This window comes from Dyella sp. GSA-30 (assembly GCF_027924605.1).
Classification (GTDB): Bacteria; Pseudomonadota; Gammaproteobacteria; order Xanthomonadales; family Rhodanobacteraceae; genus GSA-30.
On sequence record NZ_AP027042.1, the window covers coordinates 5,381,924 to 5,497,266 of the forward strand.

At 61.3% G+C, this 115,343-nt stretch carries 98 protein-coding genes, 1 other RNA gene and 1 pseudogene (2 of these 100 running past the window's edge); 41 read left to right on the forward strand and 59 right to left on the reverse strand.

What is annotated here, in order from left to right:
- Together imuA and lexA are read right to left on the reverse strand one after the other, a co-directional pair.
- Positions 1-12: the beginning of a translesion DNA synthesis-associated protein ImuA gene (gene imuA / locus QMG46_RS23125; protein ID WP_281850256.1), read on the reverse strand. 606 nt of this gene lie to the left of the window's left edge; the window shows 12 of its 618 coding nt (coding positions 1-12); its start codon is at positions 10-12; its stop codon lies off the left edge, out of view.
- Complete coding sequence (gene lexA / locus QMG46_RS23130) at positions 12-623, reverse strand: transcriptional repressor LexA (RefSeq protein WP_281850257.1); 612 nt, start codon at positions 621-623, stop codon at positions 12-14. Before lexA ends, imuA begins: the two co-directional genes overlap by 1 nt.
- Before the next feature lie 218 nt (positions 624-841).
- Between lexA and QMG46_RS23135 the strand changes: the two genes are divergently transcribed.
- Both QMG46_RS23135 and QMG46_RS23140 read left to right on the forward strand, forming a co-directional pair.
- Positions 842-979 carry a hypothetical protein gene (locus QMG46_RS23135; protein WP_281850258.1) on the forward strand — a complete coding sequence of 46 codons (138 nt, stop codon included), beginning with the start codon at positions 842-844 and terminating at the stop codon, positions 977-979.
- Between the two features lie 25 nt (positions 980-1,004).
- Positions 1,005-1,844, forward strand: coding sequence for a hypothetical protein (locus QMG46_RS23140; protein WP_281850259.1), 840 nt, complete (start codon positions 1,005-1,007; stop codon positions 1,842-1,844).
- A gap of 59 nt (positions 1,845-1,903) precedes the next feature.
- Here QMG46_RS23140 and QMG46_RS23145 read toward each other — a convergent pair whose 3' ends face one another.
- Positions 1,904-3,547 carry a methyl-accepting chemotaxis protein gene (locus QMG46_RS23145; protein ID WP_281850260.1) on the reverse strand — a complete coding sequence of 548 codons (1,644 nt, stop codon included), beginning with the start codon at positions 3,545-3,547 and terminating at the stop codon, positions 1,904-1,906.
- Between the two features lie 279 nt (positions 3,548-3,826).
- On the opposite strand from QMG46_RS23145, the gene QMG46_RS23150 reads away from it, so the two are divergent.
- Positions 3,827-4,717, forward strand: a complete 891-nt coding sequence (locus QMG46_RS23150; protein ID WP_281850261.1) for a LysR substrate-binding domain-containing protein — start codon at positions 3,827-3,829, stop codon at positions 4,715-4,717.
- On the opposite strand, the gene QMG46_RS23155 is transcribed toward QMG46_RS23150, so the two are convergent.
- The 11 genes from QMG46_RS23155 to QMG46_RS23205 form a co-directional block, all read right to left on the reverse strand.
- Complete coding sequence (locus QMG46_RS23155) at positions 4,714-5,553, reverse strand: HpcH/HpaI aldolase/citrate lyase family protein (RefSeq protein ID WP_281850262.1); 840 nt, start codon at positions 5,551-5,553, stop codon at positions 4,714-4,716. The genes QMG46_RS23150 and QMG46_RS23155 overlap by 4 nt on opposite strands.
- Positions 5,550-6,002 (reverse strand): MaoC family dehydratase, encoded by a 453-nt coding sequence (locus tag QMG46_RS23160; RefSeq protein ID WP_281850263.1) that lies wholly within the window; start codon positions 6,000-6,002, stop codon positions 5,550-5,552. The genes QMG46_RS23155 and QMG46_RS23160 overlap by 4 nt, the downstream gene beginning before the upstream one ends.
- A gap of 6 nt (positions 6,003-6,008) precedes the next feature.
- Positions 6,009-6,674, reverse strand: a complete 666-nt coding sequence (locus QMG46_RS23165; RefSeq protein WP_281850264.1) for a dienelactone hydrolase family protein — start codon at positions 6,672-6,674, stop codon at positions 6,009-6,011.
- Positions 6,675-6,749: 75 nt separating this feature from the next.
- Entirely contained in the window at positions 6,750-8,102 is a 1,353-nt protein-coding gene (locus QMG46_RS23170) for a carbohydrate porin (RefSeq protein ID WP_281850265.1), read from the reverse strand.
- A gap of 190 nt (positions 8,103-8,292) precedes the next feature.
- A complete protein-coding gene (locus tag QMG46_RS23175) occupies positions 8,293-9,036 on the reverse strand; it encodes a class II aldolase/adducin family protein (RefSeq protein ID WP_281850266.1) in 744 nt (247 codons plus the stop codon).
- A gap of 38 nt (positions 9,037-9,074) precedes the next feature.
- On the reverse strand, positions 9,075-10,451 hold the full coding sequence (locus tag QMG46_RS23180) for an MFS transporter (RefSeq protein WP_281850267.1): 1,377 nt from the start codon (positions 10,449-10,451) through the stop codon (positions 9,075-9,077).
- 78 nt (positions 10,452-10,529) lie between these two features.
- Complete coding sequence (locus QMG46_RS23185; protein WP_281850268.1) at positions 10,530-11,531, reverse strand: amidohydrolase family protein; 1,002 nt, start codon at positions 11,529-11,531, stop codon at positions 10,530-10,532.
- Positions 11,532-11,554: 23 nt separating this feature from the next.
- On the reverse strand, positions 11,555-12,229 hold the full coding sequence (locus QMG46_RS23190) for a dienelactone hydrolase family protein (RefSeq protein ID WP_281850269.1): 675 nt from the start codon (positions 12,227-12,229) through the stop codon (positions 11,555-11,557).
- Between the two features lie 11 nt (positions 12,230-12,240).
- A complete protein-coding gene (locus QMG46_RS23195; RefSeq protein WP_281850270.1) occupies positions 12,241-13,470 on the reverse strand; it encodes an acyl-CoA dehydrogenase family protein in 1,230 nt (409 codons plus the stop codon).
- The gene (locus tag QMG46_RS23200) at positions 13,463-14,338 is read right to left on the reverse strand and encodes a succinate--CoA ligase subunit alpha (RefSeq protein WP_281850271.1); all 876 of its coding nucleotides are present in this window, start codon (positions 14,336-14,338) and stop codon (positions 13,463-13,465) included. Before QMG46_RS23200 ends, QMG46_RS23195 begins: the two co-directional genes overlap by 8 nt.
- Positions 14,335-15,486 (reverse strand): ATP-grasp domain-containing protein, encoded by a 1,152-nt coding sequence (locus tag QMG46_RS23205; RefSeq protein ID WP_281850272.1) that lies wholly within the window; start codon positions 15,484-15,486, stop codon positions 14,335-14,337. Before QMG46_RS23205 ends, QMG46_RS23200 begins: the two co-directional genes overlap by 4 nt.
- A gap of 403 nt (positions 15,487-15,889) precedes the next feature.
- Between QMG46_RS23205 and QMG46_RS23210 the strand changes: the two genes are divergently transcribed.
- A complete protein-coding gene (locus QMG46_RS23210; protein ID WP_281850273.1) occupies positions 15,890-16,135 on the forward strand; it encodes a DUF2188 domain-containing protein in 246 nt (81 codons plus the stop codon).
- Between the two features lie 66 nt (positions 16,136-16,201).
- Here the strand turns inward: QMG46_RS23210 and QMG46_RS23215 are convergent, their stop codons facing one another.
- Entirely contained in the window at positions 16,202-17,236 is a 1,035-nt protein-coding gene (locus tag QMG46_RS23215; protein ID WP_281850274.1) for a YncE family protein, read from the reverse strand.
- 158 nt (positions 17,237-17,394) lie between these two features.
- Between QMG46_RS23215 and QMG46_RS23220 the strand changes: the two genes are divergently transcribed.
- Together QMG46_RS23220 and QMG46_RS23225 are read left to right on the forward strand one after the other, a co-directional pair.
- The gene (locus tag QMG46_RS23220; protein WP_281850275.1) at positions 17,395-19,512 is read left to right on the forward strand and encodes a TonB-dependent siderophore receptor; all 2,118 of its coding nucleotides are present in this window, start codon (positions 17,395-17,397) and stop codon (positions 19,510-19,512) included.
- 192 nt (positions 19,513-19,704) lie between these two features.
- The gene (locus QMG46_RS23225) at positions 19,705-21,849 is read left to right on the forward strand and encodes an LTA synthase family protein (RefSeq protein WP_281850276.1); all 2,145 of its coding nucleotides are present in this window, start codon (positions 19,705-19,707) and stop codon (positions 21,847-21,849) included.
- A 14-nt stretch (positions 21,850-21,863) separates the two neighbouring features.
- On the opposite strand, the gene QMG46_RS23230 is transcribed toward QMG46_RS23225, so the two are convergent.
- From QMG46_RS23230 to QMG46_RS23245, 4 genes are all read right to left on the reverse strand, one after another.
- The gene (locus tag QMG46_RS23230; protein WP_281850277.1) at positions 21,864-22,487 is read right to left on the reverse strand and encodes a phosphatase PAP2 family protein; all 624 of its coding nucleotides are present in this window, start codon (positions 22,485-22,487) and stop codon (positions 21,864-21,866) included.
- A 222-nt stretch (positions 22,488-22,709) separates the two neighbouring features.
- The gene (locus tag QMG46_RS23235; RefSeq protein WP_281850278.1) at positions 22,710-24,089 is read right to left on the reverse strand and encodes an amino acid permease; all 1,380 of its coding nucleotides are present in this window, start codon (positions 24,087-24,089) and stop codon (positions 22,710-22,712) included.
- 219 nt (positions 24,090-24,308) lie between these two features.
- Positions 24,309-27,302 carry a non-ribosomal peptide synthetase gene (locus QMG46_RS23240; protein ID WP_281850279.1) on the reverse strand — a complete coding sequence of 998 codons (2,994 nt, stop codon included), beginning with the start codon at positions 27,300-27,302 and terminating at the stop codon, positions 24,309-24,311.
- Between the two features lie 287 nt (positions 27,303-27,589).
- Positions 27,590-28,834 (reverse strand): PstS family phosphate ABC transporter substrate-binding protein, encoded by a 1,245-nt coding sequence (locus QMG46_RS23245; RefSeq protein ID WP_281850280.1) that lies wholly within the window; start codon positions 28,832-28,834, stop codon positions 27,590-27,592.
- A 670-nt stretch (positions 28,835-29,504) separates the two neighbouring features.
- On the opposite strand from QMG46_RS23245, the gene QMG46_RS23250 reads away from it, so the two are divergent.
- The 3 genes from QMG46_RS23250 to QMG46_RS23260 all read left to right on the forward strand — a co-directional run bounded on the left by QMG46_RS23250 (position 29,505) and on the right by QMG46_RS23260 (position 35,613).
- Positions 29,505-32,402 carry a TonB-dependent receptor gene (locus QMG46_RS23250; protein ID WP_281850281.1) on the forward strand — a complete coding sequence of 966 codons (2,898 nt, stop codon included), beginning with the start codon at positions 29,505-29,507 and terminating at the stop codon, positions 32,400-32,402.
- Between the two features lie 128 nt (positions 32,403-32,530).
- Positions 32,531-34,369: a glycoside hydrolase family 35 protein gene (locus QMG46_RS23255; protein WP_281850282.1), complete on the forward strand. Its 1,839-nt coding sequence runs from the start codon at positions 32,531-32,533 to the stop codon at positions 34,367-34,369.
- A 41-nt stretch (positions 34,370-34,410) separates the two neighbouring features.
- Positions 34,411-35,613, forward strand: coding sequence for a glycoside hydrolase family 27 protein (locus QMG46_RS23260; protein WP_281850283.1), 1,203 nt, complete (start codon positions 34,411-34,413; stop codon positions 35,611-35,613).
- Between the two features lie 302 nt (positions 35,614-35,915).
- On the opposite strand, the gene QMG46_RS23265 is transcribed toward QMG46_RS23260, so the two are convergent.
- A complete protein-coding gene (locus QMG46_RS23265; RefSeq protein WP_281850284.1) occupies positions 35,916-36,656 on the reverse strand; it encodes a FadR/GntR family transcriptional regulator in 741 nt (246 codons plus the stop codon).
- Positions 36,657-37,569: 913 nt separating this feature from the next.
- Here QMG46_RS23265 and QMG46_RS23270 point away from each other — a divergent pair.
- Complete coding sequence (locus QMG46_RS23270) at positions 37,570-39,822, forward strand: TonB-dependent receptor (RefSeq protein WP_281850285.1); 2,253 nt, start codon at positions 37,570-37,572, stop codon at positions 39,820-39,822.
- Positions 39,823-39,927: 105 nt separating this feature from the next.
- Here the strand turns inward: QMG46_RS23270 and ssb are convergent, their stop codons facing one another.
- From ssb to QMG46_RS23300, 6 genes and pseudogenes are all read right to left on the reverse strand, one after another.
- On the reverse strand, positions 39,928-40,491 hold the full coding sequence (gene ssb, locus QMG46_RS23275) for a single-stranded DNA-binding protein (RefSeq protein ID WP_281850286.1): 564 nt from the start codon (positions 40,489-40,491) through the stop codon (positions 39,928-39,930).
- Between the two features lie 162 nt (positions 40,492-40,653).
- A complete protein-coding gene (traF, locus tag QMG46_RS23280) occupies positions 40,654-41,268 on the reverse strand; it encodes a conjugative transfer signal peptidase TraF (RefSeq protein WP_281850287.1) in 615 nt (204 codons plus the stop codon).
- The gene (locus QMG46_RS23285; protein ID WP_281850288.1) at positions 41,265-42,257 is read right to left on the reverse strand and encodes a fimbrial protein; all 993 of its coding nucleotides are present in this window, start codon (positions 42,255-42,257) and stop codon (positions 41,265-41,267) included. Before QMG46_RS23285 ends, traF begins: the two co-directional genes overlap by 4 nt.
- Positions 42,258-42,344: 87 nt before the next feature.
- Positions 42,345-42,521, reverse strand: a pseudogene (locus QMG46_RS23290) (conjugal transfer protein TrbN); the annotation flags it as partial.
- 207 nt (positions 42,522-42,728) lie between these two features.
- Positions 42,729-43,298 (reverse strand): fimbrial protein, encoded by a 570-nt coding sequence (locus tag QMG46_RS23295; protein ID WP_281850289.1) that lies wholly within the window; start codon positions 43,296-43,298, stop codon positions 42,729-42,731.
- A gap of 229 nt (positions 43,299-43,527) precedes the next feature.
- Positions 43,528-44,529, reverse strand: a complete 1,002-nt coding sequence (locus tag QMG46_RS23300) for an Lnb N-terminal periplasmic domain-containing protein (RefSeq protein ID WP_281850290.1) — start codon at positions 44,527-44,529, stop codon at positions 43,528-43,530.
- A 118-nt stretch (positions 44,530-44,647) separates the two neighbouring features.
- Here QMG46_RS23300 and QMG46_RS23305 point away from each other — a divergent pair, with 118 nt between their 5' ends.
- Complete coding sequence (locus QMG46_RS23305; protein ID WP_281850291.1) at positions 44,648-46,543, forward strand: esterase/lipase family protein; 1,896 nt, start codon at positions 44,648-44,650, stop codon at positions 46,541-46,543.
- 118 nt (positions 46,544-46,661) lie between these two features.
- Here QMG46_RS23305 and QMG46_RS23310 read toward each other — a convergent pair whose 3' ends face one another.
- From QMG46_RS23310 to QMG46_RS23350, 9 genes are all read right to left on the reverse strand, one after another.
- The gene (locus QMG46_RS23310; RefSeq protein ID WP_281850292.1) at positions 46,662-47,351 is read right to left on the reverse strand and encodes a response regulator; all 690 of its coding nucleotides are present in this window, start codon (positions 47,349-47,351) and stop codon (positions 46,662-46,664) included.
- Entirely contained in the window at positions 47,348-50,017 is a 2,670-nt protein-coding gene (locus QMG46_RS23315) for an ATP-binding protein (RefSeq protein WP_281850293.1), read from the reverse strand. The genes QMG46_RS23310 and QMG46_RS23315 overlap by 4 nt, the downstream gene beginning before the upstream one ends.
- 109 nt (positions 50,018-50,126) lie before the next feature.
- A complete protein-coding gene (gene kdpC / locus QMG46_RS23320; protein ID WP_281850294.1) occupies positions 50,127-50,702 on the reverse strand; it encodes a potassium-transporting ATPase subunit KdpC in 576 nt (191 codons plus the stop codon).
- A 10-nt stretch (positions 50,703-50,712) separates the two neighbouring features.
- Complete coding sequence (locus tag QMG46_RS23325; protein WP_281850295.1) at positions 50,713-52,185, reverse strand: outer membrane beta-barrel protein; 1,473 nt, start codon at positions 52,183-52,185, stop codon at positions 50,713-50,715.
- 107 nt (positions 52,186-52,292) lie between these two features.
- Positions 52,293-52,490 (reverse strand): hypothetical protein, encoded by a 198-nt coding sequence (locus tag QMG46_RS23330; protein WP_281850296.1) that lies wholly within the window; start codon positions 52,488-52,490, stop codon positions 52,293-52,295.
- 25 nt (positions 52,491-52,515) lie between these two features.
- Positions 52,516-54,588: a potassium-transporting ATPase subunit KdpB gene (gene kdpB / locus QMG46_RS23335; protein WP_281850297.1), complete on the reverse strand. Its 2,073-nt coding sequence runs from the start codon at positions 54,586-54,588 to the stop codon at positions 52,516-52,518.
- A 4-nt stretch (positions 54,589-54,592) separates the two neighbouring features.
- The gene (kdpA, locus tag QMG46_RS23340) at positions 54,593-56,395 is read right to left on the reverse strand and encodes a potassium-transporting ATPase subunit KdpA (protein ID WP_281850298.1); all 1,803 of its coding nucleotides are present in this window, start codon (positions 56,393-56,395) and stop codon (positions 54,593-54,595) included.
- Positions 56,392-56,484: a K(+)-transporting ATPase subunit F gene (kdpF, locus tag QMG46_RS23345; RefSeq protein WP_281850299.1), complete on the reverse strand. Its 93-nt coding sequence runs from the start codon at positions 56,482-56,484 to the stop codon at positions 56,392-56,394. The genes kdpA and kdpF overlap by 4 nt, the downstream gene beginning before the upstream one ends.
- 326 nt (positions 56,485-56,810) lie before the next feature.
- Positions 56,811-57,797, reverse strand: coding sequence for a DedA family protein/thiosulfate sulfurtransferase GlpE (locus QMG46_RS23350; RefSeq protein ID WP_281850300.1), 987 nt, complete (start codon positions 57,795-57,797; stop codon positions 56,811-56,813).
- Positions 57,798-58,070: 273 nt separating this feature from the next.
- Here QMG46_RS23350 and QMG46_RS23355 point away from each other — a divergent pair, with 273 nt between their 5' ends.
- Positions 58,071-59,072, forward strand: a complete 1,002-nt coding sequence (locus tag QMG46_RS23355) for a polyprenyl synthetase family protein (RefSeq protein ID WP_281850301.1) — start codon at positions 58,071-58,073, stop codon at positions 59,070-59,072.
- A 36-nt stretch (positions 59,073-59,108) separates the two neighbouring features.
- Positions 59,109-59,699: a hypothetical protein gene (locus tag QMG46_RS23360; protein WP_281850302.1), complete on the forward strand. Its 591-nt coding sequence runs from the start codon at positions 59,109-59,111 to the stop codon at positions 59,697-59,699.
- A 213-nt stretch (positions 59,700-59,912) separates the two neighbouring features.
- Here the strand turns inward: QMG46_RS23360 and QMG46_RS23365 are convergent, their stop codons facing one another.
- From QMG46_RS23365 to ubiH, 3 genes are read right to left on the reverse strand one after another with little or no spacing between them, the layout of a single operon-like run.
- Positions 59,913-60,701 carry a dienelactone hydrolase family protein gene (locus tag QMG46_RS23365; RefSeq protein ID WP_281850303.1) on the reverse strand — a complete coding sequence of 263 codons (789 nt, stop codon included), beginning with the start codon at positions 60,699-60,701 and terminating at the stop codon, positions 59,913-59,915.
- Positions 60,702-60,756: 55 nt separating this feature from the next.
- Positions 60,757-61,968, reverse strand: a complete 1,212-nt coding sequence (locus QMG46_RS23370) for a UbiH/UbiF/VisC/COQ6 family ubiquinone biosynthesis hydroxylase (RefSeq protein WP_281850305.1) — start codon at positions 61,966-61,968, stop codon at positions 60,757-60,759.
- The gene (gene ubiH / locus QMG46_RS23375) at positions 61,965-63,191 is read right to left on the reverse strand and encodes a 2-octaprenyl-6-methoxyphenyl hydroxylase (RefSeq protein ID WP_281852963.1); all 1,227 of its coding nucleotides are present in this window, start codon (positions 63,189-63,191) and stop codon (positions 61,965-61,967) included. The genes QMG46_RS23370 and ubiH overlap by 4 nt, the downstream gene beginning before the upstream one ends.
- Positions 63,192-63,303: 112 nt before the next feature.
- Here ubiH and QMG46_RS23380 point away from each other — a divergent pair, with 112 nt between their 5' ends.
- From QMG46_RS23380 to QMG46_RS23390, 3 genes are read left to right on the forward strand one after another with little or no spacing between them, the layout of a single operon-like run.
- Complete coding sequence (locus QMG46_RS23380; RefSeq protein ID WP_281850306.1) at positions 63,304-63,900, forward strand: hypothetical protein; 597 nt, start codon at positions 63,304-63,306, stop codon at positions 63,898-63,900.
- A 5-nt stretch (positions 63,901-63,905) separates the two neighbouring features.
- Positions 63,906-64,475, forward strand: a complete 570-nt coding sequence (locus QMG46_RS23385; RefSeq protein ID WP_281850307.1) for a cob(I)yrinic acid a,c-diamide adenosyltransferase — start codon at positions 63,906-63,908, stop codon at positions 64,473-64,475.
- 2 nt (positions 64,476-64,477) lie between these two features.
- Positions 64,478-65,398, forward strand: a complete 921-nt coding sequence (locus QMG46_RS23390) for a histone deacetylase family protein (protein ID WP_281850308.1) — start codon at positions 64,478-64,480, stop codon at positions 65,396-65,398.
- 13 nt (positions 65,399-65,411) lie between these two features.
- On the opposite strand, the gene QMG46_RS23395 is transcribed toward QMG46_RS23390, so the two are convergent.
- Positions 65,412-65,993, reverse strand: a complete 582-nt coding sequence (locus tag QMG46_RS23395) for an RICIN domain-containing protein (protein ID WP_281850309.1) — start codon at positions 65,991-65,993, stop codon at positions 65,412-65,414.
- 159 nt (positions 65,994-66,152) lie between these two features.
- Complete coding sequence (gene msrB / locus QMG46_RS23400) at positions 66,153-66,554, reverse strand: peptide-methionine (R)-S-oxide reductase MsrB (protein ID WP_281850310.1); 402 nt, start codon at positions 66,552-66,554, stop codon at positions 66,153-66,155.
- 97 nt (positions 66,555-66,651) lie between these two features.
- Here msrB and lptD point away from each other — a divergent pair, with 97 nt between their 5' ends.
- The 6 genes from lptD to QMG46_RS23430 all read left to right on the forward strand — a co-directional run bounded on the left by lptD (position 66,652) and on the right by QMG46_RS23430 (position 73,777).
- A complete protein-coding gene (lptD, locus tag QMG46_RS23405) occupies positions 66,652-69,183 on the forward strand; it encodes an LPS-assembly protein LptD (RefSeq protein ID WP_281850311.1) in 2,532 nt (843 codons plus the stop codon).
- A gap of 55 nt (positions 69,184-69,238) precedes the next feature.
- Entirely contained in the window at positions 69,239-70,603 is a 1,365-nt protein-coding gene (locus QMG46_RS23410; protein ID WP_281850312.1) for a peptidylprolyl isomerase, read from the forward strand.
- Positions 70,604-70,610: 7 nt separating this feature from the next.
- On the forward strand, positions 70,611-71,603 hold the full coding sequence (gene pdxA, locus QMG46_RS23415; RefSeq protein ID WP_281850313.1) for a 4-hydroxythreonine-4-phosphate dehydrogenase PdxA: 993 nt from the start codon (positions 70,611-70,613) through the stop codon (positions 71,601-71,603).
- 58 nt (positions 71,604-71,661) lie between these two features.
- Entirely contained in the window at positions 71,662-72,447 is a 786-nt protein-coding gene (gene rsmA / locus QMG46_RS23420) for a 16S rRNA (adenine(1518)-N(6)/adenine(1519)-N(6))-dimethyltransferase RsmA (RefSeq protein WP_281850314.1), read from the forward strand.
- Between the two features lie 89 nt (positions 72,448-72,536).
- Positions 72,537-72,920, forward strand: a complete 384-nt coding sequence (gene apaG / locus QMG46_RS23425; protein WP_281850315.1) for a Co2+/Mg2+ efflux facilitator ApaG/CorD — start codon at positions 72,537-72,539, stop codon at positions 72,918-72,920.
- Between the two features lie 5 nt (positions 72,921-72,925).
- Positions 72,926-73,777, forward strand: coding sequence for a symmetrical bis(5'-nucleosyl)-tetraphosphatase (locus tag QMG46_RS23430; RefSeq protein ID WP_281850316.1), 852 nt, complete (start codon positions 72,926-72,928; stop codon positions 73,775-73,777).
- Between the two features lie 134 nt (positions 73,778-73,911).
- On the opposite strand, the gene secA is transcribed toward QMG46_RS23430, so the two are convergent.
- Together secA and QMG46_RS23440 are read right to left on the reverse strand one after the other, a co-directional pair.
- Positions 73,912-76,644, reverse strand: coding sequence for a preprotein translocase subunit SecA (gene secA, locus QMG46_RS23435; RefSeq protein ID WP_281850317.1), 2,733 nt, complete (start codon positions 76,642-76,644; stop codon positions 73,912-73,914).
- Between the two features lie 288 nt (positions 76,645-76,932).
- Positions 76,933-77,862 (reverse strand): M23 family metallopeptidase, encoded by a 930-nt coding sequence (locus tag QMG46_RS23440; RefSeq protein ID WP_281850318.1) that lies wholly within the window; start codon positions 77,860-77,862, stop codon positions 76,933-76,935.
- A gap of 31 nt (positions 77,863-77,893) precedes the next feature.
- Here QMG46_RS23440 and QMG46_RS23445 point away from each other — a divergent pair, with 31 nt between their 5' ends.
- Positions 77,894-78,376: a DciA family protein gene (locus QMG46_RS23445; RefSeq protein ID WP_281850319.1), complete on the forward strand. Its 483-nt coding sequence runs from the start codon at positions 77,894-77,896 to the stop codon at positions 78,374-78,376.
- 390 nt (positions 78,377-78,766) lie between these two features.
- Here QMG46_RS23445 and lpxC read toward each other — a convergent pair whose 3' ends face one another.
- From lpxC to rsmI, 17 genes are all read right to left on the reverse strand, one after another.
- On the reverse strand, positions 78,767-79,681 hold the full coding sequence (gene lpxC / locus QMG46_RS23450) for a UDP-3-O-acyl-N-acetylglucosamine deacetylase (RefSeq protein ID WP_281850320.1): 915 nt from the start codon (positions 79,679-79,681) through the stop codon (positions 78,767-78,769).
- A gap of 493 nt (positions 79,682-80,174) precedes the next feature.
- Positions 80,175-81,359, reverse strand: coding sequence for a cell division protein FtsZ (gene ftsZ / locus QMG46_RS23455; RefSeq protein ID WP_281850321.1), 1,185 nt, complete (start codon positions 81,357-81,359; stop codon positions 80,175-80,177).
- A 128-nt stretch (positions 81,360-81,487) separates the two neighbouring features.
- A complete protein-coding gene (gene ftsA, locus QMG46_RS23460) occupies positions 81,488-82,720 on the reverse strand; it encodes a cell division protein FtsA (RefSeq protein WP_281850322.1) in 1,233 nt (410 codons plus the stop codon).
- Positions 82,717-83,454: a cell division protein FtsQ/DivIB gene (locus QMG46_RS23465; protein WP_281850323.1), complete on the reverse strand. Its 738-nt coding sequence runs from the start codon at positions 83,452-83,454 to the stop codon at positions 82,717-82,719. Before QMG46_RS23465 ends, ftsA begins: the two co-directional genes overlap by 4 nt.
- Positions 83,451-84,407, reverse strand: coding sequence for a D-alanine--D-alanine ligase (locus QMG46_RS23470; protein ID WP_281850324.1), 957 nt, complete (start codon positions 84,405-84,407; stop codon positions 83,451-83,453). Before QMG46_RS23470 ends, QMG46_RS23465 begins: the two co-directional genes overlap by 4 nt.
- A complete protein-coding gene (murC, locus tag QMG46_RS23475; protein ID WP_281850325.1) occupies positions 84,404-85,846 on the reverse strand; it encodes a UDP-N-acetylmuramate--L-alanine ligase in 1,443 nt (480 codons plus the stop codon). Before murC ends, QMG46_RS23470 begins: the two co-directional genes overlap by 4 nt.
- On the reverse strand, positions 85,843-86,916 hold the full coding sequence (gene murG / locus QMG46_RS23480; RefSeq protein WP_281850326.1) for an undecaprenyldiphospho-muramoylpentapeptide beta-N-acetylglucosaminyltransferase: 1,074 nt from the start codon (positions 86,914-86,916) through the stop codon (positions 85,843-85,845). Before murG ends, murC begins: the two co-directional genes overlap by 4 nt.
- On the reverse strand, positions 86,913-88,169 hold the full coding sequence (gene ftsW / locus QMG46_RS23485) for a putative lipid II flippase FtsW (RefSeq protein WP_281850327.1): 1,257 nt from the start codon (positions 88,167-88,169) through the stop codon (positions 86,913-86,915). The genes murG and ftsW overlap by 4 nt, the downstream gene beginning before the upstream one ends.
- Before the next feature lie 2 nt (positions 88,170-88,171).
- The gene (gene mraY, locus QMG46_RS23490; RefSeq protein WP_281850328.1) at positions 88,172-89,272 is read right to left on the reverse strand and encodes a phospho-N-acetylmuramoyl-pentapeptide-transferase; all 1,101 of its coding nucleotides are present in this window, start codon (positions 89,270-89,272) and stop codon (positions 88,172-88,174) included.
- A complete protein-coding gene (gene murF, locus QMG46_RS23495) occupies positions 89,262-90,629 on the reverse strand; it encodes a UDP-N-acetylmuramoyl-tripeptide--D-alanyl-D-alanine ligase (protein WP_281850329.1) in 1,368 nt (455 codons plus the stop codon). Before murF ends, mraY begins: the two co-directional genes overlap by 11 nt.
- Positions 90,626-92,101, reverse strand: a complete 1,476-nt coding sequence (locus QMG46_RS23500) for a UDP-N-acetylmuramoyl-L-alanyl-D-glutamate--2,6-diaminopimelate ligase (protein WP_281850330.1) — start codon at positions 92,099-92,101, stop codon at positions 90,626-90,628. The genes murF and QMG46_RS23500 overlap by 4 nt, the downstream gene beginning before the upstream one ends.
- Positions 92,098-93,912 (reverse strand): peptidoglycan D,D-transpeptidase FtsI family protein, encoded by a 1,815-nt coding sequence (locus QMG46_RS23505; RefSeq protein WP_281850331.1) that lies wholly within the window; start codon positions 93,910-93,912, stop codon positions 92,098-92,100. Before QMG46_RS23505 ends, QMG46_RS23500 begins: the two co-directional genes overlap by 4 nt.
- On the reverse strand, positions 93,909-94,172 hold the full coding sequence (gene ftsL / locus QMG46_RS23510) for a cell division protein FtsL (protein ID WP_281852964.1): 264 nt from the start codon (positions 94,170-94,172) through the stop codon (positions 93,909-93,911). Before ftsL ends, QMG46_RS23505 begins: the two co-directional genes overlap by 4 nt.
- Positions 94,173-94,177: 5 nt before the next feature.
- Positions 94,178-95,107 carry a 16S rRNA (cytosine(1402)-N(4))-methyltransferase RsmH gene (rsmH, locus tag QMG46_RS23515; protein ID WP_281850332.1) on the reverse strand — a complete coding sequence of 310 codons (930 nt, stop codon included), beginning with the start codon at positions 95,105-95,107 and terminating at the stop codon, positions 94,178-94,180.
- A gap of 84 nt (positions 95,108-95,191) precedes the next feature.
- Positions 95,192-95,638, reverse strand: a complete 447-nt coding sequence (mraZ, locus tag QMG46_RS23520; protein WP_281850333.1) for a division/cell wall cluster transcriptional repressor MraZ — start codon at positions 95,636-95,638, stop codon at positions 95,192-95,194.
- 293 nt (positions 95,639-95,931) lie between these two features.
- An RNA gene (rnpB, locus tag QMG46_RS23525) (RNase P RNA component class A) lies at positions 95,932-96,298 on the reverse strand.
- A gap of 2 nt (positions 96,299-96,300) precedes the next feature.
- A complete protein-coding gene (gene rsmI / locus QMG46_RS23530; protein WP_281850334.1) occupies positions 96,301-97,125 on the reverse strand; it encodes a 16S rRNA (cytidine(1402)-2'-O)-methyltransferase in 825 nt (274 codons plus the stop codon).
- 215 nt (positions 97,126-97,340) lie between these two features.
- On the opposite strand from rsmI, the gene QMG46_RS23535 reads away from it, so the two are divergent.
- The 18 genes from QMG46_RS23535 to QMG46_RS23620 form a co-directional block, all read left to right on the forward strand.
- Complete coding sequence (locus QMG46_RS23535; protein ID WP_281852965.1) at positions 97,341-99,176, forward strand: penicillin-binding protein activator; 1,836 nt, start codon at positions 97,341-97,343, stop codon at positions 99,174-99,176.
- Between the two features lie 254 nt (positions 99,177-99,430).
- Entirely contained in the window at positions 99,431-99,787 is a 357-nt protein-coding gene (locus QMG46_RS23540) for a YraN family protein (protein WP_281850335.1), read from the forward strand.
- 678 nt (positions 99,788-100,465) lie between these two features.
- Complete coding sequence (locus QMG46_RS23545) at positions 100,466-100,933, forward strand: hypothetical protein (RefSeq protein ID WP_281850336.1); 468 nt, start codon at positions 100,466-100,468, stop codon at positions 100,931-100,933.
- 44 nt (positions 100,934-100,977) lie between these two features.
- The gene (locus QMG46_RS23550; protein WP_281850337.1) at positions 100,978-101,874 is read left to right on the forward strand and encodes a VirB8 family type IV secretion system protein; all 897 of its coding nucleotides are present in this window, start codon (positions 100,978-100,980) and stop codon (positions 101,872-101,874) included.
- Between the two features lie 29 nt (positions 101,875-101,903).
- Positions 101,904-102,641: a TrbG/VirB9 family P-type conjugative transfer protein gene (locus QMG46_RS23555; RefSeq protein WP_281852966.1), complete on the forward strand. Its 738-nt coding sequence runs from the start codon at positions 101,904-101,906 to the stop codon at positions 102,639-102,641.
- Positions 102,638-103,792 carry a TrbI/VirB10 family protein gene (locus QMG46_RS23560; RefSeq protein WP_281850338.1) on the forward strand — a complete coding sequence of 385 codons (1,155 nt, stop codon included), beginning with the start codon at positions 102,638-102,640 and terminating at the stop codon, positions 103,790-103,792. Before QMG46_RS23555 ends, QMG46_RS23560 begins: the two co-directional genes overlap by 4 nt.
- A gap of 6 nt (positions 103,793-103,798) precedes the next feature.
- Complete coding sequence (gene virB11 / locus QMG46_RS23565) at positions 103,799-104,845, forward strand: P-type DNA transfer ATPase VirB11 (protein ID WP_281850339.1); 1,047 nt, start codon at positions 103,799-103,801, stop codon at positions 104,843-104,845.
- Positions 104,846-104,877: 32 nt separating this feature from the next.
- Complete coding sequence (locus tag QMG46_RS23660) at positions 104,878-105,675, forward strand: lytic transglycosylase domain-containing protein (protein WP_345781805.1); 798 nt, start codon at positions 104,878-104,880, stop codon at positions 105,673-105,675.
- A gap of 197 nt (positions 105,676-105,872) precedes the next feature.
- On the forward strand, positions 105,873-106,214 hold the full coding sequence (locus QMG46_RS23575) for a TrbC/VirB2 family protein (protein ID WP_281852967.1): 342 nt from the start codon (positions 105,873-105,875) through the stop codon (positions 106,212-106,214).
- The gene (locus QMG46_RS23580) at positions 106,207-106,512 is read left to right on the forward strand and encodes a VirB3 family type IV secretion system protein (protein WP_281850340.1); all 306 of its coding nucleotides are present in this window, start codon (positions 106,207-106,209) and stop codon (positions 106,510-106,512) included. The genes QMG46_RS23575 and QMG46_RS23580 overlap by 8 nt, the downstream gene beginning before the upstream one ends.
- A gap of 57 nt (positions 106,513-106,569) precedes the next feature.
- A complete protein-coding gene (locus QMG46_RS23585) occupies positions 106,570-109,029 on the forward strand; it encodes a VirB4 family type IV secretion/conjugal transfer ATPase (RefSeq protein WP_281850341.1) in 2,460 nt (819 codons plus the stop codon).
- A 21-nt stretch (positions 109,030-109,050) separates the two neighbouring features.
- On the forward strand, positions 109,051-109,866 hold the full coding sequence (locus QMG46_RS23590; protein WP_281850342.1) for a hypothetical protein: 816 nt from the start codon (positions 109,051-109,053) through the stop codon (positions 109,864-109,866).
- A 29-nt stretch (positions 109,867-109,895) separates the two neighbouring features.
- Positions 109,896-110,999 (forward strand): TrbL/VirB6 family protein, encoded by a 1,104-nt coding sequence (locus QMG46_RS23595; protein ID WP_281850343.1) that lies wholly within the window; start codon positions 109,896-109,898, stop codon positions 110,997-110,999.
- 497 nt (positions 111,000-111,496) lie between these two features.
- On the forward strand, positions 111,497-111,811 hold the full coding sequence (locus tag QMG46_RS23600; protein WP_281850344.1) for a hypothetical protein: 315 nt from the start codon (positions 111,497-111,499) through the stop codon (positions 111,809-111,811).
- Positions 111,812-111,847: 36 nt separating this feature from the next.
- Complete coding sequence (locus QMG46_RS23605) at positions 111,848-112,444, forward strand: hypothetical protein (RefSeq protein WP_281850345.1); 597 nt, start codon at positions 111,848-111,850, stop codon at positions 112,442-112,444.
- 74 nt (positions 112,445-112,518) lie between these two features.
- A complete protein-coding gene (locus QMG46_RS23610) occupies positions 112,519-113,118 on the forward strand; it encodes a DUF6792 domain-containing protein (RefSeq protein WP_281850346.1) in 600 nt (199 codons plus the stop codon).
- Between the two features lie 392 nt (positions 113,119-113,510).
- Complete coding sequence (locus QMG46_RS23615; protein WP_281850347.1) at positions 113,511-114,101, forward strand: hypothetical protein; 591 nt, start codon at positions 113,511-113,513, stop codon at positions 114,099-114,101.
- A gap of 970 nt (positions 114,102-115,071) precedes the next feature.
- On the forward strand, positions 115,072-115,343 hold the 5' portion of the coding sequence (locus tag QMG46_RS23620) for a hypothetical protein (protein ID WP_281850348.1). The gene runs 199 nt beyond the window's last position; 272 of the gene's 471 nt are visible here — the first part of the coding sequence; its start codon is at positions 115,072-115,074; the stop codon falls past the right edge of the window.

Here is a 115,343-nt window from a genome sequence, read left to right on the forward strand (position 1 = left end):
GACCTGGCCCATCACGCCGGCCTGATCAAACCGGCGAACAGGCCTTCCAGGGCAAAATCATTCGTGCGCGGGTCGACCTCGATCGGCGCATAGGACGGATTGCGCGGCAGCAGGCGAATGGCGCCGCCATGGCGCTCCCAACGCTTGACGGTGAATTCGCCATCGATGCGCGCCACCACGATCTGCCCATTGCGCGCCGTGGATGCGCGCTGCACGCCGATCAGATCGTGCGGGAGGATGCCATCGAGCAACATCGAATCGCCGACGACTTCGAGCAGGTAATCGGGCTTCAGGCGAAACAGCCCGGGATCGAGCGTGACATGTCGTTGCACGTCGGTATCCGAACCGATCGGCCGGCCAGCGGCGACACGGCCCAGCAAGGGTACCTGCAAGACGCGCGATGCATCCTGTGTCGGCTCGATCAATCGCACCCCTCGCGCCGTGCCATCGATCAGCTCGATCAAACCCAGGCGCGCCAGCGCTTCCAGATGCAAACGCGCCGAACGGTTCTGCTTGAGGCCGAGGGCAGCGGCCATCTCCATCTGCGAAGGCGGATAGCCATGGTCGGCGATATGCCGGCGCAGATACTGCAGGAGGCGTTGCTGGATGGGTGTCGGGCTCATGTTACTAATTTTAGTAAATTCCGAGCGCGCCATATAACCCGTTGATTTAGCTTGCATCGTCTTCGCCCTGCAGGCTCGGGAGTGCCCTGGGCACCCCTGCCAGGCAATTGAACTACCCCGTTATGTCATCGCCTGCGACGCATGAATTGCACAGCTCGGTCACCGTGCGGAGCGTACTTAACAAGCCACGACGCTTTTCACGCATAGAGAGAGGGGCCATGAATACGACACAGAAACCTACCGATTCGATCGGACCGGCGAAAAGCAAGGGCGGGATCGGTTACGTCCTGCTCTGGCTGTTGGGCGTACCGCTACCGGTGCTCATCCTGATCGGCCTGTTACGCGGTTGTGCCTGATCGCCACCGCCAAGGAGAACTCACGATGACCGACGTTGCCATTGCATCGCTCAATGACGATCCCGCCACCTGGCGGGCCATGAACTTTCGCGCTGTCTTTGCCGGCTGGCTGGTGGCCACCGGCGTAGCAGCCCTGCTCTATCTCGCCGGCTTGGCGATGGGATTTTCCTCATTCGACGCCGACCACATGGGCGGCGCAGCCAAGGCCGTGGGTATCGGCAGCGGCATCTGGATCGTGCTGGTATGGGCCGCCTCGCTGTTTGTCGGCGGCTTGTTTACCAGTTGGTTCGACGCCCATGACGACCAGACCATCGGCAGCCTGCACGGCGTCGCCGTATGGGGGCTGTCGGTCACCGCATCCATGCTGTGGCTTGCCCTGGGACTGGCCGGTGCCATGCATGCGCATAACGGCATGTCGATGGGGCACGATGAGCACGGTCCCATGCAAGGCGGTACCGATACCCATGCAGCCTTGATGGGAGACGGCTCGGTAGCCGTACTCGACGCCAATATCGCATCGCGACTGCCCGCGTCACGCGATCACGGTGCGACGATGCCTATCGTCGCGGCGCTGCTCGCAGGCAAGGATGAAACAGCAGCGAGCCTGTTCTCGGCCAATGCGGGCGTAACGCATGCCGCCGCCGCGCAGACGCTGGCCGGGCTATCGGCTGAAACGAACGCGGCCCGCGCGGATGCGAAAAGTACCGCCGACCGCACCGCGCACAATCTCGCCGCCGGCTTATGGGCCTTGGTGTGCGGCCTGCTGATCGGCCTGGTAACAGCGGCCGTGGGTGGCTGGCTGGGCGCCGGACATGTGCACCGTGTCTATCATCTGCGGGCGTATCCGCGCGCATTGCGGCGCTGATCTGCAGCATGTAAAAAGCCAGGAGCCGGGTTATATGCCCGGCTCTTTTTTGCCCGGCGTTACGCCGAGGCAAAACCGCCGCGCATGTCCATGGCGCCGGCATCGCGCCAACGCTCTTCGCGTTGTCGGGCCATGTCAGATACTGATACTGGCGAGGATGATTCGGCCAGCTGAAAGAACGCCACCCGGCTGGCCAGATGGTCGGCCTGCTCGCGCATCGCGCGGCTGGCCGCGGCGGCCTCTTCCACCAACGCAGCATTCTGCTGCGTGGTTTCGTCCATCTGCAGCACGGCGCGATTGACCTGCTCGATGCCGGCCGATTGTTCCTGGCTTGCCGCCGCGATCTCCGCAACGATGTCCGACACCTTGCTGACGCTGGCAAGAATGTCCTGCAACGCCCTGCCTGAGTGACTGACCAGTCGGCTGCCGCTTTCGACCTTCTCGGCACTGTCGTGAATCAACACCTTGATCTCGCGCGCCGCCGATGCACTGCGCTGGGCCAGGTTACGTACCTCGGTGGCTACGACTGCAAAACCTCGCCCTTGCTCGCCGGCACGCGCCGCTTCCACCGCTGCGTTGAGCGCGAGCAGGTTGGTCTGGAAAGCGATCTCGTCGATAAGGCCGACGATATCGCCGATGCGCCGGCTCGAGTCGCCGATCTCGTCCATCGCGTGCACGGCCTTGGCCACGACGTCGCCGCCCTGGCGCGCTTCGTCGCGAGCATCGCGCGCCAGCTGATTGGCGGCGCTGGCGTTATCGGCATTCTGGCGCACCGTCGCGGTCAGCTCTTCCATCGACGATGCGGTTTCTTCCAGCCCCGCGGCCTGCTCCTGCGTGCGTTGCGAAAGATCGTCGTTGCCCTGGGAGATCTGCTCGGCGCCGCTACGCACGATGTCGGCACCCTGGCGCACGTCGCTGACGATATCGGCCAGGCGCTGCCGCATCCCGGCGAGCGTATGCAGCACGCTGCCTTCATGGAACGACTCATCGCCATGCGCACGCACATCGCCGTCGGCAATGCGCTGCGCCATCGCCATGGCCATGTGCGGCTCGCCGCCGATGCTGCGGCCCACGCCACGCACCGCGATCAGCACCACACCGAAAACCAGCAAGGCCACCAGCGCGGCGAACGCGCCGAACTCCAGCAGCACACGGTAGAAGGCCTGTTGCACATCTTCGATGTACACACCCGTGCCCAGATGCCAGTCCCAGGCCGGCGTCATGCTGACGTAGCTGATCTTCGGCAGCGCGCCCTTGCCGTCGGGCTTGGGCCAGGTGTAGTCGATAAAACCATGGCCCTCGCGCTTGTCGAGCGCCACCATGGCGCGAAACAGTTCCTTGCCGTTGGTGTCTTTCTTATCGCCCACATTACTGCCGACCATCTTGGGCGATACCGGATGCATCAGCATCACCGGCCCGGAATCGATCAGGAAGAAGTACCCGGTGCCGTTGTCCCAACGCATCGCGCGCAGTTCGTCCATCGCCTGGCGCTGTGCATCGGCGCGACTGAGCTTGCCGGACGATTCCAGCGCCACATAGCGATCGATAATGGCCTGCCCGGCGTCGATATAGCCGCGCAGGTTTTGCTTACGCTCGGCCAATAATGTCGACCGGCTTTGCAAAGAGGCAAAGACCGTGAGTGCCACCAGCCCGATAGCAACCACGCCCAGGATCGCGGCAAAGCGCGATTTCATGGTCTTCATAGATTTTGCCCCTGTCATGCCTACTGCCTACTACCCGTACTTAGACCGGTTATCGTCCGGCCATGGGGGGGCTATCGGCGGGGGATCGAAAAATCTTGATAGGCCAAATGGCCAGTGGCGAGACCGGCTCATCCGAATAACCCCGGTTCCCCCTATTCGTCATCCCGGCGCAGGCCGGGATGACGAATAGGGGGGATTTCGCTATGCGGCGTAGCAAGATTTCAAGGATTTCGTGCACGCCTATACTCATCACACGATTCACGTCCACCGAGATGACCGATGCGTTCGCTGCCCCCGCTCAACCCCCTGCTGGCATTCGAGGCCGCATCGCGCCATCTGAATTTCACCAAGGCCGCGCGTGAGCTCAACGTTACCCAGGGGGCGATCAGCCACCAGATTGCGGTCCTCGAGGAGTACTTCGGCGCGAAGCTTTTCGAACGCAAAAGCAACCAGTTGGAGCTGACGCCCAACGCCGCGGCCTATGCGGAAACGCTGCATGCCGCGTTCGATGATGTGCGCAGGGCAACCGCCAGCTTCAGCGCTGCTGTGTCGCCGCGCACGACGCTTACGATCAAAGGCTATCCGCTGCTGCTCAGCCGCTGGCTGACACCACGCCTGCCCGCTTTCAGCCGACAGTTTCCACATATCGATCTGCGGCTGGTCTCGGTATCCGGCGCGAGCCTGGTCGATTTCGAAAATCAGGATATCGACATAGGCATCCGTTACGGTCGCGGCCGCTGGAAAGGGCTGACCAGCCACCTGCTGTTCGCCGACGAGCTCATCCCGGTCTGCACCAAGGCCTTGGCAAAAGCGCTGCATCTGAAGACAGCGCGGGACCTGGTCGGCAAGCCCTTATTGCAGACCCACGCACGCGTCAACGACTGGCCCGACTGGTTCAGCTGCGCCGGCGTGGACGACGAAAACGCGCTCAAGCAACTGACTTCGTTCGAGGACCTGGGCATCGTGCATCGCTTCGCCATCGAAGGCAGTGGTATCGCCATCCTGCAGAAGAACTACGTGGAAGACGATCTGCGCGAAGGCCGCCTGATCATCCCGTGCGCTCCGGTGCTGAGACGCGACCTGGGTTATCACCTGGTCACGCCCACCAACAGTGCGAAAGACAGCAAGGTGAGGGAGTTTTCCAACTGGCTGCTGGCCAACCTGGGCTAGCGCTGATCCAGCATCCGTTGTGCAAGCTTCAGATGCGGTGCATCGACCATCTCGCCCCGTAACGACACCGCGCCAGCCTGCGGGTTTTCTGCAAAGGCGGCCACGATAGCGCGAGCACGCGCCAGCGCCTGCTCGGAAGGCTCGAACGCGCGATGGATGGTATCGAGCTGCGCGGGGTGAATGGCCATCATGCCGGTAAAACCATCCTGTGCGGCGCGCGTCGCCACCGCTGAAAGACGTTCGAGATCCGTAAAATCGGGATGCACCGTTTCAATCGCCGGCACGCCTGCTGCATGCGCGGCAAACAGCGACAGCGATCGCACCAGCTCATAAGGTGAAGTAAATCGCCCTGCCTCGCGCACTGCGACGGCACCGATCGCCGAAGACAGATCTTCCGCACCCCAGGTCAAACCGAACAGACGATGCGAGACATCGCGATAGGTTCCCAGTTCGAAGATCGCCGCGGGCGTCTCGGTCGCAATGGGAAGGATCGGCAAATGCGCCAGTCCGACGCGGCCCAATAGCGCATCGAGTTGAGCGATCGATTCGCGCCCCGCTGCCTTGGGCAATACGATGCCGTCGGGTGGATGATCGGCCAGACATTCGACATCCGCGCGCGCCAGACCGCCTTGCAAGGGATTGATGCGTACGAACAACAAGGTGTGGCGCGTCTGGGTCGCCAGAAACCTGGCGAGCATGATGCGAGCATCGGCCTTTCGGTCCGGCGCCACCGAGTCTTCGAGATCGAGCACCACGCTATCGGCCACCGACTGTGCGGCCTTGACCATGCGTTCGGCGCGATCGCAGGGTACGAACAACAATGAGCGCAATCTCATGTCGGGCTCCTGTGCATCAATGCCGTGCGCTGACATTCGCAGACCAGTTCGTCGCGCTGATTGATCAGGCGATGCAGAAACACCACGATGCCCGCCTCTGGCCGTGAACGACTGTCGCGCAGATCGACAACCTCGGTCTCCGCGTGCAGGGTATCGCCGATAAAGACCGGCTGCGGCGTCTTCACGCGGTCGTAGCCCAGGTTCGCCAGCATGGTGCGCAAGGTAGTGTCACCTACGCTCAAGCCGATCATCAGGCTGAAGCTGAAGGTGCTGTTGACCACGATGCGGCCGAACTCGCTCTGCCGCGCGTATTCGGCATCCAGGTGCAGCGGCTGCGGATTGTGCGTCAACGTGGAAAACAGCAGATTGTCCGTTTCTGTCACGGTGCGGTGGATGTCGTGCACAAAGCGGTCGCCGACCTGGAATTGTTCGAAGAAGCGTCCGGCCATGGCGGGTCAGGCCAGATGCTTGTGGAAGAAATCCAGCGTGCGCGACTGCGCCAGGTCATACGAAGCCTGGTCGAACGTCGGCCGCTCCTCGCAACCGAAGCCATGCGATGCGCCGTCATACACGAAAATGTCGATACCCGGCTGCGCCGCCCGGATCGCCTCGACGTCGGCCATCGAAATGGAATGATCCACTTCGCCGAAATGCATCTGCACCGGGCAGCGTGGCACCTCGTCCTTGTGATTGACGATGCCGCCGCCATACCAGGCAACCGATGCGGCAAAGGCATCGCTGCGAGTAGCACCCAACCAGGCAACCCGGCCGCCCCAGCAGTATCCGAGCACGCCGACCTTGCGTGCACCAAACGCTGCCCGTGCGGCCTCGATATCCATCATCGAGGCCGACTCCGGTACCTGCGCGCGCAGGGCAAAACCGTATTGCAGGTCTTCCGGGCTGTAACCGAGCTCGACCTTGCGCTCGGCGCGATCGAGCAGAGCCGGCGCGATCACCGAGAAACCCGCCTTGGCCAGCTGCGCACAGGCATAGCGCATATGGCTGTTCACGCCGAACACCTCCTGCAAGACCACCAGGCAATAGGGCGAATCGTCTGGGCCATCCCGATAGGCATCCATGTCATGCCCGTCGGCAGCGGTGAGCGTGATCCAATCAGCCATTGCTTTCGTCTCCTGTTTGCATGCACCCGCTTTCCGGTGCGCGAATAGACGCGGTGCGCCGGACGCGCGCCACGCTCAGAACTTGAACGAGATCTCGCCGCCGAGCACGGTGGCGTTGGGATAACGCTTGGCGCTGAACACGCCAGGGTGAATCAGGTACTGCACGTCGGGCGTCAGGAACATCCAGGGCGTGAGCTGGATCTTGTAGGACACGTCGACGTACTGCTCCGCGCCCAGGTAGCCGAAGTTCGGCTTAGCCGCGACCTGCGCGTTGAACTTGCGCGTATTGAGATACGACTTGGCCCAGCCCACGCTCAGTACATCGTCAGCGCGATTGGCAAACGGACCGAGCAACAGGAAGCCCAGCGAATCGTAACTGGCGATCTGCGACGTACTATGGTTGCTCTCGGTCCAGTTGCCGAACAGCACCATGCCTCGCTTGTTGTCGCCGCCGAAGTTGAAGATCATCTGATCGAGCGATAGCCAGCCGCTGTAGCGACCTTCGTGCTGGATTTTCGCGTTGACCACATCAGGCGCACGGCTGGTGTCGTAGTACGCACCGATCTTGTAATGGCCGGGCAGCTTGTCCTCGCCCAGGCCAGGGCTCCAGCCCAGTTCGGAGAGATAGATCACACCGGTCGAACCGCGGGCGTCGAGCCGGAAGCCCTGGTCGGGGTCGGTGAAACGCGTCGGATTGACGTCGAACACCGCTACTTTGAGGTACCAGTCCGGACGGAAAAAGCTCGTGACGCGCGCACCCATCTGCGCACCGGGCGGATTCTGGAAACCGCTGGAGTCGGCGGCGAGCGAGTTGGGATGACCGCAGAAACCCTGGTTCAGAAAACTGCAAAGCAGCGGGTTGTAATCGAACTCCGCCGCGGCCGGAAAATAACCGATCTGATAGGCCAGCTTTCCGTTGAACACGGTCTGCTTGAAGCTCAGGTTCGCCAGACGGAAGTTTTCGCCTTCACCGTAGTTGCTCTCGATGGTGACGCGGGTACCGGCCAGCAAGGATGCATTGGAGCCGTAGCGATCGGACACGGCGAACGTCAGGATGCCGTTGTCGATACCCGCCAGTTTCTGCATGTCGAAATTGGCGCCCAGGATCACCTGGTTGTTCGTCGAGGTCCCTTGCTTGGCCCCGCCCTTGGTGACATCGGCCGACTGCACCTGATAACCGGAGAAGATGTCGACACCGGCATCGCGCCACTTCGAACGCACGCCGCCCCAATCGCCGGTCATGCCCTGTTGATGCCACCAGTCCTGCATATTGGTGTTCGGCGGCGGCGAATCGATGCGCTGTTGCGGCGGATCGTTCTGCAGCGCGTCCGCCGCATGAACAGGCGCACACAGCGCCCCCGTCAGAAAAACGAACGCGGCCGCACTCGTGGCACGGATCCGCGTTCGCGATGGATGATGCTTGGACATAGTTACCCTCCCCTTGGTGACGTGATTACTGGCTTCCTCCCTCCGTCCTTGATCCCTATGCATCCTTGTCGCCCCGGGAGGTGGCCAATTTTTTTTGCGCACTTACCCCGACAGGCTTGTCGCCCGCCTGAAAACAAACGCTTTGTTTGCGACCGGCTGGCCGGCACGCTGGCCGGTGCGGCCGTCGTGTTTAGGTTCTGCTCATGGCGATCAATGCCTGTTCGGACTGACGTTCGTAGTACGACCACAACAAGCGCAGCAAGCGTGGATTGAACGTGCCGCGCGCGCAGTCCGCGGCCTCTTCCTGGCTAAGCGGCAAGGCGCCACCGAGAATCTCCGCCTCCACCTGCTTGCGTGCGTTCTCTTCAAAAAACGTGCTGCGGAAAAAGGCGATCTCCGCCGTCTCGCCGACCACTACGCTGCCATGACCGCGCATCTGCACCGCAACGTTCTTGCCCAGCGCCGCCGACAGCGATGCCGCTTGCGAATCGGAAACCACCAGGCGCGGATCGTTCCAGGTCGGCACGCCCGTATAGAGGAAGGCACCATGCAGAAACACAGGAACGACATCACGACCGGCAATGCCCAGCAGCGTCGAGTGCTGCGCATGCAGATGCGTGACACTCATGATTTCCGGGCGATCGCGGTGAATCTGCGTATGGATGCGCCACTCCAATGGAATCTCGCCACCAGGGTGTTCGAGGATCTCGCCGTTGATATCGAACACGAATACCTGCTCGGGCTGCACCAGCCCTTTCTCCGAACCCGCACCAGGGCTGAGCAGGATGCGATCGGTGCCAGGCACGCGAATCGACACATGACCGAACATGCCGATCGAACCCTGCAGGTTCAACATCCGGCACATGACCGCGGTTTTCTTGCGCAACTCCGCTTCGGTCTCGACCGGTGCTACGTCGGCATGCATATCTGTCATGGGAGAAGTCCTCGACAACTATCTGGTTTGAACAAATCTTAGGAACGCGCGTCCGTGCCGGCTGCCGTCTCATCGAGACGCAAGCCGCGAAAACGGCGATAGCAAAGGTAGATCAGCAACAAGGCACCCATGCCGCCAGCCAGCAGCGGGATGAGCGGCACCAGGAACAATTGCGGCAGCGGCGTGTGACGCGCGATCAGCCAGCCCCCGACCACCGGGCCTGCGGTGGAGACAATACGGCCGATGGCGCTCGCCCAACCCGCTCCCTTGGAGCGAATGCTGGTCGGATAAATCATGCCGGTCACCGCATTCATGCCCAACTGGCTGCCGAGCACACAAGCGCCGGTAAGAAACACCACGCCGGTCAATGCGGCATGCGACAAGCCGGTCGTACCGATCGCCGCCACCACCGGACCGCCGATAAGAAAATAGGCGGCAATGGCGACGATACCCCAGCGATCGATCAGCCGGCTGATCACCAGGCCGCCGACGATGGCGCCGACGTAATAGGCCGCCTGGGTAACCGCGGTCTCATCGCTGGTCAGGCCCGCCGCGCGAAACAGGGTCGGCATCCAGCTGTTGACGAAGAAATTCACCACCAGGGCTGCGGAAAACAACAGCCACACCAGCAGCGTGATCCAGCCCAGCCCATCCGTGAAAAGCAGCTTCGGAGAAAAGGTATGGGCGCCCTGGCTCGGCGTTGACACCAGCAGTTGGGTACGCGGCGTAATTGCCAGATCCGGGCGCAACTGGGCGGCCAATGCGGTGGCCTGCTTGCTCGCGCCCTTCTTGGCGACCAGGAACTTGATCGACTCGGGCAGCATGAAATACAGCATGACAGCGAGCAGCAGTGGCGCAATGCCACCCACAAAGAAGAACGCACGCCAACCGAATGCATGTTGCAAGGTCGTAGCGACCACCGAAGGCAGGATGCCACCGACCGCCAGCCCCATGAACATGATGATGATCAGCGTGGCGCGTAGTCGCTTGGGCGCGAACTCGGCGTTCAATGCGACGGTGTTGGGCAGCAGGCCGCCCAGGCCCACGCCGGAGACGAAACGCAGCACCAGCATGATGTGCAGATCGGGCGACGCCACGATCAGCAGACTGAACAGGCCATACACCAGGGTCGAAAGCAGGATGGCGATGCGACGGCCATAGTGGTCGCCGATGTAGCCGAACAAAGGGCCGCCCGCGGCCATGCCGACCAGGCCCGCGCTGAACACCGGCCCCAGCTCCGACGCCGGAAAGTGCCAGGAGCGGATCAACTCGGGCGCGGCATAGGACATGGCCGCCAGATCGAAACCATCGGCGCATTGCACCAACAGCGAAAGAACGACGATACGAATAACCAGCGCGCCGATTTTCTGACCGTCGACCAGCGTGTCGATTTCGATGGATTCGACTGGCTTCATCACTCTCTCGTGTTCGCCGGCCGCCGACGCGCGGGGCACCGTTCCGACCTGATTGGCATGGAAGATATTCATCGGGACCTAGCGATGCTCGCCCAGGAACGCCCAGACGTTGCCCTCGATGATCGCGCGCGTGACCTCCTCGGAAAGCTCGGCATCCTTGATCGCGCCGATCGGATCGATTTCACCCAGGCCGAACGGATAATCGGTACCCATCAGCACGCGGTCGCTGCCGTGCTTGTCCACCACCAGGCGCAGGCTGGCCGGGTCGAAGGTCAATGCGTCGACATAGATCATCCGTGCATATTCGCTGGGCTTGCGCTGGATGTTCTCGCGCATTTCCGCGCGTACGGCAAAACCCTTGTCGACACGACCGAGCACCAGCGGGAAAGCACCGCCCGCATGCGCGAAGCAGATGTGCAGGTCCGGCAATTTCTCCAACACGCCGCCAACGATAAGTCGCGTCATGGCCAGAGCGGTTTCGAGCGGATTGCCGACAATGTTCGGCAGGTAATAACGCGCCAGGCGCTCGCCGCCGATCAACGGTTGCATCGGGTGCACGAAGACCGCCACACCCAGATCGCGACACGCCTCGAAGAAGGGGAACAGCAGCGGATCGTCCAGGTCGCGACCGGCCGGGCAGCTACCGATCTGCACCGCGCGCATGTTCAGCTGCTCGCGCAGAAAACGCAGCTCTTCGATCGCGCGATCGACATCCTGCAGGGGTACCGTGCCCATGCCGGCGAACTTGTCCGGCTTGGTGGCCACCAGCTCGGCAATATGCTGATTGAGGAAACGCGCCACCGCCTGCCCCGCTTCAGGAGCAGCCCAATAACAACTCAGCATCGGAATGGGCGAGATCACCTGCAGATCAACGCCCTGGCGTTCCATGTCGATCAGGCGGCGGTCCAGCGACCAGAACCGATCGTCCAGCTTCATGATGGTGGATTCCCCCATCATCAGCACGGCCGAATCTTCCGTCTGCGGCACCAGACTGGGCCAGCGCCCCGGACCGAACTGCGCCTTCCAATCAGGCAGCTTGTCCGGCGGCGGGATGATGTGGGTATGGAAATCGACGCGCATGATCGGGTTACTCGTACGTTGTTTCAGCGCAGCCGATGGCGCGCAAGGAAAGCCAGCGAACGCTCGCGCGCCAGCGCAGCGGATTTGGGCTCGTAGAAACGGCGGTCGTTGCAGCTGAAGCCGTGCTCGGTGTCCGGGTAGAGATGCATCTCGATCTCCGGATGCGCCTGGCGGATCTTCTCCACGTCGGCGAGCGGAATGTATTCATCGTGCTCGGCGAAATGCAGCAGCACCGGCGCGTGCAACGTCTCGTTGGCGTGGCCTGCGATCTGCGCACCGTAATAACCAACGGCGCAGACCACGCCGTCCAGGCGGGCAGCCGCCAGATAGGCCAGCGAACCGCCCCAGCAGTAACCCAACGCCGCTACCGGCCCGAAAGGCTTGACTGCATCGATCGCCGCCTGGATATCCAGCATGGTCTGGTCGAGATTGAGCTTAGCGCGCAGTTCGCGCCCTTTCTGCATGCCTGCCGGGTCGTAACCCAGTTCCACGTCGCGCTCGACGCGGTCGAAAATGGCCGGTGCGATCGTGTGATAGCCGTCGCGCGCATACTGTTCGGCCATCTCGCGAATATGCGCGTTGACGCCGAAGAACTCCTGCAGCATCACCAGCGAGCCGACAGTCGCTCCGGTCGGTTCGGCCACATAGGCCGACAGGCGATGCCCGTCGCTTGCAGTGATGTCGATGCTGTTGCCCATGCTTCTGACTCCTAAACAAAACCGTTTTCGAGAGGCTGCGCGAAGGACAGACCGGAAATGCCCTCCTTCGCGTCGAAACTGCTGGTAACCCGTTTGCCGATCAGGTCGCGCAGGGTCTCGGAGGTACCGCCACCCAGGGTTCCGTAGCGCGCGCCACGATACAGGCGCGATACGACGCTGTCGTCGGTGAAACCGAAGCCGCCGTGTATCTGTAGCGCCTCGCTGGTCACTTCAAGCGACATCTCGTTGCAGCGGATCTTGGCCGTCGCCGCAAGCAAGGCATCGGGAAAGGGATCGGCCGAGAGGCATGCGCGGTAAAGCAGACCGCGCGCGGCTTCGATCGCAATGAACATGTCAGCCAGCTTCCAGCGCATACCCTGGAAATCGCCGATCGATCGACCAAAGGCCCTGCGTGCGGCGGCATAGGACACCGCCTCGTCGAACGCGCCCTCGGCCAGGCCGAGCGAGATACTGGGATTGAGGCAGCGCTGTGTATTGAATGCCGACAGTAGCGACTTCAAGCCTGACTGGCGCACGACGAGCTGATCGAGCGGAATTTCGCAATCCGTGAACGTCACCTCGTGCAGGTTCTCGCCGCCGAGCGTATGAACCTTCGACGTGAGCATCAGACCGGGCGTCCCCTGCTCCACCAGAACACAACCGATACCTTCGAGCCCTGGCTGATCATCGACGCGTGTAAACACCACAAACAGCCCTGCCTCTTCGGCGCGGCTGATCAACGACTTGGTTCCGTTCAAGATGACCTTGTCGCCGCGAATCTGCGCGTTGGTGGTATAGCTCGCGACATCGGTGCCGGCGTGCGGTTCGGTCAGGCAGATCGACAGCACGCAATCGCCGGTACATACCGCCGGCAGATATGCCTGCTTGATGCGCTCGGGAGCGAACGCGGAAATCACGCGGGTCTGCGTACCCACCTCGCCTAGCACCGCCATGGCGGTGATGTAACAGCCCTTGGCGATTTCCTCCAGCACCAGTGCGGTGTCGAACACGCCCAGTTCGGAACCGCCGTACTGCTTGGCCACGGCCATGCCGAGCACGCCGATATCGGCCAGCTTGCGCATGTTCTCCCAGGGGAAGGAGCCATCGAGCAGTTCTTTTCCGCGCCCCTTGAACTCGCCCTGCACGAGCTCGCGCACCTGCGCAATGCGGTGGCGCTGCTCCTTGCTGAGCGATATGCCGAGCGGCGTGGCGGTGTGATGACGGGTGATGACGTTAGACATCGGAGCGAGTCACTCCCTCGACGAGGCTTTCGATACTGGTAAAGACGTGCGCACCGACACCGCGCAGCGCTGACGTCTTCGATTGAATGGTTCCGCGTCCGCCCTGAATCAGCGCACCGGCATGGCCCATCGTCACGCCCTCGGGCGCGGACGAACCAGCCAACAGGACAAACACGGGTTTGTTGAATGCCAGCCGCTCGATTTCCGCGGCCAGCTCTTCTTCTTCGGTGCCGCCGATTTCGCCCAGGACCAGCACGGCGCGCGTCTGCTCGTCCTGCTGAAAGAACGGCAGCAACTCGGCGAAGCGCATGCCCTTGACCGGATCGCCGCCGACGCCGACCCACGCCGACTGGCCGATGCCACTGCTAGCCAGGCGGAAGCAGGTTTCATAAGACAGCGTGCCGCTCTTGGACATCACGCCCAACGGTCCGGGCTTGAGCGATACATCGGGGATAAACCCCAGCTTCAACCGGTTCGGAATCGCCAGACCTGGCGTAGAAGGCCCGATCCAGAATGCGCCATGTTCCTTGACCATCGCGTAGGCGGCCATGGCATCGCGAACCGGCACACCTTCGGACGGCGACACGATCAACTTGATGCCCGCATTGAGCGCCTCGCTCACCGCACCGAGCACATCCATCGGTGGTACCAGGGTGACGCTTGCCGTGGCGCCGGTGGCAGCCACCGCTTCGCCGCAGCTACCGAACAGCGGCGTATCGGATACGTCGCGCCGGGCACTGGCGCCGGCGATGCCGCCGACGATATTCGTGCCATAGCGTTTCATCAGCTCGGTATGGCGGCTGCCCATGCGGCCGGTGGCGCCCTGCACCAGCACCTTGGCGCGAGGGTCGAGATGAAAACCGCTCATACCGCCCCTCCCGCCAGTTCGACGGCTTTCTGCAAGGCCTTGTCGAGATCGAACTCCACCGTGATCCGGCGCCCCGATTGCTCGATCAACTGCTTGGCCACCGGAAAGTTGTTGCCGATCAGCCGCGCGACCACAGGCACCTTGATCTCCGGCACGGCATCGAGCGCAGCAAGCAACAGCTGTGCGAATTCGCCGAGGTCGGTGATGCCCGCGAAGACATTGACCAGCACCACAGCGATGTCCGGGCCGCGCGTGAACTGCTGCAGCACCTCGATCAGTCGCGCCGGACTGCCACGCAACTGGCCGGTACGCACATCGCAGAAATTGAAAGGACGACGCCCTGCCTGCAGCATCTCATCGATCAACATCATGCTGAGCCCGGCGCCGGTGGTCAGCAGACCGACCTGGCCATGCGCATCGATACCGACATAGTCGAAATCGTGCTCGAGCTTGAAATTCGATTCGCGGTACGCGTCCGGGCGTGCACGGATCGCCTGTTCCAGTTCTGGCTGGCGCGGTAACGCACTCTCGTCGACACCGAGCTTCATATCGCCGGCCATCCAGCTGCCGTCGGCCAGGACGAATAACGGATTGACTTCGAGCAAGGTCGCATCGAGGCGCAGAAATGCGCGTGCGAGCTTTTCGACGGCATCGCCCAGCGGCTTGTGCAGATCGTTCGGCAGATCGCGCAGCAAGGTATGTGCAGCCGCTACGAGCGAAGCCTGATCCGGTGCCGCCACCGCGCTCAACATCGCATCGGCATGCTGCGCATGCGCCTCGACGTCCACACCACCCTGCGCCGAAAGCATCACGCGAATGCCGCGCTCGGCCGCGTCCACCATGAAACTCAGGTACACCTCGCGTACGAAGTCCACCTTTCGCTCGATGCGAAAACCGGCGACGCGGTGCCCCTTGATCGTTGCGTCGGCATGTTTGCGGATGAAGTCGGCAGCTTCGACCTTCGATGCGGCAAAGCCGATGCCCCCAGCCTTCCCACGCCCACCAACGCCTACCTGCGCCTTGACTACCCATGCCCCGTCGTCGAGCGCCAGGCTGTCGAGCGCCCCGCTATCGACAAATACACCTGGCGGAATCGGAATACCCAGGGGGTGCACCAGTTCTTTCGCGTCGTGCTCAAGTAAAAGCAAGTTCGGACCTATGCGTTCAGTACGTTGAACGGGAGGCAGTAACTACGGCGCTCCCATCGATGGCGATGGAAGGTAGTCAAAGTGCCGGCCATTGCACACGGACGATTTGACATCAGCACATGAGAAAAACTAATCGAAAGACCCTATGAGCACAGGTGCACGCATTGAAGCAAGAGTGAGTGCAACAGGGCCCTCTTGCGGCGCTATTAAGCGGTTTCTTGGAGTAAGTAGCGCAGGCCATGGTGCGCAGCGTCATGCGGGCCTTGCATAAGAACGCCGGCCGCCGCTGAAAAAAAATAGTTGATTGCAGCGCGATGCCGCTGGAGCGGCCTCAACGATGGGGCATCACTCGCATGTGCGGACATTGAGGTATTCGTCACGGCCAAACAGTTCAACTCAACCTATGACCGCACATATGCCAGACCGCCAGACCACTATCTATGTGAGACACCCGCCGGCGCGAGGCCGCGACTGGATCGTCTCGATAGCCTCGACGCCGGATCAACGCTTTTCCAACGACAAGGAAGCATTGCGCTATGCCGTGGAACGGGCACGGACGGATGCGATCAAGGGTTTTGCTACCGAGATACGTATCGAGAATGAGGATGGGAGCTGGCAGACTTTGACGCCGGATTCTTTTGGCGGGTAATCGCCTCAGTTTCTATTGTCATCCCGGCGCAGGCCGGGATGACAAATAGGTGGAGCTTTTTCAGCCTCAGTGCCGCCCCACCACCAACACAGTAAAGCTCCCCGGCACCATCGTAGGACGCTGTCCCGCCGGCTGATCCTTGCTCAACGTCGCGGCCGACAAATACAGCCGATGCTGCTGCGAATCCAATGCAAGTGTGCGCGCGCTCGGCTGCGTGGGCACGGTCGCCTTGACGCTGAAATGATCGCTGTCGTCTTCATGCACGGCGGTAATCGTGCCGCTTTCGCCATTGGAGCTGTAGACCGTCGCATCGCCGGCATCGAAGACCACGGCATCCGGCCCGGAGCCGATCGGCACGGTGGTGACCAGATGCCCGGTGACGCTATCGGTCACAGCCATCTTCTCGTTATCGCAGACCGAGAACAGGCGATGATGCGCGACATCGATCGCCAAACCACTCGGCGATTCGCAGGGTGCCAGCGACCAGGTCTGCAGCACTTTGTGGCTGCCAGCATCGATCTGCACGAGTTCGGACTTGTCTTCGATGTTGACGAAGATATGGCCGTCCGCATCGGTGACCGCGAACTCCGGCTTGCCGGGCAAGGCCACGGTATCGATCACACGTTTGCTCGCCGGATCGATCACGCTCGCGTTATGGCTTTTGCCGTTGAATGTCCAGACGCGATGCGAGCCGGGCTCGTAAATGATCGCATCGGGCTTTTCGCCCGTGCCGTCGATCGTCGCGACGGTCTTGAGGGAGTCCAGGTCGAACACGGTTACCGATGCGGTAAGACCGTCGCTGACAAAGCCCTGCTTCAGATCTTGCGCGATGGCGATGCCATGTACGCCGGAGGTGTTGTCGATGCTGCCGACCTGGCGCATCTGTTTGGTATCGATCACCAGCACGCGATCACCGCGGCTGACAAACAAATGCTGCCGCTGGGCATCGAAGCTCAGGTAATCCCAGCCACCCGTACCACCCAAGGGCAAACGCTGAATCACACCCAATGCATTCGCTGGCGTTGCAGCGTCCGCCGCGCAAGGCAGCAAGCCTGCGCCAAGCATCCCAACCAGGAGAGCAACGCGATTCAAAGGAGACATGGGGCACCGTAAAAAGGAAGGTCCGCTCAGCATGAGGGTATGGACTTAGGGGCGGCTTAGCCCATCGCGATTGACTATGTAATAAGAATCACTATCATTTAGACCTAGTCTGTCCGTCAGCCGGTCCGGGCTGCGGTTTCTCGTACAAGGTCATCGTCATGCGTCAAACACTTTCCAGAAGCGCGCTTCTGGTCGCCATCTTGTTCGCGCTCGCCCACCCGGCGCACGCCGCCGAAGGTATGGCCGCCGATACGACACAGACCAAAGCCGCGCAAAAAACGGGCACGCAAGCCAAGGACAGCGTGGCCCTGGACGCGATCAATGTGGTCTATTCGACGACCAAGACCGTCACACCGACGGTGGAGATACCCCAATCGGTCAGCACGGTTACGCCCGATCGCATGCACACCTACGGCATACAGGGCCTGGATGAAGCGGTGCGCTACATGGCCGGCGCCGTGGGCGGCAGCTACGGCGCGGATCCGCGCAGCGACTGGATCCTGATTCGTGGCTATGACCCTGCCCGCTTTCTCGATGGTCTCGCCCTGGCCAATGGCGACTGGACCGGCGATTCGCGCATCGAGCCTTACGGCCTGGAACGTGTCGAGGTCAACAAGGGCCCGTCGTCAGCCATGTATGGGCAGCTGCCGCCCGGCGGCATGATCGACATGACCAGCAAGCGTCCGAGCCTGGAGGCACCGCACGAAATCGAAGCCACCCTGGGCAGCTTCGGTCAGAAGCAGCTCGCCGGCGATACCGGCGGCCAGCTCGACAGCGATGGTCATTGGCTTTACCGCGTGGTCGGCCTGGCGCGCAAAGGCGATTCGAATCTCAATCACTCGCAGGACGATCGCTATTACTTTGCGCCCAGTCTCACCTGGAAGCCTGACGACGACACGTCGCTGACGATCCTCGCGCGCTACCAGCGCAGCCTTTCCAATGGCGTGGGCGGCTTCTTGCCGTCGCAGGGTACGCTCTATCCCAATCCGAACGGCCGCATTCCGCGCGACGTGAATCCGGGCGAGCCAGGTTACGACCACTACCACAAGACCGATATGTCGATCGGTTACGAATTCACTCATCGCTTCGACGATGTCTGGTCGGTACGTCAGGACCTGCGCATACAGAACGCCAAGGTCGATCATCGCTCGATCGGCGCCCTTGGCCTGGAAGCCGACCTGCGTACGCTCGACCGCTACAACTTTCCGCTGATCGACCAGGCACATGTGTTCGCCGTCGACAACCAGGCCGAAGCACGCTTCAACACCGGCGACGTGCAGCACACCGTGCTGATGGGCGTGGATTATCTGCACAGCCGCAACGACTACCGTTCGGGCTTTGGCAGCGCGCCTTCGATCGACATTTTCGATCCGGTCTACGGCGCACCGTTGCCGGCCACGCCCTTTACCACGCACACGGATAACCTCCTCAAGCAACTGGGTGCGTACGTGCAGGACCAGATCACCCTGGGCAAGTGGGGCATCGTCGCCAGCGGCCGGCACGACTGGGTCACCAACGACGTCAAGGACGATATCGCCGGTAGCGCGCGCACGCAGAAAGACAACGCCTTCTCCGGCCGCCTGGGACTCAACTACACCACCGACATCGGCCTGGTGCCGTATCTGGCGTATTCGCATTCCTTCAAGACGACGGTAGGCACCACCTTCGCCGGCGAAGCATTCAAGCCGACCACCGGCGATCAGTACGAAGGTGGCGTGAAATACCAGACACCCGACGGCCGCTCGCTGATCACCGCGGCGGTCTACCAATTGACGCAGAAGAACGCGTTGACGGTCGACCCGAATCATCTGTTCTTCTCGCTGCAGCAAGGTCAGACGCGTACGCGCGGGGCGGAGCTGGAAGCGAATGTCGCCGTCACCGACAACTTCGCCATGACCGCCGCCTACGCGTACACCGACGCCAAGGTCACGCGGGCCAACGATGCCACCTTGGACAAGCAGGTCGCACTCGTACCCAAGCGACAGGCATCGATCTCGGCGGACTACTCGCTGCATGAAGGCGCACTCGCCGGTCTGGGCTTCGGCGGCGGCGTGCGATACATCGGCGAACACTATGGCGATGCGAACAACCTGTTCCGTACCGGCGGCTATGTGCTGTACGACGCCAACGCCCACTACGACGTTGAAAACTGGCGCTTCCAGGTAACGGCTGCCAATCTCTTCGACCGCACCTACATCACAGCTTGCAACAGTGCAGCATGGTGCTACTACGGCTATCCCCGCGAAGTCACCGTGTCAGCGCGTTATCGCTGGTAAGCCGTCACACCCGCCTCGCAAGGCTGGCGAAGGATTCGCCAGCCTTGAATGGAAATTTGAGGCCAACGACAGCTAATCGGCCTCCATCAACGCTCTCGTTCACAAAACACTTGCCGCCGATCTCCGTGCTCTAAGTCTTCTCTAAGCTGCGCTTCCTAGATTGGAAGCGGAGCAAAAGAGTGAACCGAAGGCATGAAGTTTCAACCCATCGACGGCAACGCGCTGGCGACACGATTCCGGCCACTCGCATGGTTTGCCGCGGCATTTCTCATCATCGAATCCGTTGTCCGGCTCGCCCTGGCCGTCAAAGCCGGAGCTAATGTCTCCAGCCTTGGAGTTTCGCTGGTCTACATCTTTGCCACCGGGTTCTTGTACGACATAGTGACGTTCGTTTATTTCGCGTGGCCCTTGTTGATCTACCTGTGGGTCGTGCCAACCCGCACAGGTCGCCATAAGGGATGGCATCGGTGGTTGCTCTATGTCGCGTCACTCCTCGTCTGCCTGCTATTGATAGCCGCAGGGCTGCATTTCATCTACGGCATACCGCACCGGTCGCTATGGCCTTTAACGGTATTGTTTTTCTATTTTCTACCACTGTGTGCTTTCAACTACGCATCAAAGACCGGACAACGACTGCTTTACATGCTTGCCGCACTGTTGCTTTTCACCATGTTGCTGATCGGCACGGCGGAATGGCTTTTTTGGGACGAGTTCGGCACCCGCTTCAACTTCATCGCCGTCGACTATCTTGTCTACACACACGCAGTGCTTGAAAACATTCGCGAGTCCTACCCGCTGGGTCGTTGGATGTCGCTGATACTCCTGGTCACCCTTACGGTAGTAGCACTCACCCGTCGCGGTCTTTACACGCTTGACGATCGCTCACATTTCGCCGGTCGCTCGCTTGTGGCCGCAGCCTGGTTAGTGCTTACCGTGCTGGGCACAGGCCTGGTCAACGCGCAAATGAAAGACCGCCATACCAATCCCTATGTCAACGCATTGGCAGGCAACGGCATCTATCAATTTTTCGCCGCGCTTCGAGCCAATCGACTCGACTATCCGGGCTTCTATGCCACGCTTCCCGATGACAAGGCATTTGCGATTGTCCACGACATGCTGCAAACACCGGACGCCACCTATTTGAGCGCCGACCCGAGCGATATCACCCGGGCCATTCGTGCTGACGGAGCGGAGCGGCATCTCAACGTCGTGCTGATCAGCGTCGAAAGCCTGTCCGGCGAGTACCTCGCACATTTTGGCAACAGAGACGGGCTTACGCCCCATATCGACGCGTTGGCTGACCAAGGTCTGTTCTTCACGCAGCTCTATGCCAACGGCACGCGCACAGTGCGAGGGCTTGAAGCCTTGTCGTTATCCGTCCCGCCCACGCCAGGCGATTCGCTGCTTCGCCAGCAGAACAATCGGGGCTTGTTTTCGCTCGCCAACATATTCAATGCACGCGGTTATCAATCGGACTTCGTCTATGGCGGCTACGGCTATTTCGACAACATGAACGATTTTTTCTCGCATAACGGCTACAACGCCATCGACCGCGACGCGGTACCCAAGGGCATGCCTATCCATAGCGAGAACGTCTGGGGTATCGCTGACGAGGACCTCTACACGCTTGCCATGGCGCGGATGGATGCCTCTAAGGCGCAGGGCAAGCCATTTTTTCTGCATATCATGACTACATCCAACCATCGCCCCTATACCTTTCCCGAGGGGAGGATCGATGGTGCACAAGGTGATCGACCCAGCGCCGTCAAGTACACCGACTGGGCGATCGGCGACTTTATTCGACGTATGCGCAAGAAGCCTTATTTTGATGACACGGTATTTGTCATCAGTGCCGATCACTGCGCCAATAGTGCCGGCAAGAGCGCGATACCCGTCAACATGTATCACATCCCACTGATCATCTACGCACCAAAGTATCTGCCACCCCAGCACATCGACCGCATGATGGCGCAGATCGACATCCCTCCCACGATCCTGGGACTGCTGCATTTCAGCTACCGCAGCCGCTTCTTTGGCTACGACATCATGAGGCTCGCGCCCGGCAAGGAGCGCGCCTTCCCCGCCACCTATCAAAAGCTAGGCTTTCTGCAAAGCAATAGCCTGACTATCCTGTCGCCGAAGCAGCGCATCGAGCAGGTATCGCCCAACTTTCAGACCGGAGACACCACGCCGCTGCCAAACGCAGATGCACTGGCCATCGACCAGGCGATTGCGTCCTATCAGGTAGCAGCGGAACTGTTTAAGAAAGGCCGAATGAAATGGCGGCGCGAAGATGACACGCCGGTCCAGCCGGAAGGGTCATTGGCCAGGCCTTAGCCCGGAATCGTCATTCAATCGAAATGGTGCACAAAACCTACCTGAAACCCACCAGGCAACATGCTGATGATCCAGGGCGACTGACGCTTGCTGGCCCAGATACCGATGCCCGCACCGATGGCGGCACCCACCAATACATCGCTCTGCCAGTGGCCGCGGGTCTTGACGCGTGCTACCGCATCGTAAGCAGGCAGCAACGCCAGTAAATACACTGCAGGATGGTCATGCCCGTACGTGACCATAAATGGCGTCACGGCAGCGGATATCGCCGCAACCTCTCCACTTGGGAAACTTTGTGCGCCAAGGCCTTTGAAAAAGCGATTTGGGTCGTTGGTCTGCGACGGTCGCTCCCGCTGGAACGTCCACTTGAGCACCTGGGTGCTGGCGGCGGTAAGTGCCATTGAATCAACCGAGCGCCAGAACGTGTCGCCGAGTTGATCGTTATCGCCCAACCAGATGGCACCTGCGCCGACAGTCAAAATCGAGCCGTACATCAAGACTTGCTGGTTGCTGCGCTTCCAGATGCCGCTGTTGTCGTAATGAACGGTGTGGTCAATACCAAAAGGCCCGCCACCCGCCAGCACCTGTGCAGGGAAAGCCATGGCAACAGCGAACGCAACAACGAGCAGGACGCGCATATCTGCACCCCGGCGAGAAACCCGACTGACCACTCATGGCAAGCTACGCCGAATAGCTGACAAACAACTTATAAACCCCTTAGCACGAGCTTAGTAATGATAGAGGCCAAGTACGCAGCAAGCGCTCGAACGACGATTGCTCCGCTGTCCGGCAGGCAGCCGCGTCAACCGATCTGGCAACCTTGCTCAACATGGTAGAGATCGGTTCTGCACCGTCGTGCGCTAAGGAAGACCTTCCACCAGCGCCTTCTTTCCCAGACCGAATGCGTAATACAGCACGGCCAGCACAACAAGCCACAATGGCCCAACGATCAACGCGACGCGCGTATCCGGAAAATAAGCCATTAACCCGGTAACCAGCACAAGAAATGCCAGTGCGAACCAGGATGCATAAGGGTAGAACGGCATGCGGAACTTCAGGCGATCGCGTTCGGCGTCACTCAGACGACGCCGAAATGTCATCTGCGTGATCAGCACGACGACCCAGGTCCAGATGGCGCTGAAGGTCGCGATCGAGGTGACCCAGACGAAAACCTTCGCCGGCACCAGGTAGTTCAACAGCACACCAAGCAACAGCGCCACGATGGACACCTGCACCGCCCTGTGTGGAATGCCTTCGCGTGATGTCACCGCAAACGCCCGCGGTGCCTGCCCTTGCTGGGCCAGGTTGTAGAGCATGCGGCCCGTGCTGTAGATACCGCCATTACAGGACGAAAGTGCTGCGGTGAGTACCACGAAGTTGATGATGCCTGCGGCGGATTTGATGCCCAGCCGCTCGAAGGTCATGACGAAGGGGCTGCCTTGTGTGCCCAGTTCGTTCCAGGGATAAAGCGACAGGATCACGAACAGCGCGCCAACGTAGAAGATCACGATGCGCCAGAACACGGAGTTGATCGCATCAGGAATCGATTTGTCGGGGTTATCCGCTTCGCCGGCCGTGAGGCCGATCATCTCCACGCCGAGATAGGCAAACATCACCATCTGCAGCGCCATCAGCACGCCTTGAGCACCGTTAGGCATGAAGCCGCCATGTGTCCACAGGTTGCTTATGCCGGTCGCAACGCCGTGATTGCCGAAGCCGAACACGATCATCGCGCCTCCGCCCACGATCATCAGCACGATCGTTACCACCTTGATCATGGCGAACCAGAATTCGAACTCGCCATACGCCTTGACCGCGGCCAGATTCACGGCGCCCATCGCCGCCAGTGCGGCCAGCGCCCAGATCCATTGAGGCACATCGGGAAACCAGACCCCCATGTAGACGCCGACGGCAGTGATTTCCGCCACGCAGGTCACCAGCCACATGAACCAGTAGTTCCAGCCAGTCAAATAGCCCGGCAAGGGGCCGAGGTAATCCTGGGCATAGCGACTGAAGGAGCCGGCTACCGGGTGGTGCACGGCCATCTCACCCAACGCGCGCATGATGAAAAAGATCGCCAGGCCGCCCAGCACATAAGAAACGAGGATCGCCGGTCCGGCCAGCTTGATGGCATTGGCCGAACCCAGGAACAGCCCCACGCCGATGGTGGATCCCAAGGCCATCAGGCGAATGTGGCGCTCTTTCAGGCCACGCTTCAACGCTTGTTCGTTCGTGTGCATACAGATCCCGGTACCCATGGCGTGAGGCGTCTGGCGATGAATGTCGAAGTGTGATCGACCCGCCGACCAGCAAGCATAGCGCTTGCCGTGGCGATGTTTGAACCATACCGGGGGGACGGCTTCAGGCCATGGGGCGGTTGGCTACCGAAAGGCGCCGTATGCGAGCTACCTTCGCCGCAGCGAAGAGAGTGTTCGAGGCGATCTCTTCGCTGTGGAGTTTCAGGCGATAGCCAATCCTATCGAACGATTCAGATATCGCCGCAATTCGCCTTTCTCGAACGCCGGCTCCGTGATGCCGCTACCGCGCAGGAATTCGTGGACATTGCTGCAATCCCACTCATACGTATTCTGGTAGAGCTCCACGGTGGACTGCCCGTCATACATGACATCCTTGAACAGACTCAGCAACGGATATAAAGGGGCCTGATAGTCCGGTTCCCACTGTGCCCGCCACTGCGCATAAGGAATTCGCCGGAAAGGAAAACCGAAATCGGTTTCTAGCTTGTCGAAGAAATCCTGCAGCGTAAGATTGTTCTCCCGCGAGTGAATCAGATTGAATTTCTTTCCGAGCGCGGCGGGATTGCGCGAAATATGCGCAATCGCGCGCACCATGTAATCCACGGTGGTCAGGCCTTCGCGCAGGTCACGCAACGCCGGCACGGTACCTTGCGTAAGGCAGGTCTTGACCAGCCGCGACCACCACTGGTACTCGGCGCAAACGCCCGTCTTGCTGTGGAATGTGGCATAGCCAAGCCGGAAGGTCATAAGCGGCAACCCCTTCTTTGCGGCCAGATCGGCAACCTTTTCCATCACCCACTTGCTGCGCACATAACCGATGTCGGTGATGACGGCCGGCAGGTTCTGGTCGATATCGTCGCTCTCCAGCATCACGCGCTTACCCGTGTGCAAGTGGCCCCAGCTATAGACGGAGATCGTCGACAGCAATGCCAGCGGTTTGAGTTTCCCCGCGGCCGCGAATTGAATGATCTCCCTAAGCCCCTGCACGTTGTCCCTCCTCATGTAGGAATAAGGCTGGATGAAATTCACGGCACTGGCCGAGTGATAGACCATGTCGACCGTGCTGCACAGGTACCGATAGTCCGATGAGGCGAGGCCGAATTCCGGCTGGGCCAGATCGGCGGCATAGACTCGAATGCGAAGCAGCTCCGCCGGCCTTAGCTGAATATCGTTCTTGCTCAACACCTCTTCCAGGCGCAATTGCGCATGCTCTTCGCTCTGCGCTCGAATGGGACAATGGATCGCCGCACGAGTGGTAGCGAGCAACTCCTGCAGAAGATGGATGCCGACAAATCCGGTAACGCCGGTGAGAAAGACGTGCTTGGGCGCGGCGATCTGGCCTGGTTGACTGGGCTGATCGAACACCACGCCCTCTGGCAGATAGACATCATCCTGCAAGGCACGAATCGGCTCCGCATCGACAGCAGGGGCCGAAGTTCCCGTTCTGCGTTGCAGCTCGGCGTGCAGCGCGCTGACACTGGGGTGTTCGTAGATGTCGCGTATATAAGCCTTGATGCCTAGCTTGTCCGAGATGTCCTTGATCAAGTGAGCCGCAAGCAGCGAATGACCGCCAATCTCGAAGAAACTGTCGTTTGGACCAAAATCGTCATGCCCGAGCAATTCGCTGAAGATGTCGGCGATGACCGCCTGCCCTCCTTCATAAGCCGCCTTCCTGGCACCCGATACGGGAGCAAGCTTCATCGCATGGCGTTGCAGCAAGGCCTGCTTGTCGGTTTTTCCGTTCGAGGTGAGAGGAAACTCATCGACCAGGAGGTAACTGGCGGGAAGCATGTAGTCGGGAAGGACGACCTTTACCCCTTCCTTGATGGCGGCAATCAATGCGTTGTCGTTGTCACCCGTGGATCTATCGACGATCAGGAACGCAACGATCTCTTTCCTGGAAGGATCACGTGGCGAGGTCGCTCCGACGGCGGCCTTCCTGACTTGCGGCAATAACGAAAGCTGAGCTTCGATCTCGCCAAGTTCGACACGGTTGCCGCGGATCTTTATCTGTTCGTCGCGCCGACCGAGGAACTGAATGCTGCCGTCGGGCAGGAAACGGGCAAGATCACCGCTGCGATAGAGACGCTTCCCATCGCGGACGATGAACTTGTCGTCCGTCAATGCGCTGTTGTTCAAATAGCCCCTGGCCAACCCCGGGCCTGCAATGAAGAGCTCGCCAGGATCGCCAGCCGGGACGTCGGACAGAACGTCATCGAGAATCAGGACCTCCGCGCCGGCAATCGGCAGGCCAATGGAGGACGGCATGCCCCGGCTGGAGCTGACCACGCGGTTGGCGGTGGCAAAGATGGTGGCCTCGGTGGGACCATAGTAGTCGACAAGCTGATAATCCACGCGATCGGTATCGATGGGATTGAGCTTCTCGCCACCGGTGAACAAGTAGCTCAGGGTCGTCTGTACCACGGAGGTAGCATTGACGACATCGCGCACCATCACCGTCGGTACGAATGCATGGGTAATGGCATGGCGCGCATAGAAATCCGCCAACAATTCGGCATCGATGCGCAAGGCGTCGTCCAGCAGATAGAGCGGCGCACCCGCGCACAAGGCTGACCATATCTCCCACTGAGATATGTCGAAGCCGATTTTCGCCATCAACGTGAGCCGGCTTTGCGACGAGACCGAAAACTCCCGGTTATGCCACGTAACCAGATTGACTAATGAGTGGTGTTCGATAACCACGCCTTTCGGCATTCCGGTGGTGCCCGACGTGAAAATCACGTAGGCCGCTTGTTCTGGCGCAAGCGCCTCGCGCAGGCGCTCGACCGGTTTGCCACTCGGCTCGCTGATGGCGCTGCACGCTTCGATGGCAACGCATTCGCACTGCCCTATCGCAGATGACCCCGCAGTAGATAACGCCAGGGAAGCACCCGTCTGTTCAACGATATAGTGCTGTCTTAGCGCAGGGTAGGTTTCGTCGATCGGCACGTAGGCGGCACCGGTCTTGACGATCCCGAGCAATCCAATGATGACCTCCGACGAGCGGCCGGCCAATAGCGGCACAAGATCGCCGGGCTTTACGCCTCTTTGGATCAGGAAATCTGCAACAGCATCGCTGCGCTTGTCGAGTTCTGCATAGGTCAATATGCGATGGCGATCGATAAGGGCGGGGGCATCAGGGTGCAGGTCGACTTGATGCCGAAAGTGATCGAGCACGGTATTTATCGAGGACATGACTGGCCCTCCGTGGGCACACGGATTCCGCGTTGATGGTTAATGAGAAGTTGCTTTTTAAAGCCTATTAAGGCTCTCGTATTACAACCAGGCGTGTTGTGAGCGACACATCAAAAATAAAGTCGGTCATTATTTCTATTGTGACTTGCACCACGATTGTCAGGCATTAATGTGAGAGCAACTCTCATCGCCGCCCATCATTACGCGCCCCTCTTTAGGCACGTCGCAAAAGCGAAAAGGGGGAAGGGATAATCCCTTCCCCCGAGGGCATGACTCGTGTATCTGAATTACGCCGCCAGGCAGCTGAGCGCTTTGGGCGTACTGATGCCAGTACCTGTAAGTTGGGCAAAACCCGGTTCGACGATCGCATGGTTTTGAGCATAGATCATGAAGCTGCGCAGTGCCGTCAGATCCGTCGAGTTGCCCTTCTGGTTAGCGATCAGGTAGGTCACCGCGACGATCGGGTAGCGGGTCGACGGCTGTATCGCATAGGTATTCGGATCGACGATACCCAGGCAGTTCGCCGTCGAGTTCGGCGTCTGCGTGCCCAGCATGACAGTGGGGCTCGCACTAACGATGACTCGGTCATATAGGACCGTGACCGGGAATGTGGCTGGAAAATCAGTCACCGGATCCTTGCCATCGATAGTCGCGTGACCCACCGGGTTGATGCCAATACCGGAATGATCGAGCGCGTCGCCGGTACCGGCGTAACCGATCGTACCGTCGGTTGCATTGACGGCGACGATGACGTTGGCATCGCCGTTGGCGCCTATCTTGGACGTAGCGGTATTCAGGGGAACCAGAGCGATCACCGAACCGGATGCGGGCGAAAAGAAATTCTGACTGGTCTGAAAGTGGCCGCCACCGATAATGCCGCAAACGGCAGTCAGGTAATTGGAGAAGTTGAACGTGCTGCCGCTATCGTCCGCACGATAGACAACCTTGATGGCCTTGGACATAAAGGCCGAGTTCAAGTCGTGCCAGTTGGTAATGGTGCCAGCAAAGATGCCGCAGACCTGTGCTTGAGTCAGGTTCAGCTGACTGGACAGGCTGGAGTTGTTATAGACGATGGCGATGGAGGCCGCGATCGCCGGGAACTGGACGGGCTCGCCGCGCGCCGTCCCCTTGTTGGCTATGAATGTCGCGTACTCCGCTGACCAGTACGGCACGCCCGAATCGATGAAATCCGGCTGCACCACGGCGGTCGTCGGGACACTGAACCCGGTGAGCAGCAACAAATTGTTATCGCAGATGCCGGTGGCGGTCAGAGACGGCGATCCGCTGGTGTCGCCGTTGATCACGCGCTTGCCATTGCCGCTGCCGGTTTGACAGTACTGCACATGATTGGACGCACCAGCCCACGCGCCGAATATTGAGCTGGCATCCACATCGGCCGGCAAGATCAGACGATTGGGGGCATTCCATCCAAAGTAGGCGCCGACAGGCAGCGTGGATCCGCCGCCATAGAGCGTGGTGCCCATGGCACTGGACATCATCGCGGCGCCGGCGAAGAACAGGGCTGCTCTCACCAACATCTTCGTGCGGGCATGGGACCTATTAATTCCGTAACTCATCGCGTATCCCCTTTTGAGAAATGCCCCCGGGATTAGGGGCTTGTTATTTGTGCAATCAATCAATGACGTTGTAGTTAAGTAAAAAAGGCGGCATATATTCCCCGCTCATTACAACGCAAGCCAAATATGAAAAGTGGCCAATCTTTCGAGTGCATGATCCTGGCTGGCCTCATGGCTCCTGCACATTCGGTGCCATTTGAAACTGGACTCAGCCAAAACCCATGGGCTGCTGCTCAAAGAACGCAGCAGAGACCGGAAGGCGACTTCTCGTGTCGTGCTCCAGACGCAGACCCATCCACCCCGGCAAGAGCGAGCGCCGACCTTCGCGGCACCCCACGCGCCGGGCACCTTGCCGGAGTCTTGGCCCCATAAGTTAAGGAGGCCCGGACGGCGCCAGGCCATGCTGCGGCGCAGCTTGTTGAGCCACCCCTCTTTAGTATTATCTTAAAATAAGACAATTGGCCGCGGGCAGCCGCAGCCGGTCTTACAGGATAGATGGACGGCTAGGTGCGCAGGGGGCGCCGACAGCCTGGATTGCGCATAGCCTCGGCCCGGCAGAAAAGGGACAACGAAGCATTGCGTGCATGTCTGACGGGTATTCCACATAGATTGGGGAGGGGTTGTCATGCAACATACGAAGTTGGCGATCGTTATTCGCCGAGCGCTGATGGTGACGGGAGTCGCCTGCTTGACCGGTTACAGCATGCAGGGACACGCGCAAACGAGTCCGACACCGCCGCCAGCCGGCACGCCATCTTCCTCCTCGCCCGATCAGGCCAGCACGGACGCGTCAGGCAAGACGAACGATAAGGACAAGAAGGTTACCGAGCTGAACGCGGTTTCCGTCACGGGTCAGCTGGCCGCGATCCGCAAAGCACAGGCGATCAAGCAGGACGCCGTCAACGTCGTCGACTCGATTTCGGCCGAAGAGACGGGCAAGTTCCCCGACCCCAACGTGGCTGACGCTTTGCAGCGCGTGCCCGGCGTGTCGGTCAATCGCAGTGGCGGCGAATCGAGCCAGATTGCGATCCGCGGCTTTGGTCCCGAATTTGTCGCCGTCACGGTCAACGATCGCCAGATGGCCACGGCATCCGGCTCGCGCGCCTTCAACTTCGATGTACTGCCTTCTGAAATCATCAGTGTCGCCCAGGTCAACAAGACCTCGTCGGCGGACATTCCCGAAGTCGACATCGGTGGCGTGGTCAATATTCAGACCGCGCGACCATTGGATTTCACCGGCATCCATGGCGCGTGGAGCGCGGCGGGCGTCAACAGCAACCTGACCGGCGACTGGCAGGGCAAGACCACGCCCAAGGCCTCGGGTGTCTTCGGCTGGACGAACTCGGACCACACCTTCGGCTGGATTGCCTCGGCGACGTATTACAAGCGCAAGGACACGCAGCTCAATACGCAGGCCAATTCCTGGTACACCAACCAGAACATTTCCCAGCTGTCGCCCGGCCCCGGCACTGCCGGCTACACCAACGTCGCAGTGCCCGAGACCCTGGCCAGCAACGTCGTCGACGAGACACGTACACGCAAGGGCTTCAGCGGCGCCATCGATTGGAAGCCGTTCGACCGATTGACCGTTCAATTCGATACCTTGTATTCGAGCTATAAGGTCGACCCGCTCGAGCACGAGTTCGGCGAGTACGGCAACACCGGCGATATCCAGTCGATCACGACCGATGCGAACAACACGGCGCTGAGCTGGGTGCGCAAGGGTTCGGGCCCTAACGTCATGGCGAACGACTATGTCATGTCGTACAACCCGAGCTACGAAAAGAGCACGCAAAATGGCTTGAACCTGGGCTTCGATATCGATGAATCGACCAAGCTCAGCCTCGATATCTCCAACTCCAAGGCATGGAACAAGCAAAGCCCCAACGGTTACTTTCTTGTCATCGGCGCGAAGAACTTCGGCACCAATCCGACCTGGACCAATGGCGGCAGCAATGAACCGCCAAGTTATTCCAACATCCTGTCGACGACGGATTTTGGCGACTTGAATGCGCACTGCTGCAATGCCGGCTCCGGTAGCAACGTCACCAATACAGTCAACCAGTACCAGCTCAAGCTGACCAAGAACTTCAAGGATGGCGTGCTTTCCGAGTTGGCATTCGGCGCGGGCGTCACCGACGATTCGGTCAAGTCGATCAACTGGAGCACGCCCAACAGCATCCTGTGTAACGCTTACTGCGGTTACAGCATCTCAGTCCCGCCCGATGCCGTGGGTGCCTATATCTACACGGCGCCCGACAAGGTCCATGGCGTTTCCTCGCCGGGCTTGCCGGCGCAGTGGATCCAGTACGATCCACGTGCCTATCTCAACTGGCTGACCACGCCTGCGGCGTACAACCAGTTGACCCCCGATAAGCGTGCGGCCCTGCTTGCCGGCCTGGCCTCCAACGGGGGCACCTTGAACGCGGCGCCCAACCCGGGCAGCTACAACAAGGTGTCGGAGAACGAGAAGACGTTCTTCGGCAAGGCGCTCTTCGAAGGCACGATGTGGGAAAAGCCCTGGGCCTTGGATGTGGGCGTGCGTTACCTCGACATCAACTCCACGTCCACGGCGATTGGCCAGCCGCCGATCAGCTACTACATCGATCCGAACGACACCAGCGATGGCCAGGTCGCCTATGGCCCGCTGGCGCCGCAGTCCGCCGATGGCGGCTATCACAAGTGGCTGCCGTCGCTGAACTTCAAGCTGAGCCTGCTTGATAACCTGATCTATCGTTTCTCGGCATCCAAGACACTGACCCCGCCGGAACTGAGCAACCTGTACTACAACCGCAGCTTCGGCACCCGCCCGAACTCGCTGACCATCTCGCAAGGCAATCCGCAGCTGCAGCCGTATACCTCGCGGAACTTCGATATGGGTCTGGAGTGGTACATCGACGACGCGAGCTATATCGCGCTGGAGGGCTTCTACAAGAAGGTCAGCAACTTCAGCACGCTGGTCAGCACGCCGGTGGAATTCCTGACCAACCAAGCCAACGGACAGCCGCTGATCTGGACGCTGACTCAGCCGATCAACCTGAACTCGTCGAAGATCTATGGCGAAGAGTTCACCTTCAACTACCAGTTCACGCACATCCTGCCCGATCCGTTCGATGGCTTGGGCTTCCTGGCCAACTACACGCACGTGTCCAGCAGCACCAACCTGAATCCGGGCACGATCGCGGCGTCAGGCAAGTTCGCAGTGCCCGGCATCGGTAACTCGGCCAACGCGAGCCTGTACTACGAGAAGGGCCCGGTGCAGGTGCGTCTTGCATACAACTGGCGCGGCGCGTATCTGAACAGCATTTCGTACGGTGCCGGTGCACAGCCGGACACACGAAAGGCCTATGGCCAGCTTGACCTGAGCGCGAGCTACGACATCAACAAGCACGTGACAGTGTTCATGTCCGGCACCAACCTGACCCATCAGCACCTGTACGACTACTCCGTCTATCCGAACCGGTTCCTCTATGCCGAAGCGGACGGCACGGTGTACACGGTCGGTGTTCGCGGCACCTTCTAATTTGCTCGACGGAACGAGCGCTGCTTGACTGACTTCGGCCCCGCGGATGATCCCGGGGCCGAAGTCAGTACCGCCCCTGGCGGATATCAAGCTTTCTCCTGGGTCAACGAGGTATGCCAGTGAGTTCATTGAGGAACGTCTTAACCGGTGCGCTGCTCGGCGCGTTGTTCTCCGGCAGCCTGTGTGCGGCACCAACGCCTTCCAATCATGGCCTTGCCATCGAGCAGGGCCAGTTCATGCTCGACGGCAAGCCGTTCCGGATCATCTCCGGCGAAATGCATTACGCACGCGTACCACGTGAGTATTGGCGCGCGCGTCTGAAGATGGCCAAGGCGATGGGGCTCAATACCATCACGACCTATGTGTTCTGGAACGCGCACGAAGCGACACCGGGCCACTACGATTTCAGCGGGCAAAACGATGTAGCCGAATTCATTCGCGAGGCGCAGCAGGAAGGCCTGTATGTGATTCTTCGCCCGGGTCCCTACGTGTGTTCCGAATGGGAGTTCGGCGGGTTTCCTGCCTGGCTCCTGAAGGATCCGGGTACCCAGGTGCGCAGCACCGATCCGAAATTCATGGAGCCTGCACAGCGCTGGCTGCACCGGCTGGGCCAGGAACTGGCGCCACTGCAACTGACGCATGGCGGCAACATCATCGCCGTGCAGGTAGAGAACGAGTACGGCAGCTTCGGTAAGGACAATAGCCCTTACCTGCAGCAGATTCGTCGCGATATTGTCGACAGCGGCTTCGACAAGTCACTGCTGTTTACCTCCGATAGCGCCGAGCAGCCGGGCTCGCTGCCGGGCTTGCTCGAGGTGATCAACTTCGGCGTCGGTCATGCGCAAGAAAAGTTCGCCAAGCTGCATACGTGGCAGTCCACCGGGCCCTATATGGCTGGTGAGTACTGGGTCGGCTGGTTCGATCATTGGGGCGCGCCGCATCACGTCGCCGATGCCAAGAAAGTCGCCGGCGAGCTGACCTGGATATTGCAGCAAGGATATTCGGTCAATTTCTACATGTTCCATGGTGGCACCTCGTTCGGCTGGATGAACGGTGCCAACTGGGACGACGATAGCTACCAGCCTGACGTTACGAGTTACGACTACGACAGCCCGCTGGATGAAAGCGGACGGCCCACGCCGAAGTACGATGCCGCGCGCCAGGTGATCGCCGAGGAAACCGGCGCCACCCTGCCCCCGGTACCGGCCACACCGCCCACCCAGGCGATCGATGGCATCAAACTGGATGAGGCCGTGTCACTGTGGGATGTCTTGCCGACACCCACCGCATCGCACGAACTCAAGACCATGGAAGCCCTGGACCAGGCGTACGGCGATATTCTCTATCGCAAGCGCATGGCCACCGATGCCTCAGGCGAACTGCGAGTCGATGGTCTGCACGACTATGCCCAGGTCTACGTCAACGGCAAACGCGCCGGCACGCTCGACCGCCGGCTTAAGCAGGATCGCCTGACACTCAAGCTCGCCAAGGGCGACATGCTCGATCTGCTGGTGCAGAACGATGGGCGCATCAACTTCGGCGAGAAGCTGCTCGCCGAGCGCAAGGGCATCCTTGGGTCCGTGACTCTGCAAGGAAAGGCATTGCAGGACTGGCAGATCTATTCATTGCCATTCAAAGACAGTAGCGCGTTGCACTACACCCGCGGCCCCTGCCGGCATGCGCCGTGTTTCTATCGCGGCACATTCAACGCCCCGGTTTCCGGAAGCGCTGCCGCAGATACCTTCCTGGACACCGCCGGCCTAGGCAAGGGCTTTGTCTGGCTCAACGGGCACCCGCTAGGCCGCACCTGGAGCATTGGTCCGCAACGCACCTTGTACGTGCCCGGTGTCTGGCTGAAGCCCAGCGGGAATCAGCTGGTGGTGCTGGATCTGCTGGTGGAAGGCCAGCCGACGCTCACCACGCTCAAGCAACCCATGCTCGGCACGCCTACCGTGCCGATGCCATGACGCATGATCCGATTTCGTTCAAACAGTCACGGGGAACATCGATGAAAGATTCCATTCCGAGCTTGTTGCGTGCGGCAGTTTCATTCGCATTCGTTGCTGCCACTGCGGTGACTGCCATGCCAGCACACGCGGACGCGGGCACGCCTGCATTGCCTCAGATGGGTTTCAACAACTGGAATTCCACCCACTGTCGCGACGAGTTCGACGAGGCGATGATTCGCGGCGTCGCTGATAAGTTCATCAGCCTCGGTTTGCGCGATGCGGGCTATCAGTACGTCAATATCGACGACTGTTGGGCGAACTGGCAGCGCGACAAGGACGGGCACCTGCAGCCCAATCCCAAGCGTTTCCCCAGCGGCATCAAGGCGCTTGCCGCCTATATCCATCAGCACGGACTGAAGTTCGGCCTGTATTCCAGTGCCGGCGTTTCCACGTGCGAGCCGTTGAAGGAAAACCGCGGCTTTCCCGGCGGCCTTGACCACGAGAAGGACGACGCGGCGACCTTCGCCTCCTGGGACGTGGACTACCTCAAGTACGACAACTGCAACAACCAGAAAGTCGATGCCCATAAACGCTATACCGCCATGGCGGAGGCGCTGCGCGGAAGCGGCCGGCAGATTTTCTTCAGCATGTGCGAATGGGGTGAGAACAAGCCCTGGCTGTGGGCCGGCAAGCCGCCGGTCGATGCCGGCTCGTGGCGTACCACCGGAGATATCAGCGACAGCTACGCCTCGATGTTGAAAAACTTCAAGGAAAACGTGGTGCTGGACCGCTACGCAAGCCTTGGCCATTGGAACGACCCGGACATGCTCGAAGTGGGCAATGGCGGCATGACTGACGTCGAGTATCGTAGTCATTTCAGCCTGTGGTCGATCATGGCGGCACCGCTGCTGATCGGTACGGATTTGCGCACGATCAAGCCCGATGCGTTGCAGATCCTGCTCAACAAGGATGTCATTGCAGTAGACCAGGATCCTCTCGGCATCCAGGGTCATCAAGTGCGCGATACCGGCGGCATCCATGTCATCGTCAAGCCGCTCAAGGATGGCAGCCGTGCTGTCGTCGTGTTCAATGAAACCGATACGGCACATGGCGTCACCGTTGCAGCCAGCGAGCTGGGCCTGAAAGCCGGCCAGAGCTACAACGTACGGGATCTGTGGGCACACACCCAGACAAAGGGTGATGGCTCGATCAAGACGGATCTGGCGCCGCATGCGACCGTGATGTATCGCATCGGGCAATAAAGACGTCGAGGGATCTTATAGCCGCGGCTCGGTAAAGTCGCGGCTTTCCACGATTGAAGGGAACCTCGAAAAACTCCCTCCTACTCGTCATTCCGGCGCAGGCCGGAACCCAGTGGCTTTGCGATCGGTTGTCGCGAGAGCCTGCAAGAGGCAGCTCCATCGCGAAAACTAAAAACCGATACCACTGGGTTCCGGCCTACGCCGGAATGACGATAGGAAAAACTGAGGTTTGTTGAAGTTTCCGAGGTTCTGCGAAGTCGCTCCTACAAACTAGCCGAGCATTGCTGGTTTGCGGGAGCGACTTACGTTGCACCTGCCGCGGAAGCGGCCTTGGCTGCGCGTTCCGTCTGCTGCTTCTTGATATTGCTGCGCGAGTCGGAAACCATCTTGATCATCGCCTGACGAGCCACTTCCGGTTGGCGGCGGCGGATCGCCTCATACACCTTGAAATGCTGTGGCAACGCGTTCTTGAAATTGGCCGAGTTACGCGCCGACAGCACAAAATAGGTACCCAGTGCCGTCTCGATCACCGAGAACAGCGACGTAAGCAACTCGTTATTCGTCGCGTGCAACACCGCTTCATGAAAGGCCAGATCGGCGGTGGTCCAGGCATCGAGATCCTCGGCGGCGGCCATGGCCTGGTAAGCGTTTGCGATGGCCTCCAATTGTTCGTCGCTGCGTCGCCGCGCGGCATTGACCGCGGCAGCCGGCTCGATGATCTCGCGCATCTCCACCAGTTTGTCGACGAAGCTTTCGGTAGGCATCGAGGCACAACGCCAGGCCAGCACATCCGAGTCGAGCTGGTTCCAGTACGTCTCTTCGCGTACACGCGTGCCCGTCTTCTGGCGCGATTCGATCAGTCCTTTCGCTGAAAGCACCTTCATCGCCTCACGTAACGCGGTGCGGCTGACACTCATGCGTTCGGCCAGGATTTCCTCACGAGGCAGGCTTTTACCCGGCTCCAGTTCACCGCTGACGATTAACCGCCCCAGCTCCTGGATCACCTGATGATGCAAACTGCGTACAGTTCCGAGTTTCACCATTCGCTGTGTTTCCTTTCGGGTGCGTTCCCCATGGCGGGATAGCCTCGAGGCGAGGTACGTGGCGGAATCAAGTCAGCTGGCTCTGTTCCAAAATAAGAACCGTTATCAATGACATTGCGCTGCCCTTCGACTCACCGGGCGCCGCGTGTGCCGTTTCACCAGCGGCCATGCAGCTATTTGTCATACAAATATTCGTATGTAGCTTTATAGCAGGTTGAATACGAGGCGTCATCTATTCTGAGGGGCAAAATATCGAGCTACGCGACGTGGCGTGGCCAACTCGATTTCCCGTTCATCGCGTCTAAAAAGGGCATGACGGGAAGCCGAACGAACGGTCGCTCGGAGGCGTCGTTCTTCCTGGAAGATCGACACGCCACCCGAAGCACTCATCGCCGCGCCGATGAGTCGAACCGGCGATGACGCCCCGGCGGCAGGCTTCAGGACAATGTGCGCCGCGCGTCAAAAATTTCTAAAGCGCGCCAGCCATGTCGATGGGCCCATCGTCCGGGATGCGCGCGAGGAACACCAAGAGTCGCCGGGCGTTGTATGCGTCACAAGGGGTGTTCCGGCATGCCTATCTGGATATCTGGACCGTGCACCCGCGCGCAAGGGCCCATCCGCGCCGCGCAATCGCACCAAAAAATTGCGGATCAATTAATTTTCATCTGCACGATGAAAAAACTCCATTATTTATCATGATTGGCTTGCTCGCCACTTAGCATCTCCTTACATTAATATTAATATTATTAAACAATCGAGTTTTTCATGGCATAAATAAGGCAAGACTTAGTTTAAACTTAGCGCATTATCTTTCGCACTTTAAAAGCGGCCAATTAATATTTTTGTTATCCAAACGTCATATAGCATCCCTACGGTGTCGGCCCTTCCACACCCCGCCAACACCGGAAAAACAATGACACGATCGAATCACGCGTTGCGCCGCTGTGCGCCGGCTTATCTCGCTTTGTGCGTTGCCATGGCCATGGCTGACCCGACTTCGGCACAGGATGTGATCAACAACGGCAGCGCTACGGCGAGCAGCTCAAATCCTTCGCACAATTCACGCGACAACAACTCATCAACCAACGCCAAAACACTGGCCGGCATGCAAGTGACGGCAAATTCGGCGGTCACCGATATTGCACCGACCCAGGGTTCCACGATCGCCACACAGCCGCAGTCGATTATCGGCAGCACGTATATTCAGGAGAATATTGCGCCAACCGGCGACTACGCGGACGTTGCCTCTATCGCACCGAGCGTATATGCCGTAACGCCCAATGGCTCCGGCTTGATGGAAGCACCCGTGGTGTCCATCCGCGGCTTCCAGGATGGTCAATACAACGTGACATTCGATGGCATCCCGTGGATGGATTCCAACGACTTCACGCATCACTCCACGTCCTATTTCACCAGTCAGGAGACCAGCAGCGTGCTGGTCGATCGTGGCCCTGGTACGGCCGGCACGCTTGGCAATGCCACGTTCGGCGGCACGATTGCGGTCGATACGCTCGATCCGCGCAACGAGTTCGGTATCAGCCCATACTTCAGCCTCGGTAGCTGGGAAACTGCCGTGGAGGGCGCTCGCATCAATACCGGCCGCTTCACCAACAGCGGCACCAGCGCCGTTATCAACGTGCAGAACAGCGACTCGGACGGCTACCTGACCAATGCCGGCCAGCGCCGCCAAAGCGTGTTTGCGAAGATCGTGCAGCCGTTGGGCGACAACACCACGCTGACCTTCGCCGCCCTGTGGAACAAACTCAACCAGTATGTTCCGTTCGGCGCCACCAAGGCGCAAATAGCGCAGTTCGGCTCGAACTATGCGCTGAATAACGACCCGACCAGCCAGGCCTACTACCGGTATAACCAGGACAAGATCAACACCAATCTGGGTTACATCGGCCTGCACTCGGAGTTTGCCGGCTGGACGATCGACAACAAGGCCTATACCTATGGCTACAACCATTTCGGCTTCAATGGCGAAGATCCCAATGGCGAAACACCCAACGGAACCGCCTATGCGCCGGACAACGTCCCCGGCCAGCACATGCGCAACACCAACCGTTCGTGGGGCGACATCTTCCGCCTGAGCAAAGACCTCGGACCGGGCGAAGTGCGCACCGGCGTGTGGTACGACCATCAGGCCGATCTGCGCTGGCTTTATGAGTTCGACGACACACTCGATGCACTGAACCCCGTGATTGCACCGGGCGCGCCTTCGCTGGCATTGGCCTCGGCCGATCGCATCATGAATAACACGCTGGTCACCATCCAGCCGTTTGTCGAATACCAATGGAACATTACCGACAACGCCTACTTTGTCGGCGGCGTGAAGTACAACTACTTCAAGCGCACCATCGACGCACCGGTCAACCAGAAGACGGAGACCCCGCTGAACTACTCCAAGGACTGGAACGCCACCCTGCCCTCGGCCGCATTCCACTACGCGTTCAACTCAAACTGGACGGCCTATGTGCAATGGGCCAAGGGTTTCCTGGCGCCGAATCTCAATCTGTTCTATGTCCCCAATCCGGCAGCTTCCGACAGCATCGTGCAACCGGAAAAGACCACCAATATCCAGCTTGGCACCACCTGGAGCAGCGACCGCCTGACGCTGTCCGGCGACGTCTACAAGATCAACTTCAACAACTTCGTGCAGAGCCAACATGTTGGCGGCATCACGGAGTACTACAACGGCGGTGGCGTGCATTACAAAGGCCTGGAGCTCGAAGGCACCTACATGCTGGGTGGCGGTTTCAGCGTCTACGCCAACGGTTCGCTCAACCGCGCCATCCAGACCACCGACAATCTGTGGAACGCGAATACTCCGCACAAGACCGCCGCGCTGGGCGTCATCTATAGCAATGGGTCGGTGTATGCGTCGCTGATCGATAAATTTGTCGGTAAGACCTATTACACGGCCAACAGTACCGACGACACACCGATCGGCGGCTATGCGATCACCAACTTGGCAGCCAGCTATCGGTTCGATCCCCACATCAGTGATGTCAGGGATATCAAGATCGGCGTGCAGCTCAACAACCTGTTCAACAACACGTCCATCAATGCGCTTGCCGGCACCACGGCCGCGGATAGTACGCCGCTGTACTGGACTATTCCGGCGCGCAACTTCAACTTCACTATTACGGCCGACTTGTTCTGACCAACGCCCGGCCGAGAAGACGAACAAGCAGGTTTTGCAAATACAAAGCCCCTGAAGGATCAGGGGCTTTGTTTAAGAATCTACCTTGTGTGTCTCAGGTATGCGTCAAAACGGAATATCGTCGTCATCGAAGCTATTGTCAGCCGGTGCCGGCGCGCTACGCGGTGCATCGTTGCCGCCGCGCTGATTGCCGTAGTCGCCGCCACTGCCGCCGCCACGCTGATTGCCACCGTAGTTGCCGCCACCCTGGCGCTGACCGCCGCCACCGCCGCCCTGCGAGCGCTGATAGTTTCCACCACCGCCACCACCACCCGTGCCACCGCCTTCGCCGGCGTTACCGCCAAGCATCTGCATTTCGGCGGCAATGATGTCGGTGCTGAAACGCTCGACGCCGTCCTTGTCGGTGTACTTGTCGGTACGCAGCGAGCCTTCGATGTAGACCTGGCGGCCTTTCTTCAGGTATTCGCCGGCAATCTCGGCCAGACGGCCGAACAGCTTGACGCGGTGCCACTCGGTGCGTTCCTGCTTTTCGCCGCTCTGCTTGTCGGTCCACGACTCGGACGTGGCGATGCGGATGCTGGTGATCGCAGTGCCGTTGCCGGTGTAGCGGGTTTCCGGATCGGCGCCCAAGTTGCCGACGATAATGACCTTGTTGATGCCACGTGCCATGGATGGATGTCCTCTGTGAGCCGGCCGCAGCTTGAGGGGCTTTTGCGGCCGGGATGATTTGGCCTGTCATGATACGGGCAGGCCGTCTCACGAATATAGACTGGACGGCAGACAGGCTTTGTGGGTGAGCACCCGGGGATCCGCACGGGTATCCCAAGCTGTTCATCGGATTGAAAAAATCCTCAACGGGGCAACGGCAGGGTCGATCGCGGGCGGGCCGAACATGCCACCCGGGCCCCAGGTCAACACCGGACGCACGATCGCTCGAATCCAACCGCGCTCGATCGGCCCGAAATAACGGCTATCGAAAGAATAAGGCTGCGTATCGGACATCACCCAAAGTTGGTCCGGACCAAGCAGAAAATCCTTGCCGGCAAGGTGCGGCAGCGGCCGTTGGCCCAGGTCAGCATCCAGCGGCCTACTCCAGGGCAGGAGCCGTCGATTGACGCGTACTCCGTCTTGGGCCACTGCCACCCTATCTCCGGAAACTCCGGCCACGCGCTTGAGCAGTGGGCGATACCCGCCAGGACAATGGCCCGGCGAGAAATAACGACGGGCGGCAGCCTCCGCGAACGCGTTCTCCGGCGGAGAGCAGAACATGACGTAGCTGCCTCGGCCCACCGGCGCATCCGTCGTCCAGTACAGGCCCTTGGGCAAGCTACCGGTGAAGTTCAGGCGCATGCCGGTCAGATAGCCCACGCCGAGCACCGACCAGGTCAGCACCAGGGCGAATATGGCGCAGCCGCCGCTTACCCTCAAACCGCGGCGAAGATTCAACGGAACTCTACCGTGACCGTCAGCGCCTTGTTCGCCGTACCCGCCCTGGCTGCTGCTGTCGTACGTTGATAGCGCGCACGGAAACCAAAGTCCTGCCCAGTACCGACCGCGGGCAACGATGTCATCCTCCCGGGTACAACGGCGACATTTGCGGGACCTTCTATTTCGATGCCCACGCCCTGCGCGCTATTGGCGTCGAGCGAGAACAAAGAGCCATTGGTTCGATCGGCGTCAGAGCTCTTGCCGAAAGTGATATCTGCAATGACATGTTGCGGATCGTCGCACTCCTTCATGACCAGCCGGAAAGGACGCCAGGGAGACCCGTCGCCGACTCGTGGCATGCTGCCGATGGCATGCGTGCCCAGCGATACCGACTGAGTCAGCGAGTCGTTGGTGATCGAACAGCTTGGCCGCGCGATGGTCAGGTTATCCATACTTATGGTGCGGTACGCGCCACGCCTGACGTTGTCCGCCAGCGTGACGACGGATTGCGCCAGCACTCCCCGCTCAAATTGGCCGTACTGGATAGGTCCAGGCAGTCGTACAAGCTGGTAGCGTAGCTGGGCGTTGCCATTGATCGTGGTTTGAACCGTGAATGTCTGGCGCCGGTCGATGGGCAAGACCTGAAAATCAGGATCGCCCGTTTCCTTGATGGCAAAGCGTGCGCCAAACCCGGAATCCCGCCCATTCACTTTCAACGGGATCACGGATGGATCGCTTGGCGCGGACGCCATCAATCCGCTGTAGAAGCGCGCATCCCCCGGAAAACAGATCAGCTGCGTTAGATTGGGCCCGCTGACCACGCTCTCCGAAACAACCTCCCCCACCTGAACTCCGCTTCCCACAATCAGAGCGCTGCTTCGCTGAATCGGAAATTGTTGCGTCCTGGCGATCGAACAGCCTGCCCAGGCGGGGGCGATCTGGAACGCAGTGGATGCCAGCAACACGAGCGCCATGCGATGACGCCTGAAGAAAAAGGGATGACTCATGCTTGTTTTCTCAAATGATTGAACGATTAGCTGGCTTGGCCGTTGCCGCTACTCGGCAGCCTTGGCAATCTCGTTGACGATGCGAACGGGAAATTGCGCACTCAGCCACTGTTCCCAGTCATATGCCCTGCGCATTAACTGTGCGCGATACCGCTCGTTGAAACGAGGCGTCCGCGAGTGGTAGTTGGCGACACGGGTCCAGATGTCTCCCCTGTCCTCGTGCAGGTGCCCGCGCAGTCGCCAAGCCGCGAGTTGATAGGCATAGATGAATCGCGTACCATTAAGCACCACGCCCGCGTTCGCCGGCTGATTGGCAATGAAAAACCCCGAGATCAATGCCATCACACACTTAAGTGCGATCTTCCTTTTTTTCACGACACAATATCCAACATCAGGAAGATGATCGATGCTTTGCAAAAGGGAGGCCGCCGAATGGGCCGGCCACCCGAGCAAAGACGCTTGGCGGCGCGTTTACGGCGACGGCGCAGCTTCGTAGCTGACCGTGTACATCACAGAGCTGTTCGCCGGACCGGCCGTAACGGCGCCGGTGCGCACGTAGCGCGAGATGTACGCAAGCGTCGCCTCATTGTTTGCGACAACTTCCTTGATCTGCGAGCTGTCCTGATCATTGAAGATGTCGATCTTGCTGCCGAGCTTATTGGCCAACTCGATTTGCACGCCGGCCGCAGCGCCTGTGCCCTGCAGAATCAGCGATCCCGTCGTGGGATCCACGGTCGGACCAGGCTCGAAGTGAGCGTACACCCTCGTACCGTTGGTGCAATTGGTGTCACCAGCACCGCCGATCCGAATGCGAAAGCCCGTCGCGCCGGCGGTATCGCTGATGTTCGGCATCGAAGACGTGTTCACGGTCGGCATGGTAACGGTGAAGCTCGATGCCGGCGCGCCGGGCGCAGCGCCATTGATGAGGCACGATGTCGTAGTAATCGCGCCATTGAAGGTAATGATGCCATCGGCGGCAAACGCGGACGGCGCAGCCAGCGCCGCAGCCAGCAGTGCGGAAGAGAGAAGCTTCAGATTCATCCAATCAATCCTGTGGGAATGAAAGTCGGTAGCTACCGACCTACGGACGCGGGTCTTTCGAGTGAAGGAGAATAACCCCGCGTTCCGTAGGCGAATTCTCCTCGCACACCGCAAACAGTTCTTTAGAATTTATTTTAAATATTTGATTTTAATCACGAAATTATTCGATGACAAATATTCAAAAAAAGCAGAACTACACCTGACACCGCCGTAGATGCATCGGTACGGATCACTCTGCGCGCGCGCGAATCGCTTTTGAAAAATCATCCGCCCGACCGCTGCGCCTGGCCAGATCGGTGATCCGGCTGCGCTGACGGAGCTGATCGACCGAGATGCTCCGATCCACGACACCCACGTCATGGAAATACTCGGGAAGATAGCCGGTCAACAGCAGACGATAGTCTCGCGGCAGATCCGTGCTGATCTGTCTGGCCATGCGGTAGACGATCGTGGTGCAGTTGGACGTCAAGGTGTTGTAGAACGTCGGTGTGCCGACCAGTTCGTTGGCCGCCTGCACATACGATAGAAAAAGCGCACGCATCGCTTGCTTGTCCATCTGCAATGGATACAGGTAATCGTCTTCGCCGCGCACATTGGTTCGCACGCGGATAATGTCGCGCTCGTCGGCTGCGACAAGAATCGTCTCGAACTGACGGAAGAAGCCGCCGATCGGCGAATAGCTCTCCCCGCGCTCCTTGCGGATCTCGACGGAAAAAACCACATGCCGTCCGTCGTCGAAGCCGAAGGAGATCATCGCGTGCGCGATCGCCGGGCTTCCCCAGTACGACAGCACCGCATCGGCCGACACCAGATGTTCGAGGTCGTATTGGCGCGTTTCCCAATGAACGTCATAGTCGTCGTCCGTACGCCAGGTAAAGTTGCGCACATGCTGCAGCGTGACCTGGCTGCCCTGCACCGTGCCGCTGAGCAATTGCGCCACGTCGTCGGACCAGATCCGGTCGTTGGACGGCTTGATCGTCGCCCACCATCCCAGCAGAACAAGATAGGCCAGACCATAGGCCGCCAGCGGCAGCCAGCTGCGCTGGACAGCGGCGAACACCAGCAGCGCAATCGCGCCAATCAGCCAGACGGCGGCCGCCACGGTTCGCATGACCGAACCCAGGGGCAGTTGATACCAGAGCGCCAGGGCGCCCCATAGCCCGGACAGTACCGTGACAAGCACTACCAGGCCCGCCAGCGCCGCCCTGCCCATCCTCCGCCCTATGCTCATCGTCTCTTTCCCGCGGTGTGTGGATGCCCTTGGCAAGGGTGCAATGTTGAAGACATCAAGGCAATGCATGATTGGCTTAGAATCCGCCGACTCCCCGAATACATCGGCATAGGGCTCCATGACACCTGGATCGAGGACCTGGATCGCACGATACGCTGTACTCGCGATGTCGCTATGCCTGAGCGCATGCGCGATGGTCGGGGTGAGTCGCGTCAAGTCGCACGAATACATCAGCGGCCAACGCAACGACGTTATCGCTACCGGTCGGGTCAGCGACCAGACCCTGCAGTCGCTCAATGTGGTCGCGCTCAACCCGGATGCCTGCACCAAGGCTTTCGACGCCTGCGTGGATACGGTAAAGGCGTCGGCGGGGCTCAATGACGAGCAACGGCTTTCCGCGCTTTCCGAACTCTGGTTGGGCAAGGCGATCCGTAACGATCGCGCGGACAAAGACGCCGAGATGGACGACTCGACCCTGGATGCGTTCCTGCAGGCGTCGCGTTATGCCTATGCGTATCTTTTTTACACGCAGCGCCGCCCTGAAGACCGCGTATTCGAGTTGCGCCAGGTGCAGGTCATCGGCTTCTACAATTTTTCCGCCCAGCGCGCCATTGCACGACTGTTCCAGGAATTGCCGCACCTCACACCGGAGTGGACGCAGGCTTCCCTGGCCAACTGGACCTTTCTGCCGCCTCAGGCCGACCTGCGGCTGGCTGGCGGTGTTAACGCGCCATCGGAATTGATCCCCGCCTCGACATTACGGTTCAACGGCGTGCGCAACGTCTATCGACGCGATGGGTTTGGCACCGAGTTCGTGGCCGTCGCGCCGCCCGTCACCGGCGATAACGAGATCCCGTGGCGGGAACCGGAGTATGTACCGGCCACCGGCGCCCTGGTATTCGATGGCACGACGCTGGATGCGGTATTGGCGACCCGGCGCATCCAGCTCATGGCCAGGAACCCCTATAGCGACGACACGATCGCCGTCGGCGGCCGCTCGGTCCCGCTCGCTGCGGATTTCACGGCCCCGTATGGCATCTGGCTGGCCCGGTCCGGCTTCGCCAGCCAATCGATCCGCTCCCTGCTTGGCAGGGAAGGCGGCATTACGACACCGCGCGTGCTGTTGATGCAGCCCTATGACCCGAACCGGCTTACTGTCGTCATGCTGCACGGCCTGGCGAGCAGCCCCGAGGCCTGGATCAACGTGGCCAACGAGGTCATGGGTGATGAGGCGTTGCGTAAGAACTACCAGGTGTGGGAGGTCTACTACCCCACCAATGCGCCGATCGCGGTCAACCTTGCCGGCATTCGCAAGGCGCTCGACGCCACGTTCCGGCATTTCGACCCGGGCGGCAAGGCGCGCGCATCGAACAATGTCGTGCTCGTGGGACACAGCATGGGCGGCGTGATCGCGCGACTGCTGGTGTCGTCCAGCGGCGATCGATTGTGGAACGTCATCCCGACCCGTTCCGATCTGTCTCCAGCCAAGCAGGCGCGGCTGCGTCAGCGTCTTGCACCCTATTTGCAATTTACGCCGATGCCGCAGGTCACACGCGCGGTATTCATGGCCTCCCCGCATCGAGGCACGCCACTGGCGAAATATCGCCTTGCGCGCCTGATCGTCAACCTGATCCGGCTGCCCGTGAATGTGATCAAGGAAGTCGCCAGTTTCTCCGACTTGCTCAAGAACGATACGCCCGACGGTACGCCGGCACGCATTCCCACCAGCATCGACAACCTCAGTGACAGCGATCCCTTCGTCAAGGCGGCCGCGGATCTGCCCATCTCGCCAGCGGTGCATTACCACACGATCGTCGGCGTGTATAAGCCCAACGGCCCACTGATCGACTCCAGCGACGGTGTAGTGCCGTATCGAAGCGCGCACCTGGACGGCGCCGACTCCGAATTGGCGATACCGGCATGGCATAGCGTGCAGGAGACGTCGGCCGCCATTCTCGAACTGCGGCGGATACTCAAGTTGCATGCGGAAACGGCGGCGGCGAGCAGGCCTTAGCGACGGATGGAACTTGCGGTTGCGTCACGGTGGGTCGCGACTGAAGTCGCTCCTACAAGCTAGCTGGGCCTCTCCTAACTTGTAGGAGCGACTTCAGTCGCGACCGTCCCGCCGAGGCTCACGCCAGGAACCGGTATCCCACCCCAGGCTCGGTTTTCAGCCAGCGCGGCGTCGTCGGGTCGTCTCCCAGCTTCTGGCGAAGCTTGCCGATCACAATACGCAGGTAGTGGGTGTCCTCGACATGTGTCGGCCCCCATAGTTCACGCAATAACTGCTGCTGCGTCACCACGCGACCGCTGTGGCGCAGCAACATCGCCAGCACGGCGTATTCCTTGCGCGTCAACGACAATACCTGACCATCGAGGGTCACCTCACGCTGGGCCAGGTCGACATGCAGGCGGTCATCGTCGTAGCGCGGCAGCGCCTCAACCTCACCGGGCCGATTGCGTAGCAATGCGCGCAGGCGCGCCATCAACTCCTGGATACCGAAGGGCTTGGTGACGTAGTCGTTGGCGCCCGCATCCAGTGCGCGCACCTTTTCTTTCTCGGTGTCGCGCACGGAAAGCACCAACACCGGCAGCTGACTCCATTGGCGCAGGTCGGCCAGCACCTCGTGGCCCTCACGGTCAGGCAGGCCCAGGTCCAGGATGACCAGATCGGGGCTGCGCGTGGCCGCCAGCGCTAATCCCTCTTCGCCGTTGGCCGCCAGCAATACCTCGTAGCCTTCGGCGCGCAGGCCGATATCGAGGAACTTTCGGATCTGCGCCTCGTCGTCGATCACGAGCACGCAGGGAATGGCAGAGGTCATGGCGGTGTGGGTAGCGGCAACGTAATGCGGATAGTCGTGCCGATGCCGTCGCCAGGCAAGGCCTCGACGCTGCCGCCATGGGCGCCGATCATGCCCCGGCAGATCGCCAGCCCCAGGCCGGTGCCTTGCGGCGCGCGGTCCCCACGCGAGACGGAATAGAACATGTCGAAGATGAGCGCGCGTTCGTCTTCGGGAATGCCCGGACCACGATCGATCACGTCGATGGTGATCTGCTGCTTGTCCGTATGAGCACGCACCAGTACGCGTACCGGCTGATCGGGCGGCGAGAAGCGCGCTGCATTTTCCAGGATATTGAACAGCGCCTGCTCGATCAGTGCCGGGTGCACAAACAGCAGCACGGTATCCGGTGGCAGGGCTGTTTCCACGCGCAGATCCGGAAACAACTTGCGCAGGCGAGTCACCGCAGCGGCGACGATTTCGGCTGCATCGGTCCAATCACGGTTGAGCTTGAGCGTGCCGTGACCCAGGCGCGTCATGTCGAGCAGGTTCTGGATATAGCGATCCAGCCGCTGGCCCTCGCCAAGGATGGCGTCCAGCAGTTCCTGGCGCTCCTGTTTCGGCAATTGGTCACCATAGCTGGAAAGAGTACCGGCCGAACCGATCATCGAGGCAAGCGGCGAGCGCAAGTCATGCGACACCGACGAAAGCAGCGCATTACGCAGGCGCTCGGTTTCGCCCTGCACTCGCGCACCTTCCAGCTCGTCGGTCAAGCGCGCACGCTCCAGCGCCTGGCCGATGTCCTGCGCCATCGCCAGGGCAAGGCTGCGCTTGTCCGGGTCTGGCTCGCCCGCCTCGGCATCGAAGCGCAATGCCGCCACGCCCAGATGCGTGCCTTCGCCGCCGAGGGGAAGCACCCAACAGGGTGCGGCGTTCAAGGTATCGGTATAACGACCGGCTTGCTCGGCATGCTGCTCGCTCCACTCGGCGGCGGCGAGATCCTGTGCAATGAGATGAAAATCGCGCGGTGCGGTAGCGATCACGTGCAGTATCTGGGACGCGTCTCGCGCGAGTATGGCCACGTCGCAACGCAGGGCATGCGCCAATGCCGCGGCGCCCACTTCACGAATGCCGGACGCATCGGTGCTGGTCGACAAGCGCTGTCCGAGCGCCAGCAACGCACGCGCATGGGCATGCGCCGCACGCATCGACTCGACCTGGCTGGCCAAACGGGTAGCGAGCCGGCTGCACACCAGCGCAGCGACCAGAAACAGGGTTACCGCCAGCAGATCGTCCACATTGGAGATCGCCAGCGTGTAACGCGGCGGCGCGAAGAAGAAGTTGTAGCCAAGAAAACACAGTACGGCGGTGTAGACCGCCACAGCCATGCGCGTACGTACCGCCACCACCAGTACGGCGGTAAGAAAGATCAATGCCAGATTCGCTACGGACAGATAACGATCAGCGATAAACGACAGGCCGAATGCGACCAGCGTGGCGAGCGTGGCGTAGACGTACTCGTCGCGCCGCCCTCGCCCACCCGGCATGCGCAGGCGTCGGCGCGATTGCGCGCGCTCGGCCGGCGTGGCAATGATGGTCAATTCCAGGTGTGCGCCGTAGCGCAGCAACTGCTGCGTCAACGAGCGACCCAGCATGCGCGCCAACGGCCGTTCGCGCGTGCGGCCCAGGATGATCTGGCCAATGCCTTCGCGATCGGCATGCGAGATCAGCTCATCGGCAATGGCATGTCCGCGCAACACCACGGCGTCGCCCCCAAGGCGACGTGCCAGCCGCATCGCACTGTCGAGGCGCTCACGCCGCGCCTTGTCCAGCGTGCTACCGGTATCGACGAAGGCAACGCTCCACGGCGCGCCGCGACGTTCGGCGATACGTCGGGCGATGCGTACGAGATACTCGCTTTGCGTATGCCCGTCGATCGCCGCGAGAACACGCCGGCGGACCGGCATGACGCCACCGCGCGCCAGCATGTGTTCGCGCAGGTCACTGTCGACATGCCCGGCAACGGTGTCCACCGCCAGTTCGCGCAGGGCGACGAGATTCGTGGGTGAGAAGAACGCATCCAGCGCGGCAGCGGCCGTTTCCGGCACATAGACCTTGCCCTGCTTCAGGCGCTGGATCAATTCACGTGGCGGAAGGTCGACCAGCACGATGTCGCGTGCGCGATCGAGAAACGCATCGGGTACCGTTTCACGCACCGTGACGCCGGTAATGCGCCGCACCTGGTCATTGAGGCTTTCCAGGTGCTGCACGTTCAGCGCGGTATAGACCTCGATGCCCGCTTCGAGCAGCTCGGCAATGTCCTGCCAGCGCCGCTCATGCCTGCTGCCAGGCAGGTTGCGGTGCGCGAGTTCGTCGACCAGCACCACCGCCGGTCGCCGTGCGAGTGCCGCATCGAGATCGAACTCGGTAAATGACTTGCCGCGATATTCGACGGGACGGCGCGGCAGTTCCTCCAGCCCTTCCAGCAAGGCCTGGGTTTCCGCGCGGCCATGGGTTTCGACCAGGCCGACGACGACGTCGATGCCCTGACGCTTGAGCTCTCTTGCGGCCGAGAGCATCGCAAAGGTCTTGCCGACACCCGGAGCCGCGCCCAGAAAGACTTTCAGGCGACGCTCGCGATCTTCGCTGGCGGCATCGAGCAAAGCGTCGGCTCGCGCTTCGCGGGAAGGCCCGGACGTACCCATCATGCCCCCGCAATCCGGGAAACGACCATGCAGGATGAATCTCTGTTTTTTGGCTGCATGGCCTTGTCCGTAGGGTTAAGCTTTTCCCGCAAAGCGCGAGTTTCCAAAAAGTCTAACGCTTTTGCAGGTCGTCAAGTGCAAGGTTGAGCTGCAGCACATTCACCCGAGCCTCGCCGAGCACGCCCAACTGACGACCCGAACTGGCCGCTGCCACCAGGCCACGCACCTGATCCTCGCTCAAACCACGCAACCGGGCCACACGCGCCAGCTGATACTGCGCCGCAGCGGGTGTGATCTCCGGATCGAGTCCACTGCCCGATGCGGTCACCAGGTCCGAAGGGATGATTGCGCTATTGCCTGGATCGGCTGCATGCAACGCATCGATGCGCTGCTTGACGGCATCGGTCAACGCCGAATTGGTAGGCCCAAGGTTGGAACCGGTCGATGCATTGCCGTTATTGGCCATCGGCGCGGTCGCCGATGGCCTGCCCCAGAAATACTTCGGGTCGGTAAAGGACTGACCGATCAGGCTCGAACCGACGGCATGGCCGTCATGCTCGATCAGACTGCCGTTGGCTTTGGCCGGAAACAGCAGCTGCGCCGCACCGGTGACGACCAGGGGATAGATGACGCCGGTGATCAGCGTCATCAACAAAAGCATCGTAACGATGAGGCGTAGCTGCTTCACGGTGTTTACCTCAGTAGTGCAGGATGGCGTCGACGATGGCGACTGCCTGATAGTTCTTCTTGCCGGCGTTGTATGCGTTTACGTCGTAGGAGTGCTCGTAGCGGAGCTCCGGGCGAATCTCCAGATCCGACGATACCCAGTGCGTCAGGCCCAGGGTGTGGCTGCTGTACTTCGTGGCATAGCCGGTGCGCTGACCCTTCTGGTCGTTGTAGAACTCGTTGCGGAACGTCAGCATGTTGCTGGAGTTCAATTCGAAGTTCAGGTAGTTCACCGCACCGTATTCACCAGCCTTGCCTGGGTATGGCGACGAGGCCACGACACCCGGCTCACCGTCCGGCCCGAAGCCCGGAATATTGCGGCCGTACATGTAGTAGGCCTCGGTCTGCATGTGCACCTTGGAGCTGAAGCGGTGACCCCAGGTCATCACGTACATCTGCACGTTGTTGTAGTTGTAGTCAGATGTATTCCAGTTGTTGACGCAGGGATACAGCATGTCGTTGTTGTCTTTGGACACCCAACGCACGCAGGCCTGCAGCGAGGGTCGTGCCGAACGATTCCACGGGGCCGTGTCATTGCTGGCGTTGACGCCGAGCTGCAACGTCCACTGCTGGCTGAGCCGCGTCGTGGTCATGATGCCGGTCTGGGTATACGGGTCGACCGTGTACAGGATCGAATGAGTCACCAGGTAGTTCTGCGGCGAGAACTGCGCCTCGATATCGGGTAGCGACAAGTAACGGCCGAAACGAATCACCATGCCCTCGGCGACGGAGGGGATGTAAAGGTCGTAATAGAACAGCATCGGATCGATGCCGTAGACCTTGCCAGGCAGCGGGCCATTCGAATTGGGATGGTTGAGCAGCTGGTTGCTGAACACGCCCTTGGTCACGGTGTAGTGATAGTCGTAACCATACAAGGTGGAGATGTTGAAGCCCCAATCCACATGATCGGTCTGGACCGTGTCTTCCACGCGGGTAAGGTTGATGACGAGCTGATCGAACTCTACGCGGTTGGGCCGCGTCGCATACGACAACGGATAGTTCGTAAAGCTGGACGAACTCACGTTGGCCGACGGATTGATCCAACCGTTGATCTCGACACGGTTGCGCTTCATCCAGTTGCCGAGGCTGGTGCAGGCGAGCGCTTTTTGCAGCGGATACTGGCCGTAGGCCACCGGCACGCCGATGGGCGCCGCGACACCGCCGAGCTGCCATTCGCCATTGGGAAAGGGCGGTGAGTCGAGCGGCGCATCCATCGCGCGGCGCTGTGGAGCGGGAGCGTTCGGATCCGACGGCTGTGCATCTTCACGGTAGGCCGCAGCAAGGCGCGAGCCAAACCCCTGTGAGCAGTCGTCGCTCGCGGGGCGACTCGCGGCAGGCGGCCCCAAGGCCTGGCTCGCCGCTTGCGGCGCGTCATCGGCCAGCGCCTTGCCAACGGGGATCAGCGCCATCATCACGGCAACAGCTAGAACTTTCTTTACAGACATAGTAATTCGAATCCGGTCCCGCAACGGACCGCCTCTGGTGGTTGAAACAACAATCCGAAGCTTTTAGTGAGCGCGGTTTCAGACGCGCCCACTATCGAGCCTTCGCGTTAGATCCCGGCGTACCCGCCCCGTACATACTCATCGTCCTGCTGCGTCGCCTCACTATCGTGTGGCGCGACGCGCACCTTGGCGTGCATGGGTAGTGCAATCACCACATCGCAGGGCGAGTCGTTGGCCGACAGACGCAACTCCATATCGGGGTGTGTTTCGTCGGGGAGGGAAACCGAGAGCTTCAGGGTATTCATCGCTTGCTTTGATCCTTGTCGGGAATTAGGCGAGACCGCACAGCACCAGCAACAGGTCGATCAATTTGATGCCGACGAACGGCACGGCGATGCCGCCGAGGCCATAGACCAGCAGATTGCGACGCAGCAGCGCACCCGCGCCCAGCGCGCGGTACTTGACGCCTTTGAGTGCCAGCGGAATCAGAAAGATGATGATCAACGCGTTGAAAATGACCGCTGACAGGATCGCGCTCTGCGGCGTAGCCAGATGCATCACGTTGAGCGCATTGAGCGCCGGATAGGTGGTGGCGAACGCCGCCGGAATGATCGCGAAATACTTGGCGATATCGTTGGCGATCGAAAAGGTCGTCAACGCGCCGCGCGTGATCAGCATCTGCTTGCCGATCTCCACCACCTCGATCAACTTGGTCGGGTTGGAGTCCAGGTCGACCATGTTGCCGGCTTCCTTGGCCGCCTGTGTGCCGGTATTCATCGCTACCGCGACATCGGCCTGAGCCAGTGCCGGAGCATCGTTGGTACCGTCGCCGCACATGGCAACCAGACGGTTCTCGGCCTGGATGCTGCGAATCAATTTCAGCTTGGCTTCCGGGGTCGCCTCGGCGAGGAAATCGTCCACCCCGGCTTCAGCGGCGATCGCCGCGGCGGTGAGCGGGTTGTCGCCGGTAATCATCACCGTCTTGATGCCCATGCGGCGCATCTCGGCGAAGCGTTCGCGGATACCGCCCTTGACGATGTCCTTCAGCTCGATCACGCCCAGCGCGGTCGAACCCTCGGTAACGATCAGCGGCGTGGCGCCACGACGTGCGATGTCTTCGGCCATGCGCTTGACCAGCGGCGGCAAATGGCTGCCCAGCGAATCCAGATAGCGTTCGACTGCATCGAGCGCGCCCTTGCGGATATGACGCTCGCCGATGTCGACACCGCTCATGCGGGTTTGCGCAGTGAACGGGACAAACTGTGCGTGACCGGCTTCGAGCTGGCGCTCGCGCAGACCAAAGCGTTCTTTTGCCAGCACGACCACGCTGCGGCCTTCGGGCGTTTCATCGGCCAGCGAAGCCAGCTGAGCCGCGTCGGCAAGGATGCTCTCTTCAATGCCCGGTGCCGGCATGAAGGCGACCGCCTGGCGGTTGCCCAGGGTGATGGTGCCGGTCTTGTCCAGCAACAGCACGTCAACGTCGCCAGCCGCTTCCACCGCACGACCCGAGGTGGCGATGACATTGGCGCGGATCATGCGGTCCATGCCCGCAATACCGATGGCCGACAGCAAGGCACCGATGGTGGTGGGAATCAGACAAACCAGCAGCGCAACCAGCACGGTCAGCGTGATCGGGTTGCCCTTCCCGGCGACCTGCACGCTATAGATCGAATACGGCAGCAAGGTGGAACACGCCAGCAGGAAGATCAGCGTGAACTTGGCCAGCAGGATTGTCAGCGCAATCTCGTTCGGCGTCTTGCGGCGCGCCGCACCTTCGACCATCGCGATCATGCGATCGAGAAAGCTCTCGCCCGGATTGCTGGTGATACGCACCACCAACCAGTCGGAAAGCACACGCGTACCGCCGGTGACCGCACTGCGGTCGCCGCCCGATTCGCGGATCACCGGCGCGGATTCGCCGGTAATAGCGCTTTCGTCGACACTGGCCGCACCGACCACGACTTCACCGTCGCCGGGCAAAAGTTCGGTAGCCTCGACCAGTACATGGTCGCCGCTGCGCAACTCGCTCGACTCGACAAAGGTGATCGCCGCATCGCGCTGCGGACCGGCCAGTTTCTTGGCCATGACGTTCTTGCGCGAACTGCGCAACGCAGCCGCCTGAGCCTTGCCGCGACCTTCGGCCAGCGCTTCGGCAAAGTTGGCAAACAGCAGCGTGAACCACAGCCAGACGCTGACCCAGAAAATGAACGCGGTCGGCGCCTCGCCATGGCCGGCCAGAGCCTGGACCCACAACAGCGTGGTCAACACGCTGCATACGAACACCACGAACATCACCGGGTTGCGGAACTGCAGCCGCGGCGATAGCTTGCGGAACGAATCGGCCACGGCCTTGAGAATCAAGTCGCGGTCGAAGCCGCGCACGGCATGGGTTTGAGTAGTCATCGAATCAATGCCCTGACATCAGGTATTCGGCGATCGGGCCAAGTGCCAGAGCCGGAAGGAAAGTAAGCGCGCCGACCACGATCACCACGCAGGCAAGCAAGGTGACAAACAGCGGCGTATGCGTGGGCAAGGTGCCAGCCGACGGCGGTACGTGGCGCTTGGCGGCCAGCGAGCCGGCCATGGCCAACATCGCGATGGCCAGCGGAAAGCGTGCGAAGAACATGCACACACCCAGCAAGACGTTCCAGAACGGGGTGTTGGTCGACAGACCACCGAATGCGCTGCCGTTGTTGTTCGAGGCCGAGCTGACCGCATAGAGCACTTCGCTGAAGCCATGCGCACCGGGGTTGCTGACACCGGCGACACCCGCTGGCGCCATCACCGCAATCGCGGTACAGATCACGACCAGGGCACACGGCAGCAGCACGGCCAGGCTGGCCATCTTCATCTCGTACGCTTCGATCTTCTTACCGAGGTATTCGGGCGTACGGCCCACCATCAGGCCAGCAATGAACACCGCGACGACCGCGAATGCGAGCATGCCGTAAAGACCCGAACCGACGCCGCCGAAGATCACCTCGCCCAGCTGCATCAGCCACATCGGTACCAGGCCACCCAGTGGAGTGAGCGAATCGTGCGCATTGTTGACCGCGCCACAGGAAGCGGCCGTGGTGATCGCGGTGAACAGGCCACTGGCGGCGATACCGAAGCGCGTTTCCTTGCCTTCCATGTTGCCACCCGGCTGCAACGCGGTGGCTTGCTGATCGACAGCCAGACCATGCAGCGCCGGGTTACCAGCCTGCTCGGCGGCTACCACACCGATGGCCAGCGGCACAAAAATCAGCAGCATGGTGGCGAGAATTGCCCAGCCTTGTCGCCGGTCGCCGACCATGCTGCCAAAGGTGATGCAAAGACCGCCCGGAATCAGGAAGATCGCCAGCATCTCGATAAAGTTGGCAAGCGGCGTCGGGTTCTCGTAAGGGTGCGCGGAGTTGGCGCCGAAGAAGCCGCCGCCGTTGGTGCCCAGCTGCTTGATTGCAATCTGCGATGCGGCCGGCCCCATCGGCAAGCTCTGCGTATCGACCGGCGACTCTTTCGTCACGTCATGACCGGCCGCATCCTTGAGCACATTGCCCTGGGCATCCTTGACCTGCTCCACCTGCACGATGTGCTGGGTCAACGGCACGTCGACGTAGGCCTTGAAGTTCTGCACCACGCCCTGCGAAACCAGCAGCAATGCCATGACCAGCGAGAACGGCAGCAGGATGTACAAGACGCTGCGCGTCATGTCGACCCAGAAATTGCCGATGCTCAACGAGCTCTTGCGCGTGAAGCCGCGAATGACCGCGATCAGCACAGCGATACCGGTCGCGGCAGAGAGGAAGTTCTGCACCGCCAGGCCGAGCATCTGCGTGAGATAGCTCATCGCGTTCTCGCCGGAATACGCTTGCCAGTTGGTGTTGCTGGCGAAGCTGATGGCCGTATTCATGGCCGAATCCGGCGTGATCGCCGTGAAATGCTGTGGGTTGAGCGGCAACCACTGCTGCACGCGCTGCAACAGGTACACCACCAGCAGGCCGGCGATATTGAACAGCAGCATGGTCATCGCATAGCGACGCCAACCCATGTCGTCCTCGGCACGGATACCGGAGGCGCGATACATCAGGCGCTCCACACCCGCACCCAGTCGATTGACGCGATTGGGCGTATCGGCAAATACCAAGGCCATGTACTGCCCCACTGGCTTGACCAGCAGCAACAGCACGACTAGATAGATGGCTACCTGAAGAATATCGTTCGTGGTCATTCGAACCACTCCGGTTTGAGCAGGGCCACGCACAGGTAGCCCGTCAGCGCCACCGCAATAACGGTGGCCACGACATAAACAAAGGTCATGGGAATTCCTGGTGGCTTACGCGAGGATTCGCGTCAGGGACGTTTGCCGAGGCGGTCGCAGATCAGCAGAAAGCCGATGCTGGCTGCACTGAGCACTAAACAAAACAGCAGATAGACGATATCCATGGGATGCCGATCGAAGGAGGTAGTGCAACGACGCGCACTATAGGAATCGGCACATAAGAAAGGGGTAGCGGTTTGGGCGGGTCGCGTATAGAACGCGTAAATTTTTACATCGAGGATGTAAACGCCCCCCTCACCCCAGCCCTCTCCCCCGGCTCAGCCGGGGGAGAGGGCTGGGGTGAGGGGGAGGCTCTTGCCAGGGATCAAGCCGCCGTATGCGTCGGCACGATCATCACACCCTCATCTTTCTCAGGCGCCAGATGCTCGATCGCGTAACCGGCGGCATCCCACGCATCCAGGCCGCCAAGCAGCGGCCTCACATGACGATACCCCCGATCGATCAGCGCCTTGGCCGCGATCGCGGCGGAGGTCTCGTTCGGGCAGTTGCAGTAGATGATCAGCTCGCGGTCGGTCGGAATATCGTGCAGCGCCTGCTCCATGCTTTTCAGATCCGCCAGGACGGCTCCTGGGATGATCCGCGTGTCGACCACCCGCGCCGCCGAGGAACGCACGTCCACCACGATCGGCGACGCCCCAGAGGCAATCGCACCGGACAGCTCGTCGACCGTAATGCGCGCCATCCGCAACGAATGCAGCAGGCGCCGGCGCTGCCACCATTTGGCGGCGATATAAAGGGCGAGCAGTACGGCGATGATTTCCAGCGCGACCGTGCCGGCGCTGGCCAGCAGGTTCAGTACATGATCGATCTGCGCCGAGAAGACGTAGCCAAGGCCGATAGCGACACCCGCCCAGATCAGCGAACCGGCCACATCCAGCGCTATGAACGCCCAAGGCCGCAACCCCATGGCACCCACCAGGGGCGGCGCCACCGTCGACAGGCCCGGCACGAACTTGGCGATCAGCAACACGCGCCCGCGCCAGCGCTGAAAGCGCAGCTCGGATTGTTTTACGCAGGAATCGGGGGAGAGCGAGATGCGGCAGATAGTGCGCATGACGCCGGACCCATAACGACGCCCGGCCCAGTACCAGACCAGATCGCTAAGCAGGCAGCCGAGCACCGCAGCCGCCACGACCGTGGCCAAGGGCAGCTGGCCATTGGCGGCCAGGGCACCGGCGACCACCATGGTCGGCACGGCGGGCACGGGCAGGCCGGCCTGTTCGACCAGGACATTGAAAAACACCAGAAGGGCGCCGTACTCCGCAATCAGAGCGATAATTTGGCTGGCCATCGGCAGACGCCTCGATCGGTTTATTCCCCCCGCTTCGCCCCATCTGGGGGCGCGGCGGCCGAATTGCAAACACTGGATCAGCGCCGGTAACGGACCCTACCGGGTCGCTTTCCCGCGTACCGGCCCCAGCCCTCCGATGGCGCAAGTTTAAGCTATTGCAACGCCCACGCGCCGCAACAGCACCTACCCGATAGCCCCGGACAGAAAGTCTCAGTCGCGGACTGGCCTTGCTCTACGTCTATAATCCGGCTCATTCGTAACTGCGACTCCCACATGACCACGATACCTGCCGACGCCATCCGTACCGCCGACTTCGCCGCCGTGCGCGCGCTCGCCGCCGCCGACATGCAGCGCGTCGATACGCTGATCCGTCACCGCCTCTCGTCGGACGTGGTCCTGATCAACCAGATTGCCGACCACATCATCGCCAGCGGCGGCAAGCGCCTGCGCCCGATGTTGCACGTACTTTCCGCGGCGGCGGCAGGTTATCGCGGCGAACAGCACATCAAGCTGGCCGCTGTTATCGAATTCATCCATACCTCGACGCTGCTGCACGACGACGTGGTCGACGAGTCGGACCTGCGCCGCGGCCGCAAGACCGCCAATGCGCTCTGGGGCAACGCAGCCAGCGTACTGGTCGGCGATTTTCTCTATTCGCGCTCGTTCCAGCTGATGGTCGAGTTGGACGATATGCGCATCATGCGCATCCTCGCCGACACCACCAACACGATCGCCGAAGGCGAAGTGCTGCAGTTGCTCAACATCGGCAATGCCGACGTCGACGAGGCAGCCTACCTCGCCGTGATCGAACGCAAGACGGCCGTGCTGTTCGCGGCCGCAACGGAGCTGGGTGGCATCCTCGGCGGCCTGCCGGACCATCAGGTCACCGCGCTGCGCCGTTACGGCATGGAACTGGGCTACGCCTTCCAGATCGCCGACGATCTGCTCGACTACGTATCCGACGCCGATACCCTGGGCAAGAACATCGGTGACGATCTGGCCGAAGGCAAACCCACGCTGCCGCTGATCTATGCGCTGAAGAACGCCAGCCCGGAACAGGCGCAATCGCTGCGACATGCGATCGAACATGGTGGCCTGGATTCGCTCGATCGCATCATCGCCGCCATCCGCGACTCAGGTGCACTGGAACGCACGCACGAGCGTGCCGTCATGCATGCCGATGCCGCACGTAGCGCACTCGATCACCTGCCGCCATCGACTTACCGTGACGCACTCAGCGCCCTGGCCGACTATTCGGTGGAACGCAAATTCTGATCGGCGCCGATCGGCGCTTTTGACAGGGGAAGTCCAGTGCTAGGCAAGCTCTTCAAATCCAGGCCCGGCAAGCAGCCCGGACATGTCACCGTCAATCTCAACGACCGCGTGCAGCCGATACATCGCGGAGAGATCTACGAAGATCCGCTCGATGCGTTCTTGCGTGCAAAGAAGCTGGGTGCCGTCGATGGCGGCGGCAGCCTGCTCAGCGAGGTTGGCGAAATCCAGTATTGCGATGTCGAGGTCGAGCTGACTGATACCAACGAGGATGTGCTTGCCCTACTTGTACGGCAAGTGGAGGCACTGGGCGCACCGAAAGGCTCCAAGCTCATCCTCGGTGCGGGCAAAGAGGATATTCCGATCGGCCGGAACGAAGGCCTCGCGGTCTACCTCAACGGTACGGAATTACCCGATTCGGTTTACGCCGAGTGCGATTCCAATGTGGTCTACCGTACCTTTGCCGAGCTGCTGGGCAAAGAAGGCAGCATCCACAGCTACTGGCAGGGGCCGACCGAAACGGCGCTTTACATGTATGGCCCATCGTTCGAGCGAATGCATGCGTTGCTGAGTAATTTCATGGCGAGCTATCCGCTTTGCGACAAGGCGCGGGTTGTGCAGATCGCCTGAAACGACCGTTCGATAGCGACTTTGTTATGAGCAGGACCGAAAGCTCCCCCTCACCCCAACCCTCTCCCCCGGCAAAGCTCAGGGGAGAGGGAGCCGAATGAGGACGCCTCATTGTTTCGCACTTGCGCAATCTGACCCCCTCTCCCCTGGCTTTGCCGGGGAAGAGGGTTGGGGTGAGGGGGCACAGGAGGCGACGTGAAGCGAGCCTACCTCTCAAGGCGTACCAGCAAACGCCCCATGCAGCCAATCGCGCATCAGCCGATAGCTGCGCTGCGCCGCACGCTCGTCATATTTGCAACCCGGCGAGTTCTGACCTTTCTCGGTAAAGCAATGCACCGCATTGCCGAGCACGACGAACTGCCAATCGGCCGGGCTTGAACGCATCTCGTCCATGAACTTGTCCGCGTCGGGCATGGTGCCCTTGTCGTCGGCGCCGTTCATGACCAGCACGCGTGCCTTGATGTTCTTGGCCAGCGACGGATCGTCGGTCTGCAAGGCACCATGGAAGGACACGATGGCCGCTACATCGGCACCGCTGCGCGCGAGATCGAGCACGGTCGAGCCACCGAAGCAGAAACCGATCGCCGCCAGATGCGCCAGATCGATCGGCGCGCTCTTGGCCTGCGCCTTGAGCTGACTGAGTGCCTCATTCACACGCTTACGCATCTCGGCGCGATTGCCATAAAGTGGCTTCACCGCCGCCATCGCCTCGTTGTCGTTGGTCGGGCGAATCTTCTCGCCATACATGTCGGTAACGAGAATCACGTAGTCCTTGCCAGCGATGCCATCGGCCTTTTCCAGGGCCTGATCGTTCACGCCATACCAGTTCGGCACCATCACCAGGCCAGGGCGTTTGGCACTGACCGCATCGTCATACACCAGCACGCTGTGGAAACGCGTACCGTCCTGTGTCCATTCGACCGGCTTGTGCACCATCTTCGCCTGCGCGGCGAAGGAACAACCGGCCAGCAACAACAGACAAGCTAAACGAGCCATACGCATGGTTCTGTCCTCGGGTGGCGAAAGTTCAGTCAATAGCGAAACAGCGACAAATGGTTCAACGCCCTGCGGCGTGTGCCGCAATACGCCGCTTCAGCGGCCCCAGGCGATCGAGCAACCGTACGCCCAGACCACGCGCTGCCACGCTTGGCGGTGCCTGCCATGCGTAGACGCGAGCGAGCGCGTCGAAACCGAGCGCATCGAGCGTGTCGGCACTGCGACGGCGGCGCGCATAGCGGCGCAATACGTGTTCGGCGGCGATATCCCGGCCGGCATCGCGCGCGACGCGCAAGGTGTCGCGCAATTCGGTGACGTCGCGCAGCCCCAGGTTCACGCCCTGTCCGGCCAATGGATGCACTGCATGGGCAGCGTCGCCGAGCAGCACGAAGCGTTCGGACTGATAGCGTTCGGCGAGCTGCAATTTCAAAGGAAATGCCGCGCGCGGCGTCGTCGCCAGGATCGGCCCAAGGCGAAAATCGCTAGCCATGCCAAGCTCGTTCAAAAATGCCGCGTCATCCAGGGCCAGCACGCGCTGCGCTTCGGCTTCGGGCAGGGACCAGACGATCGAGCTGCGACCATCGGCCAGCGGCAACAGCGCCAGCGGACCGGTCGGAAGAAAACGCTGCCATGCGGTGTTCTGGTGCGCCCGTTCGGTATGCACATGGGCAACGATGGCGCGCTGGCCGTAGTCGCGGCCTCGCGTGGTGATGCCGGCCATGTCGCGCAGCGGCGAACCGGCGCCATCGGCGGCAACCAGCAAGCGTGCAGCGACCGGCTCGGCATCGACCAGTTCCAGTTGCACGCGATCCTCGCGTACCTCGAAGCCGTGCACCTTGGCCGGACACAGGCGGCGTACGCCGGCCGGCTCCAATGCCTGCCAGAGCATCCACTGCACAAGATTGTTCTCGACGATATAGCCGAGCAGTTGGCGATCTTCGTCGGCTGCGTCGAAATCGATCGCCGCGCCGTTTTCGGCATCCCATACATGCATGTGCGAGTAAGGGCCGCTGCGTGAATCGCGAATGGATGGCCATACGCCCAGTTCGTCGAGCAAGACGATGGACGAAGGGGCCAGACCGACGACACGCAGATCGACTTCGTCGCTTATTTTCCACGCTGCCGGCTCACGCGCTTCCAGCAAGGCGGTGGCAAAACCGGCACGGGCCAGACTCAAGGCCGCAGCCGCACCCACCATACCGCCGCCGACAATGGCGACATCCAGTGCCGGACCACGGCGTCGCGCGGCATCACTGCGGAAACTGCTGTTCATGGCAGACGTTCCAATACAGCGCGAGGCGGTTGACCACGAAAACCCATGCCCCGACGCGCCAGCAGATCCTGCAGTGGCGGCAGACGATCGCATGCCAGCATCGCCAGCGAGCGCAACGGACCAAGCAACGGCTGCTGCAGGCAGGCCAGACGCACCAAGCCATGACTCATGGCCATGGTGCCCTCGCGATCTTCCGCACGGCGTTCGGCGTAACGACGCAGCAAAGCGGCATCGCCCGGGTCGCCCGCTTCGGCAATCAGTTCCGAAAGCGTGAGCGCATCGCGCAAACCCAGGTTGAAGCCTTGTGCGCCGATCGGATGCACCGTCTGCGCTGCATTGCCGACCAATACGGCGCGGGCGCCGACCAGACGTTCGGCCGCAACGCGATGGATCGCGTACGGGTATCGTTTGCCCGGACGACTCAGGCGGCCCAGACGCCAGCCAAAGCGCTCTTGGGCGAGTGCGATAAAACGCTCGTCGTCCATCGACGCCACTTCATCGGCCTCCTCGGCCGGCACCGTCAACACCAGTCCGCAGCGACGTTCGGCCAACGGCAACAACGCAATCGGCCCGTTGTCGGCAAAGCGTTCGAAGGCCCGGTTTCCATGTTCGCGCTCAGGCGTGACGGTGCAAACGAACAAGGTCTGTTCGTAATCGAGCGATTCGGCGGGAATGTCCAATTGCTCGCGCACGAACGACTGTGTGCCGTCGGCACCCACCACCAGCTTCGCATGCAACTGGCGCGGACCTTCCGGCGTATCGATATGTGCCAGCCAGCCATCGGCCTGCGACTGGAGCGAACGCAACGTGGCCGGTGCCAGGCGGGTCAGGTGGCGGCATTCGTCCAGCCGCCGCAATAACGCCTGGCCGAGCTCGCGTGCCGGCAGGGTCCAGCCCAGCGCATCGACGCCCTGGCGCTCGGCGTCCATCCGCACACTGCCGAATTCACCGCTGCGGCTGACATGGATATGACGGATCGGCGTGGCGCGATCGGCCGCGTGGCGCCAGACGCCGATCGACGTCAGCCCGTTGACCGTAGCCCGGGCCAAGGCGAGGTTGCGCTCGTCATAGCTGGGCTGGGTATCGACACGCGGCGCGGCCGCTTCGACCAGGGTGACCGCACAACCGGCCGTGTCCAGGGCGATGGCGAGGCTGGCGCCGACCAGGCCGCCGCCGACAATCAGGACCGGGGCTGCAAAGGGGGGAGAGTCCGAGGCATGCATGGCGGCGATGATACGCGTTACGCACGTCACTGGGCTCCATCGCCGAGCACACGCCCGATGTGAGCTAAACTAGCCGCCTTTACGTATGACCGAAAAACCACCCGGAGCGCTCATGGCACCCAAGCAAACGCAACGCATCGGCATTTTCCTGGCGCTCGCGCTGGTCATGTCGGCCACCCGCCTGCACCATTTCGATGCCTTGCCGGACGCGTCCTGGGCCGTGTTCTTCCTGGGCGGCTACTGGCTGCGCGGCTCGACCCGCTGGGCCTTCCCGATCCTGATGGCACTGGCCGTTCTGGTCGATTTCTTCGTGATCACCCATGCCGGGATCAGCTTCTTCGACCACTACTGCGTGTCGGCCGCCTATTGGATGCTGGCGCCGGCGTATCTCAGCCTGTGGATCGGCGGCAGCTGGCTCGCCAAGCATCAGCGCGGCCTCGGCGTGCGCACCCTGGGCCTGGCCATCGCTGCCCTACTGGTCAGCGAGTTCGTCTGCTATCTGCTGACCAACGGCAGCTACTACTGGATGAGCGCCACCGTGCCGCAGCCGCGCAGCATGGCCAACTGGTTCGCCAACTTCGGCGACTGGTACCTGCTGTTCCTCAAGACGACGGCAATCTATGTGGCCGTCGGCGCCGTGCTGCACGTGGTGGTGTCCCAGCTCGCCGGCACCCTCAAGGCCGGACAGCAGCACGACGCGAAGCAGTAATCGCCGTGGGCAATCGACTTTCCAAGATCTATACGCGCACCGGCGATGACGGCAGCACCGGCCTGGGCGACGGCTCCCGCGTCGGCAAGGACTCGCTGCGCGTTGCCGCCTACGGCACCGTGGACGAGCTCAACAGCACGATCGGCATGGTGCTGGCCAGCGATGGCGTCGACGACGAGGTGCGCGAGGTACTCACCCAGGTGCAGCACGACCTGTTCGACCTCGGCGGCGAGCTGTGCATTCCCGGCATGGCGATGATCGAAGACGCCGATATCGATCGCCTGGAACAGGTGCTCGACCGCTTCAACGACCCGTTGCCCCCGCTGAAAGACTTCATCCTGCCCGGCGGCGGGATGGCGGCCTCGTGCTGCCATCTGGCTCGCACGGTGTGCCGTCGTGCCGAGCGCGAGGTGATTGCGCTGGGCCGCGAAGAAGACATCCGTCCGCAGGCGCAGCGTTATCTCAATCGCCTTTCCGACCTGCTGTTTGTGTTGTGCCGGGTGCTGGCGCGCGCCAGCGGCCATGGCGAAGTGCTGTGGCAGCACGAACGCCGTCGCAAACCCAAAGCCGGGTAATCGTGTTGCGCCTTTACACGCACCCGATCTGTTTGCAGCACGATCCGGGGCTTGGCCACGCTGAATCGCCGGCGCGGCTGCGCGCCGTACTCGATGCGCTCGACCATGATCGCTTCGCCGCACTGGATCGTATCGAGGCGCCACGCGCCACGCGTGAACAACTCGCTCGCGTACATGACGCCGGCCATATCGATCGCATTCTTGGCAGCGCGCCTGCCGAAGGCACGCTGCGGCTGGACGAAGACACCCTGATGTCGCCCGCGTCCGCCGAAGCCGCCCTGCACGCTGCCGGCGCTGCGGTGGCTGCCGTCGACGCGGTCATGAATGGCGAGGGCGAGCACGCCTTCTGTGCCGTGCGCCCACCGGGCCACCACGCCACCCGCGATCAGGCGATGGGTTTTTGCCTGTTCAACAATATTGCGGTGGCAGCCGCCCACGCTATTCACGCATACGGTCTGAAACGGGTCGCCATCGCCGACTTCGACGTTCACCATGGCAACGGCACGCAGGCCATCTTCGAGCAGGACCCCCGGGTGTTGTTCGTATCCAGCCACCAGTCTCCGCTGTACCCCGACTCCGGACGGGAAGACGAACGCGGCGTCGGCAACATCGTCAATGGACTGCTGTCGCCAGGCGATGGCTCATACGCCTTCCGCGAATTGTGGGGGAACGTGCTGCTGCCGCGCATAACAGGGTTCAAGCCGCAATTGCTGCTGATTTCGGCAGGCTTCGATGCCCATCGCGACGACCCTCTTGCCGACCTGCACCTCGGGAGCGAGGACTACGCATGGATCACCGAGCGCCTGGTCGATCTGGCTCGCCTGCATGCCAAGGGGCGCATCGTGTCGTGTCTCGAGGGCGGCTATAACCTTAGAGCACTGGCGGCAAGCGCCAGCGCTCATATTCAAAGCCTGCAGACCTGACGGCAGCGTGCTGTCAGAACCAGCTATCTGCCGACCAGACCTGAAACGCACCCCGAATGGTCACCGGAGAAGCACAGGTGCGCTGGACAAGGGACACTTCCTGACCTGGCCGCGGAGTGAGCGACGAGAGCTCCAGGCATTTTCCGGTGGCGGCGTTGACGATCGTCATCGGGCCCGGGAAGCGCGGCGTACCTGTTTGAGCCCAGGGCTTGAGGATCCAGCGTTGTGACCAGTCGCCGTTGCACTCCTCCTGGCTGATGCCTGCGCCGTTCTCGGGCGAACCATCCTGAACCTGCATGCACGCGCCGGACGCCATCGACCAAAGATGATATTGCTCACCGGTATCGAGCGGGTCGTAAGCCATCCATTGCTGACCCGCGCTTGACGCATCGCATGGCGCGACTTGTATGGTCGCGCCATTTTCCGCGCTGCCATCCTTTACCTCGATGCAAAGGCGACCGCGACTCATGGTGGCGCTGATCGCGCCCGACCGGGTGAGCCCCGGTGTTCCCGACCAGGCAAAAGAGGACGCTTGTGCAAGCGCCCCCGTCAAGCTTGAACCAAGAAGCACAGCAAAAACTAAGCGTTTGTCCATAGGTAAAACTCCTTGTTGTAACAGCCCCAAAAGGCTTGACAAGTGTAAGCGCCAGGGCCTTGGAGTTTCCCTAAAACCTATTGATTTTTAGGACGATTTTTTCTATAGCAAATCAATACAAAAGTGAAAGTGATGGGCGTCGCCCGATCTCTGGCGTTCTCAGCTTTCGGGCGTGAAATCCAACGCCACCGAATTGATGCAATACCGCATACCCGTCGGCTTCGGACCATCGGGAAATACATGCCCCAGGTGCGAATCGCACTGGGCGCAGCGGACCTCGACCCGGCGCATGCCGTGGCTTTCGTCCTGATGGAGGGTGACGGCGGCTTTGTCCATCGCCTGGTAGAAGCTCGGCCAGCCAGAGCCGGAATCGTACTTGGTATCGGACTCGAATAACTTGGCCCCGCAGGCCGCACAAACATACGTTCCTGAGGCCTTGTGCTCATACCATTTGCCGCTGAAAGGCGGCTCGGTGGCCGAGCAACGGCAGACGGCGTATTGCTCGGGGCTCAGTTCCTCACGCCACTGGGCATCGGTCTTGTTCAGTTTTGAATCGCTCATGGCTGAATCTCCCGCTAGTTGGTTCAAAGCTTCTCTGCCTTAAATGGGGGCTTTCTGCTAGCTTTACGACCCTTCACAAGCCGACAGACTGCCCATCGTGACACGACGCCCTCTGCCCCCGCGCCGCCTCCTGGCAGTAGCCGCTGCCCTCGCCTTGATCGGCGCCCCCGGTGCTGAGGCAAAGAACAGCCAGGGACAGCATCGCAAGGCGTCGATGGACGGTACCGTACCGGTCTGCCCGCTCGGGACCTTCCTGTGCCCGCCGCGCCCGGACAACTACGCGATCTGCCGGCCCAACGCGATGTTGGAGTTCTACGACCCCACGCTGACCAAGGACTCCACGCTACGCAACACGTCCAATACGCATGCGTGGGCCGAGCAGGTCGACAGTTCCGACCAGACCGTCTACCACCTGGAAGGCCGGGTCAAGATGGAGCGCGCCGACCAGCGTATGGAGTCGGATACCGCCGACTACAACGACGATACGACCGACTACGACGCCAAAGGCAATGTCCGTTACCAGGAAGCGGGCGAGCTGATCAAAGCCGACCACATGCGCGGCAACAACGATGCCAGCACCGGCACCGCGGACAACGTTACTTACCAGCTGCTGCAGTCGCGGGGTAACGGTACGGCCACGCAGGGGCATATGCTCGACGCGCAGCACAGCCACTACACCAACGCGATTTACACCACTTGCGACGTGGGTCATCACTTGTGGGAGTTCAAGGCCAAGGACATGACCTTGAACAAGGACACCGGCGTGGGCGTGGCGCGCAAGGCCACCATGCGCGTGGGCAATGTGCCGTTCCTGTACCTGCCGTATTTCACCTTCCCGATCGACAACCGGCGCAAGAGCGGCTTTCTGTATCCGACGCTCGGCAACTCCAGCCGCTCGGGTTTCATGGTCAGTACGCCGTACTACCTGAATCTGGCACCGAACTACGACGCGACGCTGGATCCGCGCATCTATAGCGACCGTGGCTTCCTGCTGGCGACCGAGTTCCGCTACCTCAATATTTTCCCGGGCACCACGGGTGTCTTGAACCTGGAATACATGCCCAATGACACGGGCAAGAACGACCTGGGCGTGGTCGATCAGACCAAGGGTGACGACCGTTATTTGATCAAGTGGATCAACAGTTCGCACATCTGGGGTCCCGTATCTCTCGGTTTGAACATCAACCGGACATCCGACCGTAACTACCTGCGTGATTTCGGCAACGACATCTACCAGGCGTCCACGGAGATCCTGACCTCGAGTGCCTACTTGAGCGCAGGCGGTTCGTGGTGGAATGCCTCGTTTGGCGGCGACATCTACCAGAACGTCGACCCGACGCTGCCCGATTCCATCGAACCTTATAAGCGCCTGCCTCGGGCGACATTGAACCTGGATATTCCGCTCAATCGCTGGTTCGATGTCGGTGCGCAAACTGAGGCGGTGGCTTTCAGCAAGAGTTCGTGGTCCAACTTCAGCGTGAATCCGGTCGATCAAAGCGTTTTGGTCGGCCCGGGAAACAATGCGCTGGATGGCAAGCGCTTCGACATCTATCCGTATATCTCGGCGGACTTCCAGGGGTCGTATTGGTTTGTACGTCCGAAAGTAGCGTATCGCTATACGACCTATCAGCTCGATGGTGATTACCGACAGTTTGGTTACACGCAACAGCTGGCCGCAGGTTACCAGTCACCATTTACCAGCCGCACGCCCAGCCGCTCGCTACCGGTCGTGAGCCTCGACAGCGGATTGATCTTCGACCGCAACACCAGCCTGTTCGGCAGCAATTACACGCAAACGCTCGAGCCGCGCCTGTATTACCTGTACGTGCCGTACCGAAATCAGAACAACCTGCCGCTGTTCGATACCTCGTTGATGTCGTTCGACTACTGGCAGTTGTTCTCACCCAATCAGTACTCCGGCGCGGATCGGCAGATGAACGCCAATAACCTGACGGCGGCACTGACCTCACGCCTGCTCGATGAAAATGGCGTAGAACGACTGTCGGTGAGCTTCGGCCAGATTCGTTACTTTACCCAGCAGCAGGTCCAGCTACCGATAGACAATGCCTGCACCAAGGCGCAGCTCGCCATAAATGGGAAATGTTCTGCGATTCCGGTCCCAACCAACTTCAACGGCTCAGACTACGTCGCACAGATCACCTCGCAATTGAGCGACGACTGGCGCGCGAACGTCTCGTACCAGTGGAATCCCAACACCCACCAGACCGATGTGGGTGCGTTCGAGCTGCAACGCCGCATCAAGACCGATGGCGTCCTCAACTTCTCGTACCGTTTCCGACGCACCCCGGGAACGACGGATGTCCTGCTGGAACAATACGACGCCTCGATTGTCTATCCCATTTCCGACCGTTGGCGCCTGGTGGGCGACTGGACGTACTCGGTACTGGACAAGAAAACCGTGCAGGCACTGGCAGGTGTGGAATACGACAGCTGCTGCGTGGCTGTTCGCCTGGTTGGGCGCCACTACGTCAACAACGTGAACATCTATAACCCCACGACCGCGAGCGCCAACACGGCCATCATGGTCGAGCTCGAATTCAAGGGCCTGGGCGCGTTCAACGGTCAGACGGAAGGCATCCTCCGCCGTGGTATCCTTGGTTATCAATAACTTCCCTTTTTGCCACCCGCATCGCCCACAGGGGCGATTTGAAGGCCCCCGACTGATGAAGCAGCCCCTCGCGTTGTTCCTGTTCGCGATTGCCACCGCGACCGTCCTGCCCGCCCACGCCCAGCTACTGCCGCAGTCGCAGGCGCCGCAGGGCAATCAGCCGCTCGACCGCATCGTGGCGGTGGTGGACGATGGCATCATCTTGCAGAGCGAGCTGAACGAAGCAATGCGCTCGGTCCAGCAGCAGTACGCCAGCGACCCCAGCCAGCTGCCGCCGCAGGACGTGCTGGCCCGCCAGGTGCTCGACCGCCTGATCCTGATGAAGCTGCAGGTGCAGCGTGCCGACGACCAGGGCATCCATGTGTCCGACGCCGATATCGACCAGGCCGTGGCCGCCGTCGCACAGCAGAACAAGATGTCACCGGAGCAGTTGCGCGCCGCCGTCGAACAGGACGGTTCGAGCTTCGTGGCGTTCCGCAAGCAGCTCGCCGACCAGTTGGTCGCCCAGCGCCTGCATGAAAGCGTGGTGCGCGACCAGGTCAGTATCAGCGACAGCGAGATCAACAACCTGCTCGCCAGCCCCACCTACAAGGCCGGCGAAGTCCACCTGTCGCACATCCAGATCAGCGTGCCCTCGGGCGGCAATGCCGCCGATATCGAAGCGGCGCAAAAGAAGGCCCAGCAGGCCGTCGATGCGATCAAGGGCGGGATGGATTTCAAGGCGGCGGCGATCCGCTTCTCCGACGCTCAGGACGCGCTGGACGGCGGCGATCTCGGCTGGCGCCGTATGGACGAAGTGCCGCCGGCTTTCGTCGATTCGATCAGCACGCTCAAGCCCGGCGACGTGACCGCAGCCCTGCGCGGCCCGACCGGCTTTCACATCCTCAAGCTGATCGACCAGCGTGCACCGAGCCGCCAGGTCATCACCGAGTATCACGCCCGCCAGATCCTGATCAAACCCAGCGAACTGATGACCCCGGAGCAGGCCCGCCAGAAGGCCGAGGATCTGTACAACCAGATCACGACCAAGAAGGGCGACTTCACCAAGCTGGCCAAGGACAACTCCAAGGACGACACCACCGCCAATGCCGGCGGCGACATGGGCTGGTTCCCGCAGCAGGCATGGGGCGGCGCAATCGCACAGCAGCTGACCACGCTGAAGGACAACCAGGTCTCGCAGCCGTTCCAGACGGAAGCGGGCTGGCACATCATTCAGCTGCTGGGAACGCGCCAGAGCGACCGTACCAACGACATCGAGCGCGATCAGGCTCGTCAGGCCATCGGCAACCGCAAGGCCGAGCAGGCCTACGACGACTACCTGCGCGAAATGCGCTCGAGCGCCTACATCAACGTGCTGGTGCCCGAACTGCGCGATCCGAACCTGCCCAATGGCGGCCAGAGCGGCACGGGCAAGTCCTGATGTTCGCATGAGCAACCGTCCGCCCCTGCCCCGGCTCGCGGTCACTGCCGGCGAACCAGCGGGGATCGGACCGGAACTGCTGATCCGGTTGGCCGCCAGTTCGCTGGCGGCCAATTTCGTTGCAGTCACCGATCGCGACCTGCTGCGACGAGCCGCGGCGCGCTGTGGCACAACGATTGAACTGATCGACGACGATGGCGCGCCAGTGGTCGAGCGGCAGCCAGGCAGCCTGCGCATCCGCCACGTGCCGCTGGGCATCGAGGAGATCCCAGGCAAGCCCGACCCGCGCAACGCCCGGCATGTCCTGGCCACCCTGGCCGAAGCCGCCGATGGCTGCATGGCCGATCGCTACGACGCCATCGTCACCGCGCCGCTGCAGAAAGCATCGATCAACGATGCCGGCATCCCCTTCAGCGGGCACACCGAATTCTTTGCCGAGCGCGCCAGCGCCGACGTGGTGATGATGCTGGCCAGTCCCGAGCTGCGCGTCGCGCTGGCGACTACCCACCTGCCGCTCGCGCGGGTTCCGGCGGCGATCACCACTGACCTGCTGCATCAAACCTTGCGCATCGTGCATCGCGAACTGCGCACCAAATTCGGTATCGCATCGCCGCGTATCGCGGTATTGGGCCTCAATCCTCACGCCGGCGAAGGCGGCCACCTCGGCCACGAGGAAATCGATACCATCATTCCCGCTCTGGATGCCTTGCGCGGCGAAGGCATGGACCTGCTTGGCCCCCTGCCTGCCGATACCGCCTTCGTCCCCGCCCAGCGCGAGCGCTACGATGCGGTGCTGGCGATGTATCACGATCAAGCCCTGCCGGTACTCAAGAGCGAAGCGTTCGACCGCACTGTGAACCTGACCCTGGGGCTGCCGTTTATCCGCACCTCGGTCGACCACGGCACCGCACTCGACCTGGCCGGCACCGGCCGCGGCGACCCGGCCAGTCTCATTGCGGCGGCCAAGATGGCGCTTAGCTTGATCAAGTCCGCGCGATAAAGCCTGCCGATATGCCGGCTTTAGCTCCTCACTCCTGACACCTGACTCCTGACGCCCCATGACTGCTCGCCCCAAGAAAAGCTTCGGCCAACACTTCCTGCACGAGAAGCGCTACATCGAGAGCATCGTCAGCGCGATATCGCCCAAGCCGGCTGATGTGGTGGTCGAGATCGGGCCAGGCGAAGGCGCCTTGACGCTGCCCTTGCTCGCCGCGGCCGGCAAGCTGACGGCGATCGAGCTCGATACCGACCTGATCCCCGACCTCAAGGTTCGTGCGGCGGCGGTGGGCCAGCTCGAAGTGATTCACGCTGACGTGCTCAAGGTCGACTTCACCTCGCTCGCGCGCGAACGGGGTGTCGACAAGCTCCGTGTGGCGGGTAATCTGCCGTATTACATCTCCAGCCCGATCCTGTTCCATTGCGTCGAGCATGCGGGCGCCATCGAAGACATGCATTTCATGCTGCAGAAAGAGGTCGTCGACCGCATGGCCGCCGAACCGGGCAGCAAAGTGTATGGACGTCTATCCGTGATGCTGCAGCTGGTCTGTCGGATCGAGCCGCTGTTCGAAGTTCCGCCCGGCGCGTTCCGGCCGCCGCCGAAGGTGGATTCGGCTGTCGTCCGCATGGTCCCCTTGCCGCCCGAGCGCCTACCTCAGGCCGATCCGGCCCGACTCTACGCGGTGGTCAAGGCCGCCTTCGCTCAACGTCGCAAGACCTTGAGCAATGCCCTCAAGCAGGTCATGGACGCCGAGGCGATCAAATCGGCCGATGTCGACCCCAAGGCGCGTGCCGAGGCGCTCTCGCCAGCGGACTTCGTACGGCTGGCCCAGGTCCCGGTTCAGTAATCCCGCCGCCTGGCGTCGATCTGCACGGAATTTCCCCGTGCATGAGGCATGCTTGCACCATGCATGGCAGCAACGCTTACAATCGCCTCATGAATGACAAATCCCCCTACACGATCGACGTGCAGGTCGCTTCCCGCTTCGTCCCCGATCAATCGAAGCCCGCTGACAATCGCTACGTGTTCGCTTACACCATCACCCTGCGCAATAACGGCGAGGTACCCGCGCGCCTCCTGACACGCCATTGGCTGATTACCGATGCCAACGGCAAGATCGAAGAAGTGCGTGGCGATGGCGTCGTCGGCGAACAGCCGTGGATGCGGCCGGGCGACGATTACGAGTACACCTCGGGCGCGGTGCTGGAGACGGCTGTGGGCACGATGCAGGGCAGCTACCAGATGCTCGCCGACGACGGCACGCATTTCGAAGCGCCGATCCCTGCCTTCACGCTATCCATTCCGCGCACGCTGCACTAGCGCCGATGGCTACCTATGCGATCGGCGACGTACAAGGCTGTTATCCCGAGCTGCAACGTCTGCTGGAAAAACTGCGTTTCGACCCGGCTTCCGACCGACTGTGGTTCTGCGGCGACCTGGTCAACCGCGGCGGGCAGTCGCTCGACACCCTGCGCCTGATTCACAGCCTGCGCGACAATGTCATTGTCACCCTGGGCAACCACGATCTCAGCCTGCTGGCGATCGGACAACGACGACCGGACGCGCAGTCCAAGGTGAACCCGGAGCTGCGCGAAGTCTTGTTTGCCGAAGATGCGCCGGTGCTGTTCGAGTGGATGCGCGGCCAGAAGCTCATGCATCACGACGAGCAGTTGGGCTGGACCATGGTGCATGCCGGCCTGGCGCCGATCTGGACGCTGCGCCAGGCATTGCGCCAGGCGCAAGACGTCGAACGCGAGCTGTCGAGCCCACGCCATCCACGTATCCTGAAAAATCTGTTCGGTAACCGTCCGGCCGCCTGGTCCAGCCGCCTGCAAGGGATCGAGCGCATGCGCGCATCGATCAATACCTTTACGCGCATGCGCTATTGCGACGTGCATGGTCGGATCGACTTCGAAAGCAAGGGCATACCCGGCACACAAAAGCCCGGCATGTACCCGTGGTTCGAAGTGCCCGGCATGCGTCGTCGTGAAACGCGCATCGTCTGCGGCCACTGGTCGACGCTCGGCCGTTTTTCCGGCCTGGGTATCTACGCCATCGATACCGGCTGCGTCTGGGGCGGCAAGCTCACCGCCATTCGCCTGGAGGCGAACGACGAGCCGGCGTATATCACGGTGGATGCGGAGCCGCATCGGAAGAAGATGCCTGGCGGGGACTGACTAGACGTGAGTATTTTAGGAGTGAGTGAAGAGGAGTGAGGAGTAAGAGAGAGCGAGAGCCTGCTTTTCTCTCACTCCTCACTCCTCTTCACTCACTCCTAAAAAAGCCGGCTTGCGCCGGCTTTTTCGTGGACTCAGCTCAGCTGCCCATGGCAGTGCTTGTACTTCTTGCCCGAACCGCAGGGGCAAGGATCGTTGCGGCCAACCTTGGGGCCGTCACGCTGCACCACTTCGTTCTCGATCGACGGCATCGGAATCTCGCCCAGCTCCGGTGCGCTCAGCGCGCCCAGCGGAGCGCCGCCACCGGTCGCCTGCATCTGCTGCTGCAAGCGCTCGGCCAGACGCTGCTGCTCGGCTTCCATCGCGGCGACCTCTTCTTCGCTACGAATGCGGATGCGCGCCAGCATCTGCACCACTTCGGCCTTGATGCGATCAAGCATGCTGGAGAACAGCTCGTACGACTCGCGCTTGAACTCCTGCTTGGGCTGCTTCTGCGCGTAACCACGCAGATAGATGCCCTGACGCAGGTAATCCATGCTTGCCAGGTGTTCCTTCCACGCGTTGTCCACCACGCTCAGCATGATGTGCTTTTCCAGCTGGCGCATGGGCTCGGAACCGATCTGCTGTTCCTTGTCCTTGAACAGCTTGTCGACGCTCTGGCGCACATGCTCAAGCAGCGTGTTGTCGTCGGCTTCCGTTTGCTGTTCGAGCCAATGACGCAAGTCGGCATGAACGCCGAATTCGCTTTCCAGCTCACGATCGAGGCCCTGGACATCCCATTGCTCGTCGATGCTGTGCAGCGGCACATAACGACGGACCAGGTTGTCGACCACGTCTTCGCGGATGTCGTTGATGGTTGCCGAGACGTCGTCGGTCTCGAGCAACTCGTCGCGCTGCGCATAGATCACCTTGCGCTGATCGTTGGCGACGTCGTCGAACTCCAGCAGGTGTTTGCGGATATCGAAGTTGTGCTGCTCGACCTTGCGCTGCGCCTTCTCGATCTGCCGGCTGATCATGCGATCTTCCAGCGCATCGTCTTCCTTCATGCCGAACATGCGCATCCAGCGGCCGACCCAATCGCCGGCAAAGATGCGCAGCAGGTTGTCCTGCAGCGACAGGTAGAAGCGCGACGAACCCGGGTCGCCCTGACGGCCGGAACGACCGCGCAGCTGGTTGTCGATACGGCGCGACTCGTGGCGCTCGGTACCGATGATGTGCAGGCCGCCCGCTTCGAGTACCTGATCGTGACGCTTCTGCCACTCGGCCTTGGCGCGCTTGCGATCGATGTCGTTAGCGTCTTCGGGCAACGCGGCCAGCGCCGCTTCAAGGCTGCCGCCGAGCACGATATCGGTACCGCGACCGGCCATGTTCGTGGCGATGGTGACCGAACCGGGCGCACCGGCCTGGGCCACGATATGCGCTTCGCGCTCGTGCTGCTTGGCATTGAGCACTTCGTGCGGAATGCCTTCCTTGCGCAGCAGGTTCGACAGCAGCTCGGACACTTCGATCGAGGTGGTACCGACCAGCACCGGCTGACCGCGCTTGTGGCAATCCCTGATGTCTTCGATCACGGCACGGTACTTGACCTCCTGGCCAAGGAAGACCATGTCCGAATTATCCTTGCGGATCATCGCCTTGTGGGTGGGAATCACCACCACTTCCAGGCCGTAGATCTGCTGGAACTCGTAGGCTTCGGTATCGGCCGTACCGGTCATGCCGGCCAGCTTCTTGTACATGCGGAACAGATTCTGGAACGTCACCGTGGCCAGGGTCTGGTTCTCGCGCTGGATCGGCACACCTTCCTTCGCCTCGACCGCCTGATGCAAACCGTCGGACCAGCGACGGCCCGGCAGCGTACGGCCGGTGAATTCGTCGACGATGATCACTTCGCCATCGCGCACGATGTAGTCGACGTCGCGCTGATAGATCGCGTTGGCGCGCAGCGCAGCGTTCAAGTGATGAACGACAGCGAGATTCTTCGAGTCGTACAAGCCGCTGTCGGCATCGATCACGCCGGTCTGACGCAACAACTCATCGGCGTGCGACATGCCCTCTTCGGACAGATGCACCTGCTTCTGTTTTTCGTCGACCCAGTAATCGCCGGCACCGTCTTCTTTTTCCTGACGGATCATCTTCGGCACGATCTTGTTCACCGACAGATACAGCTGCGGCGAATCTTCGGCCGGGCCGGAAATGATCAGCGGCGTGCGCGCCTCGTCGATCAGGATCGAGTCGACTTCGTCGACGATGGCGTAGTTGAGGCCGCGCTGATAACGCTGGTCCTTGGACAGAGCCATGTTGTCGCGCAGATAGTCGAAACCGAATTCATTGTTGGTGCCGTAGGTGATGTCGGCAGCATAGGCCTGGTGCTTGTCGCTGTGATCCATGCCCGGCCACACCACGCCCACGGACAGGCCCAGGAAGTTGTACAGCTTGCCCATCTGTGCGGAGTCGCGACGTGCGAGGTAATCGTTCACGGTAACCACGTGAACACCCTTGCTCTCCAGCGCGTTCAGATACACCGGCAGCGTACCCACCAGGGTCTTGCCCTCACCCGTACGCATTTCGGCAATGCGGCCCGAATGCAGCACCATGCCGCCGATCAGCTGCACGTCGTAGGGGCGCATGCCGAGCACGCGCTTGGCGCCCTCGCGTACCGTGGCAAACGCCTCAGGCAGGATCTTGTCCAGCGACTCGCCCGCGGCGACACGCTGCTTGAATTCATCGGTCTTGCCGCGCAGCGCTTCGTCGCTGAGCTTTTCGAACTCCGACTCAAGCGCATTGATACGCGCTACGGTCTTGGACAGCTGGCGCAGCACACGTTCGTTGCGGCTACCGAAAAGGCTCGTCAAGGCACGATTAAACATCGATCTTCCGGATCTGGAGACAGGAACGCCCGGCAGCTATGAAAGCGGCCGGGACGAAAGGATTGATGATACTAGGGTCAGGCGACGATCCCAACTTGCCGCTTTTTCCTGGAGATGGGGTGGCGGCAAAGTCGAGGGTTTTCAAGGGTTGCGGGGGTATGACGGCTCGCTTCACGCCGCTGCAAAGCCGATTGCCGTGCAACCTGGAAAAAATAAGGGGAAGAGCAAAGTACCTGATGCAGGCCTTCCGCTCCTCCCCTTTCAGGCCGCGCAGTGGCCTGTCACTACTTATCGGTGACTTTTTACGTACGCCAGCGGATTGACTACCCGCCCGTCGTACCAGACCTCGAAATGCAGGTGCGAGCCAGTGGAACGCCCGGTCGAGCCGGCCTTCGCGATGACATCACCGATATGCACGCGCTGACCCGGATGAACTTCAAGCTGGCTATTGTGCGCATAGCGGGTCATATAGCCGTTGCCATGGTCGATCTCCACCACGTTGCCATAGCCATTGCGAATACCGGCGTAGGTGACCATGCCCTCGGCCACGGCCTGCACCGGCGTGCCGGTGGGGGCTGCGATGTCGATGCCGGTGTGATGAGCGGCATGCCCGCTGAACGGATCGGGGCGGCCACCGAAATAGGAGGAGATATAGCCGTCGAGCGGCATGCCAGTCGGCTTGAGATTGGATTCGATCTTGGCGTCGAGCAGGAAGCTCTGCAGCGCCGAAAGCTGGGCTTGCTGGCGATCGAACTGTTTGGCCAATACGTCGATGCTCTTGTCCAGCGTCTGCGGCAACGCATAGGGACTGTCGGAAGTATCTTCGACGCCACCGACCGGCGGTTGTTCATCGAAATTGAATTCGCCGTCGTCCAGCTTGCCCACCTGGGTAAGGCGCTCGCCCAGGGCATTGAGCCGAGTGGACTGAGCTTGCAGCTGACCAAGCTTGATGGCCAGGGCGTCGACTTCACGCTGCGCGTCTTTGCGTACGTCGGCCAGCTGAGCATTCTGCTGGGCAACCTGCTTGTGCAGCTGACCGATTTCGGCAATCGCTCCATCACGGGGACTTGCCAGCGCCAAGGCCACCAGCGCACCGAAACCCGCACAACCCACGACGGCCCCGACTGCTACACCCAATAGCCGATAGCGCAGGCGCCGATCAGCCAGATCCAAAGTTTTCGGCACCTTCTTGGTGCGTGATACAAGTATGATTTGCATTGAATTTCCACATCCGAGATGTCGGCATCACATGCAGCGCAACGACCCACCTTCCTCCGGCCCTGTCAGCCGCGGACCCAAGTCCGTGACCGAATTTGGCCCTGTCGCGGCTCTCGCAAAGAGAGCCGGCGAGCTGGAGGCGCTGGATCGTGCACTGCGCCAGACGTTGCCGTCACCGCTCCGCGAGCAGGTTCGTTTCGCCAACCTGCGCGACGGCCGCCTTGTTTTTTTGGCCCCCTCGCCGGCCTGGGCGTCGAGACTGCGTCTTTCTCAGGCGCAGATACTCTCAGCCGCACACGCCCTAGGCGTGCACGCCAACTTGGTTACCGTGAAAGTGGCCCCCCTTCCGCCAACTCAAACCGAGCCGGACCGGACAAAACCGCTTTCCGCTGCCGCCGCCAATCACCTGAAGGCTGCCGCAGCATCAACTTCTGACCCCGAATTACGGGAACTGTTCCTGGAACTGGCGTCCGTCGCCGATATTTCTGCTTCCCGGACCGGCGGAACCCCCTAGCCGACATCCCGGCTCGTTCCGACACGCGGCGCTCCCGCGCCGATTCGACCAGCCACCCCCGGTGGCGAGGGAGGTTTATACCACGCGAACCCCGTTGACCAAGTGGCGATGTCATCGGTACGTGAACCGCGGCCGTGCGAAAGGGCGAGGTATATCACAAAAGGAAAAAGTCGCGCCAATGCGGAACGCTTTCCAGACGGCTCAACCCACCTTGAGACAAACGGATTTTCGGAGGGAGACTTCAATCGCTCCGCACACGCAAAACCATACGTCCGTTTGTTATTTTTTGTAGCATCAGACAGTTAGCGCTCCCCAAATAGAAAAGGCCGCGCTCAGAGGCGCGGCCTTTCTTGTTGTAGCCGGAGCCGCTGTGTCAGATGCCAGGGCGAATCAGATCGCCTGAGCCGGATGCGCGTAGGAGATCGGCGACGTCGCCGGATCGTCCTGATAGCTGACTTCTTCCCAGGCGGAAGCGTCGGCCATCAATGTGCGCAGCAGCTTGTTGTTGAGTTCATGACCGGATTTGTGTGCGTAGTACGCACCGATCAGACTGTGACCCAACAGATACAGATCGCCGATCGCGTCGAGGATCTTGTGCTTGACGAATTCGTCTTCGTAGCGAAGACCGTCTTCGTTGAGCACGCGATAGTCGTCCAGCACCACGGCGTTATCCATCGAACCGCCGAGTGCGAGATTGTGTTCGCGCAGCATTTCGATGTCGCGCATGAAACCGAACGTACGTGCGCGGCTGACTTCCTTCACGAAGGACGTCGTCGAGAAGTCGATCTCGGCGCGCGAGGTGCGCTTGCTGATGATCGGGTGATTGAACTCGATCGAGAAGCCGACCTTGAAGCCCTCAAACGGCTCAAAACTGGCCCATTTGTCGCCTTCCTGCACCTTGATCGGCTTCTTGATGCGGATAAAGCGCTTGGCAACAGGCTGCTCTTCGATGCCAGCCGATTGCAGCAGGAAAACGAACGGACCGGCACTGCCGTCCATGATCGGCACTTCAGGTGCCGACAGATCGACGTAGGCATTGTCGATGCCCAGACCCGCCATCGCCGAGAGCAGATGCTCCACGGTGGACACGCGGACGTCGCCATTGACCAACGTGGTCGACAGACGCGTATCACCGACTTTGTCGGGACGCGCGGCGATATCAACAGGCGGCGAAAGATCCGTGCGACGGAAAACAATGCCAGTGTTCGGTGCGGCGGGGCGGAGCGTCATGTACACCTTGTCGCCGGTATGCAGACCGACGCCAGTGGCGCGAATGATGTTCTTGAGCGTACGCTGCTTGATCATTTTTTAAGTACCTAGCTATAGGGGCAGCAGCCAACAGGGTACGGATGCTAACACAGTCTTAACCTATAAAATAGCAAACCGTACCGTACAGTCTGTTCGCGCTTTCATACTCCTTTCATCTGTGAATGAAAGTCATTCAGCGCCAAACAGACAAAAACCTCAATTCCATCAATGGATTAAAAATCGACTCGACCCCTGTGCCGGGACGGGAAAGTCCAGCAAAGGGGTCGGATTCAGCGGTCGTAATCCGTACGCCGCTCATCATGCGTCATCCGAAAACGCACAGTCTGGGAAAGCGTTCACCTAACAACTGGATGAAATCGCTTCTTTCAAAGCTGCGTCAGCGGACCCTGACCAACCCTCACAAGGAGAGTCGGCGCGGGCGCGGGGAAAGCCCCGACACCCGTCACGACAGGTTACTGACAGTCAGTTCGAGCTTTTGTTCACTTTTTTCTAAGATTTTTTTACCTCAGTATTTCTCGGTGCCCAGACTTCAATCGGCCTGACGACGCAGGAAGGCCGGGATGTCCAGGTAGTCGAAGCTCGGATCGGCACTCTTGGCCGGCGCCGACTCGGTGCGGACATTGTTGGCCACCGTTTCCGGTTGAGCGTAGTCGACCACTTCGTTGCCGGTACCGGTACGCAGCACGACCGGGCGCGGACGCTGGCGCATTTCCACCTGCTGAGGCGCCTGATGGCGACCCGGCTGGCGGGCGGCGGCAGCACGGTTCAGGCCGGTGGCCACCACGGTGACGCGGACGTCGTCCTGCATTTCCGGATCGAGCGAGGTACCGATCACGACGGTGGCGTCTTCGCTGGCGAAGTCGTGGATCACGCGGCCGATCTCGTCGAACTCACGCATCGTCAGGTTCGGACCGGCGGTGACGTTCACCAGGATGCCGCAGGCACCGTTGAGGTTCACGTCTTCCAGCAGCGGGTTGTTGATCGCCGCTTCGGCGGCCGCCTGGGCGCGATCGTCACCACGAGCGGTGCCCGAGCCCATCATCGCCATGCCCATTTCGGACATCACGGTACGCACGTCGGCAAAGTCGACGTTGATCAGGCCCGGGGCCGTGATCAGGTCGGCGATACCCTGCACCGCACCCTGCAGTACGTCATTGGCTGCCTTGAAGGCATTGAGCAGGGTCACTTCGCGACCCAGCACCGAGAGCAGCTTTTCGTTCGGCACGGTGATCAACGAATCGACGTGCTGCGACAGGTCTTCAATACCCTTCAGGGCGACCTGCATGCGGCGACGGCCTTCGAACGGGAACGGCTTGGTCACCACCGCGACGGTGAGGATGCCCTTCTCTTTCGCCAGCTGTGCGACAACCGGCGCCGCACCGGTGCCGGTACCGCCACCCATGCCGGCGGTGATGAAGACCATGTCCGCGCCTTCGAGCATTTCCTCGATGCGCTCGCGATCTTCCAGTGCGGCCTGACGACCCACTTCCGGGTTGGCGCCGGCACCAAGACCCTTGGTGACGTTGCCGCCCAGCTGCAGGTGCGTGCGCGAGCCGCAGCTCTTCATCGCCTGCGCATCAGTGTTGGCGACGACGAATTCGACGCCTTCGATATTGGCATTGAGCATGTGTGCCACGGCATTGCCGCCGCCACCGCCCACGCCGATGACCTTGATAACTGCGTTAGGTGCGAGTTTTTCGATCAGTTCAAACATTTCCCGTCCTCCGTAGAGACGCATCATTGTCGTTGTAACCACGGCTACGACACCTCCTGCCGGTCCGTGGTGTCGGGCTTTTTCCCTGTGCCCAGGACAGCGCATCCCGCGCCGTCGGATTTCCAAAACTAGAAATTCTTTGCCAGCCAACCGCGCAGGCGTTCGACCAGACCGCCCATGCTGCCGCCTACCGGTCCGCCCGAGCGCATGCCGCCTGCGCGCGCGCCATGCAACAGCAGGCCCACGCCGGTGGAATGCAACGGATTGGCGACGACTTCACCGAGGCCGCTGACATGCTGCGGCACACCGATGCGAACCATCTTGTGGAAGATCTCTTCGGCCAGCTCCAGCGCACCTTCCATGCGCGAAGCGCCACCGGTGAGCACCACGCCCGCGGCAACCAGGCTTTCGTAGCCCGAGCGACGCAGCTCGTCCTGCACCATTTCGAAGATTTCTTCGTAACGCGCCTGCACGCTTTGCGCGAGCGACTGGCGAGCCAGGCGACGCGGCGGACGATCGCCTACGCTGGGGACCTGGATGGTCTCTTCAGCATGGGCAAGCTGCGCCAGAGCGCAGGCGTATTTGATTTTGATTTCTTCGGCGTGTGCAGTCGGTGTATGCACGCCATAAGCAATATCGTTGGTGACCTGATCGCCGCCGACCGGCAACGACTTGGTGTAGCGGATCGAACCTTGCGTATAGATCGCAATGTCCGTGGTGCCCGCACCGATATCCACCAGGCACACGCCCAGCTCGCGTTCGTCGTCGGTCAACACCGACTTCGCACTGGCCACCGACGACGGCACCAGTTCGTCGACCGACAAACCGCAACGCTGGATGCACTTGCTGATGTTCTGCACGGCCGCCGCGGCACCGGTGACCAGATGCACACTGGCTTCCAGACGCACGCCGCTCATGCCGACCGGCGAGCGAATGCCGTCCTGGCCGTCGATGCGATATTCCTGCGACTCCTTATAGAGGACCTTGCGATCGGCCGGGATCGCCACAGCGCTGGCCGCTTCGAGTACCTGATCCAGATCGCTGGGAGTCACTTCGCGGTCGCGGATCGGTGCGGTGCCGTGCGAGTTCCTGGTTTCCAGATGGCTGCCGGAAATCGATGCGTAGACCGAGCGGATATCGCAGCCGGCCATCAGCTCGGCCTCTTCGACCGCCCGCTGGATCGAATGCACGGTCGATTCGATATCGACCACCGAGCCGCGCTTCAAGCCGCGCGACACGTGCGTGCCGATACCGATCACCTCGATCGGTTCACCCGGTTCGTACTCGCCGACGATCGCCACCACTTTCGAGGTGCCGATATCGAGGCCGACGACGAGTTGCTTATCGTTCCTGGGTTTCATGTGCGGGGCGTGCCTCCAGCATTGACGGCAGGCGCCTGCGAAGGCCATCGCACGGCGAATCCGTTGGTATAGCGAAGATCGGCGTAGGCAAAGCCATCGGTGTGGCCTGCCATCAGCTGTGGGTAGACGTCGAGAAAGCGGCGCAAGCGCCGGCCCGCCTGATCCCGATCGCCGACGACGATCTGTGCGCCGGTCGATGTGGTCAGGCTCCAGCTGCCGCGCTCGGTAAGCGCGACGCCGGTGATTTTCAATTTGGTGTTGGTGAAGGCTTTTTGCGTTTCCGCGTAGAAGCTCACCACCTCGGCCAAGCGTGCGTCGGGGCCGTGCAGATCCGGCAGGTTTGCGCTGGCGGCGGCATCGGGTGCGTCGAACACCATGCCCTGGCGACTGATCAGCTTGCCCTCGTTCCACTTGGCGAAGGGCTGGCGCTCATAGATGCGCAGCAGCAGCGTATCGGGCCAGTGCTTGCGCACTTCCACCGACTCGACCCAGGGCATCGCCTCGATCGAGCGCTGCACGGCATCCAGGTCCAGCGCAAAGAAGCCCTTGCCGAGACTCGGCAATACGGCAGTGCGAATCTGCTCGGGCGTCAGGTGCTTGAACTCGGCCTGCACGGTCAACTCCGTCACCGGCCAACGATTCACTGCAAACCAGCCGCGCAGGACGCCGACGATCGGCAGCGCGACCAGCGCAAGCGCAAGGCACCAGGCAACGAGGCGGACTGCTCCCCTCACGCGTTACCTCCGTCGCGATCGAAACTGGTTTCCAACACGCGCCAGCACAGCGTCTCGTAGTCGATACCGACGACCTTGGCGGCCTTGGGTACCAGCGAATGCGAGGTCATGCCGGGCGCGGTGTTCACTTCCAGCAACCAGTTCTTGCCATGCTTGTCGCGCATCACGTCTACGCGTCCCCAGCCGGAGCAGGCCAGCGCATCGAACGCGGTCAGCGCGAGCTCGCGCATTTCCTGCTCCGCCGAACCGTCGAGACCCGGGCAGATGTACTGCGTGTCTTCGGCGATGTATTTGGCGTTGTAGTCGTAGTACTCGCCCTTGGGCACGATCTTGATCGTTGGCAGGACATCGCGACCGAGCACACCGACGGTGAACTCACCGCCTTCGCGTGCGTCGCCCTCGATCAGGGTCTCCATCAGCATGTCGCCGGGATAACGTTGCGCCAGCTCGACGGCCGCATCGAGGTCTTCCGCTTTGAAAACGCGCGTGACACCGACGCTGGAACCTTCCCAGGCGGGTTTGACGATCAACGGAAAGCCCACTTCGCGCGCCGCAGCATGCACATCGGCACCGCGCGGCAACGCCTTGTAGCGCGGCGTCGGCAAACCCATCGACAGCCACACCTGCTTGGCGCGGATCTTGTCCAGCGACAGCGCCGAGCCGAGCACGCCCGAACCGGTGAACGGTACGCGCAGCGACTGCAAGGCGCCTTGCAACTCGCCGTTCTCGCCGCCGCCGCCGTGCAGGATATTGAACACGCGCGCGAAATGACCGGCACGCACGGCATCCAGCAGGGCCGGAATACCGTCGATCGCGTGCGCGTCGACGCCGCGTGCCTTGAGCGCGGTCAGCACGCCGCGACCCGAATCCAGCGATACCTCGCGCTCGGCCGAGCTGCCGCCCATCACTACGGCGACGCGACCGAACTGGGCGGGATCGTTGATCGTCTTCATGACTTCTTGGTCCTCAAATGCCCGGCATTGGCCAGCTCCACTGCGGCCGAACCGATATCGCCCGCGCCAAGCAGCAACAGCAGATCGCCGTCGCGCAACAGCGTGGGCAGGGTTTCGGAAAATTCGCGCGGATGTTCGATCAGCACCGGATCGACCTTGCCACGCGCGCGCACCGCACGAGCAAGTGCGCGACCGTCGGCACCGGCAATCGGCGCTTCGCCGGCCGGATAGACATCGGTCAACACCAGCACGTCGGCATCGGCCAGCACGTTGGCAAAATCATCGAGCAGATCGCGGGTACGGCTATAGCGATGCGGCTGGAATGCCACCACCAGGCGACGATCCGGCCAGCCACCGCGCGCAGCGGAAAATACCGCCGCAAGTTCGCGCGGATGGTGACCGTAGTCGTCGACCAGCAGAGCGCTGCCCTTGTCCAGCGCGATCTCGCCGCGTCGATGGAAACGACGGCCCACGCCCTGGAAACCGGCGAGTGCGTGCGCAATCGCTTCGGCTTCCACGCCGAGCTGCCAGCCGATGCTTGCCGCGGCCAACGCGTTGAGCACGTTGTGACGGCCCGGCAGATTGAGCGTCACCGGCAGGCTGCCCTCGCGACCCGGCAGGTGCAGGTCAAAATGCATCTCGAAGCCGCTCTGCGACAGGTTCGACGCGCGCACATCCGCATCGGGCGTGTCGATGCCGTAGGTCATGACGCGACGTGTGGTGTGCTTGGCCAGCTCGGCCACTTCCGGGTCGTCGACGCAGAGCACGGCCAGGCCATAGAACGGCAGGCGATGCAGAAAATCGCCGAAGGCTTTCTTCACCTGGGCGAAATCGCCGCCGTAGTTCTCCAGATGGTCGGCGTCGATGTTCGTGACCACCGCGATCACCGGCGATAGCAGCAGGAACGAGCCATCGGACTCGTCCGCCTCGGCCACGATGTACTGGCCCGTGCCCAGGCGCGCATTCGCGCCGGCGGCATTCAACTGGCCGCCGATCACGAAGGTCGGATCGTAGTCGGCCTCGGCCAGCACGCTGGCGGCCAGGCTGGTCGTGGTGGTCTTGCCGTGCGTTCCGGCGATGGCGATGCCGCGACGGAAACGCATCAGCTCGCCGAGCATCTCCGCACGCGGCACCACTGGAATGCGCCCGGCGCGTGCGGCGACCAACTCGGGGTTGTCCTGGCGAATGGCGCTGGACGTCACGACAACGTCGGCATCGCCGATATGTTCCGCGGCGTGACCGACATGAACGGTGATGCCGAGGTTCTGCAGACGCTGCGCGGTCGGCGAATTGGAACGATCCGAACCGGATACGGCATAACCGAGGTTATGCAGCACTTCGGCAATGCCGCTCATGCCCACGCCGCCGATGCCGATGAAGTGTACCCGCTGGAACGTGGACATCAGTTCTTCGTGAGCATGCAGGCGACGCGGCGTCATGCGGCCACCTCCATGCAGGCGCGCGCGATCACCTGCGCGGCATCGGGCTTGGCCAGCGTACGCGCGGCTTGCGCCATCGCGATCAACTTGCCGCGGTTGTCCAGCAGCGCTTCAATGCGCTGCGCCAAAGCCTGTACGTCCAGATCGCGCTCCTGAATCAATTCGGCCGCACCCGCGGCGACCAGCGCCTCAGCGTTGCGGGTCTGGTGGTCGTCCACCGCGTGCGGAAACGGCACGAGCACCGCGCCGAGTCCGGCGGCGGTCAGTTCGGCCAGGGTCAAGGCGCCGGCGCGGCATACGGCCAGATCCGCCCATGCATACGTGCCGGCCATGTCTTCGATAAACGGCACGATCTGCGCGTCCACCCCGGCCTTGGCATAGGCTTCGCGCGCTTCGTCGATACCGCGATTGCCGCACTGATGCAGCACTTCGGGGCGCTGCGCCGGCGCCAGTTGTGCGAGCGCTTGCGGCAACACCGTGTTCAAGGCGCGTGCCCCAAGGCTGCCGCCCAACACCAGCAAACGCGGGCGACCGCTGCGGCCGGCCATACGTTCGGCAGGCGCCGGCAACGCGCCGATCGCCGCACGCACCGGGTTGCCCACCCATTCGGCGTTCGGCAAGGCATCGGCGAAACCGGCCAGTACGCGACGCGCATAGCCGGCCAGCTTGCGATTGGTATAACCGGCAACGCGGTTCTGTTCGTGCACCAGCAACGGACGGCCGCTCAGGCGTGCGGCGACGCCGCCGGGACCTGCCACGTAACCACCCATCGACAGCACGCTGCGCGGCTTTACCCGTCGCAGCACGGACAACGATGCGAGCAAGGCACGCGCCAGCATCAACGGCGCCAGCACGCGCGTCTTCAGGCCTTTGCCGCGCAAGCCGCCTACCGGCACGGTATAGAGCGTGATGCCATGCGTCGGCACTACGCGTGTTTCCATGCCGCCATCGGCGCCCAGCCACACGACGGGCACGCCCTGCACGCGCAGCGCTTCGGCCACCGCAAGGCCGGGGAAAATGTGGCCGCCGGTACCGCCGGCCATGATCAGTACGGGTGCGTTGGCCGTCATGCGCCCACCGCCTCGCGTACGGGTGTCGCCACTGCCGCGTCTGCCGCTGCCGCCTTCGCATCGGGCACGGCTGTCGCCGGCATGCGTGTAGCCATCTGACGCGCATCGAGTGCGCGGTTGATTTCATACGTCGCACGCAACAACACACCGGCCATCGCGCAGGTCAGCACGATCGACGAGCCACCGTAGCTGATCAACGGCAGCGTCAGGCCCTTGGTCGGCAGCGCGCCCAGGTTGACGCCGATCGACACCATCGTCTGCAAGCCGATCATCAACGAAATGCCAAAGGCGACATAGCCGGCGAAACGCTGGCCCAGCTCGACACCCTTGATGCCCATCGACAGGCCGCGCCACACGACCATTGAGAACAGGCCCATGACGCAGAGAATGCCGGCCAGACCCAGTTCTTCGGAGATCACCGCAAAGATAAAGTCGGTATGCGCTTCGGGCAGATAGGACAGCTTCAACACGCTTTGCCCCAAGCCCACGCCGGTCCACTCGCCGCGGCCGATCGCCATCAGCGACTGGGTCAGCTGGAATCCGTCGTTGAACGGATCCTTCCACGGATCCATGAACGAAGTGAGGCGCTTCATGCGATACGCCTCGCTGGTTGCCGCGATCGCCAGCAACGGCATCAGCGGCAGACCCATGCCGAACAGGAAGATCGGCCGCGCGCCGCCCAGCCATACCATCGCGATCGCCACGCCGATCATCAGCGTGGCCGAACCGAAGTCCGGCTGCGCCAGCAGCAGCAAGACGAACAGGCCCGCGACCAGCAACGGCTTGAACAAGCCCATGAAGCGCGTCTCGACGCTTTCACGGTGACGCACCAGGTAGCTGGAGATATAGATCACCAGAATCAGCTTGACCGCTTCCACCGGCTGAAAACTGGTCACCACCAGGTTCAACCAGCGATGCGCGCCATTGAGCTTCATCCCGAGGAACGGGAGAAACACCGCAAGCAGCAGGCTGAAGGCAAGCAGCATCAGCAGGAACGCGTTCTTCTCCAGGAACTTCAGTTCCGTGCGCATGGCCACGCCTGCCACCACGAAACCCAGCGCAAGAAACAGCAGGTGCTTCTTGAGGAAGTAGAACTCGCCCAGGTTCGAGTTCGCGGCGGCGACCGCGATCGAGCTGGAGGTGACCATGACCAGCCCGAGGCTCGCCAGACCGACGAGCGCGACCAGCAGCGGCATGTCGAACTTGCCGCGCGGTCCTTGCCGCCGTTTTGCCTGGGTTGCGTCGAAGATCATCGTCAGCGCACCTTCAAGGTTGCCAAGCCGATCAACACCAGCACCACGCTGATGATCCAGAAACGCACGATCACCCGCGGCTCGGGCCAGCCCTTGAGCTCGAAGTGGTGATGGATCGGCGCCATGCGGAAAATACGTTTGCCGGTGAGCTTGAAGCTCGCCACCTGCATCATCACCGACAGCGTTTCCATCACGAACACGCCGCCCATCACGATCAGCACGATCTCCTGGCGCACGATCACCGCAACGCAACCAAGCGCAGCACCGATCGCCAGCGCACCGACGTCGCCCATGAACACTTGCGCCGGATACGTGTTGAACCAGAGGAAGCCCAATCCGGCACCTGCCAGTGCGGCGCAGAAAATCGCCAGCTCGCCCGCACCCGGAATGACCGGAATCAGCAAGTGACGCGAAAACTCAGCGTTGCCCGAAAGATAGGCGAACGCACCCAGCGCGCCGGCCACCAGCACCGACGGCATGATCGCAAGGCCGTCCAGACCGTCGGTAAGATTCACCGCGTTGGAAAAGCCGACGATCATGAAATAGGCGATCACCACGAAGAACAAGCCAAGCGGCAAGGCCACCTGCTTGAACAAGGGCAGAAACAGCGCCGTCTCGGCTGCCGGCTGCGCGCCGATCGCATGCGGGGCGGTGTAGTAAAGAACCAGCGCGGCGCCCAGGCCGAACACCGACTGCCAGAAATACTTCCAGCGACTGGCCAGACCACGGCTGTCCTTGAGTACCAGCTTCTTGTAATCGTCGTAGAAACCGATCGCACCGAAGCACAGCAGCACCGCCAGCACCACCCACACATAGCGATTGTGCAGATCGGTCCACAGCAAGGTGGCCACAGCAACCGACAGCAGGATCATCACGCCGCCCATGGTCGGCGTACCGGCCTTGGACAGATGCGTCTGCGGACCGTCCTTGCGCACGACCTGTCCCGCCTTCAAGGCGGCCAGCTTGCGGATCAACCACGGGCCCATCAACAACGACATCGACAACGACGTCAGCGCCGCGGCGATGGTGCGGAAGGTGATGTACTGGAACAGATGCAGCGCAGTGAAGTACTTCGCCATCCATTCGGCCAGTTCAGGCAGCATCGGAGGCTCCTCCCGTGTGCTTGTCGTTGCGCAAGGCGGCAACGACCTGTTCCATGCCGGCCGAGCGCGACCCCTTGATCAGCAGCGTGACGCCACCGTGCAACTGTTCGTTCAATGCCTTTGCCAATGCCTGCTTATCCGTGTAGTGCGCGCCGCGTTCGCCAAAGGCTTCTACTGCCGCCGCGCTGAGTGGCCCGACCGCAAACAGGCGGTCGATACCCTGCTTCTTTGCCCGCTCGCCGATGCCTGCATGCATGGCGCGCGCGTTGGGGCCGAGCTCCGCCATGTCACCAAGTACCAGCCAGCGTTCGCCCTGTGCCAGCGCCAATGTGTCGATGGCGGCACCGACCGAACCGGGGTTCGCGTTATAGCTGTCGTCGATCAGCACCCAGCCGGCCGCCATCGTCTCGGCGCGCAAGCGACCGGCGATCGCCGGCACCTGTTCCAGCCCGGTGACGATCGTGTCGAGCGGAACGTTGAGCGCCAGCGCGATCGCCGCGGCGGCCATCGCGTTGCCGACGTTGTGGCGTCCGGGCAACGGCAAATCCACTTCGGCATCGCCGACCGGGGTACTCAAGACGAAGCGCGAGCCGTCGACGCCGAGCTCGACGATGTCGGCGCCGATATCGGCCTTGTGATCCAGCGCAAAGCGCAACTGGCGGCGCGAGCCGGCCAGGCCGCCGAAGAAGCTGGCGAACGCGTCATCCGCATTGATTACCGCCACGCCGTCGACCGGCAACGCCTGATACAGCGCGCCCTTGGTTTCGGCGACGCCTTCCACGCTACCCATGCGCTCAAGATGCGCGGGCGCGATGGTATTGACGAGGCCGATATCGGGCCGTGCGATGGCAGCAAGATAGGCGATGTCACCCGGCTTGCCCGCGCCCATTTCCAGCACGGCGTACTGCGTATCGGCCGGCATCGCCAGCAGGGTCAGCGGCAGGCCGAGCTCGTTGTTGTAGTTACCCGCGTTGACATGCGTGCGGCCATGGCGCGACAGGATCGAGGCCACCAGGGTCTTCACCGTGGTCTTGCCGTTCGAGCCGGTGATACCGACCACCTGCACATTACTTTGCGCCCGCACCGCGCTGGCCAGGTCACCCAGCGCCAACTCGGTATCGTCGACGACGATCTGCGCGATCGGCGCGTCGACCTTGCGCGTTACCAGCGCCGCGGCCGCACCACTCGCTGCCGCCTGGGCAACAAAGTCGTGGCCGTCCACGCGCTCGCCCTTGATCGCAACGAACAAGTCGCCCGGTTTGATCTTGCGCGTATCGATGCTGACATCACCGACATCGATGTCGGCACCCATCAGCTGGCCGTGTGTCCACAAAGCAATCATCGTCGCCCGCATCATGCGCGTACCTCCAGCGCCGCACGTGCGACCGCAAAATCGTCGAAAGGCCGCTTGCCCGCAGCGCTCTCCTGATAGGCTTCATGGCCCTTGCCGGCGACCAGCACGACATCGCCCGGCTTGGCCCGGGTTACCGCCCAGCGAATCGCAGCCGCGCGGTCGCGCTCGACTTTCGCCAGCCCAGGCCGGCTGAGGCCGGCGACGATCTGCGCGACGATGACGTCGCCGTCTTCGCTACGCGGGTTATCGTCGGTCACGACGATGCTGTCGGCCAGACGCTCGGCAATTTCACCCATGACCGGACGCTTGCCGGCGTCGCGATCGCCGCCGCAGCCGAACACGCAGATCAACTGGCCGGCGCAATGCGCACGCAACGCCGTCAACGCCTGCTCCAGCGCATCGGGGGTGTGCGCGTAGTCGACCACCACCAGCGGTTCGTTGCCGAAACCGCCGAGGCGGTTCATGCGGCCGTTGACCGGCTCCATTGCCTCGACCGCCTCGACGATGCTTTCAAAAGGCTCGCCAAGCGCGCCCAGGCAACCGACCACGGTCAATAGATTGGCGACGTTGAAGCGACCCAGCAGGCGGCTGCTTACCGGTCGTTCGCCCCATGGCGTGCGCAATACGAAGTTCAAGCCTTCGGACGAGGTCGTTATCGCCGTCGCGGCGATGTCCGCCTGCTCGTCACCGGCTGCGCTGTAGCGCAATGCACGTGCGCTTGCAGGCAGCCGCGCGGCGAGCTCGCGGCCAAAAGCGTCGTCGATGTTGATTACCGCGGCATGCAGGCTCGGCCACGCGAACAGCTTGGCCTTGGCCGCACCGTAGGCTTCCATGCTGCCGTGATAGTCGAGGTGATCGCGCGTGAGATTGGTGAACGCGGCGATATCGAACTTCACCGCACCCACGCGACCCTGCTCCAGTGCGTGCGACGACACTTCCATCGCCACATGCGTCGCACCTTCGGCGCGGAACTCGGCCAGCAGACCCTGCACCTCGATCGCGTCGGGCGTGGTGCGTTCGCCGGCCTGCAAGTTACCGTGCAAGCCGGCACCCAATGTTCCGATGGTGGCTGCGCGATGCCCCAGGTGCTCCAGCGCATGCGCCAGGAGTTGCACGGTGGAGGTCTTGCCATTGGTGCCGGTCACGCCGATGACGTTCAATGCAGCCGACGGCTCGCCGAAGAAGCGCGCTGCGATGTCGCCGACGCGACCGTGCAGGTTGTCGATCCACAGCACCGGCACGTCCAGCGCGGTCTCGTTCGGAGCCGGGGCTTCGGCCAGCACCACGCGCGCACCACGCTGCACCGCGATGGCCGCGAATTTGATGCCGTGTTCGCGTGTGCCACGCAGCGCGAAGAAGGCATCGCCCGGGCGCACGCGGCGCGAGTCGAGATTGAGGCCCGAAACGACGATATCGCCGGCACTGGCAGTGTCGGCGATGCCGCGGAGCAGTTGGTCGAGGCGGCGTGTCGTCATGGCGTCGCGTCCTCGACCGGCGCTTCCTCGATATTGGGCGCATCCGGTGGCTTGTTGCCAACCAAGCCGTTGTTGCCCTGCAAAGGTCCGCCGGCATACCAGCGACCGATGTTGTCGGGTGGGATATTGAGCAGGCGCAACGCGCCATCCATCACCTTGGCAAACACCGGACCGGATACCAGGCCGCCGTAATAGCTGCCCTTCTTCGGGTTGTCGATCACCACGATGCCGACCAGCTGCGGATTCGATGCCGGCACCAGACCGGCGAAGGCGGCGCTGTAACTGTTCTTCGAGTAACCGCCAGCAGACGCCTTGTGCGCCGTACCGGTCTTGGCCGCGACGGTGTAGTTGGCGATCCAGGCATAAGGCGCCGCCGTGCCGCCCGGCTGCGTCACGGTGATCATCATCTTGACGACCTGTTGCGCGATCTCCGGCGCCACGATCTGGCGCGCTTCGCCATCGACGCCCTTGACGAAGGTCGGCGAGTGCATGATGCCGTTGTCGCCGATGGTGGCGTACGCGTTGGCCAACTGCAGCGGCGTGACGTTCAAGCCATAGCCATAGCCAAGAATCGCCTTTTCGAGCGGACGCCAATCGCGTCCGATCTTCATGTGGCCGGCCGCTTCGCCCGGGAAGCCGCTATTGGTGCTGTTGCCGAAACCGAATGCGCGATAGGTGTCGTACATCAGGTTGGTATCGAGCTGCGTCGCGATATGCGCGGCGCCGACGTTGCTTGACTTGGTGAGCACGCCGGTCGGCGTCAGCACGCCCCAGTTGTGGGTGTCGTGGATATCGTGGCCGTAATAGAACCAGTGGCCGCCATTGGTATCGATCAGCGGGCTGTTCGGCGTGTACTTGCCGCTGGAAAGCGCCGCCGTCATCAGGATCGGCTTGACCGTCGAGCCGGGCTCGAACAAGTCGGTCATCGAGCGATTGCGGCGATCGCCCGGCTGGCTGTTGTGCAAGGCATTCGGGTTGTAGGTCGGCCAGTTCGCCATCGCCAGCACTTCGCCAGTCTTGACGTCGAGAATCACGACCGAGCCGGAGTCCGACTGCGACTTGTCGATCATGTTCTTCAGTTCGTTATAGGCCAGGAACTGAATGCGCCGGTCGATGCTCAGGGTCAGGTTGCGGCCCGGCTGCGGCGCACGGACCTGTTCGACGTCCTCGACGATATGGCCCTGACGATCCTTGATGACCCGCTTGGCGCCCGGCTTGCCGGCCAACCAGTCGTCGAAAGCCAGCTCCAGGCCTTCCTGGCCGTGGTCTTCGATATTGGTGAAGCCCAGCACATGCGAGGTGACTTCGCCGGACGGATAGAAACGGCGGTACTCGCGCTGCCCCGCCACGCCCGGCACGTTCAAGTCGAGCACGACTTGTGCCGCGTCGGGGCTGAGCTGACGGCGCAGATAGACGAACTCGCGTTCCGCGCGTTGCAGCAGATACTGCTTGAGCTCGCCCGCATTGATGCCCAGCGCCGTGGCCAGCGCGGGAATGCGATCTTCGTTCTCCAGCACTTCGGACGGATTGGCCCAGATCGACACCACTGGCGTCGACACCGCCAACGGCTCGCCGTTGCGGTCGAAGATCGTGCCACGCGACACCGCGATCGGCACCTCGCGCAGAAAACGCGCGTCGCCCTGGTTCTGATAGAACTGCTTGCGCACGACCTGCAGGTCGAAGGCGCGGGCGACCAGCCCCATCGAGGCCAGCCCCAGCACCACGACCACCGCGGTCATGCGCCGGCGGACTTTGGGCCCGCTCTTCTGTTGGCGGCGCGCGGTCGGCGCGGAGTGATCGCGCCGGCTCATTGCGTCACCAACTGAATGTCCTGCGGCCGCGGCGTGAGCATGCCCAGTTTCTGCCGCGCCTCGTTATCGACGCGGCGGGGCTCGGCCCAGGTCGCCTGCTCCAGCTCCAGCTTGCCGTACTCGATATTCAGTTCGTCGCGCTCGTTCTGCAGGCGTGACAACTCGATGAACTGCACGCGGCTCTCGTGCTGCGTCCACACCACGGTGATCGCGCTCGCAAGCACGGCCACCAGGAGGATCAGCAGGAGGGCTGCGCCGATCACCTTCATGCGAGCTTCTCCGCCACGCGCAGCACGGCGGAGCGTGAACGCGGATTGACGGACAGCTCGTGATCAGAGGGAAACTGCGCCTTGCCCACGGCAGCCAGGCGCGCCAGCTTGGCCGCCTGCGGCGGACCACGGCGACTGCCTTGCACCTTGCCGGAATGGTCGCGGATAAACAGCTTGACCACGCGATCTTCCAGCGAGTGGAAACTGATGATCGACAGCCGACCGCCGACGTTCAGCCGCTCCAGCGCGGCGTCGAGCCCCTGTTTCAGGGATTCCAGCTCGCCGTTGACGCGGATACGCAACGCCTGAAAGCTGCGCGTGGCCGGATGCTTGCCCGGCTCGCGGCGGCCGACGACGCGCTCGATCAATGCAGCCAGCTCGCCAGTGCGCAGGATCGGCTTTTCGGCGCGCTGTTCGACGATGGCACGGGCGATCTTGCGGCTGAAACGCTCCTCGCCATAGGTCCACAGCACATCGGCGATCTCGCGCTCATCGGCCTGCGCAATGAAATCCGCCGCGCTTTCGCCCTGCGTGGTGTCCATGCGCATATCGAGCGGCGCATCGGCCATGAAGCTGAAGCCGCGAGCGGCTTCGTCCAGCTGCGGCGAGGAGACGCCCAGGTCGAGCAGGATGCCGTCGAGGCCGGTGGCAGTTTCGTCCCACTCGGCCATGGAAGAGAAATTGGCGTGGCGGATCGACACACGCGCATCACTGGCAAACTCCGCCTGCGCCGTGGCAATGGCCTGCGGATCGCGATCCATCAACAGGAGGCGACCGTCGGGGCCCAGGCGTGACAGCACCGCGCGAGCGTGACCGCCGCGTCCGAACGTGCCATCCAGATAACGCCCGCCAGCCTGCACGGCGAGTCCCTCCACTGCTTCACCCAGCATCACCGGGATGTGCCGCAACGCTTGTTGCTCGGCCATGCCGCACTCCCGTCCCGTATCCTTAAAGAACCACCTGAAAACGCTTTTTTGAAAAAGCCACCTGACCCGCTGCAACCCCTCCGGTTACAGGCGCAAATCGGACATGTCGTCGCTGATTTCGTCTTCACCGATGGTCTGGCGGATCTTCGCCAGATGGGCTTGCTCGCTCCAAAGCTCGAACTTGTTGCCCATGCCCAACAACACCGCCTTCTTCTCGATGCCCGCCGCCGTCCGTTGGCTGCCAGGCAGAAGAATGCGTGCGGCACTGTCGGGTTCGACCATCGCGGCAGCACCCACCAGCTTCATCTGCAATGCGCGATGCACCGCCTTGACGCTGGGGAGCGCATTGACCTGGTCGCGCACCCGCTCCCACTCCGCGTGCGGGAACAGCCAGAGGCAGCCCGACTCGAAGGGGTTGTAGGTGATCACCAGACGATTGGCACAGGCCTCCTCAACCAGCTCCCGATACGCAGTCGGAATAGCCAGGCGGCCTTTATCGTCAACGGTGATGGCGGTTTCGCCCTGAAACACGACCGGCAGACTCCACGAAATCCCACGATTTCACACCGGGACCCACGATAGTCTCGCCCCTTGAGACTGTCAAGGGATTTTTGCTTGTGAATCAAGGAGAAAGGCAATGGTGTGGCAGTATTTCCAGCCTTTTCTGAGGAAGCCATTCAAGGTGATTGAATGCTCGGGATTTTTTGCTTTTTAAGCAGCGTTTTTTTGCGCCAGATCACAGTTGCCCGGAACGCAGGTTCTGAACATGCGTTCATCCCACCGACCCCCACCGCGAATGCGGCGGAGGTCGGCTTTAGAGAAGTAAAAGGAGTCGGCCTGTAAGCCGGGTTCTGTTCGCCTTGCGGCGCGACAGTCATTCTTCTCGGCCTGGCGTCACCGCCAGGCTCTAGCAACCAACCCGGGAACGACGCGGGCCGCGTCATAGTCCCCCTATTCGGTCTTGCTCCAGGTGGGGTTTACCGTGCCACGCGGCGTTAGCCCCGCGCGCGGTGCGCTCTTACCGCACCGTTTCACCCTTACCACGCGCATCTTGCGATGCCGTTCGGCGGTTTGCTTTCTGTTGCACTGGCCGTCAGCTCACGCTGCCCAGGCGTTACCTGGCACCTTGCCCTACGGAGCCCGGACTTTCCTCGATGCACTTGCGTGCGACGCGACTGTCCGGCCGACTCCACTCACGAGTATAGCGCCTTCCTTGACGCCCCCGTAATCGCCGCGGCCAGCTTGGCCGCCTTCGATGGCGGCAATTCCTCGCTGAGAATGGCAAAAACGCGCTGCCCTTCGGCCAGATTTTCATCGACCTCTTCGCCACGGCCGGCCACCAGGATGACGCATTCGCCGCGCTGCTGATCGGGGTCGGCCACCACGCGCGCGGCCAGCTCGCCCAGAGGCTCGCCGATCACGGTCTCGAAGAGCTTGGTCAGCTCGCGCGCGAGCACCGCTTCGCGCTGCGCGCCAAAAACATCGCGCATATCGGCAAGACTTTCGGCCACGCGATGCGAAGACTCATAGAACATCAGCGTGCGCGCATCGCCGGCCAGTTCCTGCAGGCGGCTACGGCGCGCCGCCGCCTTGGGCGGCAGAAAACCCTCGAAGACGAAACGATCGCTCGGCAGGCCCGCCACCGAAAGCGCCGCAATCGCCGCACATGCGCCCGGCACCGGAATGCAACGGATACCCGCCGCCCTGGCCGCCCGAACCAGCCGAAACCCCGGGTCGCTGATCAACGGCGTGCCCGCATCGGAAATCAGCGCCACCGACTCGCCACCCTGAAGGCGGCGAACCACCGCATCCACCACATCGCGCTCGTTGTGCTCATGCAGTGCGATCGTGGGCGTGTCGATGTTGTAGTGGATCAGCAACGGACGGCTGTGGCGGGTGTCTTCGGCGGCGATCACGGCAACGTTTCGCAGCGTCTCCACGGCACGCGCCGAGAAATCGTCCCGATGACCGATCGGTGTCGCGACCACCCATAACTGGCCCGGCTGAGGGTGAGACATCGCAGGTTCCTTCAAACAATGAGTTACGCGGAGCGTTTCGTTGCGGCTCAGCGAGCGTGGACACCCTCTATATATAGAAGCGTCCGCCAGGGGGCAGGCCACGACGAGCCGACCGCAAACACTTGCCGATGCCGGACACGGCACGGCGAGGCTGCATGGCGATCGGCTATGATCGCGCATTGTGACCCAAGACGATAATGGATCTACGGATGACCATGCGCCTGTATCGCACCGCGGCCCTGGGGCTGGCGATTTCGCTCGCCATGACCGCCTGCGTTCCACCCGCAGCACAACGTTCACCGGCCGAAATCTCCGCATCGCTCAATGCGGATGCGCTCAGCCGGCAGGGGCAGTTCGATCAAGCCGCCAAGGCCTACCTGGACCTGGCGACACTCGCACCGGATAACCGCGACCACTATCAGTTGCTCGCCGCCGAGGCATACAGGCAGGAAGGCAGGCTCGAGCAGGCCGCCCCGCTGCTGACCGGGATCAAGCGCGCGCGCCTGACCAGTACCGACCCGGTGTTGTACGACTTGCTGCAGGCGGAGATTGCACTCAGCCAGCACGACGCCCCCCGCGCGCTGCAGTTGACCACGCAGCCCTCCGTGGCCGTGCCGGCCGCGATGCAGTTGCGTTTGCTGGAACTGCGCGCGCGCGCCATGGAAGCCAGCGGCGACTATTGGGGCGCGGCACGCAGCCGCGTGGAGATGGACAGCCAGCTCACCGGGCTCGACAACACGCAGAACCGCAAACAGATCATCGCCCTGCTCACTCGCGTCGGCGCGGATCCCTTGAAGCAACGCGCCGCCGGCATGCGCCCGGGCGACCGCATGCTGCCCTGGATCGACGAGGCACTGAGCCATATGGGCGTCGCCGTGGCCAGACCGCAGCCGGCACTCGATCAGCCGGTCGGTACCTTGATGCCCGGCGACAAGGCGAATGTACGTGAAGGCTACAAGATGCCTGGGCGGGTGGCCCTGCTGCTGCCCGCCAGCGGCAACTATGCCGGCGCGGGCTCGATCATCCGCGAAGGCTTTTTTGCTTCCTATGCCGATGCCGCACGCAACCATGCGCCGCGCGCGGAGGTACGTGTCTATGACAGCGGCGGCACCGCGGCGAGCGCCACCAAGGCTTATCAGCAAGCAGTCGACGACGGCGCACAGCTGATCATCGGACCACTGACGCGTGCCGAAGTATCGGGCGTCTTTGGCCTGAGCCAGCTGCCGGTGCCGGTGCTGGCGCTCAATCATCCCGACGACAAGGCGCTGCCGGCCACCGGCGCGAGCGAGTTCGGCCTGCTGCCGGAAACCGAAGGCGCGCAGGCGGCCGACCACATGGCCGAACAAGGCCTGCACAGTGCGTATGTCGTCATTTCCAGCGACGATTTCGCGCAACGCGCCGGCAGCGCATTCAAGGCCGAATTCGAAGCACGTGGCGGCACGGTTGCCGGCAACGGCACACTGGGCAGCGGCGTCAATTACGCCAGCGTCATTACCGGACTGAATGCCGCATCGGCTGCCAGCGACGCCGGCGTATTCATCAGCATGAAGCCGCAGCAGGCTCGCCTGCTGCTACCGCAGCTGCGCCTGGCACGCATCAATGCGCCGGTTTTCGGCACCTCGCATATCTATGGCGGTGCGGACGACGCGGGCTCCAATCGCGACCTGGACGGCGTCGAGTTCTCCGATGCGCCCTGGCTGTTCGACGCACAGCCCGGACTACCCAATCACGATGACATCGCCACGCCACTCCCCGCCGCACGCGGCGTGTCGGCACGCCTGTTCGCCTTCGGCATGGATGCATGGAACCTCGTACCGTATCTGGATTGGCTGCATGAACACCCTGGCAGTTATCTGCCAGGTGCAAGCGGTCAGCTGACCGCTGATCAGTTCGGTCGCATTCGACGCGTGCTTGTCTGGGCGAAGTTCCAGGACGGCATCGCGCACCCTTTGAACGGCAGCCTGCAGATGGATAGCGTCCCAATGTCGGCTCCGCCAACGCAGGGGCCGCCGCCGCAGTCGGCAATGAGCGACAATCCGCCAACCTATTGATCCAGCGCAGTCACCACGATGCTCGATCACTTCACCAGCCTCTTGTAGGAGCGACTTCAGTCGCGACCAGCTGTGACGCAACCGAGCGTCGCGGCTGAAGTCGCTCCTACAAAGTTGGCAGCATTGCCGCTTTCCCGACGTGCAAGTTCTCTTTTTCCGTAGCGCTCACGCTCACTGCACCGACTCGACATGCGCACCGATACGGTCGATAACAACGATCGCACCCCGGAGCTGCAGTAAAGGCGAAGCGCAGCATGCGTTCGACTGGCAATGTCTTTGAAGATCATGCGTACGCGGCTCTGCAACGTGCCGGCCTGGCGCTCCTCGCCCGCAACTACTACACGCGCCACGGCGAGCTCGATCTGATCATGCTCGATCGCCAGACCGTGGTTTTCATCGAGGTGCGCTACAGGAAAAACGCGCGCTGCGGCAGCGCACTCGACTCCATCACAAGCGGCAAACGGACCAAACTGATCCTCGCCGCGCAGAAATGGCTGATGTCGAATCCGAAGCACGCCCACCGTGCCTGTCGGTTCGATGTCGTCACTTATGACGGAGCCCTGGAGCAACCACACATGGACTGGTTGCGTAACGCGTTTACTACGGACTAGGTCAGGGGCACGCGTGGCTCATCCGCTAAGCCAAAGCCGGCCAATGCCGTGAAGAGCCGCTGATTTTAAAATAACGCTGAAATGCTTGTAGGGGTAATCCTACAAAACCAGGCCACCGGCCAGTCCTTTGCAGACAAGCTATTGCCAGCACAAGGAAATATTCTTCTCGCACTCAGCATGCAGGGCAATACCTACCCGCATCACAGGCAGAACCTCACGTACTGGCAATACAACGACACTTGCGCCAGAATTCGCGCCGTACGGGGGCGCATGTATGAGCCTGGCCGGACGCTGACAGGAGATTCAGCGTCGGGCAAGAGCGGCGCCCAGGGGTAATCAACTCGTACACACCAGGGATAACAAGCTGTATCGGTGTGGGCAAGGAGCCCTGCATGACATCCACGAGTGTGTATCGCGCGCAAGCAAATGCTGCCCGCCTAGCCTCCCACAGGCTCGAGTTCGTCGGTAACGCCACGACGGGTTTCCTTCATTCCCACGCACCTGAGCGCCACCCGCTCCCCCAACGTCGGGGGCCGCGCCTGCGCCTGCGCTCCGTCGCCGCCTTTAATCACTCGACGCCTACCCGCTAGGGAGCGCGCGTCTCAACGGTCAGCTTCTCCGCGTTCGTTTCTGCGAACACGCGGACGGCCCGTTATCCCCTTCATCTACGAGCACGACGTGAAAACACAGCTTTCTCATCTCGCCAAGGCAGGCGTTGCTGTTGCCGCCGCATTTGCCGTCACCGGTTGCGGTACGCCTGCAGCGAAGGATTTCGGTGGCCGCTGGAAATCCGTCAACCAGTTTCAAAAAGACACCACGGAAATTCCACTCGCACAGCCCTACGTGTTTTTCCCTGCCCCCATGGACGGCACCTTGAAAGCCATGTTGACGCGGTGGTCGAAAGACACCGGCTTGCTGCTCTCCTATCAGGTGCTGTCCGACTTCACCTTGACGGCGGCCGCGGCGCGCATCCACACGCCAAACCTTCGTGCCGCCGCAGCCGAGCTCAACGCCGTGTACGCGCCGCAAGGCGTGTCGATCTCGGTAAATCAGCGACAGATCGTCGTGCAGCCATTGGCTGCGCCGACACCCGATGCGCCACCTCGCGCTCCGCCTGAAGGGACAGCAGACCGCAGCGGGATCTAGGTTGGACCCGCAACGCCAGAGCAAGCTTATATGGACATTGGACGATGTTGAGCAAGAAAACTTCAAGCAAGAAGATCGATGAAGCCATCGGCAAATCGGTCAATTTCGAATTGACGATCGCCGACATGGCCAGGCGCAGCGAACGACGCGCCTGGTGGGTGGCCGGCGCGACCATCGTGATGGCGCTGATTCTCGCCGGCGGCTATTTCTACATGCTTCCGCTGAAGGAAAAAGTCCCTTACATCGTGATGGCCGATGCCTATACCGGCACCAGCACCGTCGCACGACTGACCGACGATTTCCGCAACCGGCAGATCTCCACGAGCGAAGCCATCAATCGCAGCAACGTGGCGCATTTCATCATGGCGCGCGAGTCTTACGACGTGGCGATGATGAACCTGCGCGACTGGGTCACCGTGTTGACCATGTCCTCGCCGGAGGTCGCCGCTGCGTACAAGACACTTCACGCCCCCAACAATCCGGATGCGCCGTACAACGTCTACGGCCGTGACAAGGCGATCCGCATCAAGATCCTGAGCACCGTGCTTCTCGGCGGCGGTCCTGGCAAGACGCCCAACGGCGCAACCGTCCGGTTTCAACGCAGCTTGTACGACAAGAAGACCGGCTCGTCGCAGCTGATCGATAACAAGATCGCCACCATGAAGTTCGTCTACAAGCCCAACTTGCAGATGGACGAGCGGTATCGCATCGAGAACCCGTTGGGTTTTCAGGTCACCGAGTACCGCGTCGACAACGACTACGCGTCGTCAGCTCCGGCGGAAGTGCAAGGCGATGCGCCGCCATCTCCGGCGCCCGCGCCGGCCAGCAGCACCACTGGCGCCGATGCCATGCAGCAGGGCCTGAGCGCGCCACCCGTGACCGAACAGGGCGAGCAGCCGCCTGCCGCGCAGACCCCGTCGCGGGGAGCAGGCCGCCGATGAACCGGACAACCAAACATCCTCTGGCCGGCATGCTGGGCTTGGCGCTTGCCTGCGCGGTGCAGACAGCCGCCGCGCAAGTCGTTCAGCAATACGAGTTCCAACCCGACCGCATCTATCAGGTGCGCACCGGCCTTGGCATCACGACGCAGATCGAACTGAGCCAACACGAAAAAATCCTCGATTACAGCACCGGCTTCAGTAGTGGCTGGGATCTGACGCGCCGTAACAACGTGTTCTATCTCAAGCCGAAGAACGTCGATGTCGACACCAACATGGTGATCCGCACGGAGACGCACTCGTACATCTTCGAGCTCAAGGTGGTCGCCACCGACTGGAAGTCGCTCGAGCAGGCCAAGCGCGCTGGCGTGCAGTACAAGATCGAGTTTGCTTACCCGGGCGACACGAGCTTTTCGGACGAGGCGAAGAAAGCGGCGGACGTTCCCGAGCTGAGCACCGCGCTGGTCAAGGGACGCAGCTATAACTTCGATTACGACTACGCCACCCACGACATCAAGAAGACGCCCTGGCTGATTCCGATCAACGTCTATGACGATGGTCAGTTCACCTATATCCGGATGGGCGACCTCAAGCAGTTTCCGACCGGCAACTTTCCGGCCGTTTTCATGCGCGAGAAGGAGCACGGCGAGGACGCCGTGGTCAACACGACGATCGAGGGAAACACGATCGTCGTCCATGGCACGTATCCCTACTTGATCATCCGCCAAGACAAGAACGTCGTCGGCCTGCGAAGGAACGTTAAAAAGTGAGCCCTCATACGCATCACGCCGATGACGATGCCGACGGCATCGGCCACGCCGATCTGCCCGAGCAGGACGCCAATCCCTATTCGGTGCAATACACGCGCGAAACGACCGCCCCTGACCTCGACGCGAAGGCCCCACAACTCCGCTCGGCCGACGTACGACGGATGAACCATCGCGCCATGTTGTTCCTGGCGGGCATTGTGGTGCTGGTGATCGCCGCGGCGATCTGGATGATGAACACCGCATCGCAACGCAGCGACGACGCACCCAAGCCGCGCTCGGAGACCGTCTCGATTCCCGATGCCCCCAGGGCCTTGCCCATGTTGCCGCCGCCGGACGCACCGGAAAAGCGAGCTGCTGCGATTCCGTTGGCTTCGGTGCCGCCGTTGCCCGACGTCCGCCAGATGCCACCGCCGGTCGCGTCCGAAGGACCGCGTGGACCGTCGTTGATGGAGCGCCGCATGGAACAGGGCAATGGCTCCAGCCAGGCGGCTCCTGCCAACCCGGCGGTAGCGGCGGCCGATACGACGCCCAACGATGCGGTTACCAGCGCGCAGCCGTTGACTCATCCCGATGCGATCATGCTTCGCGGCACATACATCCGCTGTGTGCTGGAAACACGCGTGATCACGGACATTCCGGGATTCACTTCCTGTGTCGTGACGGAGCCGGTGTATTCGTTCAACGGCAAGCGCCTGTTGCTGCCCAAGGGCTCGAAGGTGCTGGGCAAGTACGACACCGTTCCCACCACCGACCGCGTCGCCGTGATCTGGGATCGCATCGTCACGCCCACCGGCATCGATGTAAACATGGCCAGCCCGGGCGTGGATGGGCTCGGCGGCGCGGGGCATCCGGGCCATCTCAATTCGCATTGGGGTAGCCGTATCGGTGCGGCGCTGCTGATCAGCATCCTCAGCGATGCGTTCAAGTACGAAGGCGCCAAGCACGGCCCCAGCACGACCGCCATGGGCAACGGCTTTGCAGTGCAGTCGCCGTACGAAAGCAACACCGCGCAGACGCTGCAGAACCTTTCGCAGCAAGCCGTGCAGCGATCGGCCAACCGCCCGCCGACGGTCACCATCAACCAGGGCACGGTCGTGAACATCTACGTCGCTAAAGACGTCGATTTCAGCGGCGTGGTCGCGAGGTTCTAAAAGCATATGAACATGGATGACGGCGCCATCGCGCAGGTTTCAAACGAATTCCTGGAATACCAGTACGAAGTGCTGGGTATCCGGGAGTTCATGGCGTCGCCGGACGTCACCGAAATCTGCATCAACCGCCCTGGCGAGCTTTATCTGGAGAGCCGGGGCGGCTGGCAGCGTGTGGAGGTGCCCTCCCTCAGCTTCGAGCGTGCCCGCCAGTTCTGTACCGCGGTAGTGAACGAGAGCAACACCGGACAGCGCATCACCGATGTCGACCCGGTCGTCTCGCTCACCTTCCCCACCGGTCAGCGTGCGCAGTTCGTCATCCCGCCGGCGGTCGACGCCGGCAAGATCTCCATCACCATCCGTCTGCCCTCCAAGCAGACCAAGACCCTGGCCCAGTACCAGTCGGACGGCTTCTTCGACGAGATTCTGGAAAACCCGCCGGAGATCAGCGCCGGCGATCGTGAGCTGCTGGACCTGCGCGGCAGCCGGCGTTACGCCGATTTCTTTCGCCAGGCCGTGCTCAACAAGAAGAACATCGTCGTCGCCGGTGCTACCGGTAGCGGCAAGACCACCTTCATGAAGTCGCTGGTACATCACATTCCGGCTGACGAACGCCTGGTGACCATCGAGGACGCCCGCGAGCTGTTCATCGACCAGCCCAACGTGGTGCACCTGCTTTATTCCAAGGGCGGTCAGAGCACCAGCAACGTCACCGCCAAGAGCTGCATGGAAGCATGCCTGCGTATGAAGCCCGACCGCATTATTCTGGCCGAGCTGCGCGGTGATGAATCGTTCTACTTCATCCGTAACTGCGCCTCCGGTCACCCCGGTTCGATCACCAGCTGCCACGCCGGCAGCACCGAGCAGACCTGGGACCAGCTGGCCTTGATGGTCAAGGCGTCCAATGAAGGTGCCGGGCTCGAGTTCGAGACCATCAAGCGCCTGCTGATGATGACCATCGACATCGTCGTGCACATCAAGGCACATGCCGGCCGCCGCTACATCACCGGTATCGATTTCAACCCGGGCCGCCATCTGGCGGAACACCGGGCATAGACGAATCGGGAGAACGCCAGATGATCGCTGGAATGGAAATGATGTCCTGCCCCAACCTGTCGGTTCCCGCCGAGGTGATGCAGCACATCGTCAATGTGGAGTCGGGCAAGAACCCGTATGCCATCGGCGTCGTTGGCGGCCAGCTCGTGCGTCAACCGCAGAACCTCGACGAAGCCATTGCCACGGCGCAGATGCTCGAGTCGAAGGGTTACAACTATTCGTTGGGCATTGCGCAGGTCAATCGCAACAACCTCGGCAAGTACGGCATCGATTCCTACGAAAAAGCCTTCGATCGCTGCACCAACCTGCAAACCGGCTCGCGCATCCTGGCCGACTGCTACCGCAGCGCCGGTGGCGACTGGGGCAAATCGTTCAGTTGTTACTACTCCGGCAACTTTGTCACGGGCTATCGGCATGGCTACGTGCAAAAAATCTATGCCTCCATGCAGGGCGACACCCGCGTGCCGACGGCGCCCGTCCCGTTGGCCGATGCAAGGCAGGCTCGCGTGCCGTCGCAAGCCGTCTCGGCGACCAACGGCGCCGCCTATCGCGTCGCCATCCGCAGCAGCGCGCTCGATACCGCCAGCGTGGCCGCTACCGCCGCCATACATGCCGCGCTACCGGCCGCGGCGACGAAGCCTTCCTCACCCACGCTGTCGCCCCCGGCGTTGCCCTCATCCGGCGTTTCCGACGAGGGCCTTTTCGTCCCCGTCGTGCGCGGCCCCAACGATCCTGCCACACCCGTACCGATGGCCGTCGCACCTGCGGCGTCCGCCGTTACACCCAACCCACAACAACACGACACCCGCGATGCCGCATTTGTCTTTTGATTCCACCGGCATCGCATCTGCGTCATCGCACGACCGGCAACACCAGAAAAGGTTTCAGTAAGTAGTACGGACCGCCCTCAAAGGCAGTCGTTTGCAACGCGACGAACATGGAACGTCGCGAGTCTTCAACCCAACGGAAAGAGTGTCACATGAAAAACACACCGCCCTCTCACTCGCACAAGCACTTGCTGTCGGCCATGCTCATAAGCACCGCCATGGCCGCCCTGCTCTCGGCGCCAGGCATGGCATGGGCCCAGGAGTTTGCCGGCGCGGACCAGAAGGTCTGCGGCTTCTTCACCAACATCAACGGCCTGCTCAACATGGCCTCGATCGCAGTGGTGACCATCGCCGTCGTGTTTGCCGGCTACCAGATCGCCTTTGCCCACAAGCGCATTGCCGATGTCGCGCCAGCCCTGATCGGCGGCGTGCTGATCGGCGCGGCCGGCCAGATCGCCAAGATGGTGATCGGCGACACCGGCCAGCAATGCCAGGCGCAGACCTCGATGGTCGTCGAGTATCTGCTCAATCACTATGCATAAGAACCCGCTGTTTCGAGGCTGCACGCGCCCCGCCATGTTCCTTGGCGTGCCCTATGTACCGTTCTTCATAGGTGCCGGCGCGTGTCTGCTCCTGGCGATGTACACCAACCTCTTCTATCTGGTGCTGATGCCCATGGTGATCTTTGCCATGCGTCAGATGGCCCGGCGCGACGAAATGATCTTTCGCCTGCTCGGACTGCGCATGCACTTTCGCATGCGTGTACGCAACCTCCAGCAGAACGACGGCATGTGGGTGTTCTCGCCTAACAGCTATCGCTACGGCAACAACAAGACGTAACCCCGGAGGCGTCGGCGCGCTCGTCGCGCCTGACGCCTCCACGAATGGATTTCGACCATGTTCACCCCCGACAGCTCCATCAGCGACTTCATACCGCTATCCACCCACGTCTCACCGACGGTGCTCAAGACCAACGGCGGCGACTTCCTTCTGGTATGGCGCCTGGAGGGCCTGCCCTTTGTCGGGCGCGAGGAGTGGGAACTCGAACATCGTCACAACACCTTCAACCGCATGTTGCAGACGCTGCGTGCGCCGGACTTTGTCAACGTTGCCTTCTGGGTCCATGACGTACGCCGCCGCGGGCGCGTCAGGGACAGCAGCCGCTTCGATCAGCGTTTCAACCAGCAGCTGTCCGATGCGTATTACAATGCATTGTCGGCGCAGAAGCTGATGCAGAACGAGCTTTATCTCACCATGCTTTATCGCCCCATGGTGAGCGGAAAACGCTTTGCCGAAAAATCGGCCGACGTCAGCCGCCTGCAGGCCGAGCAGGACCAGTCGATCGCCACCGTGCGCGAGCTGGCCGGCAACGTCGAGGCCGTGCTGAAGGACTACGCCCCCACCCGCCTGGGCATGTATGAAGCCGCCAACGGCTTGGTGTTTTCCGAAGCCCTGGAGTTCTTCGGCTATCTGCTCAACCGCATTCAGGAGCCGGTGCCGGTGCTGCCGGCCCCGGCCTATAACTACCTGGCGGTGTCCAAGCATCGCTTCTCAGCAAAAACGGGGGACTTCGTCATCACGACGCCTACCGGCGCGAATCATTTCGGTGGCCTGCTGAACATCAAGGAATACACCGACGGCACCTACCCGGGCATCTTGAATGGCCTGAAGTACCTGGATTTCGAATACGTCATCACGCATTCGTTCAGCCCCATGGGCCGCCATGATGCACTCAAGGCGCTCGACCGCACCAAGGGGATGATGATCTCCTCCGGCGACAAGGCGGTCAGCCAGATCGCCGAACTCGACCACGCGATGGATCAGCTGGCTTCGGGCAACTTCGTGCTGGGTGAATACCACTTCACCATCGCGATCTACGCGCCCAGCCAGGAGGCCTTGTCGCAGCAGATTGCCGCGACACGCGCGGAACTCTCCAACGCCGGCTTCGTCTCCATCAAGGAGGATCTGGCCGTCACCGCCGCGTTCTACGCCCAGTTGCCCGGCAACTGGCGATACCGCACGCGTCTGGCGAACGTCAGCTCGCTGAACTTCCTGGGCCTCTCCCCCCTGCACAATTTCGCCACCGGCAAAAAAGAAAACAACCCGTGGGGCGATTGCGTCACCACGCTGCAGACCACCAACGGACAGCCGTACTACTTCAACTTCCACGCCACCCATCCGGCCGAAAACTCGCTCGGCGAGAAGGCCATCGCCAACACCATGGTGATCGGCAAATCCGGTACCGGTAAAACCGCACTGATCAACTTCCTGCTCAGCCAGGTACAGAAACTCAAGCCCTCGCCGACGATCTTCTTCTTCGACAAGGATCGTGGCGCGGAGATTTTCGTGCGCGCCTGCGGCGGCAACTATCTCGCGCTGGAAAACGGCAAGCCGACCGGCTTCAACCCGTTCCACTGCGAGCGCAACGAAGACAATGTGCAGTTCCTGGCCGAACTGATCAAGGTGCTGGCCGGCAAGAGTGTGTACTCCTCGCGCGAGGAAGAAGATATTTTCCGCGCGGTCGAGAACATGCTCGATACCCCACAACACCTGCGCAACATGACGAACTTTCAGAAGAGCCTGCCCAACATGGGCGACGACGGCCTGTTCGTGCGCATGAAGAAATGGACCGCCGGCAATTCGCTGGGCTGGGTATTTGACAACCCGTTCGACACCATCGACCTCAAGAAAGCCAACATCATCGGTTTCGACTACACCGACATCATCGACAACGCCGAAGTGCGAGCGCCGGTGATCAATTACCTGCTGCACCGCCTGGAAGAGCTGATCGATGGCCGTCCGCTGATCTACGTCATGGACGAGTTCTGGAAGATCCTCGACGGCAAGGGCGGCTTGAAAGAGTTCGCCAAGAACAAACAGAAGACCATCCGTAAGCAGAACGGCTTGGGCATCTTCGCCACGCAGAGTCCGGAAGACGCACTCGCCAGCGACATCGCCGCCTCGCTGATCGAGCAGACGGCCACCATGATCCTGCTGCCCAACCCCAACGCCAGCCGCGAAGACTACGTCGAAGGGCTGAAGCTGACCGAAGCCGAATATCAGGTCGTGGTCAGTCTGGACGAACGCTCGCGTTGCTTCCTGGTGAAACAAGGCCACGCCTCCTCGGTATGCCAGTTGAACCTGCGCGGCCTCGACGACGCGCTCGCCGTCATCTCCGCCTCGACCGACAACATCGAGATCATGCACGAGATTCTGCAGGCGCAGGCCGCATCGCTAGGCATCGAACAGGACGCCCTGACGCCGAAACAATGGCTGCAGGCGTTCTACGACAACCGCAAGGGCAGCGGCAAAGGCAAGCCCGCCCCCTCCACGCCGCGCGCCGTGCGCACGGCCTGATTCGACATGGACGCATACACCATGGCCCCATCTTTCTCCCTAACCCCGTCGTTCCGGCGAACGCCGGAACCCTGCGTCTTCACACGCCGTATCCTTTCTTTCGCGACAGTCCTTCTCGCCGCACTCGCCACGCCTGCTCACGCTCAATGGAAAGTCGTCGACAACGACGCCAACCGCACGCTCAAGGACATCCACCAGGACCTGAGCAACACGATCCATAAAGACCTCTCGACCACGCTGCACCAGGATCTGCAGAAGATCCACACCCTCGGCGGCTACAAGCAACTCGGCGACCGCGCGGTCGATCCGGATCAGCAACTCACCGAGCAGATGCTGCAAAAGGATATCGAGCAGTGCAACAACATCACCAAAGGCCAGCAGCCCATCTGCGAGGAGATCGTCAAGACGCGCAACGCCCAGATGAACTACATGGTCACCATGTACAAGCTGGCCGCGCAAACGCGTAACGACCAACTCAAGCAGATTCAGGACGAGCGTAGCCGGCTGCAAAGTAGCGACTACGGCAAGCTGGAAGACAACACGAACAAGCTCATTGCCCTGCAGACGCAATTGCAGATCGATCAGCAACAGACGCAGACGGTCATGTATGCCTATGAGACACGGTTGAAGTACCTGCGTGAACTACAGACCAACTCGACCCATGGCATGCTGACCGGCAGCGACCCGTCACCCTCCTCGCCGCTGGACATGATCAAGCAGATCGGCGCCGGCCTTGTCACCGGTGTCGCACTCAAGTCCGCGCTTGAAGCCGAGAAGACTTCCAAGCCGTCCGGCATGAAAACGTTGTCGTCGACGAACGGATGGTCGCCGCTATGAGCATGCTCGACACACTCAGCGGTTCACCGGTGGCACAGGCCGGCCTGGACCTGGGAGGAGCGACACAATTTGTCTTCTTCCAGGTGATCAACGATTTTCTGCGCGACGAAATCGACATCTTTCAATGGTCGCTGCTGCAGCGCACGACCTTGTGGGTCGGCAGTCTCGCGCTGATCTTCCTGACCCTGTGGATCATGATCCAGGGCTACCGCATCGTCACCGGGCAGTCGCGCGAGCCGATGATGGCGTTGGTCGGCAACTCGCTCAAAGCCGTCCTGATTATCGGTCTTGCTACCAGCATGGCCGGCGGTTCTTCGCAGCTCTACTGGGCCATGACCGACGGCACCGCCAATCAGGTCAGCACGCTCGTTACCGGCAAGAGCAGCAGTCCGTTTCAGAACATCGACAAGAATCTGGCGTACATGCAATTGACGCTGACCACGATCGATTCGCTCAGTGGTGGACAGGGCAGCGCGCAGGATGACGCCAAGAGCCGGGCGATGTGGTTTACCGGCATTGGCTTGGCGGGGCCTGGTGTGATTGCCGGCTCGATGTTGTTGCTCAACAAAATCGCCATTGCCCTTTTTATTGGGCTGGGGCCGCTATTCATCCTGGCGTTGCTGTTCCCGCAGACGAAGTCGCTTTTCAGTAGGTGGCTTCTCTACGGCATTGGCACGATGTTTTCGTTAGGCGTGTTGAGCTTTACCGTGACGCTGTCTTTAAAGATGGTGCAAGCCGTTGCAGCATCTTTTCTCGCGCGCTATGCCGCTGCGGACTTTCTCAACCTCGGCAATGAGATGAACGGCATCAATAGCATGGCTCTGCAACAAGGTGGTTTGGGCCTGGTGCTGTCGATTCTGATTGTTTCGGCTCCGCCCGTGGCGGCGACGTTCTTCCAAGGCACGCTGGCTGCGTTCTCGTCGTATTCGTCGTTCGGGAATGTGGGGTCGCAGACGGCGCAGTTGCCGCCAGGAGTACCTGGAAGAGGCGAGTCTCCCAAGCCGAACCGTCATACGCAGCACACGAGTGATAGCCATGACTCCAAAACTGCCACGTACGCTAACTACAGCTCACGCGCCGGAACCGGCGTCAACGCTAACAACGACGACTCCGTAAAAAAGAGTGGAGTATAAGTATGAAGTATCTATTTTCCTTTTTTTTCACGATATGCGTGACCCCGTCGGTCCTGGCCCAATGTGCTCCGGGCATCCCGGGAGCAGGGAATCCCAACTGTATTCCACCTGACGTGCCAGGATCTCCAGGCGGCCAATATCGACCACAAAACACCCCTCAAGAGGCCATATGGGAGAGCCGCTGGGGAGCTATTGCAATCGATCCCCAAACTGGGGCTGCAGGGACAGTTACTGGATATCGGACTAAATCTGAAGCTCAAGCAGCAGCTCTTCAAGATTGTGGATCACATGGTTCAAAAACCTGCAAAGTTAATCTTGCTTACCATGATCAGTGCGCTGCAATTGCCTGGGGCTCAAGTAGCCATGGCACCGGTAGCGGCCCCTACGAACCAGATGCAAAAAGAGAGGCCATGCTCGGATGCAAGGACAGCTCAACGGACTGCAAGATTGTGTACAGCGCTTGTAGCTATTCAGAACAAGCTCGGTGAGGACAGTCCATGTCAATCCGAATTCTATCGGTCATATTGGTCGGGCTGACCACCTGTCAAACCGCCCTCGCGGACAAGGGCTACTACGAGTATCTCCAGTACTACAACAACGATCCCTTTACCTTCTGCACAGTCGGCGTGCCGGAAGACTGTTGGGCGCCTATCGATGCCGCAACGGGCACGTTCACCGTGACCAATCAGTATTGCTTCAATCCGGTCTCCGCAGCCACATTCGCACGAGTCTGCCCGAGAGCGTTCAACAATGTCAGCTCTGGCACCGACTCAGTATCGACACCAAACGACCCTGCTGACGCCAGCCCGTGATATCGACATAAGACCTCTTAGAGACCTTCGCCGCCCATGAAGCTTTCTCACGCCATGCTTGCCTTGTCTCTCACCTTCGCCACAACCGCCTGTGGATCACATATGAAAACGCCAGACATCAAGAAGAACCCGCATCCGAAGATGCGCTACGAATTGACCATGACGATCAAGGATGCACCGGGGCAGTTTGATTCGATAACGGGATTCGTGCAGTACGAAGTACTGAACAAAGCATGCGTGCCGGAGACGGGCGGTCCGATGAATGCCATGCGACTTGCTCCGCAGCTTGACCCACCGCTTGAATTTACTCGCATCAACGACTCGGAATACCGCGCTACCGTCTATCTCGATCGTCTTCAAGACGAAGACTACTACGGCCTTGGCGTATGTCGTTGGTCGATGACGGGAGTCGTTACGAGGCTGCGCGTTGGCAAGGGCAGGTTTAGTCCAGACCTTAGCCCTGATGAGGTGTTTTCCCAGAAGCCTATAACGCGCTATTACGTACACGCTGACTACACAGACCGCGACTCTGAAGGACTACGCACCGGTGAGAGCAGCCTATCCAGCTTCGATCAAGCACACCAGATCGGAGCGTTCTCAATAACTCTCGCAGCCAAGGAGGCATCGCTCTGACCATCACCACCCAAGACTATGCCGCCCTGGACAAAGATTCGTATAACGTCCCGGATGTTGAAAAAAAAAGGATCGTGGGTGGCATCGAGTACAAAGTTGTTGACTACTACAGCAACCCTGTCACCGGCTATCAGGGCACAGCTTATCAACGCCTCGACACCAATGAAGTGGTTATCGCCAGTCGCGGCACCGAGCCTAGCGGCGGTACTGTTCAAGACGCCTTAGCTGACCTTGGCATGATCGTCACCGGCTTTAACGCCCAGCTCCCCGACGCACGCGCCTTTGCCAAGCGTGTTCAGGAAAATGTTGATGCCACAGCCGCCCGCAAGGGAATCCCCCTCCCCACCATCACCGCCACCGGCCACTCCCTCGGCGGCGCACTGACCGAAGCTCTCGCCTATGAGAATCACTGGCACGGCGAAACCTTTAACGGCTTCGGCGCCGTCGATCTGCAATACAACATTCCCGAAGGCGGAGCGCAGGTCATCAACCACGTTCGCGTCACTGACGTGGTCGGCGCCGCCAATCGCCACTTTGGCGAAGTCCGCTACTACGCCACACAAGAAGATATCGAAGCGCTCAATACGGCCGGTTACACCAACGCAACGACAGGCGCAACAGCGGGAGCAGCACATGCAACACGCAGTACCACAACCAGACCAACGACGACGTAGCTAGCGGAAGGACATCGCGCCTGCCTTCGGCGTATACGGCGAGCCGCTATCTCCGTCGATGCGCTTGGGCCCACGTCGATACGGCGTGGGCCGTGAGCACGCCTAACGAGCTGCACAGGCGGGATTGGCAGCAGCTTGTCCATGCGCATCAGGAAACCCAGCAGCAACTGCAATATCAAGACCATCTGAAGGCTGAGCCGCTTGGACCTGCACACCGCATGGAATACGGGCGCGACGCTTCAAATGCCTCGCGCATCGACGGAGACACCAGCCTGGATCGACTTGCGAGGAGCGGACTCAGGCCGTAGTGTCCACCTCGGGTCTTTCCAGCCGGCTCCAAATTCTCTATGACATGTCGTGCTGCCGCCTCTTTTCTTACCCGTCGGCATGGAGTGCGGAGCATCGCTCTGTGCGCCTTGCTGTCGGTGTGCGGGCACGCGCTGGCCGCCCTGCAAGGCGAGAACCTGCTGCAACCGTTGCCAACGGGTTTCCGGATCGCCAACGAGCAGACCGAGGGGAGTGCTTCGCTGACGGAGATGGTACCGACCAACGAGACGGTGGATCAGTGGTCGCGCATGGTGACCACCCAGGTCTACCGCGGCTTGAGCGACGCCTCCTTTTTCAGCAAGTACCAAGGCCAGATGAAGGATCGCTGGGCCAAGGCTTGCGACGTAGCCGATGTCCAGCCGTTCTCCGACGGCAGCGAGAACGGTTACGTCACCCACGTCTGGTTACAGGTTTGCGCCTTCAAGGACAAGCAGAAGAAGCCTGAGATCACGCTGTTCAAGTTTATCCAAGGCCGTGATGCAACGTATGTGGTGCAGATGGCCTCTCACTTTCAGCCAACGAAGGCGCAGCTAGCCGAGTGGATGGCGTACCTGGGCAAGGTAACGGTCTGTGACACGCGCCGCGCGGACTCACCCTGCCCCATCGACGAGTCCACCCGCGTTACGGTAAAGACCGCGCCGGAAGCCGCCAAGTAAGATCGACCACGCCTCGCCGCAACGATCGGCGCCCTATCGCTCCGGCAGCGTCCAGAAGAGATATTCGTGTTTTGAATATCTGACCGCGCAAATTTCGCGATACACAAGATGTTTTCCTGCGGCTCTTGGCTCCGCCCTCTAGTCAGCGGCAACACTTTTCGGGCGCCAGACAAAAAAACCTGAAAAATCATTATCAAACAGAAACAGGTACCGCTGTCGCACGTGTGTCTGACGCTTCGCGAATCCGTTTATCTTAATGCGCCTACATTATCTGTCAGCATTCCCCTACAAACTCTCCATTGCCTTCAATCCAATGACGAGATAATGACAATCAAAACAAATGAGACGCACATCACATTTAGCCGTCCAATCAAACGTAATAACTTGCGAATGACTCGATAAAAGCCATGCTGCGACGCAGCCTCATGCAATCGTTTGAAACACAAAAACCCTTATTTTTCTGACGTGCACTAGCACAATCAGACATCTTGCGTCAGAATCCGGCCTGAGGGGACTAGGGCCCCCTCCAGGGGTCAATGTCGTCATCTCGGTAAGCCTACGGGTCGGGCGCGCGGGGCGCTCGCTTTCCAAGATACGCATTGGACGGTTCAAAAGATGTGGACGGCTTTAAAAGCCAGTCTGACAGGGAGCCTGAATGGAATCGACGATTTACAGTCCGCGGCCGCATTGCTCGGCCGCTGTAGCAGCGAAGAAACAGGGGATTACGGGCGGACTTACCGCCAACTTTTTTCTCAAGCTGCTCGAGCATTCGCCTCCTCGCAGGATGGCGAAGCTTTGCTATTCGCCTTGACTTGACGCTGCCGATTTTGGCGGGCGTTTTTGGCGTGCTCGTAGTACTTGCACGCAGCGTGACACGCGGGTTTTCCGCGCGAATCCAGCTATTTCAATCTCACTTTGCGGGTACGACGTGAAAAAGGTTTACGTAACTCGAGCCCTTGGGGGCGCTTCGATGCTTGCGGCACTGGCCTTGTCCGGCTGCGGAACTCCGCCGGCAAAGGATTTCGGTGGCTCGTGGAAGCCGGTCAACCGGTTCCAGGATGCGCCCACTGAAATTCCGCTTGCGCAGCCATATGCGTTTTACGCGTCGCCTATGGACGGCACGCTCAAAGCGATGCTGACACGCTGGTCGAAAGACTCCGGCATGGTGCTGTCCTATCAGCTGCATTCGGACTACACGCTGTTCAAGCCGGTCTCGCAGATCCACACGCCGAACGCGAAAGC

Bases quoted from the DNA above. Each gene is read 5' to 3' on its own strand.
- QMG46_RS23535 (WP_281852965.1), top strand. From the start codon at position 97,341: ATGCGCCTGTATCGCACCGCGGCCCTGGGGCTGGCGATTTCGCTCGCC.
- kdpB (WP_281850297.1), bottom strand. From the start codon at position 54,588: ATGACTACTCAAACCCATGCCGTGCGCGGCTTCGACCGCGACTTGATT.
- QMG46_RS23160 (WP_281850263.1), bottom strand. From the start codon at position 6,002: ATGGCCGGACGCTTCTTCGAACAATTCCAGGTCGGCGACCGCTTTGTG.
- QMG46_RS23540 (WP_281850335.1), top strand. From the start codon at position 99,431: ATGCGTTCGACTGGCAATGTCTTTGAAGATCATGCGTACGCGGCTCTG.
- QMG46_RS23660 (WP_345781805.1), top strand. From the start codon at position 104,878: ATGGAAATGATGTCCTGCCCCAACCTGTCGGTTCCCGCCGAGGTGATG.
- QMG46_RS23150 (WP_281850261.1), top strand. From the start codon at position 3,827: ATGCGTTCGCTGCCCCCGCTCAACCCCCTGCTGGCATTCGAGGCCGCA.
- QMG46_RS23355 (WP_281850301.1), top strand. From the start codon at position 58,071: ATGACCACGATACCTGCCGACGCCATCCGTACCGCCGACTTCGCCGCC.
- QMG46_RS23250 (WP_281850281.1), top strand. From the start codon at position 29,505: ATGCAACATACGAAGTTGGCGATCGTTATTCGCCGAGCGCTGATGGTG.
- kdpF (WP_281850299.1), bottom strand. From the start codon at position 56,484: ATGACCTTTGTTTATGTCGTGGCCACCGTTATTGCGGTGGCGCTGACG.
- QMG46_RS23300 (WP_281850290.1), bottom strand. From the start codon at position 44,529: ATGAGCATAGGGCGGAGGATGGGCAGGGCGGCGCTGGCGGGCCTGGTA.
- QMG46_RS23585 (WP_281850341.1), top strand. From the start codon at position 106,570: ATGTTCACCCCCGACAGCTCCATCAGCGACTTCATACCGCTATCCACC.
- QMG46_RS23380 (WP_281850306.1), top strand. From the start codon at position 63,304: ATGGCACCCAAGCAAACGCAACGCATCGGCATTTTCCTGGCGCTCGCG.
- kdpA (WP_281850298.1), bottom strand. From the start codon at position 56,395: ATGACCACGAACGATATTCTTCAGGTAGCCATCTATCTAGTCGTGCTG.
- QMG46_RS23430 (WP_281850316.1), top strand. From the start codon at position 72,926: ATGGCTACCTATGCGATCGGCGACGTACAAGGCTGTTATCCCGAGCTG.
- QMG46_RS23215 (WP_281850274.1), bottom strand. From the start codon at position 17,236: ATGTCTCCTTTGAATCGCGTTGCTCTCCTGGTTGGGATGCTTGGCGCA.
- QMG46_RS23210 (WP_281850273.1), top strand. From the start codon at position 15,890: ATGACCGCACATATGCCAGACCGCCAGACCACTATCTATGTGAGACAC.
- QMG46_RS23445 (WP_281850319.1), top strand. From the start codon at position 77,894: ATGCAGCGCAACGACCCACCTTCCTCCGGCCCTGTCAGCCGCGGACCC.
- QMG46_RS23600 (WP_281850344.1), top strand. From the start codon at position 111,497: ATGTCAATCCGAATTCTATCGGTCATATTGGTCGGGCTGACCACCTGT.
- QMG46_RS23155 (WP_281850262.1), bottom strand. From the start codon at position 5,553: ATGAGATTGCGCTCATTGTTGTTCGTACCCTGCGATCGCGCCGAACGC.
- QMG46_RS23325 (WP_281850295.1), bottom strand. From the start codon at position 52,185: ATGTCTGTAAAGAAAGTTCTAGCTGTTGCCGTGATGATGGCGCTGATC.
- QMG46_RS23140 (WP_281850259.1), top strand. From the start codon at position 1,005: ATGACCGACGTTGCCATTGCATCGCTCAATGACGATCCCGCCACCTGG.
- QMG46_RS23500 (WP_281850330.1), bottom strand. From the start codon at position 92,101: ATGACGACACGCCGCCTCGACCAACTGCTCCGCGGCATCGCCGACACT.
- msrB (WP_281850310.1), bottom strand. From the start codon at position 66,554: ATGAGCGATTCAAAACTGAACAAGACCGATGCCCAGTGGCGTGAGGAA.
- QMG46_RS23135 (WP_281850258.1), top strand. From the start codon at position 842: ATGAATACGACACAGAAACCTACCGATTCGATCGGACCGGCGAAAAGC.
- QMG46_RS23260 (WP_281850283.1), top strand. From the start codon at position 34,411: ATGAAAGATTCCATTCCGAGCTTGTTGCGTGCGGCAGTTTCATTCGCA.
- ftsA (WP_281850322.1), bottom strand. From the start codon at position 82,720: ATGAAACCCAGGAACGATAAGCAACTCGTCGTCGGCCTCGATATCGGC.
- QMG46_RS23195 (WP_281850270.1), bottom strand. From the start codon at position 13,470: ATGTCTAACGTCATCACCCGTCATCACACCGCCACGCCGCTCGGCATA.
- QMG46_RS23440 (WP_281850318.1), bottom strand. From the start codon at position 77,862: ATGCAAATCATACTTGTATCACGCACCAAGAAGGTGCCGAAAACTTTG.
- rsmA (WP_281850314.1), top strand. From the start codon at position 71,662: ATGACTGCTCGCCCCAAGAAAAGCTTCGGCCAACACTTCCTGCACGAG.
- QMG46_RS23555 (WP_281852966.1), top strand. From the start codon at position 101,904: ATGCTGGGCTTGGCGCTTGCCTGCGCGGTGCAGACAGCCGCCGCGCAA.
- QMG46_RS23180 (WP_281850267.1), bottom strand. From the start codon at position 10,451: ATGAAGCCAGTCGAATCCATCGAAATCGACACGCTGGTCGACGGTCAG.
- ftsW (WP_281850327.1), bottom strand. From the start codon at position 88,169: ATGATCTTCGACGCAACCCAGGCAAAACGGCGGCAAGGACCGCGCGGC.
- QMG46_RS23590 (WP_281850342.1), top strand. From the start codon at position 109,051: ATGGCCCCATCTTTCTCCCTAACCCCGTCGTTCCGGCGAACGCCGGAA.
- QMG46_RS23175 (WP_281850266.1), bottom strand. From the start codon at position 9,036: ATGACAGATATGCATGCCGACGTAGCACCGGTCGAGACCGAAGCGGAG.
- QMG46_RS23580 (WP_281850340.1), top strand. From the start codon at position 106,207: ATGCATAAGAACCCGCTGTTTCGAGGCTGCACGCGCCCCGCCATGTTC.
- QMG46_RS23240 (WP_281850279.1), bottom strand. From the start codon at position 27,302: ATGTCCTCGATAAATACCGTGCTCGATCACTTTCGGCATCAAGTCGAC.
- QMG46_RS23505 (WP_281850331.1), bottom strand. From the start codon at position 93,912: ATGAGCCGGCGCGATCACTCCGCGCCGACCGCGCGCCGCCAACAGAAG.
- QMG46_RS23235 (WP_281850278.1), bottom strand. From the start codon at position 24,089: ATGCACACGAACGAACAAGCGTTGAAGCGTGGCCTGAAAGAGCGCCAC.
- QMG46_RS23230 (WP_281850277.1), bottom strand. From the start codon at position 22,487: ATGCGCGTCCTGCTCGTTGTTGCGTTCGCTGTTGCCATGGCTTTCCCT.
- ssb (WP_281850286.1), bottom strand. From the start codon at position 40,491: ATGGCACGTGGCATCAACAAGGTCATTATCGTCGGCAACTTGGGCGCC.
- QMG46_RS23165 (WP_281850264.1), bottom strand. From the start codon at position 6,674: ATGGCTGATTGGATCACGCTCACCGCTGCCGACGGGCATGACATGGAT.
- QMG46_RS23265 (WP_281850284.1), bottom strand. From the start codon at position 36,656: ATGGTGAAACTCGGAACTGTACGCAGTTTGCATCATCAGGTGATCCAG.
- QMG46_RS23220 (WP_281850275.1), top strand. From the start codon at position 17,395: ATGCGTCAAACACTTTCCAGAAGCGCGCTTCTGGTCGCCATCTTGTTC.
- QMG46_RS23170 (WP_281850265.1), bottom strand. From the start codon at position 8,102: ATGTCCAAGCATCATCCATCGCGAACGCGGATCCGTGCCACGAGTGCG.
- QMG46_RS23145 (WP_281850260.1), bottom strand. From the start codon at position 3,547: ATGAAGACCATGAAATCGCGCTTTGCCGCGATCCTGGGCGTGGTTGCT.
- QMG46_RS23270 (WP_281850285.1), top strand. From the start codon at position 37,570: ATGACACGATCGAATCACGCGTTGCGCCGCTGTGCGCCGGCTTATCTC.
- ftsZ (WP_281850321.1), bottom strand. From the start codon at position 81,359: ATGTTTGAACTGATCGAAAAACTCGCACCTAACGCAGTTATCAAGGTC.
- murF (WP_281850329.1), bottom strand. From the start codon at position 90,629: ATGATGCGGGCGACGATGATTGCTTTGTGGACACACGGCCAGCTGATG.
- QMG46_RS23200 (WP_281850271.1), bottom strand. From the start codon at position 14,338: ATGAGCGGTTTTCATCTCGACCCTCGCGCCAAGGTGCTGGTGCAGGGC.
- QMG46_RS23330 (WP_281850296.1), bottom strand. From the start codon at position 52,490: ATGAATACCCTGAAGCTCTCGGTTTCCCTCCCCGACGAAACACACCCC.
- QMG46_RS23370 (WP_281850305.1), bottom strand. From the start codon at position 61,968: ATGAACAGCAGTTTCCGCAGTGATGCCGCGCGACGCCGTGGTCCGGCA.
- QMG46_RS23550 (WP_281850337.1), top strand. From the start codon at position 100,978: ATGTTGAGCAAGAAAACTTCAAGCAAGAAGATCGATGAAGCCATCGGC.
- QMG46_RS23575 (WP_281852967.1), top strand. From the start codon at position 105,873: ATGCTCATAAGCACCGCCATGGCCGCCCTGCTCTCGGCGCCAGGCATG.
- murC (WP_281850325.1), bottom strand. From the start codon at position 85,846: ATGACGCCGCGTCGCCTGCATGCTCACGAAGAACTGATGTCCACGTTC.
- QMG46_RS23350 (WP_281850300.1), bottom strand. From the start codon at position 57,797: ATGGCCAGCCAAATTATCGCTCTGATTGCGGAGTACGGCGCCCTTCTG.
- virB11 (WP_281850339.1), top strand. From the start codon at position 103,799: ATGAACATGGATGACGGCGCCATCGCGCAGGTTTCAAACGAATTCCTG.
- rsmH (WP_281850332.1), bottom strand. From the start codon at position 95,107: ATGGCCGAGCAACAAGCGTTGCGGCACATCCCGGTGATGCTGGGTGAA.
- QMG46_RS23395 (WP_281850309.1), bottom strand. From the start codon at position 65,993: ATGGACAAACGCTTAGTTTTTGCTGTGCTTCTTGGTTCAAGCTTGACG.
- mraY (WP_281850328.1), bottom strand. From the start codon at position 89,272: ATGCTGCCTGAACTGGCCGAATGGATGGCGAAGTACTTCACTGCGCTG.
- QMG46_RS23410 (WP_281850312.1), top strand. From the start codon at position 69,239: ATGAAGCAGCCCCTCGCGTTGTTCCTGTTCGCGATTGCCACCGCGACC.
- pdxA (WP_281850313.1), top strand. From the start codon at position 70,611: ATGAGCAACCGTCCGCCCCTGCCCCGGCTCGCGGTCACTGCCGGCGAA.
- apaG (WP_281850315.1), top strand. From the start codon at position 72,537: ATGAATGACAAATCCCCCTACACGATCGACGTGCAGGTCGCTTCCCGC.
- QMG46_RS23225 (WP_281850276.1), top strand. From the start codon at position 19,705: ATGAAGTTTCAACCCATCGACGGCAACGCGCTGGCGACACGATTCCGG.
- secA (WP_281850317.1), bottom strand. From the start codon at position 76,644: ATGTTTAATCGTGCCTTGACGAGCCTTTTCGGTAGCCGCAACGAACGT.
- QMG46_RS23470 (WP_281850324.1), bottom strand. From the start codon at position 84,407: ATGAAGACGATCAACGATCCCGCCCAGTTCGGTCGCGTCGCCGTAGTG.
- QMG46_RS23295 (WP_281850289.1), bottom strand. From the start codon at position 43,298: ATGAATCTGAAGCTTCTCTCTTCCGCACTGCTGGCTGCGGCGCTGGCT.
- QMG46_RS23305 (WP_281850291.1), top strand. From the start codon at position 44,648: ATGACACCTGGATCGAGGACCTGGATCGCACGATACGCTGTACTCGCG.
- rsmI (WP_281850334.1), bottom strand. From the start codon at position 97,125: ATGTCTCACCCTCAGCCGGGCCAGTTATGGGTGGTCGCGACACCGATC.
- lpxC (WP_281850320.1), bottom strand. From the start codon at position 79,681: ATGATCAAGCAGCGTACGCTCAAGAACATCATTCGCGCCACTGGCGTC.
- QMG46_RS23285 (WP_281850288.1), bottom strand. From the start codon at position 42,257: ATGAGTCATCCCTTTTTCTTCAGGCGTCATCGCATGGCGCTCGTGTTG.
- QMG46_RS23190 (WP_281850269.1), bottom strand. From the start codon at position 12,229: ATGGGCAACAGCATCGACATCACTGCAAGCGACGGGCATCGCCTGTCG.
- lexA (WP_281850257.1), bottom strand. From the start codon at position 623: ATGAGCCCGACACCCATCCAGCAACGCCTCCTGCAGTATCTGCGCCGG.
- QMG46_RS23185 (WP_281850268.1), bottom strand. From the start codon at position 11,531: ATGCGCGTCGATTTCCATACCCACATCATCCCGCCGCCGGACAAGCTG.
- murG (WP_281850326.1), bottom strand. From the start codon at position 86,916: ATGACGGCCAACGCACCCGTACTGATCATGGCCGGCGGTACCGGCGGC.
- QMG46_RS23310 (WP_281850292.1), bottom strand. From the start codon at position 47,351: ATGACCTCTGCCATTCCCTGCGTGCTCGTGATCGACGACGAGGCGCAG.
- ubiH (WP_281852963.1), bottom strand. From the start codon at position 63,191: ATGCATGCCTCGGACTCTCCCCCCTTTGCAGCCCCGGTCCTGATTGTC.
- QMG46_RS23365 (WP_281850303.1), bottom strand. From the start codon at position 60,701: ATGCGTATGGCTCGTTTAGCTTGTCTGTTGTTGCTGGCCGGTTGTTCC.
- QMG46_RS23315 (WP_281850293.1), bottom strand. From the start codon at position 50,017: ATGATGGGTACGTCCGGGCCTTCCCGCGAAGCGCGAGCCGACGCTTTG.
- QMG46_RS23605 (WP_281850345.1), top strand. From the start codon at position 111,848: ATGAAGCTTTCTCACGCCATGCTTGCCTTGTCTCTCACCTTCGCCACA.